The 111669-nt window shown below is 36.8% G+C and carries 127 protein-coding genes, 5 tRNA genes, 1 other RNA gene and 1 riboswitch (2 of these 134 only partly in view); of the genes, 93 read left to right on the top strand and 40 right to left on the bottom strand.

Annotated features, from left to right (window positions below; translation table 11 throughout):
* The 3 genes from O5640_RS07045 to miaA form a co-directional block, all read right to left on the bottom strand.
* Positions 1-930: the 5' portion of a GntR family transcriptional regulator gene (locus O5640_RS07045; protein ID WP_269611673.1), read on the bottom strand. Its footprint begins 60 nt before the window's first position; the window shows 930 of its 990 coding nt (coding positions 1-930); its start codon is at positions 928-930; its stop codon lies beyond the left edge, outside the window.
* 89 nt (positions 931-1019) lie between these two features.
* On the bottom strand, positions 1020-1628 hold the full coding sequence (infC, locus tag O5640_RS07040; RefSeq protein WP_269611672.1) for a translation initiation factor IF-3: 609 nt from the start codon (positions 1626-1628) through the stop codon (positions 1020-1022).
* A gap of 59 nt (positions 1629-1687) precedes the next feature.
* A complete protein-coding gene (gene miaA, locus O5640_RS07035) occupies positions 1688-2587 on the bottom strand; it encodes a tRNA (adenosine(37)-N6)-dimethylallyltransferase MiaA (RefSeq protein WP_269611671.1) in 900 nt (299 codons plus the stop codon).
* A 174-nt stretch (positions 2588-2761) separates the two neighbouring features.
* Here miaA and gyrB point away from each other — a divergent pair, with 174 nt between their 5' ends.
* From gyrB to O5640_RS07015, 4 genes are read left to right on the top strand one after another with little or no spacing between them, the layout of a single operon-like run.
* Complete coding sequence (gene gyrB, locus O5640_RS07030; RefSeq protein ID WP_269611670.1) at positions 2762-4729, top strand: DNA topoisomerase (ATP-hydrolyzing) subunit B; 1968 nt, start codon at positions 2762-2764, stop codon at positions 4727-4729.
* The gene (locus O5640_RS07025; RefSeq protein WP_269611669.1) at positions 4729-5067 is read left to right on the top strand and encodes a hypothetical protein; all 339 of its coding nucleotides are present in this window, start codon (positions 4729-4731) and stop codon (positions 5065-5067) included. Before gyrB ends, O5640_RS07025 begins: the two co-directional genes overlap by 1 nt.
* A gap of 3 nt (positions 5068-5070) precedes the next feature.
* Positions 5071-5445 carry a fluoride efflux transporter FluC gene (locus tag O5640_RS07020; protein ID WP_269611668.1) on the top strand — a complete coding sequence of 125 codons (375 nt, stop codon included), beginning with the start codon at positions 5071-5073 and terminating at the stop codon, positions 5443-5445.
* Positions 5446-5790 (top strand): fluoride efflux transporter FluC, encoded by a 345-nt coding sequence (locus O5640_RS07015; RefSeq protein WP_269611667.1) that lies wholly within the window; start codon positions 5446-5448, stop codon positions 5788-5790.
* Here the strand turns inward: O5640_RS07015 and O5640_RS07010 are convergent.
* Complete coding sequence (locus O5640_RS07010; RefSeq protein WP_269611666.1) at positions 5787-6263, bottom strand: glutathione peroxidase; 477 nt, start codon at positions 6261-6263, stop codon at positions 5787-5789. The two genes, O5640_RS07015 and O5640_RS07010, sit on opposite strands and share 4 nt — an antisense overlap.
* A 63-nt stretch (positions 6264-6326) precedes the next feature.
* On the opposite strand from O5640_RS07010, the gene mgtE reads away from it, so the two are divergent.
* Together mgtE and O5640_RS07000 are read left to right on the top strand one after the other, a co-directional pair.
* Positions 6327-7736, top strand: a complete 1410-nt coding sequence (gene mgtE, locus O5640_RS07005; RefSeq protein ID WP_269611665.1) for a magnesium transporter — start codon at positions 6327-6329, stop codon at positions 7734-7736.
* Positions 7737-7835: 99 nt separating this feature from the next.
* The gene (locus O5640_RS07000; protein WP_269611664.1) at positions 7836-8837 is read left to right on the top strand and encodes an RpoD/SigA family RNA polymerase sigma factor; all 1002 of its coding nucleotides are present in this window, start codon (positions 7836-7838) and stop codon (positions 8835-8837) included.
* Here O5640_RS07000 and O5640_RS06995 read toward each other — a convergent pair.
* Complete coding sequence (locus O5640_RS06995) at positions 8822-9721, bottom strand: alpha/beta fold hydrolase (RefSeq protein ID WP_269611662.1); 900 nt, start codon at positions 9719-9721, stop codon at positions 8822-8824. The genes O5640_RS07000 and O5640_RS06995 overlap by 16 nt on opposite strands.
* A 179-nt stretch (positions 9722-9900) precedes the next feature.
* On the opposite strand from O5640_RS06995, the gene mutT reads away from it, so the two are divergent.
* Complete coding sequence (gene mutT / locus O5640_RS06990) at positions 9901-11055, top strand: 8-oxo-dGTP diphosphatase MutT (RefSeq protein WP_269611661.1); 1155 nt, start codon at positions 9901-9903, stop codon at positions 11053-11055.
* Positions 11056-11091: 36 nt separating this feature from the next.
* Positions 11092-12087, top strand: a complete 996-nt coding sequence (locus tag O5640_RS06985) for a carbohydrate kinase family protein (RefSeq protein WP_269611660.1) — start codon at positions 11092-11094, stop codon at positions 12085-12087.
* Here the strand turns inward: O5640_RS06985 and tsaE are convergent.
* Positions 12084-12578: a tRNA (adenosine(37)-N6)-threonylcarbamoyltransferase complex ATPase subunit type 1 TsaE gene (tsaE, locus tag O5640_RS06980; RefSeq protein WP_269611659.1), complete on the bottom strand. Its 495-nt coding sequence runs from the start codon at positions 12576-12578 to the stop codon at positions 12084-12086. The genes O5640_RS06985 and tsaE overlap by 4 nt on opposite strands.
* Before the next feature lie 25 nt (positions 12579-12603).
* On the opposite strand from tsaE, the gene ahcY reads away from it, so the two are divergent.
* Positions 12604-14037 (top strand): adenosylhomocysteinase, encoded by a 1434-nt coding sequence (ahcY, locus tag O5640_RS06975; RefSeq protein WP_269611658.1) that lies wholly within the window; start codon positions 12604-12606, stop codon positions 14035-14037.
* Positions 14038-14061: 24 nt separating this feature from the next.
* Positions 14062-14718, top strand: coding sequence for a DedA family protein (locus O5640_RS06970; RefSeq protein WP_269611657.1), 657 nt, complete (start codon positions 14062-14064; stop codon positions 14716-14718).
* An 11-nt stretch (positions 14719-14729) separates the two neighbouring features.
* On the opposite strand, the gene O5640_RS06965 is transcribed toward O5640_RS06970, so the two are convergent.
* Positions 14730-15119, bottom strand: a complete 390-nt coding sequence (locus O5640_RS06965) for a single-stranded DNA-binding protein (RefSeq protein ID WP_269613820.1) — start codon at positions 15117-15119, stop codon at positions 14730-14732.
* Positions 15120-15204: 85 nt separating this feature from the next.
* Between O5640_RS06965 and O5640_RS06960 the strand changes: the two genes are divergently transcribed.
* The 6 genes from O5640_RS06960 (at position 15205) to O5640_RS06935 (ending at position 20309) form a co-directional block, all read left to right on the top strand.
* Positions 15205-16257 carry a rod shape-determining protein gene (locus tag O5640_RS06960; protein ID WP_269611656.1) on the top strand — a complete coding sequence of 351 codons (1053 nt, stop codon included), beginning with the start codon at positions 15205-15207 and terminating at the stop codon, positions 16255-16257.
* A gap of 3 nt (positions 16258-16260) precedes the next feature.
* Entirely contained in the window at positions 16261-17010 is a 750-nt protein-coding gene (gene mreC, locus O5640_RS06955; protein WP_269611655.1) for a rod shape-determining protein MreC, read from the top strand.
* Between the two features lie 184 nt (positions 17011-17194).
* Entirely contained in the window at positions 17195-17503 is a 309-nt protein-coding gene (locus tag O5640_RS06950; RefSeq protein ID WP_269611654.1) for a hypothetical protein, read from the top strand.
* Between the two features lie 179 nt (positions 17504-17682).
* Positions 17683-18423 carry a response regulator transcription factor RpaB gene (gene rpaB / locus O5640_RS06945; RefSeq protein WP_269611652.1) on the top strand — a complete coding sequence of 247 codons (741 nt, stop codon included), beginning with the start codon at positions 17683-17685 and terminating at the stop codon, positions 18421-18423.
* Positions 18424-18495: 72 nt separating this feature from the next.
* On the top strand, positions 18496-20016 hold the full coding sequence (gene lysS, locus O5640_RS06940) for a lysine--tRNA ligase (RefSeq protein ID WP_269611651.1): 1521 nt from the start codon (positions 18496-18498) through the stop codon (positions 20014-20016).
* 41 nt (positions 20017-20057) lie between these two features.
* Positions 20058-20309 carry a hypothetical protein gene (locus tag O5640_RS06935; RefSeq protein WP_269609046.1) on the top strand — a complete coding sequence of 84 codons (252 nt, stop codon included), beginning with the start codon at positions 20058-20060 and terminating at the stop codon, positions 20307-20309.
* A gap of 66 nt (positions 20310-20375) precedes the next feature.
* Here O5640_RS06935 and smpB read toward each other — a convergent pair whose 3' ends face one another.
* Entirely contained in the window at positions 20376-20873 is a 498-nt protein-coding gene (gene smpB, locus O5640_RS06930; protein WP_269613819.1) for an SsrA-binding protein SmpB, read from the bottom strand.
* A 47-nt stretch (positions 20874-20920) separates the two neighbouring features.
* On the opposite strand from smpB, the gene ruvB reads away from it, so the two are divergent.
* The 5 genes from ruvB (at position 20921) to thiC (ending at position 25793) form a co-directional block, all read left to right on the top strand.
* On the top strand, positions 20921-21991 hold the full coding sequence (gene ruvB / locus O5640_RS06925) for a Holliday junction branch migration DNA helicase RuvB (protein ID WP_269611650.1): 1071 nt from the start codon (positions 20921-20923) through the stop codon (positions 21989-21991).
* Positions 21988-22770 carry a tetratricopeptide repeat protein gene (locus O5640_RS06920; RefSeq protein ID WP_269611649.1) on the top strand — a complete coding sequence of 261 codons (783 nt, stop codon included), beginning with the start codon at positions 21988-21990 and terminating at the stop codon, positions 22768-22770. Before ruvB ends, O5640_RS06920 begins: the two co-directional genes overlap by 4 nt.
* The gene (locus tag O5640_RS06915) at positions 22767-23942 is read left to right on the top strand and encodes an amidohydrolase (RefSeq protein WP_269611648.1); all 1176 of its coding nucleotides are present in this window, start codon (positions 22767-22769) and stop codon (positions 23940-23942) included. The genes O5640_RS06920 and O5640_RS06915 overlap by 4 nt, the downstream gene beginning before the upstream one ends.
* 21 nt (positions 23943-23963) lie before the next feature.
* Positions 23964-24185, top strand: a complete 222-nt coding sequence (locus tag O5640_RS06910; protein ID WP_269611647.1) for a DUF3188 domain-containing protein — start codon at positions 23964-23966, stop codon at positions 24183-24185.
* Positions 24186-24245: 60 nt separating this feature from the next.
* Positions 24246-24349: riboswitch (TPP riboswitch) on the top strand.
* 43 nt (positions 24350-24392) lie between these two features.
* Positions 24393-25793 (top strand): phosphomethylpyrimidine synthase ThiC, encoded by a 1401-nt coding sequence (thiC, locus tag O5640_RS06905; protein ID WP_269611646.1) that lies wholly within the window; start codon positions 24393-24395, stop codon positions 25791-25793.
* Between the two features lie 59 nt (positions 25794-25852).
* On the opposite strand, the gene tkt is transcribed toward thiC, so the two are convergent.
* From tkt to acpP, 3 genes are read right to left on the bottom strand one after another with little or no spacing between them, the layout of a single operon-like run.
* Entirely contained in the window at positions 25853-27865 is a 2013-nt protein-coding gene (gene tkt / locus O5640_RS06900; protein ID WP_269611645.1) for a transketolase, read from the bottom strand.
* 56 nt (positions 27866-27921) lie between these two features.
* Positions 27922-29169, bottom strand: coding sequence for a beta-ketoacyl-ACP synthase II (gene fabF / locus O5640_RS06895; protein WP_269611644.1), 1248 nt, complete (start codon positions 29167-29169; stop codon positions 27922-27924).
* 7 nt (positions 29170-29176) lie between these two features.
* On the bottom strand, positions 29177-29419 hold the full coding sequence (gene acpP, locus O5640_RS06890; protein ID WP_269611643.1) for an acyl carrier protein: 243 nt from the start codon (positions 29417-29419) through the stop codon (positions 29177-29179).
* A gap of 136 nt (positions 29420-29555) precedes the next feature.
* On the opposite strand from acpP, the gene psaC reads away from it, so the two are divergent.
* Together psaC and glmS are read left to right on the top strand one after the other, a co-directional pair.
* Entirely contained in the window at positions 29556-29801 is a 246-nt protein-coding gene (gene psaC / locus O5640_RS06885; RefSeq protein ID WP_011295528.1) for a photosystem I iron-sulfur center protein PsaC, read from the top strand.
* Between the two features lie 66 nt (positions 29802-29867).
* On the top strand, positions 29868-31772 hold the full coding sequence (gene glmS, locus O5640_RS06880; protein ID WP_269611642.1) for a glutamine--fructose-6-phosphate transaminase (isomerizing): 1905 nt from the start codon (positions 29868-29870) through the stop codon (positions 31770-31772).
* A gap of 38 nt (positions 31773-31810) precedes the next feature.
* On the opposite strand, the gene O5640_RS06875 is transcribed toward glmS, so the two are convergent.
* Together O5640_RS06875 and rimM are read right to left on the bottom strand one after the other, a co-directional pair.
* Positions 31811-33268, bottom strand: a complete 1458-nt coding sequence (locus O5640_RS06875) for a mannose-1-phosphate guanylyltransferase/mannose-6-phosphate isomerase (protein ID WP_269611641.1) — start codon at positions 33266-33268, stop codon at positions 31811-31813.
* Positions 33269-33320: 52 nt separating this feature from the next.
* Positions 33321-33851: a ribosome maturation factor RimM gene (gene rimM, locus O5640_RS06870; RefSeq protein WP_269611640.1), complete on the bottom strand. Its 531-nt coding sequence runs from the start codon at positions 33849-33851 to the stop codon at positions 33321-33323.
* A 46-nt stretch (positions 33852-33897) separates the two neighbouring features.
* Here rimM and O5640_RS06865 point away from each other — a divergent pair, with 46 nt between their 5' ends.
* Positions 33898-34083, top strand: a complete 186-nt coding sequence (locus O5640_RS06865; RefSeq protein ID WP_269611639.1) for an NAD(P)H dehydrogenase subunit NdhS — start codon at positions 33898-33900, stop codon at positions 34081-34083.
* A 26-nt stretch (positions 34084-34109) separates the two neighbouring features.
* On the opposite strand, the gene rnc is transcribed toward O5640_RS06865, so the two are convergent.
* Together rnc and rnpB are read right to left on the bottom strand one after the other, a co-directional pair.
* Positions 34110-34847 (bottom strand): ribonuclease III, encoded by a 738-nt coding sequence (gene rnc / locus O5640_RS06860; RefSeq protein ID WP_269611638.1) that lies wholly within the window; start codon positions 34845-34847, stop codon positions 34110-34112.
* 70 nt (positions 34848-34917) lie between these two features.
* An RNA gene (gene rnpB, locus O5640_RS06855) (RNase P RNA component class A) lies at positions 34918-35319 on the bottom strand.
* Between the two features lie 35 nt (positions 35320-35354).
* Between rnpB and O5640_RS06850 the strand changes: the two genes are divergently transcribed.
* The 3 genes from O5640_RS06850 to O5640_RS06840 all read left to right on the top strand — a co-directional run bounded on the left by O5640_RS06850 (position 35355) and on the right by O5640_RS06840 (position 36357).
* Positions 35355-35428: transfer RNA gene (locus O5640_RS06850), tRNA-Arg, on the top strand.
* Positions 35429-35528: 100 nt separating this feature from the next.
* Positions 35529-35867, top strand: coding sequence for a hypothetical protein (locus O5640_RS06845; RefSeq protein ID WP_269611637.1), 339 nt, complete (start codon positions 35529-35531; stop codon positions 35865-35867).
* A 37-nt stretch (positions 35868-35904) separates the two neighbouring features.
* Entirely contained in the window at positions 35905-36357 is a 453-nt protein-coding gene (locus O5640_RS06840; protein ID WP_269613818.1) for a hypothetical protein, read from the top strand.
* Positions 36358-36361: 4 nt separating this feature from the next.
* Here the strand turns inward: O5640_RS06840 and O5640_RS06835 are convergent, their stop codons facing one another.
* Positions 36362-38881: a glycogen/starch/alpha-glucan phosphorylase gene (locus tag O5640_RS06835; protein WP_269611636.1), complete on the bottom strand. Its 2520-nt coding sequence runs from the start codon at positions 38879-38881 to the stop codon at positions 36362-36364.
* A 164-nt stretch (positions 38882-39045) separates the two neighbouring features.
* Here O5640_RS06835 and O5640_RS06830 point away from each other — a divergent pair, with 164 nt between their 5' ends.
* The 5 genes from O5640_RS06830 (at position 39046) to O5640_RS06810 (ending at position 45023) form a co-directional block, all read left to right on the top strand.
* Positions 39046-40419 (top strand): cation:proton antiporter, encoded by a 1374-nt coding sequence (locus O5640_RS06830; protein ID WP_269611635.1) that lies wholly within the window; start codon positions 39046-39048, stop codon positions 40417-40419.
* A gap of 117 nt (positions 40420-40536) precedes the next feature.
* Entirely contained in the window at positions 40537-41448 is a 912-nt protein-coding gene (locus O5640_RS06825; protein WP_269611634.1) for an alpha/beta fold hydrolase, read from the top strand.
* 3 nt (positions 41449-41451) lie between these two features.
* Positions 41452-42309 carry a galactose mutarotase gene (locus tag O5640_RS06820; protein ID WP_269611633.1) on the top strand — a complete coding sequence of 286 codons (858 nt, stop codon included), beginning with the start codon at positions 41452-41454 and terminating at the stop codon, positions 42307-42309.
* Between the two features lie 146 nt (positions 42310-42455).
* On the top strand, positions 42456-43640 hold the full coding sequence (locus tag O5640_RS06815; RefSeq protein WP_269611631.1) for an alpha-hydroxy acid oxidase: 1185 nt from the start codon (positions 42456-42458) through the stop codon (positions 43638-43640).
* 30 nt (positions 43641-43670) lie between these two features.
* On the top strand, positions 43671-45023 hold the full coding sequence (locus O5640_RS06810) for a four-carbon acid sugar kinase family protein (protein ID WP_269611630.1): 1353 nt from the start codon (positions 43671-43673) through the stop codon (positions 45021-45023).
* A gap of 28 nt (positions 45024-45051) precedes the next feature.
* On the opposite strand, the gene O5640_RS06805 is transcribed toward O5640_RS06810, so the two are convergent.
* Positions 45052-46476 (bottom strand): NADP-dependent isocitrate dehydrogenase, encoded by a 1425-nt coding sequence (locus O5640_RS06805; protein WP_269611629.1) that lies wholly within the window; start codon positions 46474-46476, stop codon positions 45052-45054.
* Between the two features lie 79 nt (positions 46477-46555).
* Here O5640_RS06805 and O5640_RS06800 point away from each other — a divergent pair, with 79 nt between their 5' ends.
* The 4 genes from O5640_RS06800 (at position 46556) to O5640_RS06785 (ending at position 49417) form a co-directional block, all read left to right on the top strand.
* The gene (locus tag O5640_RS06800) at positions 46556-47263 is read left to right on the top strand and encodes a heme oxygenase (biliverdin-producing) (protein ID WP_269611628.1); all 708 of its coding nucleotides are present in this window, start codon (positions 46556-46558) and stop codon (positions 47261-47263) included.
* 157 nt (positions 47264-47420) lie between these two features.
* A complete protein-coding gene (locus O5640_RS06795) occupies positions 47421-48122 on the top strand; it encodes a 15,16-dihydrobiliverdin:ferredoxin oxidoreductase (RefSeq protein ID WP_269611626.1) in 702 nt (233 codons plus the stop codon).
* Between the two features lie 26 nt (positions 48123-48148).
* Positions 48149-48925, top strand: a complete 777-nt coding sequence (locus O5640_RS06790) for a phycoerythrobilin:ferredoxin oxidoreductase (RefSeq protein ID WP_269611625.1) — start codon at positions 48149-48151, stop codon at positions 48923-48925.
* An 18-nt stretch (positions 48926-48943) separates the two neighbouring features.
* On the top strand, positions 48944-49417 hold the full coding sequence (locus O5640_RS06785) for a low molecular weight protein-tyrosine-phosphatase (RefSeq protein WP_269611623.1): 474 nt from the start codon (positions 48944-48946) through the stop codon (positions 49415-49417).
* Here the strand turns inward: O5640_RS06785 and O5640_RS06780 are convergent.
* On the bottom strand, positions 49407-50957 hold the full coding sequence (locus O5640_RS06780) for a bifunctional pantoate--beta-alanine ligase/(d)CMP kinase (protein WP_269611622.1): 1551 nt from the start codon (positions 50955-50957) through the stop codon (positions 49407-49409). The genes O5640_RS06785 and O5640_RS06780 overlap by 11 nt on opposite strands.
* Positions 50958-51080: 123 nt before the next feature.
* Here O5640_RS06780 and purM point away from each other — a divergent pair, with 123 nt between their 5' ends.
* A complete protein-coding gene (gene purM, locus O5640_RS06775) occupies positions 51081-52121 on the top strand; it encodes a phosphoribosylformylglycinamidine cyclo-ligase (RefSeq protein WP_269611620.1) in 1041 nt (346 codons plus the stop codon).
* 169 nt (positions 52122-52290) lie between these two features.
* Complete coding sequence (locus O5640_RS06770) at positions 52291-52923, top strand: histidine phosphotransferase (RefSeq protein ID WP_269611618.1); 633 nt, start codon at positions 52291-52293, stop codon at positions 52921-52923.
* A 7-nt stretch (positions 52924-52930) separates the two neighbouring features.
* Here O5640_RS06770 and O5640_RS06765 read toward each other — a convergent pair whose 3' ends face one another.
* Positions 52931-53902 (bottom strand): aldo/keto reductase, encoded by a 972-nt coding sequence (locus O5640_RS06765; protein WP_269611617.1) that lies wholly within the window; start codon positions 53900-53902, stop codon positions 52931-52933.
* A 51-nt stretch (positions 53903-53953) separates the two neighbouring features.
* Here O5640_RS06765 and O5640_RS06760 point away from each other — a divergent pair, with 51 nt between their 5' ends.
* Complete coding sequence (locus O5640_RS06760) at positions 53954-54133, top strand: hypothetical protein (RefSeq protein ID WP_269611616.1); 180 nt, start codon at positions 53954-53956, stop codon at positions 54131-54133.
* Between the two features lie 57 nt (positions 54134-54190).
* On the opposite strand, the gene O5640_RS06755 is transcribed toward O5640_RS06760, so the two are convergent.
* Together O5640_RS06755 and O5640_RS06750 are read right to left on the bottom strand one after the other, a co-directional pair.
* Positions 54191-54622 carry a hypothetical protein gene (locus O5640_RS06755; RefSeq protein WP_269611614.1) on the bottom strand — a complete coding sequence of 144 codons (432 nt, stop codon included), beginning with the start codon at positions 54620-54622 and terminating at the stop codon, positions 54191-54193.
* 342 nt (positions 54623-54964) lie between these two features.
* A tRNA-Cys gene (locus O5640_RS06750) sits at positions 54965-55035 on the bottom strand.
* Positions 55036-55092: 57 nt separating this feature from the next.
* Between O5640_RS06750 and O5640_RS06745 the strand changes: the two genes are divergently transcribed.
* The gene (locus tag O5640_RS06745; protein ID WP_269611613.1) at positions 55093-56313 is read left to right on the top strand and encodes a lipid-A-disaccharide synthase-related protein; all 1221 of its coding nucleotides are present in this window, start codon (positions 55093-55095) and stop codon (positions 56311-56313) included.
* Between the two features lie 55 nt (positions 56314-56368).
* Positions 56369-56638, top strand: coding sequence for a hypothetical protein (locus tag O5640_RS06740; RefSeq protein WP_269611611.1), 270 nt, complete (start codon positions 56369-56371; stop codon positions 56636-56638).
* A 20-nt stretch (positions 56639-56658) separates the two neighbouring features.
* On the opposite strand, the gene O5640_RS06735 is transcribed toward O5640_RS06740, so the two are convergent.
* A complete protein-coding gene (locus O5640_RS06735) occupies positions 56659-57303 on the bottom strand; it encodes a ribonuclease D (protein WP_269611610.1) in 645 nt (214 codons plus the stop codon).
* A gap of 185 nt (positions 57304-57488) precedes the next feature.
* Between O5640_RS06735 and O5640_RS06730 the strand changes: the two genes are divergently transcribed.
* Positions 57489-58046: a cofactor assembly of complex C subunit B gene (locus O5640_RS06730; RefSeq protein WP_269611609.1), complete on the top strand. Its 558-nt coding sequence runs from the start codon at positions 57489-57491 to the stop codon at positions 58044-58046.
* 12 nt (positions 58047-58058) lie between these two features.
* Positions 58059-58811 (top strand): N-acetylmuramoyl-L-alanine amidase, encoded by a 753-nt coding sequence (locus O5640_RS06725; protein ID WP_269611608.1) that lies wholly within the window; start codon positions 58059-58061, stop codon positions 58809-58811.
* 11 nt (positions 58812-58822) lie between these two features.
* Here the strand turns inward: O5640_RS06725 and hemF are convergent, their stop codons facing one another.
* Positions 58823-59869 carry an oxygen-dependent coproporphyrinogen oxidase gene (hemF, locus tag O5640_RS06720; RefSeq protein ID WP_269611606.1) on the bottom strand — a complete coding sequence of 349 codons (1047 nt, stop codon included), beginning with the start codon at positions 59867-59869 and terminating at the stop codon, positions 58823-58825.
* A gap of 179 nt (positions 59870-60048) precedes the next feature.
* Between hemF and O5640_RS06715 the strand changes: the two genes are divergently transcribed.
* The 8 genes from O5640_RS06715 (at position 60049) to O5640_RS06680 (ending at position 70951) form a co-directional block, all read left to right on the top strand.
* Positions 60049-61134, top strand: a complete 1086-nt coding sequence (locus O5640_RS06715; protein WP_269611605.1) for an Mrp/NBP35 family ATP-binding protein — start codon at positions 60049-60051, stop codon at positions 61132-61134.
* A 9-nt stretch (positions 61135-61143) separates the two neighbouring features.
* The gene (gene rodA / locus O5640_RS06710) at positions 61144-62418 is read left to right on the top strand and encodes a rod shape-determining protein RodA (protein WP_269611604.1); all 1275 of its coding nucleotides are present in this window, start codon (positions 61144-61146) and stop codon (positions 62416-62418) included.
* 427 nt (positions 62419-62845) lie between these two features.
* On the top strand, positions 62846-64237 hold the full coding sequence (locus tag O5640_RS06705; protein ID WP_269611603.1) for a sensor histidine kinase: 1392 nt from the start codon (positions 62846-62848) through the stop codon (positions 64235-64237).
* Positions 64238-64333: 96 nt separating this feature from the next.
* Complete coding sequence (gene psaD / locus O5640_RS06700) at positions 64334-64759, top strand: photosystem I reaction center subunit II (RefSeq protein ID WP_269611601.1); 426 nt, start codon at positions 64334-64336, stop codon at positions 64757-64759.
* Positions 64760-64820: 61 nt separating this feature from the next.
* Complete coding sequence (locus O5640_RS06695; RefSeq protein WP_269611600.1) at positions 64821-66341, top strand: anthranilate synthase component I family protein; 1521 nt, start codon at positions 64821-64823, stop codon at positions 66339-66341.
* Positions 66338-67477, top strand: coding sequence for a glutamate--cysteine ligase (gene gshA, locus O5640_RS06690; RefSeq protein ID WP_269611599.1), 1140 nt, complete (start codon positions 66338-66340; stop codon positions 67475-67477). The genes O5640_RS06695 and gshA overlap by 4 nt, the downstream gene beginning before the upstream one ends.
* Before the next feature lie 35 nt (positions 67478-67512).
* Positions 67513-70497: a phosphoenolpyruvate carboxylase gene (ppc, locus tag O5640_RS06685; RefSeq protein ID WP_269611598.1), complete on the top strand. Its 2985-nt coding sequence runs from the start codon at positions 67513-67515 to the stop codon at positions 70495-70497.
* Position 70498: 1 nt separating this feature from the next.
* Positions 70499-70951, top strand: a complete 453-nt coding sequence (locus tag O5640_RS06680; RefSeq protein ID WP_269611597.1) for an N-acetyltransferase — start codon at positions 70499-70501, stop codon at positions 70949-70951.
* 13 nt (positions 70952-70964) lie between these two features.
* On the opposite strand, the gene O5640_RS06675 is transcribed toward O5640_RS06680, so the two are convergent.
* Positions 70965-71038, bottom strand: a tRNA-Arg gene (locus O5640_RS06675).
* A 78-nt stretch (positions 71039-71116) separates the two neighbouring features.
* Here O5640_RS06675 and recF point away from each other — a divergent pair.
* Entirely contained in the window at positions 71117-72217 is a 1101-nt protein-coding gene (gene recF, locus O5640_RS06670) for a DNA replication/repair protein RecF (protein ID WP_269613817.1), read from the top strand.
* A 40-nt stretch (positions 72218-72257) separates the two neighbouring features.
* Complete coding sequence (speD, locus tag O5640_RS06665; RefSeq protein ID WP_269611595.1) at positions 72258-72725, top strand: adenosylmethionine decarboxylase; 468 nt, start codon at positions 72258-72260, stop codon at positions 72723-72725.
* 40 nt (positions 72726-72765) lie between these two features.
* On the opposite strand, the gene larE is transcribed toward speD, so the two are convergent.
* On the bottom strand, positions 72766-73620 hold the full coding sequence (gene larE, locus O5640_RS06660) for an ATP-dependent sacrificial sulfur transferase LarE (RefSeq protein WP_269611594.1): 855 nt from the start codon (positions 73618-73620) through the stop codon (positions 72766-72768).
* A gap of 133 nt (positions 73621-73753) precedes the next feature.
* On the opposite strand from larE, the gene O5640_RS06655 reads away from it, so the two are divergent.
* On the top strand, positions 73754-74905 hold the full coding sequence (locus O5640_RS06655; RefSeq protein WP_269611593.1) for a cob(I)yrinic acid a,c-diamide adenosyltransferase: 1152 nt from the start codon (positions 73754-73756) through the stop codon (positions 74903-74905).
* Positions 74906-74912: 7 nt separating this feature from the next.
* On the opposite strand, the gene moeB is transcribed toward O5640_RS06655, so the two are convergent.
* Positions 74913-76058 carry a molybdopterin-synthase adenylyltransferase MoeB gene (moeB, locus tag O5640_RS06650; RefSeq protein ID WP_269611592.1) on the bottom strand — a complete coding sequence of 382 codons (1146 nt, stop codon included), beginning with the start codon at positions 76056-76058 and terminating at the stop codon, positions 74913-74915.
* Positions 76059-76081: 23 nt separating this feature from the next.
* The gene (locus O5640_RS06645) at positions 76082-76594 is read right to left on the bottom strand and encodes a M67 family metallopeptidase (RefSeq protein WP_269611591.1); all 513 of its coding nucleotides are present in this window, start codon (positions 76592-76594) and stop codon (positions 76082-76084) included.
* A 123-nt stretch (positions 76595-76717) separates the two neighbouring features.
* On the opposite strand from O5640_RS06645, the gene O5640_RS06640 reads away from it, so the two are divergent.
* The gene (locus O5640_RS06640; RefSeq protein ID WP_269611590.1) at positions 76718-77080 is read left to right on the top strand and encodes a CAAD domain-containing protein; all 363 of its coding nucleotides are present in this window, start codon (positions 76718-76720) and stop codon (positions 77078-77080) included.
* Positions 77081-77116: 36 nt separating this feature from the next.
* Here O5640_RS06640 and O5640_RS06635 read toward each other — a convergent pair whose 3' ends face one another.
* The gene (locus O5640_RS06635; protein WP_269611589.1) at positions 77117-78004 is read right to left on the bottom strand and encodes a fructosamine kinase family protein; all 888 of its coding nucleotides are present in this window, start codon (positions 78002-78004) and stop codon (positions 77117-77119) included.
* A 28-nt stretch (positions 78005-78032) separates the two neighbouring features.
* On the opposite strand from O5640_RS06635, the gene crtD reads away from it, so the two are divergent.
* On the top strand, positions 78033-79550 hold the full coding sequence (crtD, locus tag O5640_RS06630; protein WP_269611587.1) for a C-3',4' desaturase CrtD: 1518 nt from the start codon (positions 78033-78035) through the stop codon (positions 79548-79550).
* Between the two features lie 6 nt (positions 79551-79556).
* On the opposite strand, the gene O5640_RS06625 is transcribed toward crtD, so the two are convergent.
* Positions 79557-80417, bottom strand: a complete 861-nt coding sequence (locus O5640_RS06625; RefSeq protein ID WP_269611586.1) for a prephenate/arogenate dehydrogenase — start codon at positions 80415-80417, stop codon at positions 79557-79559.
* A 73-nt stretch (positions 80418-80490) separates the two neighbouring features.
* Between O5640_RS06625 and O5640_RS06620 the strand changes: the two genes are divergently transcribed.
* Together O5640_RS06620 and O5640_RS06615 are read left to right on the top strand one after the other, a co-directional pair.
* The gene (locus tag O5640_RS06620) at positions 80491-81939 is read left to right on the top strand and encodes a helicase (protein WP_269611585.1); all 1449 of its coding nucleotides are present in this window, start codon (positions 80491-80493) and stop codon (positions 81937-81939) included.
* A gap of 38 nt (positions 81940-81977) precedes the next feature.
* Positions 81978-82217, top strand: a complete 240-nt coding sequence (locus tag O5640_RS06615) for a DUF2839 domain-containing protein (RefSeq protein WP_269611584.1) — start codon at positions 81978-81980, stop codon at positions 82215-82217.
* Positions 82218-82236: 19 nt separating this feature from the next.
* On the opposite strand, the gene recA is transcribed toward O5640_RS06615, so the two are convergent.
* The 5 genes from recA to O5640_RS06590 form a co-directional block, all read right to left on the bottom strand.
* The gene (gene recA / locus O5640_RS06610; protein ID WP_269611583.1) at positions 82237-83370 is read right to left on the bottom strand and encodes a recombinase RecA; all 1134 of its coding nucleotides are present in this window, start codon (positions 83368-83370) and stop codon (positions 82237-82239) included.
* A gap of 112 nt (positions 83371-83482) precedes the next feature.
* Positions 83483-84262: an HAD family hydrolase gene (locus O5640_RS06605; RefSeq protein ID WP_269611582.1), complete on the bottom strand. Its 780-nt coding sequence runs from the start codon at positions 84260-84262 to the stop codon at positions 83483-83485.
* Between the two features lie 13 nt (positions 84263-84275).
* A tRNA-Gln gene (locus O5640_RS06600) sits at positions 84276-84347 on the bottom strand.
* A 183-nt stretch (positions 84348-84530) separates the two neighbouring features.
* Positions 84531-85553, bottom strand: a complete 1023-nt coding sequence (locus O5640_RS06595; RefSeq protein WP_269611581.1) for an LdpA C-terminal domain-containing domain — start codon at positions 85551-85553, stop codon at positions 84531-84533.
* 12 nt (positions 85554-85565) lie between these two features.
* Entirely contained in the window at positions 85566-86030 is a 465-nt protein-coding gene (locus O5640_RS06590) for an NAD(P)H-quinone oxidoreductase subunit N (RefSeq protein ID WP_269611580.1), read from the bottom strand.
* Positions 86031-86400: 370 nt separating this feature from the next.
* Between O5640_RS06590 and rplC the strand changes: the two genes are divergently transcribed.
* From rplC to prfA, 30 genes are all read left to right on the top strand, one after another.
* Positions 86401-87057 (top strand): 50S ribosomal protein L3, encoded by a 657-nt coding sequence (gene rplC, locus O5640_RS06585; RefSeq protein ID WP_269611578.1) that lies wholly within the window; start codon positions 86401-86403, stop codon positions 87055-87057.
* On the top strand, positions 87057-87692 hold the full coding sequence (rplD, locus tag O5640_RS06580) for a 50S ribosomal protein L4 (RefSeq protein ID WP_269613816.1): 636 nt from the start codon (positions 87057-87059) through the stop codon (positions 87690-87692). The genes rplC and rplD overlap by 1 nt, the downstream gene beginning before the upstream one ends.
* Positions 87685-87996: a 50S ribosomal protein L23 gene (locus O5640_RS06575; protein ID WP_038654359.1), complete on the top strand. Its 312-nt coding sequence runs from the start codon at positions 87685-87687 to the stop codon at positions 87994-87996. The genes rplD and O5640_RS06575 overlap by 8 nt, the downstream gene beginning before the upstream one ends.
* 4 nt (positions 87997-88000) lie before the next feature.
* Complete coding sequence (gene rplB, locus O5640_RS06570) at positions 88001-88864, top strand: 50S ribosomal protein L2 (protein ID WP_269611576.1); 864 nt, start codon at positions 88001-88003, stop codon at positions 88862-88864.
* Between the two features lie 35 nt (positions 88865-88899).
* On the top strand, positions 88900-89175 hold the full coding sequence (rpsS, locus tag O5640_RS06565; protein ID WP_269611575.1) for a 30S ribosomal protein S19: 276 nt from the start codon (positions 88900-88902) through the stop codon (positions 89173-89175).
* A gap of 4 nt (positions 89176-89179) precedes the next feature.
* Positions 89180-89560: a 50S ribosomal protein L22 gene (gene rplV / locus O5640_RS06560; protein WP_269611574.1), complete on the top strand. Its 381-nt coding sequence runs from the start codon at positions 89180-89182 to the stop codon at positions 89558-89560.
* Positions 89560-90294, top strand: a complete 735-nt coding sequence (rpsC, locus tag O5640_RS06555; protein ID WP_269611573.1) for a 30S ribosomal protein S3 — start codon at positions 89560-89562, stop codon at positions 90292-90294. Before rplV ends, rpsC begins: the two co-directional genes overlap by 1 nt.
* Positions 90295-90306: 12 nt before the next feature.
* Positions 90307-90792: a 50S ribosomal protein L16 gene (gene rplP / locus O5640_RS06550; RefSeq protein WP_269611572.1), complete on the top strand. Its 486-nt coding sequence runs from the start codon at positions 90307-90309 to the stop codon at positions 90790-90792.
* Complete coding sequence (gene rpmC, locus O5640_RS06545; RefSeq protein WP_269611571.1) at positions 90789-91004, top strand: 50S ribosomal protein L29; 216 nt, start codon at positions 90789-90791, stop codon at positions 91002-91004. Before rplP ends, rpmC begins: the two co-directional genes overlap by 4 nt.
* Positions 91005-91014: 10 nt before the next feature.
* Entirely contained in the window at positions 91015-91281 is a 267-nt protein-coding gene (gene rpsQ / locus O5640_RS06540; protein WP_269611570.1) for a 30S ribosomal protein S17, read from the top strand.
* Positions 91278-91643, top strand: a complete 366-nt coding sequence (gene rplN, locus O5640_RS06535; RefSeq protein ID WP_269611569.1) for a 50S ribosomal protein L14 — start codon at positions 91278-91280, stop codon at positions 91641-91643. The genes rpsQ and rplN overlap by 4 nt, the downstream gene beginning before the upstream one ends.
* A 47-nt stretch (positions 91644-91690) precedes the next feature.
* On the top strand, positions 91691-92002 hold the full coding sequence (rplX, locus tag O5640_RS06530; protein ID WP_269613814.1) for a 50S ribosomal protein L24: 312 nt from the start codon (positions 91691-91693) through the stop codon (positions 92000-92002).
* Between the two features lie 94 nt (positions 92003-92096).
* Positions 92097-92636, top strand: a complete 540-nt coding sequence (gene rplE / locus O5640_RS06525) for a 50S ribosomal protein L5 (protein WP_269611568.1) — start codon at positions 92097-92099, stop codon at positions 92634-92636.
* Between the two features lie 19 nt (positions 92637-92655).
* A complete protein-coding gene (gene rpsH, locus O5640_RS06520; protein WP_269611567.1) occupies positions 92656-93057 on the top strand; it encodes a 30S ribosomal protein S8 in 402 nt (133 codons plus the stop codon).
* Positions 93058-93074: 17 nt separating this feature from the next.
* Positions 93075-93614 carry a 50S ribosomal protein L6 gene (gene rplF / locus O5640_RS06515; protein WP_269611566.1) on the top strand — a complete coding sequence of 180 codons (540 nt, stop codon included), beginning with the start codon at positions 93075-93077 and terminating at the stop codon, positions 93612-93614.
* 33 nt (positions 93615-93647) lie between these two features.
* The gene (gene rplR / locus O5640_RS06510; RefSeq protein ID WP_269611564.1) at positions 93648-94016 is read left to right on the top strand and encodes a 50S ribosomal protein L18; all 369 of its coding nucleotides are present in this window, start codon (positions 93648-93650) and stop codon (positions 94014-94016) included.
* A gap of 14 nt (positions 94017-94030) precedes the next feature.
* Positions 94031-94657 (top strand): 30S ribosomal protein S5, encoded by a 627-nt coding sequence (gene rpsE, locus O5640_RS06505; RefSeq protein ID WP_269611563.1) that lies wholly within the window; start codon positions 94031-94033, stop codon positions 94655-94657.
* 5 nt (positions 94658-94662) lie between these two features.
* On the top strand, positions 94663-95115 hold the full coding sequence (gene rplO / locus O5640_RS06500; RefSeq protein WP_269611562.1) for a 50S ribosomal protein L15: 453 nt from the start codon (positions 94663-94665) through the stop codon (positions 95113-95115).
* A 60-nt stretch (positions 95116-95175) separates the two neighbouring features.
* Positions 95176-96495, top strand: coding sequence for a preprotein translocase subunit SecY (gene secY, locus O5640_RS06495; RefSeq protein WP_269611560.1), 1320 nt, complete (start codon positions 95176-95178; stop codon positions 96493-96495).
* Between the two features lie 21 nt (positions 96496-96516).
* On the top strand, positions 96517-97068 hold the full coding sequence (locus O5640_RS06490) for an adenylate kinase (protein ID WP_269611559.1): 552 nt from the start codon (positions 96517-96519) through the stop codon (positions 97066-97068).
* A 41-nt stretch (positions 97069-97109) separates the two neighbouring features.
* Entirely contained in the window at positions 97110-97226 is a 117-nt protein-coding gene (gene rpmJ, locus O5640_RS06485) for a 50S ribosomal protein L36 (protein ID WP_011295453.1), read from the top strand.
* A gap of 118 nt (positions 97227-97344) precedes the next feature.
* Positions 97345-97710 (top strand): 30S ribosomal protein S13, encoded by a 366-nt coding sequence (rpsM, locus tag O5640_RS06480; protein WP_269611558.1) that lies wholly within the window; start codon positions 97345-97347, stop codon positions 97708-97710.
* Between the two features lie 66 nt (positions 97711-97776).
* Complete coding sequence (gene rpsK / locus O5640_RS06475; RefSeq protein WP_269611556.1) at positions 97777-98169, top strand: 30S ribosomal protein S11; 393 nt, start codon at positions 97777-97779, stop codon at positions 98167-98169.
* Between the two features lie 50 nt (positions 98170-98219).
* Positions 98220-99158, top strand: coding sequence for a DNA-directed RNA polymerase subunit alpha (locus O5640_RS06470; protein ID WP_269611554.1), 939 nt, complete (start codon positions 98220-98222; stop codon positions 99156-99158).
* A gap of 39 nt (positions 99159-99197) precedes the next feature.
* Positions 99198-99548 (top strand): 50S ribosomal protein L17, encoded by a 351-nt coding sequence (rplQ, locus tag O5640_RS06465; protein WP_269611553.1) that lies wholly within the window; start codon positions 99198-99200, stop codon positions 99546-99548.
* A gap of 48 nt (positions 99549-99596) precedes the next feature.
* Positions 99597-100439, top strand: coding sequence for a tRNA pseudouridine(38-40) synthase TruA (truA, locus tag O5640_RS06460; RefSeq protein ID WP_269613813.1), 843 nt, complete (start codon positions 99597-99599; stop codon positions 100437-100439).
* A gap of 191 nt (positions 100440-100630) precedes the next feature.
* Positions 100631-101083, top strand: coding sequence for a 50S ribosomal protein L13 (rplM, locus tag O5640_RS06455; protein WP_269611551.1), 453 nt, complete (start codon positions 100631-100633; stop codon positions 101081-101083).
* Complete coding sequence (gene rpsI / locus O5640_RS06450) at positions 101080-101487, top strand: 30S ribosomal protein S9 (protein ID WP_269611550.1); 408 nt, start codon at positions 101080-101082, stop codon at positions 101485-101487. Before rplM ends, rpsI begins: the two co-directional genes overlap by 4 nt.
* A 37-nt stretch (positions 101488-101524) precedes the next feature.
* Entirely contained in the window at positions 101525-101785 is a 261-nt protein-coding gene (gene rpmE, locus O5640_RS06445; RefSeq protein WP_269611549.1) for a 50S ribosomal protein L31, read from the top strand.
* Between the two features lie 35 nt (positions 101786-101820).
* Positions 101821-102918: a peptide chain release factor 1 gene (prfA, locus tag O5640_RS06440; protein ID WP_269611548.1), complete on the top strand. Its 1098-nt coding sequence runs from the start codon at positions 101821-101823 to the stop codon at positions 102916-102918.
* 5 nt (positions 102919-102923) lie between these two features.
* Here the strand turns inward: prfA and O5640_RS06435 are convergent, their stop codons facing one another.
* Entirely contained in the window at positions 102924-103430 is a 507-nt protein-coding gene (locus O5640_RS06435; protein WP_269611546.1) for an HNH endonuclease, read from the bottom strand.
* A 73-nt stretch (positions 103431-103503) separates the two neighbouring features.
* Here O5640_RS06435 and alr point away from each other — a divergent pair, with 73 nt between their 5' ends.
* Together alr and O5640_RS06425 are read left to right on the top strand one after the other, a co-directional pair.
* Entirely contained in the window at positions 103504-104712 is a 1209-nt protein-coding gene (gene alr, locus O5640_RS06430; RefSeq protein ID WP_269611545.1) for an alanine racemase, read from the top strand.
* A 60-nt stretch (positions 104713-104772) separates the two neighbouring features.
* A tRNA-Ser gene (locus O5640_RS06425) sits at positions 104773-104861 on the top strand.
* Between the two features lie 408 nt (positions 104862-105269).
* On the opposite strand, the gene O5640_RS06420 is transcribed toward O5640_RS06425, so the two are convergent.
* The 4 genes from O5640_RS06420 to O5640_RS06405 all read right to left on the bottom strand — a co-directional run bounded on the left by O5640_RS06420 (position 105270) and on the right by O5640_RS06405 (position 109037).
* On the bottom strand, positions 105270-105437 hold the full coding sequence (locus O5640_RS06420; RefSeq protein ID WP_269611544.1) for a hypothetical protein: 168 nt from the start codon (positions 105435-105437) through the stop codon (positions 105270-105272).
* A 205-nt stretch (positions 105438-105642) separates the two neighbouring features.
* Entirely contained in the window at positions 105643-107919 is a 2277-nt protein-coding gene (locus tag O5640_RS06415; RefSeq protein ID WP_269611543.1) for a tetratricopeptide repeat protein, read from the bottom strand.
* A 27-nt stretch (positions 107920-107946) separates the two neighbouring features.
* A complete protein-coding gene (locus tag O5640_RS06410; RefSeq protein WP_269611542.1) occupies positions 107947-108234 on the bottom strand; it encodes a hypothetical protein in 288 nt (95 codons plus the stop codon).
* Positions 108235-108755: 521 nt separating this feature from the next.
* Entirely contained in the window at positions 108756-109037 is a 282-nt protein-coding gene (locus O5640_RS06405) for a DUF1651 domain-containing protein (RefSeq protein WP_269611541.1), read from the bottom strand.
* 549 nt (positions 109038-109586) lie between these two features.
* Here O5640_RS06405 and O5640_RS06400 point away from each other — a divergent pair.
* The 3 genes from O5640_RS06400 (at position 109587) to O5640_RS06390 (ending at position 111373) form a co-directional block, all read left to right on the top strand.
* Positions 109587-110468: a hypothetical protein gene (locus O5640_RS06400; RefSeq protein ID WP_269611540.1), complete on the top strand. Its 882-nt coding sequence runs from the start codon at positions 109587-109589 to the stop codon at positions 110466-110468.
* Between the two features lie 91 nt (positions 110469-110559).
* Complete coding sequence (locus O5640_RS06395; protein WP_269611539.1) at positions 110560-111114, top strand: hypothetical protein; 555 nt, start codon at positions 110560-110562, stop codon at positions 111112-111114.
* 124 nt (positions 111115-111238) lie between these two features.
* Positions 111239-111373, top strand: coding sequence for a hypothetical protein (locus tag O5640_RS06390; RefSeq protein WP_269611538.1), 135 nt, complete (start codon positions 111239-111241; stop codon positions 111371-111373).
* Here the strand turns inward: O5640_RS06390 and O5640_RS06385 are convergent.
* Positions 111366-111669 carry the end of a serine hydrolase gene (locus O5640_RS06385; protein ID WP_269611537.1) on the bottom strand. Its footprint extends 590 nt past the window's final position, so only the last 304 of its 894 coding nucleotides appear in the window; its start codon lies beyond the right edge, outside the window; its stop codon occupies positions 111366-111368. The genes O5640_RS06390 and O5640_RS06385 overlap by 8 nt on opposite strands.

Here is a 111669-nt window from a genome sequence, read left to right as displayed (position 1 = left end):
TGCTGCACAGTGAATTTGTGGCATTCTCATTAATTGAGATCTGTTTTGTCTCAAAGTATGTTCGATAACAGGCAGGCTAGGGCTATCACAAATAACGTGACTGGCAGCTCTCAGTAAAGCTATGAGACGACTGCCGACATCAGGATTGGCTGTCATTAAAAGAATTTCGTTACCTCGCATACTATGTAAAATCACTTCTGCAGCTCTCAGTATCCCTGGACTGATACTTACTATTCCAACGCAACTGCCAGGGCGAAGCTTTTTTAATATAGCTAATTCTTTTTGGAAATCACTCAAATCCACAGCCACTGCTCTTACTTGATGACGCTTTGCTAATTCTTCCAAAGGTTGTAGAAAATATCTACTTGTAACGACTGTGCCTTTGCTAGAACTCTCCAAAACGCTTTCCAGTTCTTCCATGGGTACGACCTCTACAGGGACATCTAAATGAGGAGCTAACTCTTCTGCAATCAATAATGATGCTCCAATATCTTCTCTTGGTGTACTTACAAGTAATCGGGCTCCACATCGCAGCCTCCAATCAATCTCGCGAGTAAATAGTTCTCTGGTTTGCTGTAAAGTACATCCAGCGTTTAGAAGTTCATCTATACTTTTACGTACCTCATGATCAATATCGGTTACAACTTTTTTGCGTAAAGAAGATGAGCTACTTCTTAAATCTTTTTGTTTTTGTTGATCTCGAACATAAATACCTGATCCTGCAATAGCTTCGACTACTCCATCAGTTTCAAGTTGTCTGTAAACTTTGCTTATGGTGTTTCTATGCAAGCCTGTTTGCATAGCAAGCTGTCTAGTAGAGGGTAATCTATGCCCAGGAGGGTAATGCCTTGCAGCAATCGCAAAGCAAATTTGATTGTATAACTGACTTGATGCAGGGATCTCACTTTCCTGCTGTATGTGGAATCTCACTCCTTTGTGCCAGGTTTCAATTTGGCCACCTTAATAAATAGAGGGTAAAGTGACAATTAATTATTTGTCACTTTACAACTTTTAAGAAATTAATCAATTGTTCGCAAAGCTTTTTTGTTTTCAAGTTCTTTTGTTTCTTTCTTGATAAGAGGGGTTTTTCGAGGAGTTAAAAACATAATCATATTTCGTCCTTCTCTTTTAGCCGATTGTTGTACCTCTGCTTTTTCTTCCAAATCTTTGGCCATTCTTCTTAAAAGAGTTTCGGCTAAAGCAGTATGTTGAATCTCGCGACCTCGAAATATAACAGTGCATTTGACTTTGTCTCCAGCCTTTAAAAATCTAGTGGCCTGACTAATTCGGACTTGATAATCATGCTCATCAATTTTATACCTCATTTTTACTTCTTTAACTTCTGTTTGATGTGATTTTTTCTTAGCTTCTTTTGCTTTTTTTTCTTGTTCAAACTTAAATTTGCCATAATTCATTATTCGACATACTGGAGGGGTAGCTTTTTCGCTTACTAAAACAAGATCTAATTCTCTATCTTTAGCGACTTCTAGCGCTTCCTCTCTGCTGATGACTCCTAGTTGTGTGCCATCTGAATCAACAACTCTCAAGTCGGAATAGCTGATTCTTTCATTAATGTTGGGGAGCTCTCTTTCCGGAGCGCGACGATCAAAACGGGGACGTGGTGGCATTAAGTGTTAATAAAGTTGGAAAGTTACTTTTAAATCGATTCTAATCTTATGTTAAAGCATCAACCAATAACCTCATATATATAGTCTAAAGCCTCAATTAATGGGTTCTCTTTATTAAGCCATTTAGGATTATGCTTATTTCTAAACCAAGTTTTTTGTCTTTTGGCTAATTGACATGTTCGTTTGATTGTTATTTCTAAGGCCTCCTCATAATTAATTCTTTCTTCAATAATAGACCTTGCTTCCTCATATCCAATGGTTTTTAGCAACTCTAAATTATTTCCGTATTTTGATATCAAATCTTCTGTTTCTTCGATTAATCCATTTTTATACATTTTTTCTGCTCTACTCTGAATCCTTATGTCTAAATTGCTTGGATTTAATCCAAGCTCTAAAACTCTCCAAGGGGGAGGCTCCAACTTCCTTTGTTGAGAAAACATTTTTCCAGTAGCATAAAAAACCTCTAGAGCACGTATTGTCCTTATTGCGTCCTCTGGATGAATTTTTTCTGCAGCATTAGGATCGCAACATTTTAATAAATTATGCCTTTCAATTTTTTCTTTTTTGAGAAGTTGAGTTCTTAAGAATTCTTGAGGTGGCACTGCTGGAGGATTGAGTCCACTAACTAAAGATTGAAGATACAATCCACTTCCTCCAACAAGAAGGATTATTTGCTTTTTTCTCAATTCCTTCTCTATTGAAGCGCTTGCGATTTGATGAAACTTATGAAGATTTAGTGGTTGTGAGGGTAGAGATAAATCAATCAAAAAGTGAGGAACTTGATGCTGTTGGTCTTTAGTTGGTTTAGCAGTCCCAATATCCATGTCGACATATATTTGACGGGAATCAACATTGTGAATATTAGTCTTGATTTTATTAGCAATCTCAATTGCTAATTCAGTTTTTCCGCTTGCAGTTGGACCCACAAGGGCAATTACAAGAGGTTTATTGGGTTGCATGATTCACTTTCAGAAGGTTTATTAGCAGTAATTGCATGACAATTAATTGTTTTTGATTTGGTTTTGAAATTTTTCCAAAGACTTTCCTTGGGACCAATGTTAAATTGAAATTTCAGGAAGGGTTTCGACCAATGCTCGTTTTCAAGACAACCTTGCCTGTTTGCGTTAACCCGAATGAGTAAAGATTCAAAAGTCCAAGCGGCGTATGGTGCTGAGCAGATCCAAGTACTGGAAGGCTTAGAACCTGTTAGAAAGCGTCCTGGAATGTACATAGGCTCAACTGGCTCGAAAGGGTTACATCATCTTGTTTATGAAGTTGTTGACAATGCTGTAGATGAGGCCCTTGCTGGCCATTGTGATGAAATTACAATTTTACTTTGTGAGGATGGCTCAGCTTCAATCACCGACAATGGTAGAGGAATTCCAACTGACATCCATCCTCGTACAGGGAAAAGTGCTCTCGAGACTGTTTTAACTGTTTTGCATGCAGGAGGTAAATTTGGAAGTGGCGGGTACAAGGTCTCTGGAGGCTTGCATGGTGTTGGTATTTCAGTTGTAAATGCTTTAAGTGAGTGGGTTGAAGTCACAGTACGTCGTCAGCAGAAAGTCCATTTTCAAAGATTTGAGAGAGGAGCTTCAATTGGAAATTTAAAATCTGAAAACCTTTCAAAATCAGATCAAAACAGAACAGGAACGACTGTTTGTTTTAAACCTGATGATCAGATTTTTACTGATGGAATAGCTTTTGAATATGGAATATTGTCTTCTCGTCTAAGAGAACTGGCTTATCTGAATGGAGGGGTTCGTATAGTTTTTCGTGATGAAAGAAAGAAAACAATTGACTCGAAACAACTTCCTTATGAAGAAGTTTATTTTTATGAAGGAGGGATTAAAGAATACGTTGAATACATGACAAAAGAAAAAGACTCATTACATCCAGAAATCATTTATGTCAATTCTGAAAAAGATGGCGTCCAAGTAGAAGCAGCAATGCAATGGTGTGTTGATGCGTACTCGGATAGTATTCTTGGATTTGCCAACAATATTCGTACCATTGATGGTGGAACTCATATTGAGGGCTTAAAAACAGTACTGACTAGAACTTTAAATTCATTTGCGAAGAAAAGAGGGAAGAGAAAAGATGGAGATTCAAACTTGGCAGGGGAAAATATTAGGGAAGGATTAACAGCTGTTCTATCTGTAAAAGTTCCAGACCCAGAATTTGAAGGTCAAACAAAGACTAAATTAGGTAATACTGAAGTACGTGGAATTGTTGATAGTTTGGTTGGAGAGTCTCTTAGTCAATATTTAGAATTTAATCCAAGTGTAATTGACTTGATTTTAGAGAAAGCAATTCAAGCTTTCAATGCTGCTGAAGCTGCTAGAAGAGCTAGAGAACTTGTTCGTAGGAAAAGTGTTTTAGAAAGTTCTACATTGCCAGGTAAATTGGCAGATTGCAGTTCTAGAGACCCATCAGAATCAGAAATTTATATAGTTGAGGGAGATTCTGCTGGCGGTTCTGCTAAGCAAGGAAGAGATAGAAAATTTCAGGCAATATTACCTTTGAGAGGAAAAATTTTAAATATTGAAAAAACTGATGACGCGAAGATCTATAAAAACACTGAGATTCAATCTTTAATAACAGCTCTAGGTTTAGGTATCAAAGGAGAAGATTTTGAAGTTAAGAATCTCCGATATCACAGAGTAGTAATAATGACTGATGCTGATGTTGATGGTGCGCATATTAGAACTTTGCTTTTGACTTTCTTTTATAGGTATCAAAAGGCTCTTGTAGAAGGTGGATATATTTATATTGCTTGTCCACCTTTATACAAGGTAGAGCGAGGCAAGAATCACACTTATTGTTACAACGAATCAGATTTGCAAAAAACTCTTGCAAGTTTTGGAGAAAAGGCTAATTATACGATTCAAAGATTTAAAGGATTAGGCGAAATGATGCCAAAACAATTATGGGAAACAACAATGGATCCTACAACGAGAATGATGAAAAGAGTTGAGATAGAAGATGCTCTTGAAGCTGATCGGATATTTACAATTTTAATGGGTGATAAAGTTGCACCAAGAAGAGAGTTTATTGAAACTCATAGTGTTGAACTGGATCTTGCTACTTTAGATATTTGATGAATTTAATTAGTACTTTTATAGTTTGGTCATGGCTTTTATGTATTGGTTTGGTAGCTCCTACCACCTTGCCTGCTGGAGGTGCTCAAGAATCAATAATTCAGCATAGAAGAAATAATATTGGATCACCAGTAATAGCTTTGAAAGAATTTAATTTACTTTCTTCAGCCTCTAATAATTCTTCTATTTTGACAAAGATTAATCCAGGTACTCCCGTGAATATTATGAAAGTTTGGGATAGTAATGATACTGGGACATGGCTATTAGTTAATGTTTTATGTCAGAATTTCTTTCAGTTGTTTTATAGAAGAGGATGGGTGAATATTAGAGAAACATGATTAATGGTTGAGATTTTTTTTGTTTCACTTGGTTCAATTTTAGGAGCAAATACTAGATTTGAATTTCACAATAAATTAGAAAAATGTCATTTAGGAAAGGGTTTTGTGATTATAGTAATCAATACTTTTGCTTCATTTTTATTGGGTTTATTTCTTTCAATTATAGAGAAGTTTAGTTCTTTTAATTATTCTCACCAATTGGTATTATTTTTTTCAATTGGTTTTTTGGGAAGTCTTAGTACATTTTCGTCATTTGTTTATGAATTGTTTGATTTATGCATACAATTGAAATTTTTAAAAGCATTAAAGGTATCTATTAGTTCTGTATCTTTAGGAATTATTTCTTTTGCATTTGGATTTTTATTAGTTAATCAATAGATGGCCATAGATATTAGAAAAAATAAATTTATTTTAATATCTTTAGGAGCAATCCCAGGAGCTTTACTTAGATGGCAAATTGATGAGATATTTATAGTAAATCTAATAGGTTGCTTTGTACTAGGATTTATTAATTCATTAGATATTTCAAAGAGATATAAATTAATTCTTGGTGTAGGACTCTCTGGATCTATAACTACCTTCAGTGGCTGGTCTTTTTACTCATATAAGTTACTGAGTCAAGGTCTATATAGATTATTTTTATTCACCTCAATATCAATGATATTAATAGGAGTTTTTGCTATTTATTTAGGACACATGTTTGGTAAAAAACTAAATCTTTAATCGAGTAATTTTTCTATTGCTTGGGTAATTTCAATGCTGTCAGGCTCGATTGAGCTTTTAAATCTTGCGATGGCATCTCCCGTACCATTAATTAGAAATTTCTCAAAGTTCCACTCAACATCTCCAGCTGGGCTTACTTTATTCAAGCTCGTGAATGGTTCTGTTGTGTTGCCTTTGGCATGAACTTTTTGGAAAAGTTGGAAATTTACTCCAAAAGTTGTTGAACAGAACTTTTTGATTTCTTCCAATTCCCCAGGTTCTTGGTTACCAAAGTCATTACAAGGAAAGCCTAAAACTTTGAAGCCTTTTGACTCATACTTATCTTGAAGTTTTTGAAGAGCCTCATATTGTTTAGTAAATCCGCACTTGCTTGCGACATTGACAATCAATAAAACATTTCCTTTGTAATGATCAAAAGTTATTTTTTGATTATCAAAAGAAAAAACCTCAACTTTGCTGATATTTACGGACATGGATATCGAAGTAATAAAAAACTGGGGTAACCCATAAAATAATAAAGGCTTGCTGCTCCAAACATGAACGAACCAACAGGGGCATCTCTTGAGAGTCAATCTTTAGTTAATGGCAGTTTGGTTGCTGAGGCAGTTGCTCAGCAATTAGAGGCAATGCTTTCTGCTGGTAATTACGATGGGGTCAAATTACTTCTTAGTCCAGTACAGCCTGTTGATATAGCTCAGGCTATTGGAACATTGCCGATGATCTTGCAAGCCTTGGCTTTCAGGCTTTTAAACAAAAACGAAGCAATAGAGGTTTACGAATATTTAGACCCTTCCGTACAACAAAATCTTTTAGATCGGTTGAGGTCAAACGAAGTACTCGATCTGGTTGAGGAAATGTCACCCGATGATCGTGTTCGACTATTTGATGAGTTGCCTGCGAAAGTTGTAAGGCGTTTACTTGCAGAACTTAGCCCTGAAGAAAGACGAGTCACTGCTCAGCTTTTGGGATATCAGTCTGAAACTGCTGGCAGATTAATGACTACGGAATTTGTAGATCTTAAAGAATTTCTTAGTGTCTCACAAGCTTTAAAACTAGTCAGACAAAGAGCTACTTTTTCGGAAACAATCTATAGCCTTTATGTAACTGATAAAGAGAGGCATTTAACCGGAATTTTATCTTTAAGAGATTTAGTAGTGGCTGACCCTGAATCACTTATTGGGGAGGTGATGACACGAGAGGTAGTCAATGTCAGAACAGATACTGATCAAGAGGAGGTTGCAAGAGCAATTCAAAGATATGATTTTTTAGCTTTACCGGTTGTAGATCTTGAGAAAAGACTAGTTGGCATTGTTACTGTGGATGATGTTATTGATGTGATTGAACAAGAGGCTACTAGGGATATTTATGCGGCAGGAGCGGTTCAAGCTGGGGATGAAGATGATTACTTTCAGAGTAATTTGTTTGTTGTGGCCAGACGGCGGATTGTCTGGCTTGCCGTTTTGGTTTTGGCAAATGGATTAACAACTCAAGTTATTGCTATGAATGACGAGGTTTTAAAGCAAGTAGTTTTATTGACTGCTTTTATTCCTTTATTAATTGGAGCAGGAGGTAATGTTGGAGCTCAAAGCTCAACAGTTGTGATTCGAGGTTTGAGTACGCAACGAATTCAACGACTTGGTCTCTTTAGGGCTATCGCAAAAGAAGCGTTTGCAGGAGCTTTGCTGGGAATTTTAATGGCTGTATTCGTTGTACCTTTCGCTTGGTGGCAAGGACAGGGGCCCTTGGTGGCAACAGCTGTAGGAATAAGCTTGATTGCTATTACAACTCTTGCTGCTACTGCAGGAGCGTCATTACCTTTGCTTTTTGATCGAATGGGTTTAGACCCAGCTTTAATGTCTGCTCCATTTATTACTACAGCTACAGATGTGGCAGGGGTTTTGATCTACCTGAAAACAGCTTCTTGGCTTCTAGGAAGGCTAACTTAGACTTGAATGAGTGTTTATACTTAATGTGCGGTAAGCCGCGCTCTGTTTAGTTGATCTTTACAATTCTTAGTAGTAAGCTTCACAAAACTAAACAAAGACATGGTACAGGCAGCAGAAGCTCTTCAAACTAAAAACCTATCTTCTGCTGCAAAGACTGTATCAGACATCGATTTGGTACGTTCTTATTTGAGGGATATTGGAAGAGTCCCTTTGTTATCACATGAGCAAGAAATAACTCTAGGAAGACAAGTTCAAGATCTTATGGTTTTAGAAAATATTGAGTCAGAACTTGAAAGTGATTTAGGAGAAAAACCCGATATTAATGCATTTGCTGAAAGGGCTGGGATCTCTTCTTTTCAGTTAAAAAAGAAGCTGAAAAGCGGCAGAAGAGCTAAGGAGAGAATGGTTTCAGCAAATCTTCGTTTAGTTGTAAGTGTTGCAAAGAAATATACAAAGAGAAATATGGAGTTATTGGATTTAATTCAAGAAGGAACGATTGGTTTAGTACGTGGTGTTGAAAAATTTGATCCAACTCGTGGTTATAAATTTTCTACTTACGCTTATTGGTGGATTCGACAAGGTATCACACGTGCAATAGCTGAAAAAAGTAGATCAATAAGACTACCAATTCACATAACAGAAATGCTAAATAAACTCAAAAAGGGTCAAAGAGAATTAAGTCAAGAACTTTCTAGGACCCCAACAATTAAAGAACTTTCTGAATATGTTGAGCTGCCTGAAAGTGATGTAAAAGATTTAATGAGTAAAGCTGGGCAGCCTGTTAGCTTAGAAACAAAAATAGGTGATGGTGAAGATACTATTTTATTGGACTTATTGTCTAATGAAATTGATATGCCCTCTGAACAAATAGAAAGTGATTGCATGAAAGGAGATTTAGAGACGTTACTTGAACAACTACCTGAATTACAAAATCGTGTTTTAAGAATGAGATATGGTATGGATGGTGATGATCCAATGAGCCTTACTGGCATTGGAAGAGTTTTGGGGATTAGTAGAGATAGAGTAAGAAATTTAGAAAGAGATGGTTTGCGCGGTTTAAGAAAAACAGGGGATTCTGTACAAGCTTATATGGCTTCTTGAATTATCTTTTTTATAATAGGATTAACTTTCTCGGGAATTTCATCATGGGGACAATGCCCTGCTTCTGGAATAATGTCTAGAGATTTTATACAATCAAAAGTTGCAAACCATTTTTGAGCTTCTTGTACAGGCTCCCAAGGATCTTTTTCACCCCATATTAAATGTACTGGCTTATTTATTTGTTCTAGTAAATTTGGAGCAAGATGATCATCAAATAGATTGATAAATCCTCTAAAAGCTTCAGGAGCTCCTTTGCCTTGGGTTGGTTTGAAAAGCGTATTTATTAACTCTTCATCAACATTATTTCCACTTGGATAAGCTACTTTTAAAACTTTTTCAATAAACGTTGGATTCGCTGCATTTTTAAAAATGTTGGAACTTAAAATTCGTTGTCTTACTAAAGTTTTAATCACTGGTCTCAGAAATCTCATTAATATTGATTGCTCTACTAGACGCTTGTCATCCATTGTCCTTTGTGCACAATCAATTAGTATTAGACCTACGCATTTCTGAGATAATTGTTTTGATGTATTTAATGCAATAACCCCCCCAATAGAATTTCCTATTAATAAGACAGGTTTTTTAACTATCTCTTGACAGAAATCATAAACTTGCTGACTCCAATTATCAAAACAATAATTGAAATTTTCAGAGTTTTTCTTTTCAAATGGAATCTGTGAATTTGGCTGACTACTTTCTCCAAACCCTATTAAATCTAATGCATAGCATGGTGCAATTGAGCTGATATTTCTTTGATTGAATCTCCAATGATCTTTGCATGCTCCAAAGCCATGAATTAACACTATTGCGATTGGAGAGTTGTTATCTGTTTCTTCTACTTGCCATGCAATTTGATAATTTTTCCAATTCCAGAATTGCTTCATCACTTTAGATAAGGATATGATTTATTTTTACTTAAAGTTAGATCTGAAGTAAAGTAAATAACTTTTTTGTTAATATTATTCGATGTATTAGCTATTGAAAAAGTATTAATTTGATTAGATAAAATTATCATAATAATGTTATTATTTAGAAATATCTTTGTGAATTTCGATTTATTTTGATGAGCATTATTCATTCTCCTCGAAATATCCAAAATTTACTTCTTGCATGGTTTAGAACAAATGGTAGATACTGGATACCCTGGAAATTGAAAAAAGATGGTTCCATTCCTCATTTAGGTGAAAGTCTATCTCCTTATGGAATTTGGGTTGCAGAGGTCATGCTTCAGCAGACTCAGTTGAAGGTCGTTATTCCTTACTGGGAAAAATGGATGAAGGTTTTTCCCTCTTTGACATCTTTAACAGAGGCTGATTTAGATACTGTTCTTATGCTATGGCAAGGTCTTGGCTATTATTCACGTGCTAATCGAATACATCAATCTTCTAAAATTTTAATTGATTTCGTTGGAAAAAATAAAGATCAAGATCCACATTCTTGGCCTAATGAAATAGAGCAGTGGATGTCTCTCCCTGGTATTGGTAGAACTACTGCGGGTAGTATCATCTCATCTGCTTTTGACCTTCCTACACCAATATTGGATGGAAATGTAAAAAGAATTTTTTCTAGATTGCTAGCTATTGAGGGAAAAATCAATAAAAATGACAAAGAATTATGGAAATTGAGCTCTGTTTTGATTTCTACTAATAGTCCAAGAAACTTTAATCAGGCTTTGATGGACTTGGGAGCAAATATTTGTACTCCTAAAAAACCAAGTTGTTCTATTTGTCCAATACAAAAATTTTGTATTGCATATACAAAGTACGATCCTGATAATTTTCCCATAAAAGCAATGACCAAAATAAAACCCCTTCAAGAAATTGGTATTGGGCTTGTTTTTAATAAAAACGGCGAATTGCTCATAGATCAGCGATTGGAAAGTTCAAGTATGGGTGGAATGTGGGAATTCCCAGGAGGAAAAAAAAACTCCGAGGAATCTATTGAAAAAACTATCAAGCGGGAATTAAAAGAGGAACTTGGGATTGTTGTCAAAGTTGGGGAAAAGCTTTTATCTTTTGAACATGCATATACCCATAAGAGGCTTTATTTTATTGTTCATTTTTGTGAATGGATATCAGGTGATCCCAAACCTCTAGCTAGTCAAAAATTACTTTGGGTATCTCCAAGCAAACTTTTGGATTTTCCTTTCCCTGCTGCGAACAAAAAAATTATTTCTGAATTACATAAACATCTTTGTATTGGAAACAAAAATCTTTAAATCACTAATAATAACTTCATTGATAAATGATTAGACATGAATGCTGGCAGTGTAATTGCGATTGGAGAAGCTTTGATAGATCGACTTGGTCCTCTAGGGGGAGATCCCTCTTGTGATTTGCCAGTAACAGATTGTTTTGGAGGTGCTCCAGCAAATGTTGCTTGTGCCTTAGGGCGTCTAGGGGTGAATGTTTCTTTTATTAGCTGTTTAGGAAATGATTCTTTTGGGAAAAATTTTAAAAATCTATTGATTCAGAGAGAAATTAATATCTCTGGATTACAGCAAGATATGCTTCGTCCTACAAGAGTTGTACTAGTTCGCAGAGATTCTTATGGAGAAAGATCTTTTGAAGGATTTGAGGGAGATAAAGGCATGGGATTTGCTGATCAAGCTATATCGCGGGAAAAAATTATTCGAGATTGGCCATTGGTTACAGAGAATGCGCAATGGTTAGTTGCGGGAACAATTCCTCTGGCTTCAGAAATATCATCTAAAGCCTTTTTATGGTGTATTGAAAATGCTTTGCATGCAGGAATAAAAATTGCATTGGATCTGAATTGGCGCCCAACTTTTTGGCGAAACAAAGTTTCAACATTCTTAGAGCCCTCTAAAAAAGAAAAAAATCAAATATTTTCAATTTTAAAAAACGTTTCATTAATAAAACTCGCAAAAGAGGAGGCCCAATGGTTCTTTAATACCACTGATCCAACTCAAATTTCTTCATCTTTTGCTCATAGACCATCTGTTGTTGTTACTGATGGATCAAATCCCATTTCATGGCGACTTAATAATCACATTGGTAAATCTTTTGCGATAACCCCTTCATCTGTGGTTGATACGACTGGCGCTGGTGATGCATTCACAGCAGGATTGATTTATAAACTAATATCTGTTGATTTAGATCAAATAAGTCAACAATTTGCTGAAGAAATTATTCAATTTGGAATTGCATGCGGTTCTCATGTTTGCAAAGGATTAGGAGCGATTGATGCACAACCTTTCCTTGATGATATTGATAATTTATTATCTTAATTAAAAGGAGGAATCAGCTGAAAAGATCGGGATTTATTGCCTAAGGAATATTCTAATTTTCCCCTCCAAGCATCAGGCAAAGGCAAAGATAATCTCTCTGGCCATTCAACGACCATCAATGCACCTATGGCTTTGGATTCTTCTTCTTCTTGTAAAAAAAATTCGTTAGCCGCATTTGTTTCTTCGATTCTATAGAGATCAAGATGTATCAAAGGAGGTGATCCAAGGGGATAATGTTGTGATAAAGGGAAAGTGGGAGATGTTATGGGTTCTTGAATTCTTAAGCTTTTTGCAATTCCTTTAACTAATGTGGTTTTTCCTGCTCCAAGAGGACCTTTTAAAAGGAGAATGCTTAGATCTGGAAATTTTTTTGTTAATGTTGAACCTAATGACATCGTTGATTCAGGTTTGTCTAGAGTCCAGCAGAAATTATTAGTTTGCTGAGCAAATGAATTAAAAACCTCGAATTTTTTTTCAGTATCTTTTTCCACAATCTCCCATAGAGAGTTCAATTTTATGTTCGCAGCAACTAAGTCAAATCTCAACAGTATTGGAAATAATACTGATTACATAGTTAACGATATAACCGAAGCAGAGTTTGGGCGAAAAGAACTATTGATTGCTGAAACCGAAATGCCAGGTTTAATGGCACTTAGAAAAAAATATGGATCCCAAAAACCATTACAAGGGGCCTACATAGCAGGTAGTCTTCACATGACTATTCAAACAGGAGTCCTGATTGAGACTCTTGTTGAGCTTGGTGCAAAAGTTAGATGGGCTTCGTGTAATATTTTCTCTACTCAAGATCATGCTGCTGCAGCTATAGCAAATTCAGGAGTACCAGTATTTGCTAAGAAGGGAGAAACTTTAGATGAGTACTGGGAATATACACACAAAATTTTTGAATGGAGAGATGGTGAAGCTGCAAATATGATTCTTGACGATGGTGGTGATGCGACTGGGTTGATTATTTTGGGTAGCAAAGCGGAAGAGGATATTTCAGTTCTTGAGAACCCTTCAAATGAAGAGGAAATTGCATTATTTGCCTCTATAAAGAAAAAACTTTCTCAAGATCCTAATTTTTATTCAAAGGCTAAATCCTTTATAAAGGGTGTTACTGAGGAAACTACAACTGGTGTAGCTCGTCTTTACCAGATGGAAAAAAATGGAGAACTTGTTTTCCCCGCAATTAACGTAAATGACTCTGTGACTAAAAGTAAGTTTGATAATCTTTATGGCTGCCGAGAATCCTTGGTGGATGGCATTAAAAGAGCTACAGATGTGATGGTGGCTGGCAAGGTTGCTCTTGTTATGGGGTATGGAGATGTGGGAAAAGGTTCTGCTCAGTCTTTAAGAGGTTTAGGGGCGACAGTTATGATTTCTGAAATAGATCCCATATGTGCTCTTCAAGCTGCAATGGAGGGATTTAGAGTTGTGAGGCTAGATGAAGTGGTAGAAGATGTAGATATTTTTGTTACTGCTACTGGGAATTTTCAAGTTATTCGTCATGAGCATTTGATAAGAATGAAGAATGAATCGATAGTTTGTAATATCGGCCATTTTGATAATGAAATTGAGGTTTCCTCTTTAAAGTCTTATGAGTGGGAAAATATTAAACCTCAAGTTGATCACATCACTTTGCCAAGTGGTAATAAAATAATTCTTTTAGCAGAAGGAAGATTAGTTAATCTTGGATGTGCTACTGGGCATCCTAGTTTTGTTATGAGTAATTCGTTTACTAATCAAGTATTAGCTCAAATCGAATTATTCAAATATGGAGTTAAATATTTGAATAAAGTTTATGTTTTACCAAAACATTTAGATGAAATGGTAGCTATTCTTCATTTAGATAAGATAGGAGCAAAATTAACTAAGTTAACTCAAGAGCAAGCCGAATATATTAATGTTCCAATTGAAGGACCTTACAAGACTGATCAATATCGTTATTAAGTTCATTTAAAAAATTCAAAATAAATGGAAATATCTGAATTTATATCTTCTTTACCAGTATTCATAGGAAATGCAGTTGAGACTAATCAATGGATCGGTTATGGGGCGATCCTGTTAGCAATGTTTTTGGAAAATTTAATTCCACCAATTCCTTCAGAGTTGATTATGCCTCTTGGTGGTTATTATGTTTCTCAAGGTCAATTAGATTTTTTACCAGTTGTTTTATCAGGTTTAATTGGAACTGTTATTGGAGCTTTGCCTTGGTATGGAATTGGTAGATTAGTGAATGAAGAAAGACTTGAGAAATGGCTTGAGAAACATGGGCGTTGGCTTGGAATTAATCCTCAGGAACTTGCTAGGAGTCGTAAATGGTTCAACAGGTATGGAGTTTCTTTAGTGTTTTGGGGAAGATTAGTTCCTGGAATTCGTACTTTGATTTCAGTACCCGCTGGGGTTGAGTTGATGCCCATGACCCCATTTCTGATTTGGACAACTGCAGGAAGCTTGATTTGGACCTTGTTTCTAACAATTACAGGATTTTATTTGGGCGATAATTATGCAAATATCGCAAATTGGATTAGTCCTTTCTCAAGTATCTTTAAGGCAATAATAGTTTTAATTATCTTTGGCGCTTGTATAACTTTAATTTATAAAACTCTCCGTAAACTAATTAAAAATTAAAAAAGATATTTTTAAAATGGAATTTCGTCATTACTTGGCTGCTGATTAAATGAATTATTATTTTGGAAATTACTATTTTCTGAATCTCTTTTGGATCCTAATAATTCAAGACGATCTACTCTAACAACTGGCTTGTTTCTATCCTCTCCAGTATTACGATCTTTCCAGCTATCTAATTTGAAGCTACCAGTTATACCTATTAAAGAGCCTTTTTTAACATAATCGGCTGCGACTTGTGCTTGTTTGCCCCAAATTTCTAAGTTGAACCAATCTGGCTCATCGTTTCGATTTCGTCTATTTACAGCCATTGTTAGATTCGCTACTACAGTTCCAGATTCAAAATATTTAACTTCAGGGTCTCTTCCTGCTCTGCCCACAAGAGTGACTGAATTTATTCCCATCATTACCTCCTCTGTTTACTGGTTGCTAAATAATATATTTATCTTAGTTCAACTCTCTTTATGATGGCTCAAATGATTGAAATTCGTGTTTTTTAACCGTTTTAAATTCTCCCGAGATATTGGGATTGATTTAGGTACAGCAAATACCTTGATTTATGTTTCTGGTAAGGGAATCGTATTGCAAGAACCTTCTGTTGTAGCAATGGATCTAGAAGAGGGAGTTCCTCTCGCCGTAGGCGATGATGCAAAGTTAATGTTAGGGCGAACACCAGGAAATATTCGGGCCGTTAGGCCTCTTAGGGATGGCGTCATAGCGGATTTTGATGCAGCTGAGCAAATGCTTAAGACATTTATTCAAAAATGCAATGAGGGCCGTGGAATTATTGCACCTCGACTAGTTGTTGGTATTCCTAGTGGTGTGACTGGTGTGGAGAGACGAGCAGTTCGTGAAGCTGGTCTTGCGGGAGCGAGAGAGGTTCATTTGATTGATGAACCTGTTGCGGCTGCAATAGGAGCTGCTTTGCCGGTAACAGAGCCAATAGGAACAATGATCGTTGATATTGGCGGGGGTACTACTGAAGTAGCTGTTTTAAGCCTTGGAGGAACAGTTTTAAGTGAATCTGTAAGGGTTGCAGGCGATGAAATTAATGATTCCATCGCAACTTATTTGAAAAAAGTACATAATTTAGTAGTTGGCGAAAGAACAGCTGAAGAGATAAAAATTAAAATCGGATCAGCTTTTCCATCCAATGAATTTGATTTGCAATCAATAGATGTAAGGGGGTTACATTTGCTTTCAGGTTTACCTCGTTCAATCAATTTGAAAGCAGGAGATTTACGTGAAGCCATGTCAGAGCCTTTGAATAAGATTGTTGATGCTGTAAAAAGAACACTCGAGAGAACTCCACCGGAACTGGCTGCAGATATTGTTGATAGGGGAATAATGTTGGCAGGAGGTGGAGCATTAGTGAGAGGAATTAGTGATCTGTTAAGTCATGAAACAGGAATTTTTACTCACGTGGCTGAGGACCCATTGTTATGTGTTGTCAATGGATGTGGGCTTGTTTTAGATGACTTTAAATCAATGCGAAGAGTTTTAGATACGCCTGATTTTGCTAGAAATGTAATTAGAGATTGAACAATGATTACAGCCCGACGGAAAATAGGGTTTCATTTGCTTTTGAAAAGTAGGTTTTGGGTAATATTTTTTTTAGGTGCTTTATTATTTGGTATTCGTTGGACAAAAGGAGCAGGATATTTAGATTTATACACTACTTTGTTGAAACCGATACTACCTGGTACGGCTCAAAGAGAATGGATTAAGGAAGGAGAAAATCTTGAAAGAAATATTCGATTAAAACTACTTGAGGAGGATAATAATCGTTTAAGAAAAGCTCTTTCTTTGCAGGAGTTTAATACTGATAGAAGAATTTCAGCAGCTGTCATATCTCGATCTTCTAGAAATTGGTGGAAACAGCTAGAAATTAATAAGGGCGTAAAAGATGGGGTTTTGAAAGGGCAAACAGTAATTGGTCCAGGAGGCTTGGTTGGTCTCGTTGATAGCACAACTTCATTCACTGCAAGAGTCCGATTGTTGACCGATCCTGGACATCAGATAGGAGCTTGGATCGATCGAACTAAGCGTCATGGAATTTTGACTGGGATGGGTACAAACAGACCAAAATTAATTTTCTTAAATAAAAATAGTTTTGTTGAAATTGGAGACGCTGTAACTACATCTCCAGCAAGTACCTTATTACCCCCAAATTTAACAATTGGAGTTGTTCAGTTTGTTAACGAGAAAGCTTTACCTTCCCCTTATGCAATAGTGCAATTAACTGCATCACCTGAGGCGATAGATTGGGTTCAGATTTTGAAAAATAATGACTAAAAATAATACGAAATTATTAATATTTTTAAATTTATTTTGTTTACCAGCTTTTGTCATTATATCTCCAGATTGTCTTAAAATAAATGGTATAACACCCTGTTGGCCAGTCATTTTTTTATTGCCATTTTCATTAAATAATCCTCCTTTTAGGGCAGCCGTATCCGGAGTTTCGTTGGGGATTTTTATGGATTCTTTTACAATTAGCGATGTTTCTTATATTCCATCTTTGCTTCTTTTATCTGTGGTTTGGAGTACATATGGATTGCATAATAAAAAAATCGAATTATTTCTAAATATTGGTTTGATGGCTATCTTTGGAACTGCCTTTGTAGGTCTTTCGATTTGGGTCCAAAAAATCATTTTATATAGAATCTTACGAAATAATTGGTTTCATTCTTGGTCGATTTATGTATTACTTTCTGAGGTCATAATTACTGGATTAGTTGCCCCATTTCTCTCTTCGTGGCTTCTTCTTGCTTATAAAAAAAACTAATGCAAAAATTTTTTAACCTTTAAAAATAGAATAAATACTTATTTATTAGTGGGGACTCTGTCTTTTAGATTAGTCAAATGGCTTTGAATACCTGACTTGAAGATGATATCGTCAAGTAACAATAAGCCATTTCGACATAAAATTTCGATGGTCCTGTCACTAAGGCAACAGCTAATCTCATGACCTGCATTTTGGTTGTAGATGATGAACCAGCAGTATTGAAAGTCTTGGTCACAAGGCTTAATCTTGCTGGTTATCAAGTTATATCTGCACAGGACGGAGAGCAAGCACTTGAGGTTTTTCACAAAGAAGCACCAGATTTAGTGGTTTTGGATGTCATGCTCCCTAAGATGGATGGCTTTGCAGTTTGTAGAAGAATAAGAGCAGAGTCTTGTGTTCCAATAATATTTTTGACTGCTCTTGAAGCCATTTCAGAAAGAGTTGCAGGTTTAGATTTAGGTGCTGATGATTATCTTGCTAAACCATTTAGCCCAAAAGAGTTAGAGGCCAGAATTGCGACGATTTTGAGAAGAGTAGGACCTGCCCCAACAGTTGATGAGCCAAGAGAGGTTCCATCAGGTCAAGGAGTAATGAAGCTTGGTGATCTTGTTGTAGATACTAATAGAAGACAAGTTAGTAGAGGAGGAGACAGAATAGGTCTCACATATACAGAATTTAGCTTGCTGGAATTATTATTTCGTGATCCTGGCCGTGTTGTGCCTCGAGCAGAAATTTTGGAACAGCTTTGGGGCTACCCTCCAAGAAGAGCGGCTGATTTGAGAGTTGTGGATGTCTACGTAGCTCGTTTAAGAGGAAAGCTTGAACCTGATCCAAGAAACCCAGAGTTAATTTTAACTGTTAGGGGAATTGGCTACGCTTCTCAAAGAATGGGAGAATTTCCTACTGCTATTGCCAGTTAAAGATTATTAGCTCAAAATTGATAGGTTTTTTCACTTTTATCTTGTTTATTCCTGCCGTTTGTATGAATTGCCTTGTCTGAATTAAGAGATACCCGCCTCGAGAAGGCCAAAACACTAAAAAGCCTTGGGCAAGGTCCTTATGGTTTGAATTATCGACCTACTGACTCTGCAGATGTTTTGCAGAAAAAATATGCAGATTTGCCAAATGGCGAAGAAAAAAAAGACGAAGTATCAATCGCAGGGCGTGTGACTTCTAGAAGAGTGATGGGCAAACTTGCTTTTTTTACTCTTGCTGATGAAACAGGAACAGTTCAACTTTTTTTGGAAAAAGCGACTTTAAATCAGAATGAAAATAGTGAAAATTCAAAGAATAATTTTGAAAATATTACCTCTCTTGTTGACTCTGGTGATTGGATAGGGGTCAGTGGAATATTAAGGAGAACTGATAGAGGTGAACTTTCTATAAAGGTTTTCGAATGGTCAATGCTTTCAAAATCTTTGCAGCCTTTACCGGATAAATGGCATGGACTCGCCGATGTAGAGAAGCGCTATCGACAAAGATATTTAGATTTAATTGTGAATCCTCAGTCAAGAAAAACTTTTCGAACAAGGGCTTTATTAGTCAGTTCAATTCGACGATGGTTGGATGAAAAAGATTTTCTTGAAATTGAGACGCCAGTTTTACAATCAGAAGCCGGTGGAGCGGATGCAAGGCCATTCATAACACATCACAACACACTGGATTTGCCTTTGTATTTGAGGATTGCAACGGAATTGCATCTTAAAAGACTTGTGGTAGGTGGATTTCAAAGGGTTTATGAACTTGGAAGGATTTTTAGAAATGAAGGAATTAGCACTAAGCATAATCCTGAATTTACTTCTGTTGAAATTTATGAGGCCTTTGCAGATTATTTCGACATGATGGAATTGACAGAAAAATTACTTTCTTCAGTTTGCGAAAAGATTTGTGGATCCACCAAGATTACTTATCAAGAAAAAGAAATAGATCTGAAGCCTCCTTGGAGAAGAGCAACGATGCATCAATTAGTCCACGAATTCACTGGAATTGATTTTGAATCGCTTGGAGTTAATGTTGAGGATGTCAAAGCAGCAATGCTTCGAGAGGGGCTTCAAGTGCCCGACAAGGCTGACAGTATTGGGAAACTTCTTAATGAAGCTTTTGAGCAAGTAGTGGAGCCTAAGCTGGTTCAACCTACATTTGTTATGGATTACCCCATCGAGATTTCTCCATTAGCTCGAAAACATAGGACGAAGAAAGGTTTAGTTGAAAGGTTTGAACTTTTTATTGTTGGCAGAGAGACAGCTAATGCTTTCAGTGAATTAATTGATCCTATAGATCAAAAAGAACGTTTACTTTTACAGCAGGCTAAAAAAGAAGCAGGTGACCTTGAAGCTCAAAGCTTGGACGAAGATTTTATTAATGCTCTTGAAGTAGGAATGCCTCCAACAGGAGGGCTGGGAATAGGAATAGATAGGTTTGTAATGCTATTAACTGATAGTCCTTCAATAAGAGATGTCATAGCTTTTCCACTTTTAAGGCCCGAATCAAATATAAAACAAACTGGAAAGTGACCCATCACAGTGGATAATAGGCGAGTAAGGATTTTGTACAGATGAGTGGCGAGAGAGTTGGTTTTCGTTTCAAGCATGCAGATGCTGTTGTGAAACGGAATCCCCAAGGGCGTTCAAGACGCGGTTGGGTCATGGAACCTGTTGAGCAAACGACAAGCAGGGGTACAAAAATGCCTGCTTATCGTATTAGATGGAGAGATAGCGAGCGTCCTGAAATTGTTTTGCAACATATGCTTATCGCTGATCCTGACCCAACACCTCCACCTGAAAATGTTAGCTTGGATGTAAATTAATAATTAATCATTAAATTATTAATTTTCTGAAAAAAATTAGTAAAAAGTATTTTAATATTTTTTATTTTAAAAACGCTTTAGAGCATTAGCAACGTCTCTTTTTGAGTCATTAACTTTCTCTCTATCCCTTTTGTCATGTAATTTTCTGCCTTTCCCAACTCCAATTTTTAATTTAATCCATGAGCCTTTCAGATAGAGACTTAGAGGTATTAATGTTAAACCTTTTCTATCTATACTTATTTTTAACTTCTCGATTTCTTTTCGGTGTGCAAGAAGCTTTTTAATTCTTAGAGGTTCATGATTGAAAAATTTACCGGCATGATTATGAGGTGAAATATGAACATTATGAAGTTGAATTTGATTTTGTTTAATTAAACAAAACCCATCTTTTAAGTTAACTTTTCCTGCTCTTATAGATTTAACTTCGGTTCCAAGAAGCTCCAAGCCAGTTTCAAGTGTTTCTAGGATTTCATATTCATACCTCGCTTGTCGATTGTCAGCTAAGCGACGATTTCCATCAACTGAGGAATTTTTTTTGGACTTTTTCTTTCCTTTTTTGCTCATTCTTCTATTTACCTCCATTTTTGTTGAGATGCCACTACCCTTCGGTAATGGCAATTTTGTCTTCAATTACTAATCATTCGCCTCTTCCTAATGATAAAGGAGAGGAAAGATTGGTTGGCTCCACTCTTTTAAAGGAGGAACTGAAGTCATCTAAGCAAGATTCACTTAGGCCTAAATCTTTTGATGAATTCGTAGGTCAATCTGAGTTAAAGAAAGTTCTTGAAATTTCAGTTAAAGCATCATTGACAAGAGGAGAAGCACTTGACCATTTAATGCTTTATGGGCCGCCTGGATTGGGAAAAACAACTATGGCTTTGGTTATTGCTGAGGAGTTAGGTGTTAAATCTAGAGTTACAAGTGCGCCTGCACTTGAACGTCCAAGGGATATTGTTGGATTATTGATCAATATGCAGCCACGTGAATTAATTTTTGTTGATGAGATTCACAGGCTTAATCGAATATCACAGGAACTTTTGTATCCAGCGATGGAAGATAGAAGGCTGGATTTAACTGTAGGGAAAGGCACTTCCTCGAGAATGCGATCAATCGAAATCCCTCCCTTTACCTTGGTTGGTGCTACAACAAAGCCAGCAGCGTTGAGCTCCCCTATGCGAGATCGCTTTGGAATAACTCAGCGACTAGACTTTTATAATTATTTGGAACTTGAAAACATAATTAAAAGATCTGCGAATCTTATTAATTTATCGATTTCAGAAGATGCATCTCATCAATTAGCAAAAAGAAGTCGAGGTACTCCTCGAATTGCAAATAGGCTCATACGAAGAGTTAGAGATTTTGCAGAAGTTCATTCTTCCTCAAAAATGATTGATGTTCAAATTGTTAATGATGCTCTTGATCTACATCGTGTAGATGAAAGAGGTTTAGATGCAACAGATAGAAATTATTTAGGCTTGTTAGTTAATCAATATCAAGGTGGTCCAGTAGGACTTGAAACTTTGGCTGCTGCGCTTGGAGAAGATTCAACCACTCTAGAAACTGTAGTTGAGCCTTATTTAATGCAAATTGGTTTTTTACAAAGAACTGCCAGAGGAAGGGTTGTTACTCCAGCAGCTGAAAAACACTATCTTCTAACTTCATCAACAAGAAAAGATAAATGATAAACATAAAAATTTTTCAAGCTTTACTTCTACTTTCACTTATTTTTGTGCCATTTCAGTCCGAAGCCAAGAATCTTCCTAAATTTTTATTCGAGAAAGCTCTTCAAGAAAGTAATGATGGTGATTTTATTCAAGCTGAAAAAGATTGGAGCTTTTACTTGAAGGAGAATCCAAATGATGCCGCTGCATTAAGTAATAGAGGCAATATTCGTCTTGCTCTTGGTGATCCTCAGGGGGCTATAAGAGATCAAACTATGGCCATTGAAATTTCACCTGAAGATTTAGATCCTTATTTGAATAGAGGCATTGCTGAAGAAGCTTTACAGCGTTGGGATGACGCCAGTAAAGATTATAAATACGTTTTAAATAAGAATCCTAAAGATGTTTCAGCTTTATATAACTTAGGTAATGTCATGGGCTCCATGGATAATTGGATTGAAGCGAAGAAATTCTTTTCTCAAGCTGCCTCGTCAAATAATGCTATAGCTATGGCTAGATCGAGTGAGGCGCTTGCCATTTATCAATTGGGTGATATTGAACTCGCTGAAAAGAAAATCAGAATATTAATTCGTAAATATCCTTTATTTGCAGATGCGAGAGCAGCATTAAGTGCGCTTCTATGGTCTAAGGGCTTCTTAGGTGAAGCCGAAAGTAATTGGGCTGCCGCTGCTGGACTAGATATTCGGTACCGTGATAAGGACTGGTTATTGAATGTTCGCCGATGGCCTCCAAAACCTACAAATGATTTGATTGCATTTCTTGCATTGGAGGATAGATGAAAGATTTAGGAAAAAAAATCGAGGCTTTAACTAAGGATATACTGCCTGATTTGATTCAATTACGTCGTCATCTTCATGCCCATCCAGAACTAAGCGGTCAGGAATATCAAACTGCTGCTCTTGTCGCCGGGGAGCTTAGAAAATCAGGTTGGGAAGTAAAAGAAGCAGTAGGTAAAACGGGAGTGGTAGCTGAAATGGGGAATAAAAGCGGACCTGTTTTTGGCTTACGAGTTGATATGGATGCTTTGCCAATCGAGGAGAGAACAGGATTACATTATTCTTCCTCAATTCAAGGTTTGATGCACGCATGTGGACATGATCTACATACTTGTATCGGTTTGGGAGTGGCTAAAGTCTTAGCAAAAAACAAATTTACAAACTCTCGAATACGAATCATTTTTCAGCCTGCTGAAGAAATTGCTAAAGGTGCAAATTGGATGAGAGCTGAAAAGGTTCTTGAGGGAGTTCAAGCTCTTTTTGGTGTGCATGTTTATCCAGATTTGTCAGTTGGTAAGATTGGAATCAGAAGTGGTACTTTTACAGCTGCCGCGGCTGAATTAGAAATAGATATTGTTGGTAATGGAGGGCATGGAGCTAGACCACATGAAGGTATTGATTCAATTTGGATTTCTGCAAAAGTTATTAGTGGACTTCAAGAGGCTATTAGTAGGCGTTTAGATGCTCTTAAACCAGTGGTTATTAGCTTTGGGAAAATTTCAGGAGGAAATGCTTTTAATGTTATTGCTGAGAAGGTTAAGCTTCTCGGCACAGTAAGGTGTCTTGATAAAAATCTGTATGAAACATTGCCTCAATGGATTGAGAAAATTGTACAAAACATAGCATCTAATTACGGAGGTCAAGCTAAAATAAATTTCAAGTCGATAGCGCCTCCCGTTTATAACGATCCAAAGTTGACTAGTTTGTTATCTAACTGTGCGAAGAATTTTATGGATGAAAAAAATATTGTTTATTTAGACAACCCGTCATTAGGTGCTGAAGATTTTGCTTTCTTCTTGCAAGATGTTCCGGGGACAATGTTTAGATTAGGAGTCGCTGGAGATCAAGGTTGTGCTCCATTGCACAGTGGACATTTCTCTTTAGATGAAAGAAGCCTCCAATTAGGAATAAACATTTTGTCTCAAACATTAGTTATTGCATCGACAACTCTCTAATAGATCTATTCGCTAAATTTTATGAACAGATTGGGTAACCCATTAATCTCAATATCAGCACCTCTGCTAATTCTATTGGCAATTACAGGCTTTTTTCATAGAGAGGGCAAAGATAGAATCCAAGCCTTACCTGCTTTAGTTGTTGGAGGTGGATTGGTTTTGACTGGAGCGGTTAGAAGATTTAGGCGTCGAAGAATGTTGTTTCTAGAGATAAAAAAAGATATGAATGATCAAAATCTTTAATCCTAAAATTTTTATCTATAAAAACTTTAGGATTTAGTTGTGGATTTCGAGCTAATTTGTATTTATCACTAGGGGTGCCATATCGCTTTGCTATATGGCTGAGATCACACCCTCTGAACTTGATCTGGTTTAAACCAGTGTAAGGAAAGTGAAATCTTGTGATCTTTAATTATATTGCTCCTTTTTTATTCAATAGCTTTTTAGTTCATGCGGAATTTATGGGTGGCTTCTAGAAAAGGTAAAACAAATGTTTCTCAGATGCATTTTGCTCGCAAAGGCGAAATTACTGAAGAAATGAGTTACGTAGCTAAGCGTGAAAATCTTCCTGAGACTCTAGTTATGGAAGAGGTTGCGCGAGGTCGAATGATTATTCCTGCAAATATTAACCATACGAATTTAGAACCGATGGCAATAGGTATTGCTTCATCGTGCAAAGTCAATGCAAATATTGGAGCTTCGCCTAATGCAAGCGATATTAGTGAAGAATTAAAGAAACTTGAACTTGCAGTAAAATATGGAGCGGATACTCTTATGGATCTCTCTACTGGAGGGGTTAATTTAGATGAGGTAAGGACTGCAATTATTAACGCTTCCCCTATCCCGATTGGGACAGTTCCTGTTTATCAAGCTTTAGAAAGTGTTCATGGTTCTATTTCAAGGCTGACTGAAGATGATTTTTTACACATCATAGAAAAGCATTGTCAGCAAGGAGTTGATTATCAAACTATTCATGCAGGCTTATTGATTGAGCATTTACCCAAGGTTAAAGGTCGTATCACTGGAATAGTAAGTCGTGGCGGAGGGATTCTTGCTCAATGGATGCTTTATCACTACAAGCAAAATCCTTTGTTTACTCGTTTCGATGATATTTGCGAAATATTTAAACGCTATGACTGCACTTTTTCTTTGGGTGATTCTTTAAGGCCTGGATGCCTGCATGATGCATCAGATGAAGCTCAACTCGCTGAGTTGAAAACTCTTGGTGAATTGACTAGACGAGCTTGGAAACATGATGTTCAAGTTATGGTCGAGGGACCTGGTCATGTACCTATGGATCAAATTGAATTTAATGTTAGGAAGCAAATGGAGGAGTGTTCAGAGGCGCCATTCTATGTTCTAGGTCCTTTGGTAACAGATATATCTCCTGGTTATGATCACATTTCAAGTGCTATTGGGGCCGCAATGGCAGGTTGGTATGGTACCGCGATGCTGTGTTACGTAACACCTAAGGAACATCTTGGGTTGCCAAATCCTGAGGATGTTAGAGAAGGTTTGATTGCTTATAAAATTGCAGCTCATGCTGCAGATGTTGCAAGACATAGATCAGGAGCTCGTGATCGTGATGATGAATTAAGTAAAGCCAGGAAGGAATTTGACTGGAACAAACAGTTTGAATTGTCCTTGGATCCAGAGAGGGCTAAGCAATATCATGACGAAACCTTACCTGAAGAAATTTTCAAAAAAGCAGAGTTTTGTTCAATGTGTGGACCTAATCATTGTCCAATGAATACAAAAATAACAGATGAAGATCTTGATAAATTAAAAGATCAAATACAGTCAAAAGGGGCAGCTGAACTATCTCCAGTAAAGTTAAACAAAGAAAATTAGTTCTTTGTTTAACTTTTTTTGTTTGATTAGATTAACTAATTTTAATTAAAAGATTGATCTTATTTGTTAAGGAGATTTCTGCATTTTTCTAGAACGTTGTCTACTGTAAATCCAAATTTTTCCATACATAATCCACCTGGAGCAGATGCTCCGAAGCTATTCATTGTTACGGTGTCACCATCCAGGCCAATATATTTGTGCCATCCGAAGCTCTCTGCAGCTTCAACTACTATGCGTTTTCTGATGTTAGTAGGTAAAACTTCTTCTTTATAACTTTCGCTTTGTTCTTCAAAAAGTTCAACGCATGGCATAGAAACTACACGCACTTTTTTCCCTTCTGTGGTTAGCTTTTTCGCTGCTTGTACGCATAAATCGAGCTCAGTTCCTGTCCCAATAAGTATTAGTTCAGGCGTACCATTGCACTCTTCAAGTATGTATCCACCTAAAGCAACTTTATCTACTGATGAATTTTGTTGATTGGCCATACCTTGCCTACTTAGGCACAAAGAACTTGGTCTCTTACGATTTTTAATTGCAACTTTATAAGCGCCGCTGGTTTCATTGCCATCTCCTGGACGGAAAACCATCATATTTGGCATTGCTCTTAATGATGGAATGGTTTCTATGGGTTGATGTGTTGGGCCATCTTCACCAACACCTATAGAATCATGGGTTAAAACATAAATAACCCCAAGCTCACTAAGAGCTGAAAGACGCATTGATCCTCTCATATAGTCTGCGAATACTAAGAATGTTCCACCGTAGGGAATTAAACCACTATCGTGATAAGCAATACCATTCAATATGGCTGCCATGGCATGTTCTCTTACACCAAAATGTAAATAACGTTTTTCAGGACTGTCATATTGGAAAGATCCAGTTTCACCTTTTATATCTGTGTAATTTGAGTGTGTTAAATCAGCAGAACCTCCTATTAGTTCAGGAATGTTAGGACCAAGGGCACCTAGACATATTTGAGAATGTTTTCTAGTGGCAACTCCTTGATCATCTGCTGAATAAGTTGGTAAATCTTTATCCCAACCCTCAGGTAGTTCGCCTCTCAACATACGCTCAAATTGAGATGCTTCATTAGGATATTTTTCTTTATATTTAGTAAGGGTTTGATTCCACTCCTCTTCAAGTTGTGCTCCTTTTTGAATGGCTTGTCGATATTGATCGTATGCATCTTGGGGAACCTCGAAAGGTTTGTAAGGCCAGCCCAGTTGTTTTCTTGTTAGTTCCGCTTCTTCTTCACCTAAAGGGGCGCCATGAATACCTGCGGTATCACTTTTATTGGGTGAACCGTACCCAATCGTTGTAGTTACTTTGATTATGGATGGCTTATCTGTGACAGCCTTGGCATTTTCAATAGCTTTAGATATCCCTTCTACGTCTGTATTTCCCTCAGGAATTTCTTGTACATGCCATCCATATGCTTCATATCTTTTTAATACATCCTCAGTAAATGAGACGTCAGTTCTTCCATCAATAGTGATGTGATTGTCATCATATAAAGCTATTAATTTTCCAAGTTTTAAATGACCAGCAAGAGAACAGGCTTCGGAAGATATTCCCTCTTGATTGCATCCATCTCCCATGATCACATAGGTGTAATGGTCTACAACTGTTGAATCAGGCTTATTGAATTTTGCAGACAAATGTGCTTCCGCAATAGCTAGTCCAACTGCATTTGAAATTCCTGCTCCCAAAGGTCCCGCAGTTACTTCAACACCAGGAGTTTCGAAGGTTTCTGGATGACCTGGAGTTTTAGCCCCCCATTGTCTAAATTCTTTTATATCTTCAATGGAGACAGACTCATAACCAGTTAAATGGAGAAGAGCATACAAAAGCATGCATCCATGTCCTGCTGAAAGAACAAATCTGTCGCGATTAAACCATTTTGGGTTTTTTGGATTATGACGCAAGTGCTTGTCCCACAATGCATAACCCATTGGTGCACAACCCATAGGGAGTCCAGGGTGACCACTTTTGGATTTATTAATTGCATCAACAGCGAGCATCCTGATGCTATTTATGCAAAGTGTGTCTAAGGAAGTAGTCAAGGCAACCATTTTGAATTAGTGAGTGGTGGAAAAGAAATTTAAGTGGAAAGTGAAAATGAAATTGATTAGATCATTTGTCGAAAAGCTAGACAGACATTATGACCGCCAAATCCGAATGAGTTGGATAGTACGACGTTTAATTTCTTCTCTCTTGCTTTGTTGGGCACATAATCAAGATCACAATTTGGGTCTGGATTGGAGTAATTAATTGTTGGCGGAATTATTTCATGTTTTATTGCCAGAGCACAAGCAACAGCTTCTATTCCTCCAGAACCTCCTAATAGGTGGCCTGTCATTGATTTCGTTGAGCTTATAGGCACTTGATACGCATGATTTCCTAAAGCGCTTTTTATCGCAGATGTTTCATTACTGTCATTGGCTGGAGTGCTAGTCCCATGAGCATTAATGTAATCGACTTCTTCTGGATTGATTTGTCCATCAATTAATGCAAGTTTCATAGCTTCTGCACCTCCTACTCCTCCTGGAGTAGGAGAAGTAATGTGATGGGCATCACATGTGGTCCCATAACCAATAATTTCTGCATGAATTGTTGCGTCTCTTTTTAATGCATGGTCAAGAGTTTCTAAAATTAACACTCCTGCGCCTTCTCCAATTACGAATCCATCTCTTTGAGAATCAAAGGGTCTACTAGCTGTACTTGGATCATCATTTCTGAAAGATAGTGCCTTGGCACTAGCAAAGCCTGCGACCCCTAAAGGAGTGATACTTGCTTCCGCTCCACCACAAACCATTGCATCTGCTTTTCCTAGTTGTAGCAGCCTGAATGCATCACCAATGGCATTTGAACCCGCTGCACAAGCAGTTGAAACAGCTGAACTTGGACCTTTAGCGCCCAGTGCAATTGCCGCTAGTCCAGTAGCCATGTTGGGAATCATCATGGGAACAGTGAATGGACTAACGCGACTAGCTCCTTTGTTGTCTAAAACATGAGCTTGGGTTTCCATAGTCAGCAATCCGCCAACTCCAGAGCCAATAATTACTCCAATTCTTCCAGCATTGGAGCTGTTAATTACTAGCCCTGAATGATTCAGAGCTTCTTTTGCTGCAATGACTCCAAATTTTGAGAAACGATCCCACCTCTTGGATTCTTTTGGCTCTAACTTGCCGGTAGGGTCAAAACTTTTAACCTCTGCTGAAAATCTGCAAGCATGGGATGAGGCGTCAAAGAGTGTTGTTTTATCCACCCCGTTCCTCCCGGATTTAAGTCCTTGGAGGTAACTTTCGAGGTCATTACCAATTGGAGTAATGGCACCAAGACCTGTAATAACAACTCGATGGAGTTTCTCCATCATTTGAACCTCAAGACTGTTTTTCTTCGATGTATTTGACTGCATCCCCGACAGTGGCAATGCCTTCCGCAGCCTCGTCGGGGATTTCTATGTCAAATTCCTCTTCAAGAGCCATTACTAATTCGACAGTGTCGAGAGAGTCAGCTCCGAGGTCGTTTTGGAAATTTGAATCCGGTTTTACTTCACCGGCTTCAACGCTCAATTGTTCCGCAACAATAGAGCGAACTTTTTCAAGGATTGCTTCCTGGGACATAACCTTCTTAGACCTGACTTCCAATACTACGGGTTAGAGTGTCGAGTTAACAAAAGTGACGGCATTGCAACTATTTTTTTTTATGTAGCGAAACGTAGGTATAGTTTTATACATCAAGGAAATATGGGTTGGTAATTTGTCACACGCCGTCAAAATCTATGACACCTGTATTGGCTGCACCCAATGCGTAAGGGCTTGTCCACTGGATGTTCTTGAAATGGTTCCATGGGATGGCTGCAAAGCTTCTCAGATAGCATCATCTCCAAGAACTGAAGATTGTGTTGGATGTAAGCGGTGTGAAACTGCTTGCCCAACAGATTTTCTCAGTATTAGGGTCTATCTGGGTGATGAAACAACTAGAAGTATGGGTTTGGCTTACTAAAAAGTTAGTATTTTTCTTAAAGAAGGTTTATTTTATATAAATAATTTTTGGTGTTAATTTAAATATATGTGTGGAATCTTTGCTGTTATTGGTTCAAGAGAAGTTTCTTCATTACTTATTGATGGATTAAGAAAACTCGAATATCGCGGCTATGACTCAGCAGGGATAGCAACAATTAATAATTTGAATAATGATCAAATTGGACAACTAAATGTAAAAAAATCAAAAGGAAAGCTAATCAATCTCTCAAATTTAATTAAAAAAAAGCCTCCAAAAGGTCATGTAGGCATAGCACATACCAGATGGGCTACTCATGGTAAACCTAACGAAAGGAATGCTCATCCTCATCTTGATGCTTCAGGCCAAATTGCAGTTGTCCAAAATGGGATTATCGAGAATTACAGAGATTTATCTAAAAGTCTGAAACTTAGAGGAATTAAATTGACCTCGGAAACTGACACTGAGATCATTCCACATTTGATAGGGCTGGAGATAGAAAAGTCCCTGTTAAATGGACTTCCCAAAAATGAACAAACATTATTAAAAGCTGTTCAAAAAGTTTTGACTTTATTAGAGGGAACTTATTCCATAGCAGTGATTTGGTCTAAGGCACCCAACGCTCTAGTAGTCGCTAGGGGACAAGCGCCATTAGTTCTTGGCTTTGGTGAAGGGGAGTTTTTTTGTGCTAGTGATACGCCAGCATTGGTAGGATTTACCCGTACATTTCTACCTTTAAGGGATCACGAAATTGCACTGTTAACTCCATTAGGGATTGAACTTTATGATGACGATGGAAATAGGCAGCACAGAGCACCATCGCTACTAAAGGGCACGGAACTTTTTGCGGATAAAAGAAACTTCCGTCATTTCATGCTTAAAGAAATATATGAGCAGCCAGAAACAGCACAACTATGGGTAGATAAATTTTTGCCTATGGATTTGCTCTCAGGAAATTCAGTGGCTTTTCCTATATCTAAATCTCTCCTTGTGAAGATAGAACAAATACAAATACTTGCCTGTGGTACTAGCAGACATGCAGGCATGGTTGGTGCTTATTTGTTGGAACAGTTTGCAGGAGTTCCTACAAAGGTATATTTCGCAAGTGAATTTCGATATGCTCCACCTCCACTTTCTCCACATACGTTGACTATTGGAGTAAGTCAATCGGGTGAAACAGCAGATACTTTAGCTGCATTAAGGATGGAAAAGGAGAGACGAGATTCGACTGGGGACGCTAATTTTTCTTTTCATCACTTGGGTATTACTAATAGAGTTGATAGTTCATTAGGTCGCGAACTTGATAATGTTATTGATATCGGATCAGGTATCGAAATAGGTGTTGCAGCAACTAAAAGTTTTCTTGGTCAAATGTTATCTTTTTATGGTTTGACACTTTTATTTGCTTCTCAAAGACAAAAAAGAACTCCTCAAGAAATTTTAGATCTCTCTAATAATTTGAGATTAATTCCTAAACAGCTAACAGATCTTATAAAAAAACATGATTCTCTTTCTCAGGGAATAGCACATTTGTTTGTTGAAACAAAGGATGTCATTTTTTTAGGTAGAGGAATTAATTATCCAATTGCACTTGAAGGAGCTCTTAAATTAAAGGAAATAAGCTACATCCATGCTCAAGGTTATCCAGCTGGAGAGCTAAAGCACGGACCAATAGCACTCTTAGATCAACATGTTCCAGTGGTGTCCATAGCTATTCCTGGAGTCGTTTATGAAAAGGTTCTCAGTAATTCGCAAGAGGCTAAAGCTAGGGATGCCCGTTTAATTGGGGTATCTACATATGGACCAGAATCTGAAATCTTTGATGAATTATTTACAATCCCAAAAGTAAGTGAATGGGTTAGTCCTCTATTAACCGTTGTACCTTTACAGTTATTTAGTTATCACATAGCAGCACATAAAGGTTTAGACGTCGACCAGCCTCGGAATTTAGCAAAAAGTGTAACCGTCGAATAAAATGTTTTAATTTTAAACTAATATTCTGTAGTTTTTTATTAATTAAGATTTTTTATTCTGCCATAAGAATCTTCAAAACGAATAATGTCTTCTTCATCTAAATATGTTCCACTTTGAACTTCAATAAGCTTAAGTTTCATTCTTCCTGGATTGCTTAATCTATGCTTACAACCTAAAGGAATAAATGTACTTTCATTCTCACTTAGAAGTTGTTTTTCTCCATTTTTTTCTATCAATGCTGTTCCGTTAACTACAACCCAATGCTCAGCTCTATGATGATGCATTTGTAAAGAAAGAGAGGCATTAGGCTTTACTTCTATGAGTTTGACAAGCCAACTATTTCCTTCAACTATTGTAGTGTAATTACCCCAAGGTCTATAAATTTTTCTGTGCATTTTACCCTCTGGGAAGTCATTTGAGCAGAGGCTCTTTACTATATTTCCAATATTTTGTGATTGATCTGCATTGGCCACTAATATAGCATCATTAGTATCTACAACTATAAGATTTTCTATACCTATTCCTACAATTAGACGTTGTTCACTTTTTAAATAACAGTTTTTACTTTCTTCAGCTATTACTCTCCCATTTATATAGTTTCCATCATTATTTTTTTGACTTATATCCCACAAAGATTTCCAACTTCCTATGTCACTCCATCCTGCATTTAAAGGGAGAACAGTTCCTAATGTTGTTTTTTCCATCACTGCAATATCTAAAGATATTTTTGGACATTTCTTGAATGATTCTGCTTCTAATCGTAGAAAATCAAGATCTTCTATATCTTTCTCAATAGCAATTTTGCAATACTTTATAATTTCTGGAGATAGTTTTTCTAATTCATTTATTATAGAACTCGCTTTAAAAAGAAACATACCACTATTCCAGGTATAGCGAGAATCTTTGATTAATTTCTCAGCTAAATTTTTATTAGGTTTTTCTATGAATTTTTTTATTTCTAAACCAGTTATTTGATCTTCTTTACTAGGCAATTCTTTCGCTTCAATATAACCGTAACCAGTTTCTGCGCTTGTTGGAACAATACCAAAAGTCACTAGTCTTCCCAGGTTCGCATATGTTTTTGCTGATTCAATCACTCTTTGAAACTCAACGATATTTTCTATCAAGTGATCAGCTGCCAAGATTAATAGCAAAGGATCTTTACCTAAAGAAATTGCTTGAAGAGCAGCAACTGCAACTGCTGGAGCAGTATTACGTCCTACAGGTTCTAGAATAATCGCTTGAGGATCAGTATTTATCTCTCTAAATTGCTCTGCAACTATAAATCTATGATCCTCATTACATATTAATATTGGTTTTTCAAGTCCCTCTAAACCTAGAAGCCTTTCATAGGTTTTCTGTAAAAGAGTTTTTTTTGTTCGAGAATCTAATGCTAGAAATTGTTTAGGATAACTTTCTCTGGAAAGCGGCCAAAGTCTTGTTCCTGATCCACCACTAAGAATTACAGGAATTATCGAGTTATCAGTTATTTGCATAAAGAAATTGGTAATCCATGTTTAAACTCCTGATTAAAAACCTGAATGATTTTTAGAGTTCCAATAATCCAGGGGGTGGATTGATTAGCAGCCATTGTTCTTTGATTTCTATCTCTGGGACAATTTCTTTAACAAAAGGTACTAAAACTTTTTTACCTCCCACTAACTCTATCTCTAGAAGGTCGTTCCCACCCTTGATTAAGTCAGTTACATAACCAATTACAGTTTTTTTTGGTCCTCTTCTTGCTTCTAAACCAATTAAATCAAAATAATGGTATTCCCCTTTTCTCAACATTGGTCTGCTATTTATTGGCATTACTATTTTCCAACCAATAATTTCCTCTGCAGATGTCCTATTAGATACTCCCTCTATAGAAAGCACGTAGATTGATTTGCCCGGAATAAGCGTTCCTTTTTTTAATTTGATTTCAGTAGGCAATTCATTAGCTTTTTGAATCCATCGTTTCCCTGGTTTTGTAAATCTTTCAGGAAAGTCGCTGCTAGGTTTAATTCGAATATCTCCTCTCAAACCTTGCGGAGCAACAATTTCACCTATTGTCATCCATTTATCTTTTTCGAACATTTTTATGAGTAGACTTTTTTAACAGTTTATTTGAATATGTTTAATTATGACTGATTCAAAAGATCCTATTCTACCTGGAACAACAGTAATTGTTAATAACCAAGACTCAATTTACAGTGGATATGAAGGTTTTGTTCAAAGAATAAGTGGTGATAAAGCTGCAGTTCTTTTTGAAGGAGGTAATTGGGATAAATTATTAACATTACCTTTGAAGGATTTAGTGAAAAGCTGATTAATTATTTATCTAAAGTAACTAAATTACTGATCAATTAAATTATTCTCGAAATACTTAAGCGCTTTACTTGCGGCATTTTTTTCTGCTTGTTTCATTGACTTTCCCGAGCCTTCAGCTATTGATTGATTTTTGATAAATACAGTACAAAAAAATCTTTTTGGATTGTCATGCTTTTTGTCAATTTCAATTGTTTTATATGTTGGAATTGATAAGCCTTTACTTTGAGTGAATTCCTGAAGTGCTGATTTGTAATTTTTCCTATGTGGATCAGCGAGTACTTCTTTACTTTTTTCATCCCAGAATGGAACAAGCCAATCTTTTATAGGCTCTAAAGTAGTTAGACTTTCATACAAAGCGCCTATTAATGCTTCAGTTGCCTCTGCTTGAATAGTTGCCTTTGCTGATTTATCTCTCAATGCTTTTTTCCCAATTATTAAGACTTTTTCAATTTCTATCTTTTTACCAACATCTTCTAGCCATTGATCACTTACGAGGTGTGAACGCAGTTCAGATCTTTCTCCAACTTGCATATATGGATATTTATTTTTTATGAAATCTGATGCGATTAGTCTTAAAACTGCATCTCCAAGAAATTCTAGGTTTTCATAATTAATTTCACTATTTGCTGAGCTATGAGTAAGAGATTCATTAATATATAAAATATTTTTTCTTTTAGTAAATTCTTTTTGATATTTTAGATCTAAATTTAGACCTTTAATAAAATTAATTATTTCCTCTACTCTTTTATTTGAGATTTCCATAATGATTTAAATCATATAATTGAAGTGATAAAAAATAGGAATTTGATTCTAATTTCGTATACAATTAATAAAGTGAAAGCAGGTCATAAGCCGGGTTCTGTTCATTTTTCTTTCTTTAGAAAGAGAATGGGCGATCATCTATCTGGGACTAACGTTACCGATAGCCTCAAGCGGCTCTCTGTAGGGGCTAGGTCTATAGCCTCCAGCGCCCCTCGCCTTGCTCCTAGCCGGGGTTTACCTAGCCAGCACCTCTCGATGCTGCTGGTGCGCTCTTACCGCACCTTTGCACCCTTGCCATGCTTGTTGGGATTTCCCCATTAAGCATTAGGCGGTGTGTTTCTGTGGCACTATCCTCACGGTCACCCGCACTGGGAATTACCCAGCAAGCCTGGCCATATAGGAGCCCGGACTTTCCTCAATAGAATTCTTCAGCTTTTGCTGAAGTTCAATTGCGATCACCTCCCCTGCTTTCCACTCCATCATGCCTCAAGGCATAATTAATTTCATGGGGCTGTAGCTCAGTTGGATAGAGCGACGGTTTCCTAAACCGTAGGTCGTGGGTTCGAGTCCCGCCAGCCCCGTTCGAAAAACGAATTAAAACTAAAAATTTGTAGTCCTATATGTGGTGGATGTGCAAAATCATTACTCTCTCGCTAGCGTTGTTGTAGTGAATCAGTCAACATGGCCCAGCTTCACGATCTTCGCTTACGATTGCTTGTTCAACAAGAGAGTGAGCACATATCTAAATCTCAACCTAGTGATCTAGATTTATCAATTGTTCAAGCTCGATGCTTATGTTGGTTAACTCTTCTAGCCGAGGCACATGAAGATCAATCTAATGATGCGGAAAGAAGAGGTGATACAGAACAAGCTATGGGTTGGTTTGCCGACTCGATGAGATTACGTGATGTTATTCAAGTGGTTAGTAGCATTGAAATACCTTTGCCTGAAAGCTCCGATATAGATAATAACGACGGAGAAGGAGACTTATATAACGGTGAGCCCCCTATGACGGCCTAAGAAGTGCAATGATGGTTTCTAAGCTGCCTCGATGAAGGTGCCTGAAGAACCATGCCAATGCCCAGATTGCCGCAGATTTTATAGGGAACATGATCGTTTAATTAGAGAATTTCCCACTTTGCGACAACAACAAGAGATTAATTGGGCTGCGCTTCAATCTTTTAGGACTTTATGTGGAAAAGTTTTAGAAGATTTGCAAAAGAAATTGAATTTAAATTTACATAATCAATCTGAAGAGGAATGTCAATCTGGAATTGTTGAGAAAAAAGAAAAATCTATTACACAAGTAATCTCTGATCTAGAAAATATCAATGCTCATCTTTACTCTATTGAAGCTTTAATGGAGAGGATTTTCGATGTTAAAGTTCCTGATGAAGTTGAAGATAGATTTCGAGAAGTGGCCGGTGAACTTGCTCCAGATCCATTAAATATTGATCGATTAAAGTTGAACAGATTATTACATCAAACTCCAGACTTGCCAGATAAGTAGCTATTTATTTTTCACAACTAATCTCTACAGGCAATGGTTTGACTTTCCATATTGATTGACAATATTCTCTTATTGATCTGTCTGATGAGAAAAAACCTGATCTTGCGGTATTTAATAATGCCATGCGGTTCCACTTCTTATTTTTTTTCCAAGCTTTACTAACCTCATCTTGTGCAAGTAAGTAATCATCAAAATCCGCCATAACAAAGAAAGGATCGTTTCCAGTCAAAATATTTATTATTGGTCTAAAGAGCTCACTATCACCATTACTAAAGTGCCCAACTTCTATTAATTTAAGAGTTTCTTGTAATTCATTTGATTCTGCAATAAAGCTATTTGGACTGTAACCTTGATGTCTTAATTCCATTATTTCTGATTCAGTCTTGCCAAACAAAAAGAAATTATCTTCACCAACTCTTTCTCTTATTTCTACATTAGCTCCATCAAGAGTTCCAATTGTTAATGCACCATTCATAGCGAATTTCATATTTCCAGTTCCTGAGGCTTCTTTTCCAGCAGTTGAAATTTGCTCAGATAGATCAGTTGCTGGATATACTTGTTCTCCTAGTTTCACATTATAGTCAGGAAGAAAAACCACCCTTAGTAATCCATCCATATCAGGATCTGCATTCACTACATCTGCTATTCCATTGATAAATCTAATCATTAACTTCGCCATGAAATATCCTGGCGCGGCTTTGCCACCAAAAATAATGGTGCGAGGTGCAATATTTTTGGTTATGCCATTCTTAATTCTTAGATATTGAGCTATGACCTGCAAAGCATTTAGATGTTGTCTTTTATATTGGTGAATTCTTTTTACTTGAACATCAAATAAACTTGATGGGTCTACCAGGACTCCAGTTTGTCTGTGTATGTAACCAGCTAGTTTTCTTTTGCCAGAAAGCTTAGCTGATGCAAACAGATCTAAAAAATTAGAATCATTTTCTTTTTTTTCTAACTCTAATAATAGGTCCATATTGGTAATCCAGTTAGGACCAATCTCTTTATCAAGAAGTTTAGAAAGCTCAGGATTTGCTAAAGCTACCCATCTGCGTGGAGTAACTCCATTGGTGACGTTAGTGAATTTTTCAGGCCAAAGTTCTGCAAATTCAGGTAATAATTGTCTCTTGATTAAATCTGAATGAAGCGCAGCCACTCCATTTACGTGATGTGCTCCAATTGTCGCTAAATGAGCCATACGAATAGCTTTTCCACCTTCTTCATCAATAATTGAAAGCTTCCTCAAAATGGAGTCGTTACCTGGATACTTCAGTCTTACTTGTTGCAAAAATCGTCTATTTATTTCATATATAAGTTCTAAATGTCTAGGTAATAAGTTTTTAAACAAGCTAAGGTCCCATTTCTCAAGAGCTTCAGGCAACAAAGTGTGGTTTGTATATGCGACGGATCTATTTGTAATTTCCCAGGCTTTATCCCAATCCAATCTATGTTGATCGATTAAAAGTCTCATTAACTCAGCAACTGCAATAGCTGGATGAGTGTCATTAAGTTGTACTGTCCAGTGATTTGGGAACTCCTCAACATTTATTGATCGCTTTTCTAAGCTCCTGAGCATATCCTGCAAGGAACAACTTACGAAAAAGTGTTGTTGCTTTAAACGTAATCTTCTTCCCTCATCAGTTCCATCATTTGGGTATAGAACTTTTGAAAGAGTTTCTGATGCTACTTTTTCTTCAACAGCACCGTAGTAGTCGCCAATATTGAAAGCATAGAAATCAAAACTTTCGGTTGCATCAGCCCTCCATAACCTTAATCGATCACAGCTGTTTACTCTATAACCAAGAACAGGAACATCATGTGGTACTCCTATCGCATGTTCACTGGGAATCCATCGAGAGCGATAATTGCCGTTGTCATCTGTATAGCTCTCAGTTTGACCTCCAAAACCGACAAGGCAAGCTTCATCTGGTTGGGGTAATTCCCAAGGCCAACCACCTTTGAGCCATTTATCAGTCACTTCTACTTGCCAACCATCTCTTATTAATTGGTTGAAAATACCAAACTCGTACCTGATTCCGTATCCCACTGCAGGGACCTGAAGACTTGCTAGTGATTCCATATAGCAAGCTGCAAGTCTCCCTAATCCTCCATTCCCAAGCCCAGGTTCTTCTTCTACTTCCAATATCTCATTTAAAGATTCAATCCCAAACCTTTTAAGAGCTTCTTCTGCTTCTTTTTTGATCCCTAAATTTAATAAATTATTGTTGAGTTGAGGTCCTATTAGGAATTCAGCTGAAAGATATGCAACTGTTTTTTGAGGTCTTGCTCTTATTGTCTCTTGACTTGTTAAGTATCTACTCATCAATCTGTCTCTAACGGCAAAGCTCAAAGCCATATAGAGATCTCTAAGACTTGCTGAAGTAGCTAGTTTGCCAAGAGTAAAAAAGAGATGCTCAGTCATTCCATCGAAGACTGCATCAGCATCCATGCCAGCCCTTACAGGATCTGCATAACATCCGGGGGTAGGCAGACGCACGTCTAGTGACTGGGAGCTGCTCATAAAGGCATCAAATGTTTCTGGACGCTAGCCAATAAAGCCTTAGTAATCAGTTAGTAACTTCAGATCCACACCTTATTAATTAAGTCACCTTTGATACTTATGCCAAATGTGCCCTGTGATTAGGTAATTTATGTCTTAAAGAAAAGGCTTTTTTAGAAAACCTGATGGTATTAACTCCTTTAGTCTCAGCCCTAAATACGCACGATGTTGAGGTCGCGGAAACACTTATAGGGGTCATTAACTTTTTAATGATCTTTGTTGCGGCAAGGACTTTAGCTGAAATCTTGGTTCGACTAAGTTTGCCAACAATCGTCGGTGAACTTCTTGCCGGCGTTTTAATTGGTGCCTCAGGATTACATCTTCTATTGCCCCCAAGCGCTCATGCTGAATTAAATCAAGGTTTCGTTTCTGTCATTAGCACACTGGCTTCAGTACCCAAAGAGGCAGTCCCGGATATTTATTTTGAAACTTTTCCCTCATTACAAGCTGTAGCAACTTTAGGACTATATGCGTTGTTATTTCTAACTGGTCTGGAAAGTGAATTAGAGGAACTTGTAGCAGTTGGAGCTCAAGCGTTCACAGTTGCAATGGCAGGTGTGATTTTGCCTTTTGCTTTTGGAACTTTTGGATTAATGTTTATTTTCCAAGTAGATATTATTCCTGCGATATTTGCCGGTGCATCTATGACGGCGACAAGTATAGGTATTACTGCAAGTGTTTTTGGTGAACTTGGTTATTTAAAAACTCGAGAGGGTCAAATAGTTATTGGCGCAGCAGTATTAGATGACATACTTGGAATTGTTATTCTTGCAGTTGTAGTTGCTCTTGCGACGGGAGGATCATTGCAAATTACTCCCATTGTCAAATTAGTACTAGCTGCAACGGTTTTTGTTTTTGCTGCCATTGCTTTGAGTCGAACAGCTGCGCCAGCCTTTGATTGGTTGCTTGAAAGACTTAAGGCCCCTGGAGCTGTTGTTGTAGCTTCTTTCGTGATTTTAGTCCTAAGCTGTTTTGTTGCTACTGCTATTGGTTTAGAAGCTGCGTTGGGTGCGTTTGCCGCTGGATTGATACTAAGTAGTTCAAAAAATAATCATGCAATTCAACAATCTGTGTTGCCATTGGTATCGCTATTTGCAACTATATTTTTCGTGCTTGTTGGAGCAGGTATGGATCTTTCTGTTATCAACCCTCTTGATCCACAGAGTCGCTCTGCTCTAATTGTGGCTGGTTTCTTATTTCTTGTTGCAATTATTGGGAAAATAGCTGCTGGCTGGTGTTTTGTAATTGATAAACCAACAAACAGATTAGTAGTTGGCTTGGGAATGATGCCTCGAGGAGAGGTCGGTTTGATTTTCCTAGGATTGGGAACAAGTGCTGGTTTGCTTACCCCGTCCCTCGAAGCTGCAATATTGTTAATGGTTATTGGAACAACATTTTTAGCTCCTGTTTTGCTAAGAGTTGTTTTGAAAGATAAGCCCCCGTCAGGAGGTAATTCTATTCCTGATGAGATCGCAGCTGATCCAGTTGGATTAGTTTAGAAATTTTCGAAAACTCTTTTTTAAAAAGGTGAGGAAATTTAGAAAAAAAGAAATATAATCACCAATCTTTTTCTCTCAATGATTTACTAATATCAATAAGTGTCAGTTTATTCTTAAATGGTTTCCTCAGTTGTAGAAACAAATCTTTCTGATTGGAAATTCTTAGGTCATTCTGTTCACAGTTTGAGCATCATTCCTGAAGCTCATAAAAGTAAGAAAGATGAAGAAAAAGGTCCAGCAATTCTTTTGATTCATGGTTTTGGTGCCTCTACCACCCATTGGAGGCACAATTTACCAGTTCTTGGAAAGCAGTATGAAGTTCACGCTTTAGATCTTCTTGGCTTTGGTAAAAGCTCCAAACCAGGAGGTCTTGCTTATGGAGGTCCACTTTGGAAAGATCAAATAGTTTCCTACGTCAGGGAAAATATTGGTAGACCAACAATACTTGTCGGTAATTCTCTAGGGGGATATGCCGCGCTCGCCAGTGGTGCCGCTCTAGGTTCTGAAGCTGCTGGAGTGGTTTTATTAAATGCCGCTGGTTATTTTAGTGAGGACAAGAAAACAACTACAGGATTTTGGGCTACAGCTAGAAAAACTGTTGCTGGTATCTTTCTCAAAAATGCTCTATTGCAAAGAATTATTTTTGAAAACCTGAGACAGCCTTCAACAATTAAACGTACTTTAAATCAGGTTTATATTGATAAATCAAACGTTGATGATGAACTAGTAGAGGCGATACGAAAACCATCCTTGGATTCTGGTGCTTTTAACGTCTTCAAAAGTGTTTTTGATCCCGCAGGACCGCAGGGAAGACCACTTGATGAGTTGTTTGCTCAGTTGCAGGCACCATTGTTATTGCTCTGGGGTAATAGAGATCCTTGGATGAATGCACCTGGGAAAAGGGCTACTTATGAAAAGCACACTCCTGAAAATACAAAAGAAGTTGTTTTAGATGCTGGGCATTGTCCACATGATGAAGTTCCTGATCAGGTTAATTCCGCTCTTTTAGAATGGATTAATCAGCTTTAATCGATGACAGTTAGTTTAAAAAAAAAGACTAATCCCTATGTTCATTGGGAATTTTCAAATCCTGAAATTGATTCATTAATAAGAATCGTCCCTGAAAGAGGAGGTTTGATTACTGAATGGCAAAGCGAGGGAAAAGAACTTTTGTACTTTGATTTAGAGCGATTTTTAGATAAAGATAAAAGTATCAGAGGAGGGATACCTATCCTTTTTCCCATATGCGGTGACTTATCTGAAGGCTATTTACTTGGTGGTAAGAAGTATTTTTTAAAACAGCATGGTTTTGCAAGAGATTTACCTTGGTCAATTAGTTTTTTAAAAGATAGCTTGGGAATAAGGTTGAAATTAAGTGATTCAAAAGATTCTCGTTCTTATTTCCCTTTCATATTTACTATCTTGATGGATGTTTTCTTAAATGAAAAAAGTCTTCAAATATCCGTTAAAATTTACAATCAGAGTCAAGAATCTATGCCTTTCAGTTTTGGCCTGCATCCATATTTTAAAGTTTTAAATACAAAAAATATAAAGATAGATGGTCTGCCTGAGCAATGCATTGATCAAACCAACATGAAAGTTGCTATAGCTTGTGAACAAATAAGAATGTTAGATAAAGGGGTCGACTTTCTTTCTTATCCTTCTTGTTCGGCTAAACTTTTTGATTTTTCATCTAGGAATGTAATTGAATTAATCCATCAAGAGCCAATGGATACAACTGTTGTATGGACTGATCCTCCCAGACAAATGGTTTGTCTAGAGCCTTGGACTAGCCCAAGGAATGCACTGGTTACTGGAGATAGAAAGCTTGAAATTAAACCAGAAGAATATATAGAATTATTTACTACTTTTAAGCACAATTCTTTTTAATTGTTTAAGTTTTTGAGGAGTATAATTTTTCATTAATTGAATTTAATTTGTAATTTTTTGTATGACAAATATTTCAATATTTTGTTCATTTTTGCATCTATGATCAATATATTATAGATTCATCATTCATGAATTTGTGATGAATAATGTTAGGAGCAGATGTTTCCTCTCCAGGCGTACTTAATATTGATGACCTCAGGTCTAGAGCTAAAGATCGTTTACCAGCAATGGTTTTTAACTATATAGATAGTGGTGCAGATAGAGAACAAACACTTTCTCAAAATTGCAACGCATATAATGAAATTTTATTTAGACCTAGATGTGCAGTCTCTGTCCCATCGTGTGATCTTGGAATATCTGTTTTAAATCAGAAATTTCAACTTCCTTTCTTGTTGGGACCAGTAGGGAGTAGCAGAATGTTCTATCCCCAGGGAGAAGTTGTTGCAGCTAGAGAGGCAGGAAAAGCTGGAACAGGATATACTTTGTCGACTCTCTCAGGTTGTTTATTAGAAGATGTTAAAGCTGCTACAAATGGACCAGCTTGGTATCAGCTTTATTTACTAGGAGGTAAGGAAGTTGCGTTAAAAACAATTCATAGAGCTAAAGCAGCAGGATTCTCAGCAATAGTTGTAACTTTTGATACACCCGTATCTGGTTTAAGAGAAAGAGATATGCGATCAGGAACCCAGCAGCTTTTATCAATGAATCCTTTTGAGATGCTTCCTTATATTCCTCAAATATTAGTTAAACCATGCTGGATGACTCAATGGTTAAGTGATGGAGGCTTAATGAGTTTTCCAAATGTTCAACTTGATGATGGTCCTATGGGATACACGGCAATTGGTCCAGCTTTAGAACAATCCGTTGTTACTTGGGAGGATCTTCAATGGATACGCGAAGCATGGGGCGGAAAAATTATTGTTAAGGGTATACATATTGGTGATGACGCAAAAAAAGCGGCAGAACTAGGTGCTGATGCGATCGTTATTTCTAATCATGGAGCTAGACAACTTGATAGCGTTGCTCCGACTATCCGTGTTTTGCCAGAAATTTTAGCTGCAGTTGATGGGAAAATAGATGTGTTGTTAGATGGAGGTATTCGCAGGGGTAGTGATGTCGTTAAAGCATTATGTCTTGGCGCGAAAGGAGTTTTGATAGGTAGAGCATATGCATATGGACTTGCTGCTGCAGGAGGGAAAGGCGTTGCAAGAGCTATCGAAATCCTTCAAACAGACATAGTGAGAACTATGAAGTTATTGGGCTGTGGGTCTGTTGCCGATTTAAATAAAAGTTATGTTCAAGTTCCTGAAAGTTGGGAGAGATTCGAATAAATCGTTGATTAAACAATAGATTAATTCTCTATGAAAATAATTATTTTTGATGATGATCCAACTGGATCTCAAACTGTTTATGGATGCCCATTATTATTAAATTGGGATGAACAAACTCTAGAGAAAGCATTTAAAAAATCTTCGCCTTTAATATTTATACTTGCGAACACAAGATCTTTATCTTCTATTTTGGCTGTTAAGAAAACCAGAGAAATATGCTCATCTATTAAGAACTTTTTTTTAACAAAAGGATATTCCAAAGATGATTATTTTTATATCAGTAGAGGTGATTCAACATTGCGTGGGCATGGTGTTTTGGAACCTGCAATTCTTGCGGAGGAATTAGGACCATTTCATGCAACATTTCATATTCCAGCTTTTTTGGAGGGTGGAAGAACAACAGAAAACGGTATTCATTATTTAAATGGAATACCAGTTCATGAGACGGATTTTGGTCGTGATAATATTTTTGGATTTTCTACTAGTGATTTAGCTAAATGGATTGAAGAAAAAAGTTTTGGAAAGATACAAGCTGAAAATATCTTACACATTGGAATTAAACAACTAGATATGGCTATAAATAATGAAGATGGCTTTAAATCTCTTTTAAGCTTTTTGTCTAAATTAGAAAATAATATCTCAGTAGTTGTAGATGCTAAATTACCTAATCATTTAGAAACACTAGTGAGGGCGATTAAAGTAGTTTCCAAAGAAAAAAGATTTCTTTTCAGAACAGCAGCAAGCTTTATCAACTCTTTCTCTGAATTACCACCTAACCCCAATAATACTGAAGATTTAGTATCTTTAAAATCAAAAAATAATAAGTTTGAATATAAGCCAGGTTTGATAATGATTGGCTCCCATGTGAAATTAGCGACAGATCAATTAGAGGTTTTATTGAATGATAAGTCCTGTGAAGGTTTGGAAATACCAGTCAGTAAATTAGCTAATATTTTTGCTTTAGAAGATTATCAAGATAAAATATTAGAGCTTGAGAAAATTTTATTATCCAGAATAAATTATATTTTGGATATAAAAAAAGTACCTGTTTTATATACTACTCGAGAAGAAATGATGTTTTCTTCTTACACTAAAAGAATGAAGTTTGGACTGGAACTCGCAGAGTTTATGGCAATTTTAGTTGGAAAAATAAATAATAAGTTTGGTTATATTATTAGTAAAGGAGGTATTACAACACAACTGTTGCTCCAAAAGGGATTGAATTTTAATCAAGTAGATTTAAAAGGTCAAATATTACCAGGATTGTCAATAGTAAAAAGTAATTCTGATCAATATGATCTGCCAGTAGTTACTTTTCCAGGTAATTTAGGTAATGATAAAACACTTCTAGAATCATTTAGATTGATGGAGTCAAATCCTTAATTGTTTCAAGACTCTAAATAATATTAAATTAAAATCTTTCAACAATTGATTTAGCAAAATCACTACAACTAAGAGGCTCTACTCGTGGTTCCATTAATCGTGCCAAATCGTAAGTAACTTGTTTATCTGAAATAGATTTGCTCAATCCATTGGTAATTAATTTTGCTGCCTCATTCCAACCTAAATATTCCAGCATCATTACTCCACTGAGTATTACGGAACCTGGATTGATTCTGTCCAAGCCTGCATGTTTTGGAGCTGTTCCATGGGTGGCTTCGAAAATAGCAGCCGTATCTCCAATGTTTGCTCCCGGTGCCATCCCCAGTCCACCAACAATTGCTGCGGCCGCATCTGATATGTAATCACCATTTAGATTGAGAGTTGCAAGTATGGAATACTCTTGAGGACGGGTTTGAATTTGTTGAAAAATACTATCTGCTATTCGGTCATCAACCATTACCATTTCCTTCCATTTTCCATTGCCATGACTATTACCAATGCTTTTAAGAACTAAGGAAACTTCATCACAAATAGCTTTCTTTTTCTCTTCTGTTAAAGATGAATAACCTGGATCAATTAACTCTGCATTCTCCTCGTAGGAGATGGAAGGTTTTTTTTCTAAGTTATCTAAAATCCAACTTTCTCTCTCGGTTACGCATTCACTTCTAAATTCTGTGGTTGCTAATTCGTATCCCCAATCTCTGAAAGCTCCTTCCGTAAATTTCATGATATTTCCTTTATGAACTAAGGTCACATGTCTTTTGCTCCCCTCGAGGGTGAGTGCATGTTTAATCGCCCGCCTAATATGTCTTTGACTACCAATTTTGCTAACGGGTTTAATTCCGATTCCTGCTCCTTTAGGGATTTCCCTATTTTTTAGTTTCTTGCTCGCTGGAATTATTTCATTATTGAGTTGATCAATCAATTTGATGCATTCGGGATCATCAGATTCCCATTCAATGCCCATATAAATATCTTCAGTATTTTCTCGGTAAACAATTACATCTAAATCTTGCGGCTTTTTATGAGGGCTGGGAGTCCCTTCGTAATACTTGCAAGGTCTAACGCATGAATACAAATCAAAAATTTGTCTTAGTGATACGTTTAAAGATCTAATCCCTCCTCCTACGGGTGTTGTTAAAGGTCCTTTGATTGCAATACCGTAAGTTCGTATCGCCTCAAGAGTGTCGTTTGGTAAGTATTGATAAGTTCCATATAAGTCGCAAGCTTCATCACCTGCATAGATTTTGAACCATTCTATGGATCTAGTTTTTCCATAAGCTTTTTCAATAGCTTTATCGATTACTAATTGTGTAGCAGGCCAAATATCTATTCCTGTTCCATCTCCTCTGATAAACGGAATAATTGGATGGTCTGGGACTACTGGGTTTCCATCAACAAAAGTAATTTTTTGACCTTCTGATGGAGCATTGAGCTTTTCAAAATTTGCCATGATTTTTATTCAGCGATTTATAGATCTAATGTTGAGCTTATGTCTAAGTGGTAAGTTTTGATTAAATGATTTTGAACTCATGGCAGTAGCCTTGGCTAGGCAACTTCGTGAAGGGACTAAAAAGTCTCATACGATGGCTGAAAATACAGGTTTTATAAGTTGCTTTCTCAAGGGAGTAGTTGAAAAGTCCTCATACAGAAATTTATTAGTTGATTTATATTTTGTTTACTCTGCGATGGAGGAAGAGATAGAAAAACTTTGTGAAAATTCTCATCCGATAATTTCTCCAATTGGATTTAAAGAGCTTTTTCGTAAGGAAAAATTGGAAGAAGATCTTTCTTTCTACTTTGGAAGTAAGTGGTCTGAATTGGTAAAACCCTCTAAGCCAGCTATGGAATATGAAGCAAGAATTAGAGAAATTGCTAAAGATAATCCTGAACTTTTAATTGGGCATCATTACAGCAGATATATAGGTGACTTGTCTGGTGGACAGCTTTTGAAAACAATCACTAAAAAAGCAATGAATCTAACTGGAGATGAGGGACTTAGCTTTTATATTTTTGAGGAAATTAGAGATGAAAAAGAATTTAAAATTAAGTATCGAAATACTTTAGATAATCTTCCGATTGATCAACAGATAGCAGATTCAATTATTGAAGAAGCTAATAGATCTTTTAAATACAATATGGATATTTTCAATGAATTGGAGGGAAATTTAATTGCTGCTATAGGAAAAGTTTTATTTAGATTTTTTGCAAATAAAAAGCGAAAAGGTAGTACCGAGTAATGAAATTAATATTTTCTCAAGACTATTCCTTTATTTATATTCAGTATCTATTAAGATGTCTAATAGAATAAAAAAAAGGTTTGTATTTATTCGTTTTACTGATTCAATCACTTTATTGAAGATGAAATTATTAAATCCTCTGAGGAGATGAATGTAAATGTTTGACGATCTTTTAAGTGATTTGACTGAAAATATTCTTGAACATGGCGGTAAGAAGTTGATTGTTCCTGATGAATTTTGTGAACGGGTTTCTGCAAGAGGAAATTTTAAGTTGAATAGCTGGTTATGGGATGTCCCTGGATTTCGAAGATGGAGAGTGACCAGATTGGACGCAGGAGATCGTCTGCAAGTACTAAATTCAGTTGCTTACCCTCATGATCAAAATGACATGCCAATCATGGGTATAGATCTTTTGTGGTTTGAGAAAAAAGAAAAGCTAGTTGCTATTCTAGATTTCCAGCCTCTTGTTCAAGATAAAGAATATTTTGATAGATACTTTGATGGCTTAAAAAGCCTAAAAAAATGTTTTAATGAGTTTAATTCTGATATTAAAAGTAATATATATGATCCAAGTAAGTACTTCTCTCCATGGGCTCTATTTTGTAAAGGTGGTAATTTTGAAGCGGAAAAAATTTTACCAAAAGTTTTTAGCTCTTTTCTTAAATGTTATTGGATAAATCTTGATTTATCAAAAGTTAATGAAAATTATATCCAGTCTAAAGAGGTAAGATTATTGCATATAGATTATAATAAATATAGCGCTGAAAAAGATCCTGCTCATGGTTTATTTTCTGGCTTTTTTGGTAAAGAATGGTCAGAGAAATATATGACTGAGTTTTTATTTCCTTTAAGCCTATAAGATTAATTCTTCATTTTAGTTTTTAAATGCAAAGTAATCGAAATAATAGTCTTGAGCCTGTTTCAATAAGTAATTGGCGTTGGGCTTATTTCTTAGATGAAACTATTAAGAAGTTCTCTACTTTTGAACCGAGCCCTTATCCGATAAAGAATGATTTTCTTTTTAGAGAATCATTCTTTGGCTCAAGTTCTAATCCTAAAAAAGTTATTTTGGAAACATGGGGTCTAAAGACAGAAAAAATACGTCAGGCTAGATGTGCTTGTCTGCAAGCTGATGAAATGACTTCTGTCATGAATTTAGTAATATCACCTTTTAATAATTATGATTTACCTTTTTTTGGAGCGGATTTTGTAACACTTCCAAAGGGACATCTTATTGCTTTAGATCTTCAACCTGCATTAAAAGATGATATAGTTCACACGCAATATTTTTTAGGAAAGTTAAAATCTATACACGCTAATTGGCAATCTAAACTTCCTTTAGGAGGGGATATCCCATTGGAGGCTAGGAAATATTTTTCTCCAGCTTTTCTTTGGTCTAGAATACCCCTAGGATCAGAAGGTGATCAATTAATTAGTGAGATAATTAAACCAGCTTTTGACGATTATTTGAATTTTTTCTTCGATTTAATTGTTAATGCAAAAAGGATGTCACTAGAAAGATCTTCAAAGGTTCTAAATGGTCAGAAAAAATATATGCGATATCGAGCTGAAAAAGATCCTGCTCGAGGCATGTTAAGAGGCTTCTTTGGGAATGAATGGACTGAACAGTATATCAATAATATTCTTTTTGACTTACAATAAAATTTAGATTTGAATACTATGGTAAAAAAAATTCTCTTTGTTTGTTTAGGAAACATTTGCCGTTCTCCTGCAGCCGAAGGCGTCTTTAAGCAAAAACTTAAAGAAAGAGATTTAGAAAAACTTTTTGTGGTTGATTCTGCAGGAACAGGTGGTTGGCATGTTGGAAATCTTGCAGATCCACGTATGCGTCAAACTGCATTATCAAGAGGGATAGAACTGACCAGTAGATCGAGACAAATTGAAGAAAATGATTTATATGAATTTGATCAGATACTTGTTATGGATAAAGATAACCTTGTGGCTGTTAAATCATTAACTAAAGATCATAATAATCATGTAAATTCTAAAATAAAACTTATGCTAAGTTACTCAAAAAACTCTCAATTAGATGAAGTACCTGATCCTTATTATGGAGGTCAAAATGGCTTTGATAAGGTTTTAGATTTACTTGATGATGCTATGGATGGATTAATAGATAGTCTTATGGATTAGGAGTGGGCCAGACTTCTTCTGGAATCTTTGACCTGAAAATATAAATCAGTTCTTCTAAAACATCTTCAATATTCATCCCATCTGTTACTAGCTCTACTGCATCTTGAGCTTTCTTTAAAGGTGCGATTTTTCGTTCACTATCTTTTTTATCTCTTTCTTTAATTTCTTGTTCAAGATCTTCAATGCTGGAGAATTCATAACCTCTTTTGTTTAAGTCAAGAGCTCTTCTTTTTGCTCTTTCTGTTGGAGAGGCAGTAAGAAAAATTTTTACATCTGCATCAGGAAATACAGCTGTACCAATGTCTCTTCCTTCTGCAACCAATCCTCCATTATTTCCAATGACTTGTTGTTTTTGAGTAAGTAATTCTCTTACAAATTGTTGTTTAGAAATTTCAGAAACCATTGAAGTTACTTTTGGTGATCGTATCTTCTCTGTTACGTCAATATCATTTATGAATATTGTTTGCTCAATAAAATTTGAGTTTTTAAATTCTAATTTTAAATCTTTCAATCTATTTTTGATTTTCGATTGATCACTGGGATCAATCGAATTACTTAGTATTAACCAAGTCACCGCTCGATACATTGCGCCAGTATCTAAATAAATAAAACCAAGTCTTTTGGCAAATGCTTTAGTCACTGTGCTCTTTCCTGCACCAGCTGGACCATCAATCGCAATAATTGGTTTTCGTTGCATGAGAAAAGTGTGATCAATTAGCCTCGTAGACCCACATTTTACTGCTGCTGCCAAAAGGCATAGTCCATTTAAATTTTTTGTTTCTTTTAATGAAAATGGATCTACGATTTTGAGATATTCAGTTTTTAAATTATTTTTTTTAAGTATAGAAGCTATTTTGATGAGATTTATTACTTTCTTTTTATCAAACTCTGTTTTTGCTTCTTTGATTGCATTAGGTAATGATTGAGCATTTAATCTTTCAGAATCGCTCAAGTAAGAATTCCTTGAACTATAAGCAAATCCACTTTGATCTCTTTTTGTGGAATAGGATTCAATTTTTATAGGTAGGGATAATTCTTGAAATAACCTTCTAATAATAATCAATTGTTGCCAATCTTTTTCTCCTAGGATTAGTTTCTCTGGCTTAATAATTTTGATGAGACGAATAATAACTGTTGCAACTCCATCAAAATGCCCTGGTCTCTTTTTACCACATAATTGATTTTGTAATGTTTTAGGAACTTGAATTTTAAAATGTGAATGTTCTCCACCGGGAAAAACTTCAACATAATCCGGAGCCCAAATTGCATCTGCTCCGGCAATAAAAGCTAATTTCGCATCTTTGCTTATATTTCTGGGATATTTTTTAAAGTCTTCATCCTTTCCAAATTGTAATGGATTTACAAAAATACTTACAAGTATAATTTGGTTCTTTTTTGTTTTCCTTTCTTTTGCTTTTTTAATTAAATATTGATGGCCAGGATGAAGTCCTCCCATTGTAGGGATGAAAATTATTGCTGAATTTTGTTTACTAAGCCAATCTTTTAATTCAGCATTAGTTTTGAAGATTTTTTGTACCACTATGTTGGTAAATAAATTAATTTCATCAACTTATGATTGAAATGAAATAAGTTGATTGCATACTGATTGCATATGAATTTCATATTAGGATTCATATCTTTTGAATAAGAAAGCTTTTTACTGATGGATTACAAAACTGCGGGAGTTGATGTTACTGCTGGAAGAGCCTTTGTGGAGAGAATTAAATCATGCGTTGAAAAAACTCATACAAGTGAGGTCATAGGAGGGTTGGGAGGTTTTGGAGGATGTATAAGAATTCCAAAAGGCTATGAAAGTCCAGTCTTGGTTTCTGGGACGGATGGAGTTGGTACAAAATTAGAATTAGCTCAGAAATATGGATGTCATTTTGGAGTTGGAATAGACCTTGTTGCAATGTGCGTAAATGATGTGATAACTAATGGAGCTCGACCTTTATTTTTTCTTGATTACATAGCAAGCGGAACTTTGACTCCTAATGCTTTGGCTGAGGTGATAGAGGGGATTTCAGAAGGCTGTGTGCAATCGGAATGTTCTCTCTTAGGTGGCGAAACTGCTGAAATGCCAGGTTTTTATCCCAGTGGAAGATATGATCTAGCTGGTTTTTGTGTTGGGATTGTTGAAAATCATCGTTTAATAGACGGTACGAAAATTAAGTCTGAAGACCAGATTATTGGCATTAAAAGCAACGGTGTTCATAGCAATGGTTTTAGTCTTGTTCGTAAAGTTCTTTCTATGTCGAATGTGGATGAAAATACTCTTTATGGAAAAGAAGAAAGAAACTTGATTAAATCTTTGCTAGAACCAACCGAAATTTATGTTCAACTTGTTGAGAAATTATTGAGAGAAAATTTAAAAATTCATGGAATGACTCACATCACTGGTGGAGGTTTGCCAGAGAATCTACCTAGAATTTTCCCTTCTGGATTGTTGCCACATCTAGATATTACTACTTGGGAAATACCTGAGATCTTTAATTGGTTACAAAAAGCTGGAGATATTCCTGAAATTGATCTTTGGAATACGTTTAATATGGGGATAGGATTTTGTTTAATTGTTCCTAAAAATGAAGTAAATTCTGCTTTAGAAATATGTATTAAAAATGATTTTGAAGCTTACAATATTGGTCAAGTTGTTGAAAGTGAGAATAATTCAAAGCATATCGATATTTTAGGAATACCTAAGTGACTTTGGTGACTTTATCGCTTAGTTTTATAAAATTCTGCAGTACAGTGTTTGAAAAAATTAGATGAAGGTTGAAAAAGATTTTCTATATTGGTAAAAAAATAGTAATATATAAAAAAACGCAAGCCGGATATTAGTTCGGGTAATGCGAAGTTAGATCTTAATTAGCTCTATGCCTTTTGAAAATCAACAGCGTCTGACGCGTAGGAGAAGTTCTGCAGGTCCAACACCTCCTAGAAAGCCTTTAGGAGGTCAAGCAGATTCAGGTATGAGACAAAATGGTGGTCCAAGACCAACTTTTTTAACCCTTAGAGATCATGGAAAAGTTTATGTAGCTGATTTACCTAACTTGTCTGATGGACAACTTTCTCACATTGGGAAAGAAGCTGATGAGGTGCTTACTAGTTTGGAGAGTAGAATTAATGATCTAGAACAAGAAGCGACTAATGGCCAAAGAGATAACGATACTTTGATTAAAGCTTCGACTAAGCATGAAGTCACTCTAAGATTTATTCGAGCCATTCAAGACGAACAAGAGCATAGAAAAAATAATCCTGCATTAAAAGATGCGGCATCAGAATCTTTACCACTCACATTCCTTGAGGTCGCTAGGCATAGATTGCCAGGTGCAACCTTTGACTCATTATTGAGAGAAGCATTAGAAGCTTGTGCCAAAGATGGAGAAGAGCCAGAGAAAGAATTAGTAGATAAAAGCTCCAATGCACAACCCATTCCACCTGCAAAAGTTATTAGTCTTCCTACCTCTTCAGATTCAATGAAGGTTATTTTAAGTCCTGATAATTGAATTTTTATTATGGACTCGTGAAAGGGTTTTGAGGCATATTTGCTAGACATTTACTCCGGAAGAAATCCAATTTTTCTTTTTCACTTTTAGTCAAAGACCAATTCAGTGCTGAAATTGCATCTTTAGCTTGTGATGGATTACGAATCCCGACTATTGGTTTAGCTCCGTGTGACCTTACCCAATTTAAGGCGACTTGTGCTTGTGAGGCTGAATACTTTTTGGCAATATTATTCATTAACTTTCTCAATTCTATGGTTTTTGGCAGTATTCTTTGGAATAATTTTTGTCTTAAGAATGTTGTATTCTTGGGAGACTTATTAGGTGGAATTGTTAAAATTCCAAGGCCTAATGGACTATAAGCTAAATATTCAATTTTATTCTCAGCACATATATTTTTGATATTTTCATCTTCTAAAGATGGTTTTGTTAATAATGAAAGTTGCATTTGTATACTATTAATTTTAATTCCTCTCTCTTTCATTTTTTGATATAAAAAATGTAGTCTTTTGGGTCCAGTATTAGAGAGTCCGATTTCTTTAATTAAACCTTTTTCGTATAAATCTCCAAGGCCATTTAGTAACTGCTCTTCTTGCCAAGGTGCATAACGAAAAGTACTCCAATGAAGTTGTACTCTTGTCATATTACCTTTGAGTCGCCTATTGCTTTCTTGAAAAGCTTTGTTTAGACCATTGCGACCGATTCTCCATGGAAAGGGTGCTAGCTTTGTTGCGATAGTAATTTTTTTGAGCTTTCTCTTGGGGAATTCTTCCAAGAAATCTCCAATTAGCTTTTCGCTTTGCCCAAATAAACTTCCAGTGCCGTATGAATCGGCACTGTCCACAAGATCTAATCCACCATCTATTGCATCAAAAAAAGTTTTTTTTAGTAAAATATCATCTGTTTCTGATTTGTAGCCCCAAACAAGCTTATTTCCCCACGCCCAAGTTCCAAAGCCAATTCCAATTTTTTTCTTAGACATGACTTTATTGTTGATATTTGCAAATAAAGAAAACTAATATCATTATCTTACATGAATAAATTAAATAGTTTTAACGATTCTTCTTTAAAAAAAACACATTACAATGTTGAGGATGAAAAAGACAATAACAGTAAAGATAAACCTGAAAAAGTTCTATGTAACCATTGTGGAAGAACAGCGAGTAATGGCATAAGATGTCAAGGGTTTTGCGTGGCTGATAATGATTATTAATTTGTGTATTTGTACATGAAACTAAATTTTCGATAAAAAGATTTGTCTTTTGGTTAATTATTCAATTACATCTATAATTCCTTCCGTTATATATCTTGCCATTTTAGTTATATGTTTTCTAATTTCGCCTTCTTTAATATTCCATTTACTTGAAAGTTCCTTTACTTTTTTATTCTCTTTAACATATTCAATCATTTTATTTGCTAGGTATACAGGTAATTCCTGTTGATTTGTAGAAGATAAAGTATCCCATCCTTCTTTGTCGATAAGACCTATCTCATAGAGATCTTTTTTATTTGTGAAATTATATAATTCTATTATACCTATAGAAAGATAAAGAGATCCTAATTCATCAAGAAAATTCTTCGAGTTATCACCATTTTTGAATTCATTAATTTTTTCACCTAGTAAAGATATTTTTTCAGATTCACCTTCCTTGATTGAATTTAATAATCTATAAAAAGAACTGAATTCAACTTGATCAGTCACTGTTTCTTATTGGTTAATATGGTTAATATTAATTCATGAATAATGTTTCTATGTGAAGCATTCTATTTAATTGTAATGAAAAAAAACCTTCAATACATGGCTATGAAATAGTCAATCAAGTAGTGAAAATAAGATGTAAAAATTGGTCATCCTGATTACCTACAAGCTTTTCAATAGTGCCTCGTTTAGAGGGTAACTGTAAGAATGGACATATGATCAATATCTAGATCTTGTACCAAAATCAATTTATCAATTTCTGAAATTTCTTGAAACTCTCTACTCGCTACACTTGGAGCATAGCTATGGGAAGGATTCTCAGGAAAATTAAGCGTAAATCTATAAAGGCGGCACCCAGATTCGAACTGGGGATAAAGGATTTGCAATCCTCTGCCTTACCACTTGGCCATGCCGCCGAAAATGAAATTTACATTTCCATTTCAAATCGTATCAGTCAAACTGAACAAAATCTTTTGTTTCTTTGCAATGGACATGGAGAAGACACGATTGCTTGCAGAGTTATAGAGGCTCTCCATGAAATTAATCAAGACATTTCCCATGAAGTTCTACCTATGGTTGGAGACGGGAAAGCATTTTCAAAACATGTAAAAGATGGCTGGCTCGTTAAGATTGGCCCCTCAACATTTTTACCAAGTGGGGGATTCAGTAATCAGAGTTTTAGTGGCTTGGTTGCAGATTTAAAAGCTGGATTATTAGGAAGCCTTTGGAGTCAATGGACTTTGATTAATAGATCAGCCAGAGAAGGAAGAATTATAGTTGCAGTTGGAGATTTATTACCTCTTCTTTTGGCTTGGGCTAGTGGGGCAAATTATTTTTTTATTGGCACTCCTAAAAGTGATTACACATGGGCGAGTGGGCCTAGATCCTCTCTAAGTGATTTTTACCATAGGTTGAAAGGAACTGAGTGGGATCCATGGGAATATTTATTGATGCGATCTAGACGTTGCAAAATGGTTGTAGTAAGAGACAAAATCACTGCTAGAGGTTTGAGACAGCATGGTGTAAAGGCACTATCGCCAGGAAATCCAATGATGGATGGAATAGAAAAGACGGAATGTCCCCATGCTTTTGAAAAACATAGACGATTGATTTTGTTATGTGGAAGTCGCTTGCCTGAGGCGTATCAGAATTTTGAAAAATTGTTGTTAGGAGTTCAATTTATTCAAATTTCATCTCCGATGGCAGTATTTGTGCCTTTAAGTTCTTCTTCAATGAGTAAAAAAATAGAAATGATATTGATCGACTTAGGTTTTAAACCTTCTTATCAATCAATTGATGAAATAGGGATTTCGGAAATATGGAAAAAAAATTCATTACTAATATTGATTGGATTTAATCAATTTTCTTCTTGGGCTAACTGGGGAGAAGTAGGCGTAGCAAATGCGGGTACAGCTACAGAACAATTAGTAGGTTTAGGTATCCCATGCGTTTCCTTCCCAGGCAATGGGCCTCAATTTAATTTTAATTTTGCTAAGCGTCAAAGTCGTTTATTGGGAGGCGCGGTAGCTATTTCTAATGATTATGAAATATTTGCAAAACAAGTTGGTTTTTTATTAAATTCTGCTTTTGATAGAGAGCGTATTGGATCAAGAGGGTCTAAAAGAATGGGCCCCAAGGGAGGAAGTCAGGCTATAGCCCTTAGTATTTTGAATCACTTGAACCAATGTTTATAGTGCGGTGTAATCTAGGGGAAGATTGTTTTGAAGATTTTTATTCAAGCTTCTGCATATGCCACTAATTGAAGATCATCATTATCTTAAAATTTGTGCTCAGTTAGCAACTTCTTTAAGTGTTAGTATTTCAGCTGCTCGACGAAAAGTAGAGGTTGCGGCAGCTAAAGAAGGAAAAAAAGATTTGCAATCAAGAAAAGAAATTGCTAGCAAATTCCTTGAGCAAACTTTAAATGAAGATAAAAAACAAAGTGTATCGGCCTCTGCATCATTTGATCAATTATTAAAGGCTCTAAAAGAGGAGGAGAATTTTATGCTTGAGGATTAATAGATTTTAGGTTGAAAAAATCAATGGTCAAAAATATTTGTAAACCTTTTTCTATCAAGCTCGGAAAAAATGGGAACGCATTGGAAACATTTTTTGGCTAATTCCCATCTTTCTTCTCTTTTTAACATCTCTTCAAGTTTTTGTTTGGCTCCTAATAAATATCTAACGTCATTGGCTGCATAAATTAGTTGTTTTTGAGTTAAATCACCAACTTTTCCCCAGTCACTGCTTTGAGCTTGTTTATCTAACTCCACTCCAACAGTTTCCATAACTACTTCCTTTAACCCATGCCTTGGGCTATAAGTTCTACCGATTTTACTTGCGATTTTTGTGCAAAAAATTGGATTAACCTCAATGTTTAGATTACTGGCTAATGCAGCAGCATCAAACCTTGCAAAATGAAAGACTTTTTCAATTGTTTTTGTCTCAAGAATAGATTTTAAGTGTGGTGCTGAATGTTGATTTCGTTCTATACGAATACAAATAACATTATCCAATTCATCACATATTTGTATTAAACATAGCCTGTCTCTACCATGAATTAATCCCATGGCTTCGGTATCAACTGCTAAAGCCGAAGATGAGCTTAACGCGATTTTAGTTTCATTATCTATGTCTTTATCAAAGATCTTGAAAGTCGATGGTTCATCAAGTTTTTTTGGCATAACAAATTCAATGGGAATTTAATTCATCAATTATTTCTTTACGATCTAATTCTAATACCTTAAATCATGAAATTATTTAGTAAATTCATTGATTTTATCTTTTCTAATATCTTTTAACTTTTTTAGCTCATTTTTGTAGCTATGTTTTCCATAACAATTAAAATAAAACGGATCGTATTTTTGAGATGCAATCTGCATTCTCCTCAACTTTATTTCTCACTATCCTACTGGCGATAGGTTTAGGTTTTTTTCTGCGAGCTGCAAGTAAGGACCGCACAACAGTTGTAGATGTTCAGTCTCCTTTGCCTCCTCTTGAAGTTTTGAAAGGCATGAGCTTTTGGTTGGAAGAACGTGGTTGGAAAAAGAATGGAGGCAATGCTGAAGAGAAATTGTTGATCTTTAATGGCAATGTCGCTTCTAGTACTTTTTTAGTGATCTTTTTATCTTGCCTCGGAGGATTGGGCTCAGCCTGTTTGGGTCTTGTTCTGATTCAGCTTTATCCCTCTTTGAGTTGGTGGCCTTTACTACTGTCTGTAATAGGCGCACCCCTAGCTGGAATTATTTATCGTGTTAAATCCAAACGTGAGGAATCATTAGAAGTTAAGTTATTAAGTTCAGATCTATCTGATATCAGTATTTTAAGAATCAAAGCTCATCGTGATGAGCTGATAGCAATTCAGTTGGAATTATCTGAAAGTCTTGAGCTTAGTAGTGAAAATTCTCTACTCTCTTCACCTATATAATTAGTATTTGTGGTGAGAAAGAAAGTATTAAATAGTTTAAAACTAATAATATTTTTAATTACCTTTTTTTCTTTCTTTAAACTTTATTTCACTAGGAATTTAAATATTACTGAAGAACTCGATCTGATTATTGGTGAAAGTTCTAATCTTCCTGCAACTTGGGTTGGCAGTATAGATGTAGATAAAAATGTACCTATTTTAATACTTGCTGGCCATGCAGACTCTCAGGGATTGGCTGGTGCTGGCACACCAGGCGAAGCTGTTGATAAGTTTGGTTTGAATCCAATGCATCCTGACATTAGTGATGAGCTTTTTTGGAATTTAAAATTACAAGAATCAATTGTTAAACTTGGTAAAAAGAAAGGGTTAAATATCAGATCCTATGATCCAGGAATAAGAAATATAGATGATGCTAATGATCCAAGAACGAATTGGTCAGTAGGGAAGAGATTCGCCAAACGCGGTGGTTATGCGCTTGAGATCCATTTTGATGCATATGGTAAGTATGGAGTTGGTTCAGGCTTGATCCCTCCTTTTTCTGAGAGACCCAATACAATTGACGAGTCAATTGCTAGAACCTTTGGACGTTTTCCTATTCTATTTAGAGGCGGTTTGGGTGCTCCAAGAAGGCAAATAAGGATTCTAGAGATTGGGAAATTAGAGGGTTTGCTAGAAAAAAATCTCAGAAATTTAAAAACAAGGCAAAAAACAATAAAGCTCCTTGCAAATAAAATAGTTCAGGCTTTTTTAAATGGAATAATTTAGAAGTGCACTATCTAATCCAAGGCTTGATAAGTTAAACACCTCTCTTCCAAAGATTTATCTGTAAACCAATCTTGTGGCTTAGTAAATACATCTGTTAATAGTGCCTCACGTGAATTTTCTTCAGGCTTATATCCATACTCCCATCTTGCTAAAGGGGGTAATGACATCAAAATTGACTCCGTTCTTCCATTTGTTTGTAATCCAAAAATGGTGCCTCTATCCCATACCAAATTGAACTCAGCATATCTACCTCGCCTGTAAAGTTGAAACTCTCTTTCTTTTGCTGCAAAGTTTTGATTTTTTCGCTTTTTTATTATTGGTTCATAGGAGGGCAGAAATGCCTGCCCGCATGCTTTGGCAAGTGAAAAAAGATTTTCCCAATTTAAAGAATAGTTCCCTAGCTCTTTTGAAATGTTAGAGGCCTTCCCATTTGCATTTTGTCCTTTATAGAGTAAGCCGGATCCATCTTGATAGTCATAAAAAATACCTCCAACTCCTCTTGTCTCATTTCGATGTTTTAGAAAGAAATATTCGTCACACCAAGGTTTGAAAACTTTATGAAGATCTTCGTTAATTGTGTCACATGCAGCTTTATGACATGAATGAAAGTGACGCGTGTCAGATAAATATGGATAGAAGGGGGTTAAATCTGCGCCTCCTCCAAACCACCAAACAGGTCCTGCCTCGAAATACCTGTAATTAAGATGAACAGTTGGTATGTATGGATTCTTTGGGTGAAGAACCATTGAGGTTCCAGTCGCAAACCAAGAGTGCCCTTTAGCTTCCGGCCTCTGGTTGATGATTGAGGGTGGAAGTTCATTGCCATGTACTTCAGAAAAATTCACACCTCCTTGTTCAAAGATTTTTCCATTCTTCATGACTCTTGAGCGTCCCCCACCACCCTCTGGTCTCTCCCAAGATTCTTCTAGGAATTTTCCTTCTCCATCAATAGTCTCCAAGCCAGCACAAATTTCATCTTGAAGCCCTAAAACAAGTGTTTTGGCTCGATCTCTTGAGTTTTTTGCCGGTAAATTGGCTTGATCTTGTGAGGAGGACAAATTAATTGCATTTTGCTTTCTTTAAAAAAATACTTTCAAATGATGCAAATTTCACACCAATATTGGAAAAGTTTGTATTGCGAATATTTTTTACTTATTATAAAAGGCAATATCTTTGGATAATGAGGTGGAATATGTATCGATTTTTTGACTATCATCGGATGTAATAGAAATTAAGAATGAAAACCAACGAGAAGGTTTTAAAAGCGTTTAGTTCAGTCAAAGATGTCGGAAGTGAACGATCTATTGTGGAACTTGGATGGCTGGAAATAGTTTCAGTAAAGCCACCGAAAATTGTTGTAAGACTTACTCTCCCTAATTTTGCTATATCTCAAAGAGGTCAAATAGCAAATGATATTAGGGAAAGCATTAAGGCACTGGAAGATATTGAAGAAGTTCAAATTGAGATAGGGGAATCAGCCCCATCTGAGGGGTCTCCTATTGGTCAAGCAGGCCATGGTGGCCAACCTCAGGGGTTAACTCCAATACCAAAAGTGAAAAATGTTATCGCCATAAGTAGCGGTAAAGGTGGTGTCGGTAAAAGTACTGTTGCTGTAAATCTGGCTTGTGCACTTAGTCAAAAGGGTTTCAAGGTTGGCTTGCTAGATGCTGATATCTATGGACCAAATACGCCTTATATGCTTGGAGTGAGCGACATAACCCCTGAAGTTAGTGGTTCGGGTGCAGAGCAAAAGATTATTCCCATTAAAACATGCGGAATTGGAATGGTTTCAATGGGATTATTAATTGATCAAAATCAGCCAGTGATTTGGCGCGGCCCAATGCTTAATGGAATTATTCGACAATTTTTATATCAATCTTCTTGGGGTGAACGTGATTTTTTAATAGTAGATCTTCCTCCTGGGACAGGAGATGCTCAACTTTCATTGGCTCAGGCAGTTCCCATGGCAGGTGTAGTAATAGTAACAACTCCACAAAATGTATCGCTTCAAGATTCAAGAAGGGGGTTGGCAATGTTTAAACAAATGAATATTCCCATACTCGGAGTGATTGAAAATATGACCTATTTTATTCCTCCCGACCAGCCACAAAAATCATATGAGATTTTTGGTTCAGGAGGAGGTAAGCAATTAGCCAAGGAAAATGATGTCCCTTTACTTTCTCAGATACCAATAGAGTCAGATACTTATTCTGGAACAGGGAAGGATCTGCCAGTCGTTCATACATCTCCAGAGTCAATAACAGCAAAAGTATTTTTAGAACTTGCTGGAACTTTATGTAATTCTTTATATGTTAAACATTGATTTAAAGCAATGCTTGGGCTTGGTCGCAATAAAATATCTACTTCAAAAATAGTTAGAAACAAGAAATTTTGGAAAGATCCAGATCTTATTATTTGGATTGTACCTTTTATTTTAGTACATTTATCTTGTGTATTAATTGCAAGTACTCAAAGGAATCTTGGAATTACACATTGGTATCAACATGCAATTATTGCGTATATAGGGTCTTTAATTGTTTATTTTTTAGCTCAATTACCTTTGCAAGATTTAAGAAGATTTCTCTTGCCAATATATTTTTTTACTATTCTAGTACTTCTTTATGTAAATTTTAGTGGTACTTCCGCCCTTGGAGCGCAGAGATGGTTGAGTATTGCAGGATTAAATATTCAACCATCGGAGTTCGCAAAATTAACTTTAATATTTGTTTTGGCTTCTATTTTAGATCGAAAAAGGTTTTCTAATTTATCTCATTTAATTAAACCCATAGTAGTTTCTTTTTTACCTTGGATTCTGGTTTTTATACAACCTGATCTTGGTACATCTTTAGTCTTTGGAGCCATATTGCTTGGGATGTTGTATTGGTCGGGGATGCCATATGAGTGGGCATTTATAATTTTGGCTACTTTGGTTACTGGATTATTATCATACTTATATCAATTTGGACTTTTTATATGGATTCCAATAATTGGTTTTATGTCTTATAAGTCTCTGCCAAATCAAAAAAAATTTCTAACATTGATTGTTATTTTCTTTCATTCATTAATAGCAAAAATTTCTCCTTGGTTTTGGGAAAATGTTTTAAGAGATTATCAAAGAGATCGACTAATTCTTTTTCTTAATCCTAGCAAAGACCCTTTAGGTGGTGGATATCATATGCTTCAAAGTAAAATAGGCATTGGCTCAGGAGGATTGCTTGGATCAGGTCTGATGCAAGGTCAATTAACTAAATTAAAATTCATCCCAGAGCAACATACTGATTTCATATTTAGTGCTCTTGGAGAAGAGACAGGTTTTTTAGGAACTTTGCTAGTAGCATTTTTATTTTTTATTTTAATTGTTCGATTAATAAAGATAGCTGTTGATGCTCGTACTGATTTTGAATCTTTAATTGTTATTGGAATAGTTTCAATGTTTATCTTTCAAATTATGGTGAATATATTTATGACTATTGGACTTGGTCCTGTGACTGGAATCCCATTGCCTTTTATGAGCTATGGAAGAACTGCGTTATTTGTTAATTTTATAAGTCTGGGCTTTTGTTTATCTGTTTCACGAAGAGGCCAGCCAATACGAAATAATCTTTGATTAAACAATATTGATTATTTGTTAAAGGATTAATTAAGTCAAAATAGATATTTGAATGTAGGTATGATTACAACTTAAATACCATCTTGAGGTTAAGTTTTTGCATCTTTGTAAAGGAAGGAATCCTCACTTTAGGATTAATCATTAGTTTAATTGAGTTAGTTATTCTTAGTATTCGTTGGATTCAAGGTGTCATTACTCCTTGCTAATCCAGACTCAAAGACGAATCAGCTCAAATGATCTTAATTTGTCCTGAGAGACTTTATTAGCCTTCAAATACAGAGATTAGGAATTTCTCAATCTCTCTATTTGAAATAGTTGGCTAAAGACCCTTGAGAGTAGCAACTCTGATTTCTATGCTTTTTCAACCTTTAAAATTTTATCTATCAAATGTATTTAAAGGTTTGTATGAGGTTTGGAGGTTTTCGTGAACACGCCTCTAGTAACTATTCAAGCTTTACAAAAAAGAATGGCCCAAGGGGTCCCTCATGCCAAATGTAGTGAATCCGCAGCTAGGAGAATGTGGTGGGCAGCTCTAGATACACTTCAGTCAGACATCTTGCTACCAATGAACCTTACAAGGGGTTTATGGTTGTCTTCTCCTTTGCCGGCTTTGTATGAACCTAAATTACTAAAGAAATTTCAAGGTTGGGTTTGGGCCCCTAAGGATTTGTTAAACCTTACAAATCCCTCTATGGGAATGTTGCCTCCCAGTCAATCATTATCGATGGATTTCCACAATGATTCTTCTGGCTATGAGCGCTTGACGCTTTTGGAGGAAGATGGCAATGACCCATTGCTAATTGTTATCACTCCAGAAATCCAAATTGCTTTGGCTTTGGAAGGTGAATGTCAGGAGAGGAAATTACTAATGCGTAGTGATCCTGAGACTTTGAGTGATCTTTTGACATTACTTGATAACAGATTGACTACAGAAAATGTTGAACAAGCAAATAATCTCCGAAACGCACTTGGGGAGATGGGACAGCTGAAAACCAATGATGATCTATCCAAAGTATTTTGGCCTTTACTATCTCAACGACTCGCATGCATTGCACCAAGTTTAAATATTCAACCTTTGCCAGATAATTTAATTAACGATGACAAATTAAATGCGAAAAATAGTGAAATCTCCTTGCTAGAGGCTCTAACACATGAAATAAGAACTCCATTGGCGACAATAAGAACCTTAATTAGATCTCTTCTAAGAAAGAAAGATATATCTAAAGTTGTTGAAATGCGTTTGAAGCAAATAGATATTGAATGTACAGAACAAATTGATCGTTTTGGTTTAATTTTTAATGCAGTCGAACTAGAGAGAAGTAAGCCTGAACAAACTAATTTAGCTTTAACTGATTTAGGTAAAATGCTCACAATTCTTTCTCCAGTGTGGAGCAATCAGTTAGACCGAAAAGGTTTGAAATTGATTCTTGATATCACCCCGGATTTACCAAAAGTTTTGAGTGATTCAGAAGGGCTTGAATTAATGTTGACAGGTCTTATTGACAGGAATAGTCGTGGATTGCAATCAGGTGGTGAATTAACATTGAAATTAAGGCCAGCAGGGCAGAGACTAAAGCTTCAAATCTTAACTCAGCTTTCAGCAACTACTCATTCTCAAGTTTCAGAAAGTGTTTCCAATGAAGAAATTGGACCAGTACTTAGCTGGAATCCAGCTACGGGTAATCTGCAGTTGAGTCAGGCTGCGACTCAAAGGCTTTTGAAAAGTCTTGGTGGCCGTCTTACAAATAGGCGTGATAGAGGAATTACGATATTCTTTCCTATTTCTGAATTCAAAGAATTTGAACTTCAAGATTAATGTTGACGCGTGTGAAGTTGACGTGAAATGAGTCAAAAGACACAAAATAAAGTGCTAATTTAAAAAATATAAAGAATAAGTCGATTTAGTTTAAACATGACCGAAGTATTACCTGGAACACTGCCAAAGCACATTGGGAGCACTGGTGGATTATTAAACTCTGCTGAAACCGAAGAAAAATATGCAATTACATGGACAAGCAAAACGTCTGAGGTTTTTGAACTTCCAACTGGAGGAGCTGCTGTCATGCATGAGGGTGATAATCTTATGTATTTTGCTAGAAAAGAACAGTGTTTTGCTTTGAATACTCAATTAAGGGGATTTAAACCAAGAATTGAAACAAGTAAAATATATAGAATCTATCCTGGTGGGGATAGAGAATTACTTTTCCCAAAAGATGGTGTTTTCTCTGAGAAGCCCAATGAAGGTCGTTTGAAAGAGGGTTACAATAATAGACGCATTGGAGAAAATCCCAATCCAGCAAGTTTGAAATTTAGCGGGAAAAAAACTTACGATGCATAAGACATTAAATTTAGACTTTTGCCCCCTTTAAATCTATATATTGGGCTGCCATTATGCAGTCATGCTTAGTTTAGATAAGGAAGAATTTCTTTTATCAGCGTCCAAAGGGGCCAACTATATCCCTTTGGCAAAAAGTTGGCCTGCAGATTTAGAAACTCCTCTTACAACCTGGCTAAAAGTTGGTAATGATGGACCTCCTGGAGTCTTGCTTGAATCAGTAGAAGGTGGAGAAACTATAGGTAGGTGGAGTGTAGTGGCATCAGATCCTCTCTGGAAGGTGGTTGTAAGGGGCAATGAATTGACTAGATGTTGGAGAAATGGAAAACAAGAAAAGTTTTTTGGAAATCCAATTGAAATAATCAGGAAAATGCTTCAGCCTTACAAATCTGTTTCTTTGACTGGGTTGCCACAACTGGGACAACTTTTTGGCATGTGGGGATATGAACTAATTCAATGGATTGAGACTTCAGTACCTACCTATGAATTATCGGATCAAGACTTACCTGATGGTATTTGGATGTTTATGGATAAAATTCTTATTTTTGATCAAGTTAAACGTTTAATAACAGCTATTGCATATGGAAATTTAAGTGATGGAGTTTCTTCTCATAAAGCTTATGAAATTGCCTGTGAACAAATTAATGAACTTGAAGATTTAATGGCTGCTCCTTTAAAGCCAATAAAGTCTTTAAAGTGGGATGAAAAAGCTAATAGGTCCATTGATATAAACATTCAGACGTCAAAAAGTGAATTTGAACAAAGTGTCGAAGCTGCAAAAGAATTTATTAAACAAGGTGATGTTTTTCAGTTAGTTCTTAGTCAAAAACTTGAGTCGACCGTTATGCAAAACCCCTTTGAATTGTATCGAAGCCTGAGGATGGTGAACCCCTCTCCATTTATGGCATTTTTTGACTTTGGAGACTGGCAACTTATTGGTTCAAGTCCAGAGGTAATGGTGAAGGCCCAACAAACAGAAAAGGGCATTCAATCAAGTTTGAGACCAATTGCAGGTACACGTCCTAGAGGAGAAAATGATTTGGAGGATGAAGCTCTAGAGAAAGATCTTTTAAAAGATCCCAAAGAAAGAGCTGAGCATGTGATGTTAGTGGATCTAGGTCGAAATGATTTAGGTCGAGTTTGTACTCCGGGGAGTGTTTTTGTAAAAGAATTAATGGTTATTGAAAAGTATTCGCATGTAATGCACATAGTTAGTGAGGTTGAAGGCATTTTGAAAAAAGACAAGGATGTTTGGGATTTATTGATTGCATCTTTTCCCGCTGGGACAGTTAGTGGAGCCCCAAAGATAAGAGCAATGCAGCTAATCAATAAATTAGAAAAACAACGAAGAGGGCCTTATTCAGGTGTTTATGGGTCTATAGATTTAAATGGAGCATTGAATACAGCTATTACCATAAGAACAATGATTGTTCGTAAGACCAAGAAAAATGATTTTACTGTTCAAGTACAAGCTGGTGCAGGGGTTGTTGCAGATTCGATTCCTTCTAATGAGTATCAAGAAACTTTAAATAAAGCGAAAGGGATGTTTACTGCTTTAGCTTGCTTAGTTCCCCACGACTTATGAGCAACTTTATGCTGTTAAAGGGGTTTGAAGTGGAGCTTTTTACTGGCACATACTCTGGTGAAAATGTAGGTGTTGCATCCGCTATTACTGAAGATTTATCAGATTTTGTTAAAGAACCTGATCAAAGAAACCTTGAGTACATAACTGTTCCAGACCAAAGATATGCAGTTTTAAAACATGCACTTTTACTACCAAGACAAAAACTTAGGAAGTGGCTTGATTGCCAAAAACTTACAATTCTTCCTGGAAGCACACTTAGTCTTGGTAATACAAAAGTCTTTGAAAGGTCAGATTCAGAAAATTCTTATCACTCATTTATAGAAAAAAACTATGGAACTAATGTTGTAACAGCAAGCATTCACATCAATTTAGGTATTGAAAATTTGTCCTTACTTTTTTCGGCCCTTCGCTTGGTTAGATGTGAGGCATCATTATTTCTTGCATTAAGTGCTAGTTCTCCTTTCTTAGACGGACATGCAACAGGTGCACATTCTCAAAGATGGGTTCAATTCCCCAAAACGCCCTCCAATGTTCCAATGTTCGTGGATCATGCAGAATATGTGACATGGGTTGAAGATCAGCTAGCTCGAGGCAAAATGCAAAATGAAAGACATTTGTGGACATCAGTAAGACCAAATGGTCCCGAAAGGCCTCATGTCCTAAATCGATTGGAGCTGAGGATATGTGATTTGGTAGCTGATGTTGATTTGCTTTTAGCTATTACTGCGTTACTTGAGCTTAGAATTATTAATCTAAAAAACAATATGAAAAAATTTGATCCAATTGAAGCAAGCTCTAAAACAAAAGAAGAGCTGGCTTTATTGGCAGATCAAAATGATTTGATTTCAGCTAAATCTAGCCTTGATGCAAATTTATCTCATTGGAAAAATGGAAAAAAAATCAACTGTCGTGATTGGATAAAAGAACTTCTTCTAGATGTAACTCCTTTAGCTAAGGAGCTTGATATGTTTGAGTTACTTCAACCCATTCAATCTGTTTTGACAAACGGAAATCAATCAATGAAATGGCTTAATTCTTATTCCAAGGGAGAATCAATTCAGTCTTTGCTTCAGCATGGTATTAGTGAAATGGAACGAGAGGAGACTAATTTCATTCAAATGAATTCAACCTATTAGTGACTAAGTCGGTAGAACTGCCTCATAATACGTTTATGTTGAAAAATCCTTCTAACGAAAACATCTCTAATGACTCGACAGGATTCGTTGAGGAGCAAGATCCTGGATATTTATTGCAACAGAGACTTGAACTGGTTGAGGATCTTTGGAAAACAGTTCTCAAAAGTGAATGTCCTCCTGATCAGACAGAGAGATTATTGCGTTTAAAACAATTAAGTGACCCTAGTGAGTCAAATCAAGATAATTCCTCACAGGCAATAGTCCAATTGATTACAGAAATGGATTTAGCTGAAGCGATATCTGCGGCTAGGGCTTTTTCTCTTTATTTTCAGTTGGTAAACATTCTTGAGCAACGTATAGAAGAAGATAGTTATTTGGAAAGTATAGAAAAAGGGAAGTTAGACAAAATTAATAATAAAATAGACCCATTCGCTCCGGCTTTAGCCACTCAGACTGCTCCAGCAACTTTTACACAATTATTTGAGCGATTACGTCGCTTGAATGTCCCTCCAGCTCAGCTTGATGCTTTGATGAGGGAAATGGATATTCGTCTTGTTTTCACAGCCCATCCAACTGAAATAGTTAGACACACTGTTCGCCACAAGCAACGCAGGGTAGCCACTCTTTTGCAGCAGCTTCAATCTAATAGTCTAATTTCCGAACCAGAGAAGGAAATCTTTAGGTTGCAATTAGAGGAGGAGATAAGACTTTGGTGGAGAACTGATGAGCTCCATCAATTTAAACCTACTGTTCTTGATGAGGTCGACTATGCGCTTCATTATTTTCAGCAGGTTTTGTTTGATGCCATGCCTCAATTAAGAAGGCGACTGACTACTGCACTTGCTTCAAGTTATCCTGACGTAGAGATTCCTAATGAGGCTTTTTGCACATTTGGTTCTTGGGTAGGTTCAGATCGTGATGGAAATCCGTCTGTGACTCCTGAAATCACATGGAGAACAGCTTGTTATCAAAGACAATTAATGTTGGATCGATATATTGCATCAGTTCAAGAGTTAAGAGATCAACTAAGTATATCTATGCAATGGAGTCAAGTAAGTGCCCCTTTGCTAGAGTCTTTAGAAATGGACAGAGTTCGCTTTCCTGAAGTCTATGAGGAAAGGGCAGCTAGATATCGACTAGAACCTTATCGTTTGAAACTTAGTTATACATTAGAGAGGTTGCGACTTACACAACTACGTAATAAACAGCTAGCAGATGCTGGATGGCAATTTTCGCCAGAAGGAAAGTCTTTAATATCTACTAATAATAGTTTTGATGAGGTTCTCCACTATAGATCTGTAGATGAATTAAAGAATGAATTAGAGCTTGTTAGAAATAGTTTGGTTGGCACGGATCTTACGTGTGAACCTCTAGATACTTTATTAAATCAAGTTCATATCTTTGGGTTCTCCTTGGCTAGTTTAGATATTAGGCAAGAAAGCACACGACATAGTGATGCGTTGGATGAGCTCACTCGCTATTTAGACCTGCCTGAGTCGTATGGAGCGATGGAAGAGGAAAAACGTGTCAAATGGTTAATGAAGGAATTGAAAACTCGAAGGCCACTTATTCCTCCCGCTTTTGTGTGGTCTAAAAGTACTCAAGAAACCATCTCGGTTTTTCATATGCTTCATAGGCTTCAAAAAGAATTTGGTACTCGTATATGTCGCTCGTATGTAATTTCAATGAGTCATACAGCATCAGATTTATTAGAAGTTCTTCTTTTAGCTAAAGAGTCAGGTTTGATTGATCCCACTTTAGGAGCTACTGATTTTCTCGTTGTTCCATTATTTGAAACGGTTGAGGATTTACAACATGCTCCTTCTGTAATGGAGTCGCTGCTCCAGACAGATGTTTATCGTGAATTACTTCCAAGGGTAGGAGAGAAAAAACAACCGCTTCAGGAACTTATGCTTGGATATTCTGATAGCAATAAGGATTCTGGTTTTCTTTCAAGTAATTGGGAAATTCATAAGGCCCAAATAGCACTCCAAGACCTGGCTAGTAGACAAGGAATAGCATTGCGTATTTTTCATGGTAGAGGAGGGTCTGTAGGAAGAGGCGGTGGGCCAGCTTATCAAGCTATTTTGGCTCAACCTAGTGGGACACTTCAAGGACGTATAAAGATTACAGAGCAAGGGGAAGTTCTTGCCTCAAAATATAGTCTTCCAGAATTAGCTCTATATAATTTAGAAACTGTAACCACAGCTGTTATCCAAAATAGCTTAGTTACTAACAAATTAGATGCTACGCCAAGCTGGAATGAATTAATGACCAGACTTGCAGCTCGTTCAAGGGAGCATTACCGAGCTTTAGTACACGATAATCCTGATTTGGTTCAATTTTTTCAAGTAGTTACTCCAATAGAAGAAATTAGCAAGTTGCAAATTTCTAGTCGTCCGGCGCGAAGAAAGAGTGGTGCAAAGGACTTATCAAGTCTTCGTGCTATCCCATGGGTCTTTGGTTGGACTCAAAGTCGTTTTCTCTTGCCAAGTTGGTTTGGGGTTGGTACAGCTTTAGCTACTGAATTAAATACAGACCCCGACCAAATGGAGATGTTGCGAATGTTGAATCAGAGATGGCCATTCTTTAGAATGTTGATATCTAAAGTTGAGATGACACTTTCAAAAGTTGATTTGGATGTTGCCCACCATTATATGATTAGTTTAGGTGGTAATGAAAATAGGGATGCTTTCGCTGGCATTTTCGATATTATCTCAAAAGAATATAGCTTGACTAAGAAATTAATTTTAGAAATTACTGACAAGTCAAAACTATTAAGTGCTGATCCCGCTTTGCAATTGTCTGTTAATCTGAGAAATAGAACTATTATACCTTTAGGCTTTTTACAAGTTGCTCTTCTAAAACGATTAAGAGATCAGAATCGTCAACCACCAATTAGTGAAGATATGAGTCTTGACTCTACTCAAAGTTCACGTACATATAGCCGTAGTGAATTATTACGTGGTGCATTGTTGACCATCAATGGTATTGCTGCAGGGATGAGAAATACTGGATGACATGCTTGGATTAAATTCAGCAAATAAATGCCCTGAAATTCCTGGAGGGTTAGTTTTGCTGCGGAGTGAACTCATTCCTGTACGTAAAATAAATAGGCTCCTATCAAGATGTAATCAAGATACTCATCAACCAAGAAAGCTAGAATTAGCTTTAAAAAACAGTGATTTTTATTTGACGCTCCTTCAGAAGACTTCTGAAGATCTTGTAGGCTTTGTTCGCGTCACTAGTGACAAAGGTTTAAATGCAAATTTGTGGGACCTAGTTGCAGAGCCAGGCGATCAACAAGAAAAATACATATCTATTGTTATTTTTAAGGCAATTGAAATAATCAGAAAGGAGTTGCCAGGCTGTAGCATTTCTGTTGCTGCTCCTTTGATTTCACTTAAGCCATTGAAAGCTAATGGTTTTTTACTAGATCCAAATGGTATCAAAACAATGGGAATAAGACTTTAAAAAATTAAATTTACGAGCATGGAGGGACTCGAACCCCCGACTCTCAGAACCGGAATCTGATGCTCTATCCAACTGAGCTACATGCCCAATGAAGGGGTGTTATAAAAAAGGCCAAATGCTGAGACCTTATTAAAATTAGCTTACATACAAAATTCATAAAGAAACATTCAACTTCATCAGTTAGAACTTAATAATTTTCGAAATTATCGTCGTTTTCAGTTTGAGTTAACTGAAAATCGTTTGATAGTTATAGGTCGAAATGGAGTTGGTAAATCCAATTTTCTTGAATCTGTAGAACTATTGTCTAGTTTGCGTTCTCATCGATCAAATCGGAACCAGGATTTAATTTCTTGGGATCAAGATAAGGCTTGCTTATCTGCAATGATTGAAGATGATCAAAAACTTTCTTTAGAATTAAATAGAAAAGGTGGTAGAAAAGCCTATAAAAATGAAAAACTTTTAACTCGTCAAATTGATTTGATTGGACCGATGAGAAGCGTAGGTTTTAGTGCGCTTGATCTAGAATTAATTAGAGGAGAGCCTTCGCTTAGAAGAAATTGGCTGGATAGAATTGTCCAGCAACTTGAGCCTATTTATTCTGATTTGATGGGAAGGTTCTCTAGATTGCTTAGACAAAGAAGTCAGCTTTGGCGTAATTTGAGAGTTAAATCCAGCAAGGATCGAAATGTTCTTTTAGATTCTTATGATATGCAAATGGCTTTGGTGAGTACAAGAATTCATCGAAGACGTAGACGTGTTTTAGATCGGCTACTTCCTATAGCTTCAGGATGGCAACAACATCTAAGTAATAGTAAAGAAAAATTGGATATTACATATTTGCCAGGTAGTAAACTAGAGGATGAAGAGAGTGAGAGGCTTTGGAGGGAGAGTATTGAACGTCAACTTTTAGAAATGAGGTCTGAGGAAGAGATTACAGGTATCTGTAGAGTTGGTCCTCATCGTGATGATGTACGGTTTTTAATAAATGATGTAGATGCTAGACGTTTTGCTTCTGCAGGTCAGCAGAGGACTATTGTGTTGGCTTTGAAATTGGCCGAATTAGAATTAATTGAAACGCTTTTTGGCAAATCTCCAATTTTGCTTTTAGATGATGTTTTGGCTGAGCTTGATCCAAAACGACAATTATTGCTTTTAGAGGCTGTCGGTCAAAAACATCAATGTTTAATTAGTGCAACACATGTGGAATCTTTTGAAGGCGAATGGGTACGAAACTCACAATTAATGCAATTAAATTCTTTTGGTTGAAACTATTGGTCGGTTATTGTGGAAATGATTTTTGGACACTATGGAACCTTTTTTCACTGCATTGCATCCAAATCCTGGATGGGGTGACTCTTGTAAGTCTGAAGATATAGAAACCATACAAATTAATTCTAGTAAAAATGTAGGAAGACACTGCATACTTGAACTTTACCAATGTGATCATGCGAAGCTGAATGATGAAGCTTTTATAAGAACAACTATCACAATGTCGGCCAAAATTGCTGGTGCAACACTCATAAATTTGGTCACACATAGCTTTAAACCTCAGGGAGTCACGGGACTAGCTTTATTGGCTGAATCTCATATCTCAATACATACATGGCCTGAGATTGGTTATGCAGCCATTGATGTTTTTACTTGCGGTGACCATACAATGCCTGAAAAAGCTTGCAAGTTACTTTTTAAAGATTTTTTGGCTAAACACTTTTCTTTTAAAAATATCGAAAGAGATATCCCTTCAGGAATTCAGACTTTGCACCGTGAACCTTGACTACGATGAATAGTTGAAAAAATAAATAATCTTTTCGATATCAGACTGATTTGTTTGTAGTATTTATATCTCTAGTGAGTTTTCCACTAATCAAACCCTCTAGATCTAAACTTATAGAATGGAATCCTAAATATAAAAAATATTCAATTAATTTTTTTCTTTCAATAATTTTAAGAAAGTGATTTATTTCATTTGCGGGTAACTCGATTCTGGCGGATAGGCCTTGACTTCTTACACGTACTTTTGAAAAACCTTTATTAACAATCCATTCTTCTGCTAGAGCAATCTGCTGAAGCCTTTTTGAACTTATTTCCTCTCCAAAAGGAATACGCGAGGCTAAACATGGTTGTGCAGGTTTATCCCACCAGGGTAAACCTAATGATTTAGAAATAGAACGAATTGATTTTTTATTTATTTCCAGTTCTGCAAGAGGTGATAATACTCCGGCCTGATTAGATGCCTTAATACCTGGTCGAAAGTCGTTAAGGTCGTCAAAATTCACTCCATCAATGACCTGAGCATTATGGAATCTTTTTGAAATTTGATTTAAATGTTTATGCAATTCTTTTTTGCATGCAAAGCATCTATTTTCAGGATTTTTAAAGTAATTTGGTTCATTGATTTCATTCGTTTGACATTCTTTATGATGAATACCAATCCAAGCCGCTTGAAGACGTGCTTGCTTAAGCAGATATGGAGCTAAGGAAGGTGAGACGCCAGTAACGGCAAAGGCTTTAGTACCTAGTTGTTCTTGCGCTATTGTTGCTACTAAAGAACTATCAACGCCTCCTGAGAAAGCAACACAGGCATGATTTATATCTTTAATAAACTCCCTTAACAATTTTAATTGCTTCAGTTCTAAGTCAGTTAAAGATTCAAGTTGACTAAAAAACACTTTTTTAAAAGATAATTAATTGGATAAAATTTAGATTCCTACACTCTTTCATCTTTGTATGTATTTTGCTTATTCTATGACGTCTAATGTAGAAGAAGTTAAGTTGCATGCATAAGAAGCAGAATTATCCATTGTGGTATTAAACGGCATAGGAATTACGACAGCATCTGAAAGCCAGGAACGTAGTCACGGACAATTACATGTTTATGACGGAGAGGGTAAAGGGAAGAGTCAAGCCGCTTTAGGGGTGGTTTTGAGGACAATAGGTTTAGGTATATGTGAGAAAAGACAAACAAGAGTATTACTTCTTAGGTTCTTGAAAGGTCCTGGTCGGTCTTATGACGAAGATGCAGCAATAGATGCTTTGCAGCAAGGCTTCCCTCACTTGATTGATCAAGTGAGGACTGGCAGGGGCGAATTTTTTACTGTTGATCAATCCACCAAATTTGATTATCAGGAAGCTCAAAGAGGATGGGATATAGCAAAGGGGGCAATTGCTAGTGCCTTATATTCAGTTGTTGTTCTAGACGAATTGAATCCTGTTTTGGATTTGGGGTTATTGCCTATTGAAGAAGTTGTTAAAACACTTACTGCGAGACCAAATGGTATGGAAATTATCGTCACTGGAAGAGCTGCACCAAATTCTCTGATTAAAATTGCGGAACTTCATTCTGAGATGAAAGCTCACAGACGACCTGAGATTAATAACGATGAAATCCTTTTTGAGGATAATGTTGGTGGAATTGAGATATATACCGGTGAGGGTAAAGGAAAATCAACCAGTGCTTTGGGAAAAGCTTTACAAGCTATCGGTAGAGGAATTAGTCAAGATAAAAGTCATCGTGTATTAATTTTGCAATGGCTTAAGGGTGGTAGTGGTTACACAGAGGATGCCGCTATTGCAGCTCTTCGAGAAAGTTATCCTCATTTAGTCGACCATCTTCGATCCGGTAGAGATGCGATTGTTTGGAGGGGCCAGCAAAAGCCCATTGATTATGTAGAAGCTGAAAGAGCTTGGGAAATTGCAAGGGCAGCAATCTCAAGTGGTCTTTATAAGACTGTGATTTTGGATGAGTTAAATCCAACCGTTGATTTGGAGCTCCTACCAGTTGAACCTATTGTTCAAACTTTGCTTCGTAAACCTTCAGAGACTGAGGTGATTATTACAGGAAGATGTAAAAATCAACCTATATATTTTGATTTAGCAAGTGTTCACTCTGAGATGGTGTGTCATAAGCACTATGCAGAAAAAGGAGTGGATTTAAAAAGGGGGGTTGATTATTAGTTTTTTATTAATCTTTTTCGTTATTCCAGGCTTCAATACCTCCTTCAATATTAATACCTCTAATTCCAAATTTGTTTAAATGCTTTAACGCGCGCAATGATCTTTTACCACTTTTACAAAATATATAAAGATTTTTTTTTGCGGTAATAATTTTAATTTCATCAATTGTTTCTCCGCTTTCAATAGTGCTTAGGGGTATCAGCCTTGATCCTGGAATTGAACATTGATAGTGCTCATTTGGGTTGCGAACATCTATGAGTTGTATTGCATTAGATGATTGGCTAAGGAGTACTTTTAATTCTTTAATTGAAATACTTGTTATATCATAATCTATTTCATTTTTAACTGTAACCTCTGAACAGAAACTTTTATAATCTATTAGTTTATTGATATTTTTATTTTCTGGATTGGATTTCAATGTTAGCTCTTTAAATTGCATCTTTAATGCATTAAAAATTAGGAGCCTACCGTTTAGTGGATAACCAATATTTGTTATTATCTTAATGGCTTCTGCTGCTTGAATTGTGCCAATGATTCCTGGAAGAATTCCCATGACTCCTGCTTCAGAGCATGATGGAATTAATTCTTCAGGAGGAGGGGTAGGAATAAGATCTCGATAATTAGGACTATCTTCTTTCAAATTAAAAACACTTACTTGACCTTCAAATCTTGCGATTGAACCATATATATTAGGCTTATTAAGTATTAGACAAGCATCATTAATTAGGTAGCGAGTTGGGAAATTGTCTGAACAATCACATATCACATCATAAGTTTTAAGTATTTCCAAAGCATTACTACTTGATAACTTTTGATTGAATAAATCAACTCGACAAGAAGGATTTATTTTGAGTATGTGTTGTTTGGCAGAATCTGTTTTTAAAAGACCTATGGAACTTGTCGAATGAATGATTTGCCTTTGTAAGTTTGAGTGTTCAACTACATCAAAATCAACTATTCCAATTCGTCCAACTCCCGCTGCTGCAAGATAAATTAAAAGAGGAGATCCTAGTCCTCCTGTCCCAATGCAAGCAACAGAGCTTTGTTTCAGTTTTTCTTGGCCTTTAAAACCTATTTCAGGAAGACTTATGTGTCTTGCATATCTAGCAATTTCTTCAGAATTTAAATTTACTACATTTTGACTTTGCACCATTATTCAAACCTCTCATGATTAATTTACATTAAAGAGAAAATCTCAATTTTCACGCTATGAAAATTTAATTTATTTTCGATCCACCATGCTTTTAAATCTCCATACTTATTTGAAATAACCATAAGACTAGGAGATTGCTGTAGGAATAAATCTATTTCTGAGGGTTTGTTTTCACCTGAGGGATGAGAATGAGCACAGCATAAAACTTCAAGATCATTCTCTCTTGCCCATTGTTGAGATCTAATTTGATCTTTAGGGTCTATTTCGAAGCGATTTGTTTTTGATGATTGTATATCTGCTTGAATAGAAAGCCCGCTAATATTTTTATCGAGTAATTTCGATTCTTTCTCTCCCCAAATATTTCGACAATTCCAGATGTGAGTTACCTCCCAGATATTTCTTTTTTGATCCTTAGCCAAGCTGTTGGTTTTGCCAATTAATATACAGCAGCCTTCCTCTGGCTCTGCCGCCTTTAGAAATCTGGAGAGAACATAATTCGTTTCGTTATGGAATTCAATATATTTTGGGATTTTCATGAAAAAAAATGATTTGATTCGGCATCCTCTCTATTTTGGTTCGGACTTATCTCTATTCAGCCTATGGCATTTATTAAATTAATTCGATACGCTCAGTCCATATTTGCTTAGTAGCTTGTGTTCATGTCTGATGTAAATCCTGATTCTAAAGATGAATCAAAGGCAGGGAAAACAGAAGGTTTTAATTTTTCAGAACGTTACAGTGACGTAATGGGAAAAGTTAATGAATCTTTGAGCAAAATTGATTGGACTCAAATGGGTAAGTATGGCAAGGCGGCAGGGATCATTGCTGTTGTGGTTTTAGCTCAAGTTTTAATCAAGGTTGTTATTGATACAGTTAATTTTTTCCCAATTCTTCCCGGTTTGCTAGAGCTTCTTGGAATTGTTGTTTTGGGCCAATGGAGTTGGCAGAACTTAACAACAAGTGAAAAAAGAACAGCTGTATTTGACAAAGTTCAAAATCTTAAAAAAGAGTATTTAGGATAAATTATCAAGAGAAAGATTAACAGATCTGAGGTTTCCTTAAATACGAGATCTCAGATTTTTTAGTGTTGTTAGTGAATTCTCTTTGTAAAATCCACCAAATATATTTGCATGATTAAGCAAATGGTAAAGATTATAAATTTCACTTCTATCTGATGAAAAATTATCTAGTGGCCAAATCTCTTCGTAGCCTTGATAAAATTCTCTATTAAAACCACCAAATAGTTTAGTCATTGAGATATCAACTTCTCTGTCAGCCCAATAACTGGCAGGGTCATAAAGACTTCCTAATCCATTTTTAGTACTTCCACAATTCCCGGACCATAGATCACCATGAACTATTGAGATTCTTGGGTGATGATCATTTAGATATGAGCTTAAATATTTTAAAACATCCTCATAATCATCAACAATAACCCCCCATGCTTTTGCTTTTATAAGTTGTGGTCTAAGACGAAAATTTACAAAGAATTCTCCCCAGTTACTGTCCCATCCTCTTATTTGGGTGCTAGAACCTATAAAACCTTCTTTTTCCCATCCGAATTTTTTTGGGCTCCATTCACTAGAAGATTTATGCAGTAGTGCTAACCCTTTCCCAAGGAGATTTTGTTGGGATTGTTTGAAATCTATCCATTCTAAAAAAAGTATAGATATATTTTGAAAACTTATGAGATCAAGTGTTTTAGGAACGCAGATATAGGATTTGTTGGCAAATCTTTCTAGAATAGAGAGACACTCACGTTCGAACTTAAACATATTAATATTGTCAATATGATTTGATTTGGCAAAAACTCTCTTGTCATTTTGGAATTGAATGCACCAAGCTTTATGGATACAACCTCCGCCTACCGGAGTTATTTTTTCTATTAATGAGTTACTGCTTATTTTATTTGAACTTGAAAGGGCCTGTTGGATTAATTCCTCCATTCAATGTATTCTCGCTTGATAATTTTTGATGTCTGAAGAATCTATCATTGTTATTGGTGGAGGGATCGCTGGCTTAACAGGTGCTGCTCTTCTCGCTAAAGAGGGTTATCAGGTGACTTTGGTCGAATCACATAGTCAATTAGGTGGTTGTGCAGGAACTTTTAAAAGAGGTTCTTATACCTTTGATGTAGGGGCTACCCAAGTTGCAGGTCTTGAGAGTGGAGGCATTCATCATCGTTTATTTAATTATTTAGATATTCCTTTACCTAATGCAGAAATTTTAGATCCTGGATGTTCAGTTGTTCTAGGTGATGGGAGTAGGCCAATTAATCTTTGGCATGATCCGCTGAGATGGCAGCAAGAAAGACAAGAACAATTTCCTGGTAGTGAGATCTTCTGGTCATTATGTTCTAAAATTCATGAAAGTAACTGGGGATTTGTCGAAAGGGATCCTATCCTTCCCGTTAGAAATTTTTGGGATTTAAGTCAATTAATTAGAGCCATACGTCCTTCAAATCTTTTAACAGGTTTTTTGAGTAAGTTGACTATTGCAGACTTGCTTGTATTAACTGGTTGTCATAAAGATAGACGTCTACGTAGTTTTCTAGACCTTCAATTAAAACTTTACTCTCAAGAGACAGCAAGTAGAACGGCTGCTTTATACGGTGCAACTGTTCTTCAAATGGCCCAATCTCCCAGAGGCTTATGGCATCTTCATGGATCAATGCAAATTCTTAGCGATTTGTTGAAAGATAGTTTTATGAGAGATGGTGGAAGCCTTTTGATTGGGCATAAAGTGATCAAAATAGTAAGTAAAAAAAATCCAAATATTTTTGATGTTAATGTAATTGATAGAAGAAAAAATTTGATACAGCTGAAAGCATCAGATATTGTTTTTAGCTTACCTCCTCAATCTCTTTTAGATTTAATTCCTATTGATGGAGGTTTATCTACAACATACCGTGAAAGTATAAAAAAATTACCTAAACCCAGCGGTGCCCTTGTTTTCTATGGAGCTCTCCTTCGTGCTGACTTGCCAGTTGATTGCCCAGGTCATATTCAAATATTCGATGAGAATTTTGGCTCTTTATTTATTTCTATAAGTATGGAAGATGATCAGCGTGCACCAGCTGGAATGGCTACTTTAATTGCAAGTGTATTTGTTGATATTGATGAATGGTCTAATCTAGATAGTCAATCCTATGCCAGGAAAAAAAATATTTCAGTAAAACAGATTAGAACTATTTTAAATAAAAAGTTTGATTTGCAAGAGACGAGTTGGGATCATCAAGAACTTTCAACCCCAAGAAGCTTTGAAAAGTGGACAGGACGTCCTAGTGGCATAGTCGGAGGGCTTGGTCAACATCCAGATCAATTCGGCCCTTTTGGCTTATCAAGTAGAACGCCACTCAGAGGTTTATGGCTTTGTGGGGATTCAATTTACCCCGGCGAAGGTACGGCTGGCGTAAGCCAATCAGCCATGATGGTTGCCAGACAACTAATGGAATCTAAAGGTAGACAATTGAATATTCCTATCTTTAATTAGTAGGTTTTAAATGAAATTTTGTCTTTCTTTCTGTGTATTAACTAGTATTTTTTCAAGTTCAATCCAGTTCTCTTCAAGTAAATATTTTTCAAATAGATCTAGAGAATATCTATAAGAGGCTAAATGTCTCTCTAAATTTTTCTTGTTTAATTTTGCCATAGATACTCCTAGCGCTGGGTTGCCACCTCCGACTCTAGAGGTGTCAGCGAACCCACTAGATGCAATACTTTTTGCAAGTGAATATAAGGAAGGTTTTACATCTGTACTGAGAGTATTGACCAATGCCGCGCTAATTAGAACTGGTAAATGTGAAATCAATCCAACAGCTTCATCATGTATTTGAGCTTCAGAGCTTATCCATTTACTTCCAAGTGATAACGAAATTTGGTGAACTATTTCGAGGGCTTTTTGATCAGTTTCTTTGTTTGGAGTAACGACCCATGGCTTATTTCTAAATAAATCATGTTGACCTGAGTTAATACCAGATTTTTCTGTTCCTGTCATTGGATGACTGGCTACAAAACGCGGATGTAGCTTGTTCCAAGTATTTAAAATAGGGACTTTTACAGATCCAACATCAGTAACAACAGCATTCCTAGGAATGGCATTGATTAACGCGGATGAAGGGTTTAGGAGCTGATCAAGTGGTAAAGCAATATAAATAAGAAAACAATTTTTTAATATACTTGGATCAGTACTAACAATTTGGGCTAGTTTTCTTTCTCTGGCTTTGAGTGCAGTTTTTTCTCGATGAGTAATCCCATAAACTGTATATCCAAGCTTTTGAAGATCTAAGCCTAAGGAGCCTCCAATTAGACCTAATCCCACAATTCCAATATTTTTAGAGTGTTTTGTTTTAAGCTCCATAAATACTATTGTTCTATATCTTTATTGATAGGGCAACATGATTAAAAGAATTTATTGATAAAAGGTCCTACTAATGCTTGAGGTGAATTCACATAAACATCTAAAAAAATACTATCAAAACAATCTTGCTCTATGGCCTCATAATTTGACCCTAACTAGATTGATCTCAAGAAGCTTAAGTCGGAAAGATAATACTTTTATTCAATTATCAAGTGATAGTAAAAATTTTTGGTGGCCTGGCCTTTTGATTCCACTTTGCTTGCATAACAATAAAATTGTGCTGATTCTTTCAGAGAGACAACATCGGATCTTGTTTGAAGTGGAATTACCAAAGTTAAGACTTAGTCGATTAGGTTTTGATTTTGTAGAAGGAATTGAATTAATTCCTTCAGATAATAAAATTTGGGTTCTAAAATACGAAGATCTTATTTTTGCAAATGAAAAAGATTTATTAAAAAATCGCCAATTAATTTTTCCTGAATCTGAGTTTATTTCCAGTGAGCTCAGAGAATCTATGTCTATTAAAATCACTCCAAAAGATTGGGAGAATTTAATTGCTTCTCACTCACGTTGTGAAGCTCCAATTATTGAATTTCATGAGCGTCTAAGTCGAAGTCTTTTCAGTCATTCATTAACTTCTGATGCTGTCATAAGAATTGATCATAGAGAACTTTTTGCATTAAAAGAAATTCTCAAAGATGACTTGCCTTCAGCAATGCCTTGGGAACGAGCTTTTAATGTTGTTAGCAATGAATGGGTCACATGGGCGAAACTAGATAATCGAAAACTGAGTTGGGATTGGTATATTCAACCTTTGCTTCCTTTGCAAACTCTCTCAGGCCTGCTATCAAAAAATACTCTTTTGATGTTAACTAACTCAGGTCAAAGCGATTCTTTCTTTTTAGATTTAAATAGAAAAAAATTTACTTTCAATGTGAAGGTGAATTTAGGAAATAAATTTGATCAAGAATCTATTCCTTTATTTGTGCCTAAAAGACAACCTTTACCAAATACGTCTAGTTTTTATCGTCATATTATAAGGCAGTGTCAAAGATTGATTCTTGGTCGTACTCATCCAACTATTGTTCTGGTAGATGATTTGCAACTACGACTTCAGATAACTAGTGAATTAGCTGGAGAATTTGGATTGAGAGTGGTTCATGAAACTATTAATATTGAGACTAATGGGATTATTTGTTGTAGCTGTAATTGGTGGATTACGAATCAGTACAATTTGCCAATTCCAGATCAATTGATTTTCCCAGTGATTCCATTGCCTACTTTAGGATCACCCTGGATTGCCGCTAAAGTTGAAATGCTTAAGCATCAAGGTCGTGACTGGTTTCGGGAATTCCTTTTCCCAGAAACTCTGACTACTCTTCTTAAATCGCTTGCAATTATTAGGGGGAAAGATGTCCGAGTCGCCATACTTGACGGCCGTATGCACTATAGAAGTTGGGGAAAACTAATATTTGAAGCTCTTGAACCGTGGGTTGCTTTAGAGCGTTTATTGCCTTATTAAAATCAATCTCTTAGATTAAAAAATATTATTTTCTTATAATGGGAGAAGCACGCCGAAGATCTGAGCAAGGCTTAAAATCTCGTAGCAAGAAAAACTCTAGGAATGAGTCACCTCGTATTGTCTCTTGGTTTCCTGTTACACAAGCACAAAGAGATCAATTTATACAATTAAGTATTCGTGCAGGATGGGTAGGTATTGCTGCTTTAGTTATTCTTTGGATCATTGTTCGCTTTATTGGACCTGCTGCAGGGTGGTGGATTCCTGCTGATATCAGATAAAGCCACAATGTTTTTATCTTTAACCGTTCGCTGAAACTTGGCTTAGGTTTGCTCGTGATGAAGCCTGTCGAGCAGCTGCCGCTAATGGTCTCATTGAATTAGCACTTACTTCTGAGCCTTCAGTTAATTTTTCTTTAACTAACTTTTCAATGATATCTTTTGATTCAGGATTTTGTTCAAGCCAAGTAATGGTATTGTCTCTCCCTTGCCCAATATTGTCACCTTCATAGCTATACCAAGCTCCTTTACGAGTAACGACATTAGTCTCATCTGCTAAATCAAGAAGACAACCAAGAGTACTAATTCCTTTCCCAAAAAGAATATCAAATTCGGCTATTCGGAATGGAGGTGCAACTTTGTTTTTTGCGACTTTCACTTTTGCACGAATTCCATATTCTTCAGTTCCTCTCTTTAACGTTTGAATACGACGAATATCTAATCTTACAGAGGCATAAAACTTAAGAGCGTTTCCACCAGTTGTTGTTTCTGGATTCCCATACGTAATACCAATTTTTAGACGTAACTGATTTAAGAAAATTACTGTGCAACCAGACTTGCCAATATTTCCAGTAATTTTTCTCATTGCTTGACTCATTAGACGAGCTTGAGCACCTACTGAATGATCACCCATTTCTCCTTCTATCTCTGAACGGGGCGTAAGTGCCGCGACTGAATCAACAACAACTAGATCGACTGCAGCAGATCTAATAAGTTGGTCAACGATTTCCAATGCCATCTCGCCTGTGTCCGGTTGAGATACGAGAAGATTCTCTACATCAACACCAAGAGAGGCTGCATAGACTGGGTCAAGAGCATGTTCTGCATCTACAAATGCAGCAACTCCGCCGTTACGTTGAATCTCAGCTATCGCATGTAATGTCAGTGTTGTTTTCCCAGAACTTTCGGGACCATAAACTTCAATTACACGTCCTTTGGGATAGCCGCCACCAAGAGCTAAATCAAGAGTTAAAGCACCCGTAGATATTGTTTCTACTCGCATCTTTGACGCGTCCCCAAGGCGCATGATCGAACCCTTCCCGAAATTACGTTCTATTTGCCCAACAACTAAGCTCAATGCTTTTTCTTTTTCGCCAGATTTTGCGTCTATTTTCTTAGGTTCAGTTGATTGGAGTGACTTACCTTCGTTTGACATGACAAATAACGTTAATTCAGAGGGATAACAACAGACGTTGGGATTGATGATGAAATACTCATCTCCTCAACGAATAGCATTTAAACCGATAGTACAGACGTACGCTATCAAGTCAAGACCACTTGAAAATAGGTTGTCGTAAAGTATCTGAATTTAATAATTTAATAGCGGAAGGAAGATTATTTTTATCCTGAGGTTTTAAATATCCCCAGCTTGCTAAGTAACAAGGTATAGATTTCAGCTTTGGATCTTCCAAGACTTTTTCTAAGGTTGTTCTTCGATCTTCAATAAAACCGTGAATTACTCTTGTTTGTAAGAGTTGATTTAAAACATGGACTTTACTTCCTGATTCGTGTCCGAAAACAAGCTTTGGTTGAAGATCGAAACAATCCAAAAGTTTTTTTGTGAATTCAATACTTTTTGTTGTTAAAACAGCAAATTCAATGCCTTCCTTCTCAAGTGTCTTTAGGCGTTGAGTGACTAAAGAAAAAGGCTGATGAAAATCCAACCACTGATTGAAATTATTTGATATTGCTTCTCTTCTAGTTTCATTTAAAGCTTCTTGTAATTGAAAAGGTGTCCAGCCCCATTTTTCAAGAGCTAAGGAGCATTCTAGTTGATAATTTCTTGAGAAATGTTGTAAACCTTTTAAGTTTAATTGACTAGTTTTATTTGAACATTCAGAAGCCAGAATAACCATTTCCCAGCCATGGTGAACCCAAGGCCTCATGGCCTTAAAAGCTTTGGGAATCTCACTAGGAAAAGAAATAATTTCTTTTTCTTTGGCAGAAAGTATATTTAGACAAGTTTGACGAGAACTTGACCAGTACTCCTTTATGCCGTCAACGATGACGCCATCAAAATCAAGAACAAGTAGAGGTTTTTCTATCACTAACTTTTGAAAACTGGGCCGCTAGGATTCGAACCTAGGAATGTCGAGACCAAAACCCGATGCCTTACCACTTGGCGACGGCCCATTGTTCCAGATCTATGTTTGCAATTGAAAGACATAGATTTGGATTCTTTCTATTAAATAATTGCATATTTGATTCAATCCTGTCATGTCTTTATCCAGTTTTTTTTATTTAATCTGAGGATTTCTTCATTAATACATCTCAACGTGGGCTTTCGAATGATTGATTTAGCTAGGGGAAATCCAATTATAAAGATTTTCTTATAAGCCAAGGATTTATCAGTCGTTTTGCCTCTGAAAGAGCCGCCTCCCAGCCTTCAGGCCACTCTCTAAGACTAATCCTTTTTCGTTGAGCCTCTTCTAACCATGGTTGGATTATCTTTCTTGCTTTACCTCCAAAAGCCACTCCTTCAGGTCCTTTAGTCTCTGGTAGGTACTTAATCGTCGATTCATTAGTCCCTCCAGCAAGTTGTAAGGGGCCTGGTGGCGCTATTGGGCGTATTCTTTCCCAGAGTTTTACTGCAATCACAGCCGCACCTGCTCCGAGATCTCCACTCATTCGACGCCCATCGATTTGCCAAAGAGGTTTTTGATTATGAATTCTCAGAAATTTATGCCGCTGCCAAAGTTCTTCTGCTAATTTTTCATGGTTTATTCCATGCCCTTGTAAACCACAGCTGACAGATAATCGTTGCAGTTCAAGATCGACTTTCGAAATTTCCTTGATTGTTGTTTCAAATTCTTGGCCTCTTCCTGGAGCAGTATGAATTTCTACTGCATCTGGTCTGATAGTTGTTAACAACGGAGCAAAATCTTTCAAAGTTAATCTTCGATCCTTTTCTTGAATGATTCCTAATGGGCATGTATCAATACATCGGCCACATCCATAGCATTTACAAGCCTTTACACCACCTTCGTTCTCAATAGCGTGAGCTGGGCAAATGCTTTGACAGGGTCTTAAGCAATTCGAAGGACATAGGTCTGGATTAAACCAAGCTTTGCGAAAATGTGCATCTATTCCATCACTTAAGCTGATCATCAGCCAAGGTTTTTTTCCATAAGTTTCGAAAACCCAATCAATAGCATTGCGAGCTGCATAGATAACAGCTTCGTCGGCAGCGAGGTCAATGCAATGCACCCCGGCAGCTCCATAAATTGAGCAAAGATCACTTATTGCAGGTAAGTCTTGATTACTTGCGCCACAAATTAATTTTACCCAGTTACCTTTCTTGAGAGCTTCAGCATTGCAAATCGAATTTTGATTAATCACCTTGATGAAGTACTAATCTCTATTTATGAATTCATTTAATGGTTGCCATTTAATACTTCGAGCTCCTCCCATCTCAATAACAATTTTGATTCGAGGTTCCTTTTTGCAGAGATTATTTATTGCTAATAGTTCTGACTTGGATAGCACTTGACCCTCTAATAACCATAGAACTAAGGGTTTATCTTCGACTAATAATTCATTTAATTGAGGAATAACTTGTTGAACTTCCCCTAAGGCCCCATTTCTCCCAACATTTTGATGTCCCAAATGTGGTGGTCTGATGCCATGTAATTGTGTAAGAAAGACAACTGGATCTCCTAATCCTCTAGCGGAAGTTATCTGTGTTTGATATCCGCTAGCTCTAAGTCTTCGAAGTAAACGAGTTTCTGCTCCACCTTCTAATGGACTAAGGATGGCAAGGCAGCCGTATGATTCAAGATCAGTGCGAAATTTCTGACCAGATAGTAATAAAGGCATCCTTAAATCAAATTCTTTATCTTATTCAACTGAAGCATCACACAAAATGGGTGATAATAGTGTAATCTTTTAAGTTGCTAAAGCTTTTCTATGCCCGCCCGCTAGCCGGGCCTCTAGATGCTTGAGCAGACTAAGCGTTTGCGTTTAGTCTTTTTGGCCAGTGCAGAAGAATTTATTTTCTTTTGTCGAGATACTCTTGAAACTTTTTAAAAAGTTTGAAAAAGTCTCAGCCAACTGATTGTCGCTAGCATTTTCCCAAATAAATTGAACTTCAATTAATTTCAACTTTTTTGGCTAGATAGGCGATTTAATTCAGATTCCAAGTCTCTCTCTTTACAGATTGACCTTTTAGCTGGCGTTTATTTAACTCATGTCTTTAGGAATCTTAGGTAAGAAGTTGGGTATGTCCCAACTCTTCGATGATCAAGGCAGAGCCGTTCCAGTCACTTTGATCGAAGCGGGTCCCTGTCGAATCACTCAATTGAAATCTGCTGATACAGATGGGTACGCCGCTGTACAGATAGGTTTTCAGTTAATCCGTGAAAAACTTATTAACAAGCCTTCAAAAGGTCATCTTGCTAAATCAGGAGATGACCTCTTGCGTCATCTTCGGGAGTACCGGGTAGAAAATTCTGGTGAATTTGAGCTTGGAGCTGCAATAACTGTGGATGATTTCGAAAAAGGTCAAAAAGTTGATGTTAGTGGCGACACAATGGGTAGAGGATTTGCCGGTTATCAAAAGCGACATGGTTTTAGCCGAGGCCCCATGAGTCACGGTTCAAAGAATCATCGATTGCCTGGTTCGACAGGAGCCGGAACAACGCCTGGCCGTGTTTATCCTGGGAAAAGGATGGCTGGTCGTATGGGCGGCAAAAAAGTCACTACCAGAGGCCTTGAAATTCTAAAGATAGATACAAATCACAATTTATTGGTAGTCAAAGGATCTGTGCCAGGAAAACCTGGATCTCTTTTAAACATAAGACCTGCCAAAAGAGTTGGCGTCTCTACCCAGCAAGGAGGTAAATGATGGCTAACTGTACTGTTCTTGATTGGCAAGGTAAAGAGGCTGGAGAATCATCAATTGATTTGAAAACTGCCAAGGAATCTTCGGCAGCAGATTTATTACACCGTGCTGTTTTGCGTCAACAGGCTCACAGTCGCCAAGGGACTGCAAGCACTTTGACTAGGTCTGAGGTTCGAGGAGGCGGACGAAAACCTTACAAGCAAAAGGGTACTGGTAGAGCCAGGCAAGGTTCAATTAGGACTCCTCTTCGACCAGGCGGTGGAATTATATTTGGTCCTAAGCCTCGCAAATATAACTTGGAAATGAATAGGAAGGAACGAAGGCTAGCTCTTCGGACTGCTCTAATGAGTAGGATTTCAGACGCAAAAATAATTAAAGACTTCGGTTTAAAGCTAGAAGTTCCTAAAACAAGCGAAATTCTTGCACTACTCAAGCGAGTAGGAATCGATGCTGATGGGAAAATTCTTATTATTCTCAATAAGCCATCAGAAATTATAAAGCGCTCAATTAGAAACTTAGAAAAGATCAAGCTTATCTCTGCTGATCAATTAAATGTGTTTGACCTTCTCAATGCCAATTCTTTGGTAATAGGCGAAGACGCATTGTCAACCATTAAGGAGGTCTATGGTAATGACTAAATTTTTTGATAAACGACTTACTGATGTGATTAAGCGTCCTTTGATAACCGAGAAGGCTACAAAAGCGTTGGACCTAAATCAGTACACTTTTGAAGTCGATCCAAGAGCAGCAAAGCCTGACATAAAAGCTGCTGTGGAAAAGATGTTTGATGTCAAGGTTCTTGGTATTAGTACTATGAATCCTCCAAGAAAAAGCAGAAGAGTTGGAAGGTTTTCTGGAAAGAGACCTCAAGTGAAGAAGGCTGTGGTTCGCCTGGCAGAAGGCAACTCAATACAGTTGTTCCCAGAATCAGAGGAGGCTTAAAACAATGGCTATAAGAAGTTTCAAACCATACACACCCGGTACTCGTTCAAGAGTAGTAACTGATTTTAGTGAAGTTACATCCAATAAACCTGAACGCTCACTTGTCGTTTCCAAACATCGCAAGAAAGGGCGTAATAACAGAGGGGTAATTACTTGTCGTCATAGAGGAGGAGGGCACAAAAGGCTATATAGGATTGTTGATTTTCGTCGAAATAAGCATGGTGTTTCGGCCAAAGTTGCTGCAATTCATTATGACCCACATCGGAATGCAAGACTTGCTCTACTCTTTTACTCTGATGGTGAAAAGAGATACATACTTGCACCTGCGGATATAACAGTTGGTCAAGAGGTTATTTCAGGTCCAGATGCGCCAATTGAAACTGGAAATGCTTTACCACTTTCTTCAATGCCCTTAGGTTCGAGCGTTCATTGCGTTGAACTGTATCCAGGTCGAGGCGGACAGATGGTTCGAACAGCTGGAGCTAGTGCTCAAGTCATGGCTAAAGAGGGTGATTATGTTGCATTGAAATTACCTTCAACTGAGGTTCGTTTAGTTAGAAAAGAATGCTACGCCACACTTGGAGAGGTTGGTAATTCTGAAATTAGAAATACAAGCCTTGGAAAAGCTGGAAGAAGAAGATGGCTTGGTAGGCGGCCTCAAGTAAGAGGAAGTGTCATGAATCCATGTGATCACCCTCATGGAGGAGGAGAGGGAAAGGCACCTGTTGGACGTGCTGGCCCTGTGACCCCTTGGGGTAAAGCTGCTCTTGGTTTGAAAACCAGGAAGAAGAATAAGCCCAGTAATAAGTACGTTCTTCGAAAACGACGCAAGGTATCTAAACGTAGTAGAGGAGGTCGCGATTCATGATTTCTATCTTTCTTTACCAATTCTTTTAAACCGTTATGGGACGTTCATTAAAAAAAGGGCCATTTATCTCAGACAGTTTGCTTCGTAAAATCGAGAAGCAAAACTCTAGTGACGATAAAACTGTTATCAAAACATGGTCTAGAGCCTCAACAATTTTGCCAATGATGATTGGCCATACAATTGCTGTTCACAATGGAAAGAGCCATATACCTGTTTTCATAACTGAGCAAATGGTTGGACATAAGTTAGGTGAGTTTGCACCAACTCGAACCTACAAAGGTCACATCAGAGATAAAAAAGGAGCGCGCTAATCTCATGACTACTTCATCAACTAAAACTTCAGCCCAAGCTCATGGGCGCTATATACGCGGATCTGCTTCAAAAGTAAGACGTGTTCTCGATCAAATAAGAGGAAGAACTTACAGAGATGCATTAATCATGCTTGAGTTTATGCCTTACCGATCAACTGAGCCAATAACTAAGGTATTGCGATCAGCAGTTGCTAATGCTGAAAACAACCTTGGTCTTGATCCTTCTTCTTTGGTGATTACCACGGCTACGGCTGATATGGGCCCACCAATGAAACGCTATAGGCCTAGGGCCCAAGGCAGAGCATTTGCTATTAAAAAGCAGACATGCCACATCAGCATCGCTGTTTCGGCTAATCAATCACCAAATTCTGAGGACTCAGACTGATGGGACATAAAATTCACCCCACTGGGATTAGGCTTGGTATCACCCAAGAGCATCGCTCTAAATGGTACGCTCCAACTAAAACTTATCCTTTATTACTTCAAGAAGATGATCGTATACGCACTTTCATAAAGAAGAAGTATGGAGCAGCTGGTATAAGCGATGTGTTGATTGCTCGTAAAGCAGATCAGCTTGAGGTCGAATTAAAAACTGCTAGGCCAGGAGTGATTGTTGGTAGGCAAGGGAGTGGAATTGAAGAACTCAGATCTGGTATTCAAAAAACAATCGGTGATAGAAATAGACAAGTACGCATAAATGTAGTCGAAGTAGAAAAAGTTGATGCTGATGCTTATCTTCTTGCGGAATATATTGCTCAGCAACTTGAAAAGCGTGTCGCATTTAGACGAACAATTCGAATGGCTGTTCAAAGAGCTCAAAGAGCTGGTGTATTAGGTCTGAAAATACAAGTTGGTGGAAGGTTGAATGGGGCTGAAATAGCACGTTCCGAATGGACACGCGAAGGGAGAGTTCCTCTCCACACTTTGAGAGCAGAAATCGATTATGCAACCAAAGTAGCTAGTACAACCTATGGCGTTTTAGGAATCAAAGTATGGGTATTCAAAGGCGAAGTTCTTCCTAAAGAAGAACAGGCTTTACCTGTTGGTTCTTCTCCTCGACGCAATAGAGGAAATCGAAGACCTCAACAATTTGAGGATCGTTCCAATGAAGCTAAATAAGGAGTTTTAATCATGCTTAGTCCCAAAAGAACCAAATTTCGCAAACAACAGAGAGGCCGTATGCGCGGCGTTGCTACCAGAGGCAACAAAATCGCTTTTGGTCAGTTTGCATTGCAAGCTCAAGATTGTGGTTGGGTTACCTCAAGACAAATCGAGGCAAGTAGACGAGCTATGACTCGTTATGTCAAGCGGGGAGGACAAATTTGGATTCGTATTTTCCCTGATAAGCCTGTAACGATGAGGCCTGCAGAGACAAGAATGGGATCTGGTAAAGGTAACCCAGAATTTTGGGTTGCAGTCGTCAAGCCTGGTCGAATCTTGTTTGAAATGGGTGGCGATGAAATTACAGAGGAAATTGCAAAAGAGGCAATGCGTCTTGCTCAATACAAGCTGCCAGTAAAAACAAAATTTATTTCCCTAGAGGAAGATCTCAATAAGGGAAATTATAAACCTGCTAAAACGCCAGTTACAGCAGATGATTCGGAGTCATCATCATGAGCAAAACAACTACGAAAGATGTAAGGAATCTCTCTGATTCCGAGATATCAGAAAAGATTGAAACTCTTCGTAAAGAACTTTTTGATCTTCGTTTTAAGCAAGCCACTAGACAGCTAGCGAAAACTCACCGTTTTAAAGAGGCACGAACTGAATTGGCTCAACTTTTAACGGTTTCTAACGAGCGAAGCCGCTCCAACACATCATCATCTTGATTATTTAGTTATGGCACTTAAGGAAATGGTCGGCACTGTTGTCAGTGACAAAATGCAAAAAACAGTAGTTGTGGCTGTGGAAAATAGATTTCCACATCCTATCTACCAAAAAATTATTAGTCGTACGACTAGATATAAAGCCCATGATGCAGAAAATCATTGCAAAGTGGGAGACAGAGTTCGGATTAAAGAGTCTCCTCCAATGAGTGCTCACAAAAGATGGACGGTCACAGATGTTCTCGTTCAGGGTATGAAATCTAAGGAGGCTGCAAAATGATTCAGCAAGAAACATTCTTAACCGTTGCAGATAACAGTGGGGCCAAGCGTTTGCAATGTATTAGGGTCTTGGGCTCTAATCGTCGTTATGCCCACGTAGGTGATGTGATCGTTGCCGCTGTTAAAGATGCAATGCCAAATATGGGAGTCAAAAAATCAGATGTCGTTAAAGCGGTTGTTGTTCGTACTAGAGCAACAATGCGTAGAGAGACTGGAAATTCAATTCGCTTTGATGACAACGCTGCTGTTCTTATCAATGATGATCAAAACCCAAGAGGGACTAGGGTGTTTGGTCCCGTCGCACGAGAATTAAGAGAGCGTAATTTCACTAAAATTGTCTCTTTGGCTCCGGAGGTTATTTAGTCATGCCAGCAATTAACAAAACCAAAGCTCCTGCTGACCGGATCAAAATGAAGATCCGTAAAGGAGATACAGTTCAAATTATTTCTGGAAAGGATAAGGGTAAAACCGGAGAAGTCCTTCAAACACTTCCCTATGAAAATAGAGTTTTAGTCCAAGGAATTAATCAAAGAACAAAGCATGTAAAACCATCACAGGAAGGAGAAACTGGTCGAATAGAAACCAAAGAAACTTCTTTACATGCCTCAAATGTAATGCTCTATTCAACTAAGGAAAAAGTTGCTAGTAAGGTTGAGATTTTTGTAGATAAAGATGGATCAAAGAAACGACGATTAAAGAAGACAGGAGAATTAATTGATTAATTAATTCACTTTTCCTTATGTCTGAATTAATTAAAGCAGACTTTCTTTCCTAATTGAATTCTGACCAAGACCAGAATCAAATTTTTTTCCAGCTATGTCACTAAAAACCCGTTATCGAGAGACAATTAGACCAAAACTTTTAAAAGATCTTGGTCTGAAAAATGTTCATCAAGTTCCTAAGGTGCAGAAAGTCACTTTGAACAGAGGACTTGGAGAAGCTGCATCGAATTCAAAAGCTTTAGAAGCTTCTCTAGCTGAAATGGCAACAATTTCTGGGCAAAAAGCTCTAGTGACAAGAGCCAAGAAAGCAATTGCGACCTTTAAAATCAGACAAGGAATGCCTATAGGTTGCGCAGTCACACTTAGAGGTGATCGTATGTATGCATTCTTGGAAAGGTTCATTAATTTGGCACTTCCAAGAATCAGAGATTTTCGTGGTGTCAGTCCAAAAAGCTTTGATGGCCGAGGAAATTACACCATTGGAGTCAAAGAGCAACTTATCTTCCCAGAAATTACTTTTGACAAAGTCGACACCATTAGAGGCATGGATATCACAATTGTGACCAGTGCTTCCTCTGATGAACAAGGTAAGGCTCTTCTTAGTGAAATGGGAATGCCCTTCCGTAAAAAATGAGTTTGATTAGCTAAATACTATGGCCAACCACGATCCAATCTCAGACATGCTCACTCGCATCCGAAATGCAAGTGAAAAACGTCATGAAAAAACTAAAGTCCCTGCTTCAAGAATGTCTCTTAGTATCGCTAAGGTTCTTCAGCGTGAGGGATTTATTGCTGAAATCAATGAAGAAGGAGAAGGCTTTCGAAAGCAGCTCATTCTTGGATTGAAATATACTGGTAAGCATCGCTCACCCATTATTCGTTCAATGCAGCGAGTGAGTAAACCAGGATTGAGGATTTATAAAAATACTCGAGGATTACCAAAAGTTTTAGGAGGCCTTGGAGTTGCAATAATCTCTACCTCTAAGGGAGTCATGAGTGATCGTGATGCTCGTAAGCAAGGTGTTGGAGGAGAAGTCCTCTGCTACGTCTGTTGATTGATTAGGTATCTATTATGTCTCGTACTGGAAAAAAACCAATCTCCCTTCCTGAAAAGGTAGATGTAAAACTCGAAGGACTTTCAATCACTGTTAAAGGTCCTAAAGGGGAACTTCAACGCACTCTTCCTGAGGGAGTAAGCCTAACCAAAAATGAGAACACTATTTTGGTTAAACCAATAAATGAAAAGAGACAGTGCAGGGAAATGCATGGGCTATGTAGATCGCTTGTTGCCAATATGGTTGAGGGAGTTAGTAATGGCTTTACAAAAAAACTTGAGATTGTTGGTGTTGGATCTAGAGCCCAAGTAAAGGGAAAAACTCTTGTTGTTAGTGCCGGTTATAGTCATCCAGTTGAAGTAGTTCCTCCAGACGGTATAACTTTTAAAGTAGAAAATAATACAAATGTAATTGTAACTGGACCTGATAAAGAATTAGTTGGCAATGAAGCTGCCAAAATAAGAGCAATCAGGCCACCAGAACCTTATAAGGGGAAAGGAATCAAATATGAAGGTGAACAAATAATTAGAAAAGCTGGTAAGTCTGGCAAAACTTAATCTTGCTTATTTGTCTTTTAAAATTTTTTAGCCATGTCAAAACTTTCTAGAAAACAACAGACCCAAAAACGACATAAGCGCTTAAGGAGAAACTTAAGCGGAACAGAAACTCGACCAAGACTTGCTGTTTTTCGTTCTAATAACCACATCTATGCTCAAATAATAGATGATGATGCTCAAAACACTATTTGTGCAGCATCAACTCTTGATAAAGACTTGAAAGCCTCTTTGAAAGTTAATGCCGGAAGTTGCGATGCTTCGACAGCAGTAGGAGAGCTTGTTGCAAAAAAAGCTTTATCAAAAGGCATCAAACAAGTTATCTTTGATAGAGGTGGGAACATCTATCATGGCAGGGTTAAAGCTCTAGCCGAAGCTGCCAGGGTTGCAGGCTTGAACTTTTAATCATCGCTTTAATAATGACAGATTCTAAAAACCAGTCCTCAAATAAAAGAACTTCTGGATCCTCAGACACTCCCCCTGCTGCTGATGGTAGGCAGGAAAATCGTCGCAGCCGCGGTGAAAAACGCGGAGGGAGAAGAGATAGAAGAGGTCAAGAAAGAGACTCTGAATGGCAAGAACGAGTTGTCCAAATTAGAAGGGTTTCTAAAACAGTCAAAGGTGGAAAGAAAATGAGCTTTCGGGCAATAGTTGTAGTAGGTAATGAGAAAGGACAAGTTGGCGTTGGTGTAGGAAAAGCAGGAGATGTTATTGGTGCCGTTCGTAAAGGAGTTGCTGATGGAAAAAAACATCTAGTTCGTGTTCCTTTAACTCGAAATAGCTCCATACCAACTCTTTCTAATGGTAGAGATGGAGCAGCGAGTGTATTAATTCGTCCTGCAGCTCCTGGAACTGGTGTAATTGCCGGCGGCTCAATTCGTACTGTTTTAGAGTTGGCTGGAATTAAAAATGTACTTGCAAAGCGATTAGGTAGTAAGACCCCTCTTAATAATGCTCGTGCTGCAATGGTTGCTTTAAGTGAGTTAAGGACTCATAAAGCCACTGCAAAAGAGCGTGGTATTTCACTTGAGCAGATTTATTCTTAAAAATCATGACTATTAAATTAGAATCTCTTCAATCAAATAAAGGATCTAGACGTAAAAAAATGCGTAAAGGTCGAGGTATAGCTGCTGGCCAAGGCGCAAGTTGTGGTTTTGGGATGAGAGGGCAAAAATCTAGATCAGGAAGACCTACTCGCCCAGGTTTTGAGGGGGGTCAGATGCCTTTATATAGACGAGTTCCAAAATTAAAACATTTCCCGATAGTTAATCAGAAAAATTTTACTGTCCTCAATGTATCTAGTTTGAATAAATTGAAAGATGGGACTGTAGTTAATCTTGATTTATTGGTTAAGGAAGGTATCTTGACTAAGCCTAAAGATCCACTCAAAATCCTTGGGAACGGCAAATTAGAAGTTAAAGTTACTGTCCAGGCTGCAGCTTTCACAGCCTCAGCTAAAAAGAAAATTGAAGAAGTTGGAGGAACATGTGAAGTATATACTTAAGTTTTTATCCTTGAATATATAATTTTTATATATTAGTCTCAAATAAATTATCATCATTAAATGTTAATAAGTCGTGGTCGTAATCCAAGTGCAGGTGAGGTAATTACCCAGCTTTTCAGTAATGAAGAGCTAAGAGGAAGAGTGATTACAACTCTTGGCCTATTATTAATTGTACGACTAGGAATTTATATTCCTATGCCTGGAATAGATAGAGAAGCTTTTAAATCTTTTATTGAGCAGGGAGGACAATTGATAGGATTTCTTGATATTTTCACTGGCGGTGGTATCTCAACTTTGGGTATTTTTGCATTAGGTATTCTTCCATTTATTAATGCGTCAATAATTATCCAGTTGCTCACTGCTTCTTTGCCGCAATTGGAAGATTTGCAGAAAAATGAGGGGGAGGCAGGAAGACGGAAAATAGCTCAGATAACTCGATATGTTGCTTTGGGTTGGGGATTAGTTCAAAGCACAGTTTTTGCTTTAATTCTCAGACAATATTCAGTCGAAGGTCTTGGCGAAACTGAATTTGTTATTCAAACATCCCTAGCTTTAGTTACTGGATCAATGATAGTTATGTGGTTGAGTGAAATTATTACCGAAAAAGGCATAGGCCAAGGAGCTTCATTGGTTATTTTTTTGAATATTGTTGCAACTTTGCCTAAGGCCCTAAGTTCGACTATTGAAAAAGCTCAAACTGGAGATCGAGCTGATGTCTTAGGAATAATAATTCTTTTGATGGTTTTTTTAATTACTATTATTGGTATTATTTTTGTTCAAGAAGGTGCTAGGAGAATTCCAATAGTAAGTGCAAAAAGTCAAATGGGTGGTACAGCTCTTTTACCAAGCAGACAAAGTTATCTACCTCTTAAGTTAAATGCTGGAGGTGTTATGCCGATAATTTTTGCTTCTGCATTGATCTTTTTACCAATAACAATTGCAAACTTTACTCAAAATCCGTTATTAATTAAAGCTGCTAGTTCACTTAATCCAGGTTCCTCCAACCCATGGCCATATGCAATTACCTTTTTCGCATTGATTTTAGGTTTTGCTTATTTTTATGCTTCTTTAACAATAAATCCAATAGATATTGCATCTAATTTAAAAAAAGGTGGTGTTGCGATACCAGGAGTAAGACCTGGTAGTTCAACTTCTAATTATCTTTCAGGTGTACAAAACCGCCTAACCTTACTTGGTGGTTTATTTCTTGGTTCTGTAGCAATCGTTCCTGCTGCAGTAGAGAGAGCAACCAATGTTCAAACTTTTCAAGGGCTTGGTGCAACTTCATTATTGATTTTAGTTGGAGTTGCAATAGATACCTCCAAACAAGTTCAGACTTATGTGATTTCTCAAAGGTATGAAGGTTTAGTTCGTCAATAAAACTATTACTATGATTTTTAAATGAAAAATAAATTACTATTCCTTGGTCCTCCTGGGGCAGGTAAAGGGACACAAGCAAATCTTTTTTGCAAAAAGTATGGACTAGATCATCTGTCCACTGGCGATTTACTCAGAGATGAGGTCTCCTCTGGTTCTGCACTAGGTAAAAAAGCTGCAGAGATTATGAATAAAGGAGAATTAGTAAATGATGAGTTAGTTCTCTCAATTGTTGAGGGAAGATTAGAAAATATCAATAAAGGTTGGTTGCTTGATGGTTTTCCCAGAAACGTTAATCAAGCTAATTCTCTAAAAAGTCTTTTAGAAAAAATTAATCAACCTTTAGAAGGAGTAGTATTAATAAAAATTTCTGACGATTATTTAATTAAAAGGCTTTTAGAAAGAGGGAGACAGGATGATAATGAACAAGTCATAATAAATAGACTAAAAATTTACAGAGATAAAACTTCTCCTCTTATCGATTTGTATACCAAACAAGGAATTCTTGAGGAGATAGAAGGTAATGCTGACATAGATGTTGTGTTTTCCTCTATTGAGAAAGCTTTAGGCGGATGATGTAGTAAAGTTGTAGTTTGGAAATAGGAGCGTCTCACCAAATGAAGGTTAGATCCTCAGTCAAAAAAATTAGTCCTGACGATCAGATCGTGAGGCGCAGAGGCCGGATCTATGTGATCAACAAGAAAAGGCCTCGAAACAAACAGCGTCAGGGCTGATTCCTGACTTTTTTAAGAAGAAAATCTAGAACGATTAATTTTCTTTTAGTTTGCTTCTTACATCAAGGTCATCATTAAATTATGATGATTTTTATTGTCCTCTTCGATTTATCCCTAAGTGGCACGAATCTCAGGCATCGATATACCTCGCGAAAAGCGAGTAGAAGTTGCCCTTACTTACATCTATGGTATTGGCTTGACAAGAGCTCAGACTATCCTCGAACAATCAGGGGTTAATCCTGATACTCGTGTAAAGGATTTAGACGACAGTGATGTTCAGAAGCTCAGAGCTGCTACTGAAGAATTTACTCTTGAAGGAGATTTGAGGCGCCAAGAAGGAATGGCACTCAAACGTCTTCAAGATATAGGATGTGTTCGTGGAAGAAGGCATAGAATGAGTCTTCCTGTTCGTGGACAACGAACAAGAACTAACGCTCGTACAAGGAGAGGAGCTAGAAAAACCGTTGCAGGAAGAAAGAAATAATTTCTTAAAACTCCTGCTACCATCTGGTAATTTACTAAATCTTTTTTTTTAATAAGGCACAGCCTAATGGCTACAACCTCAAAGAAATCCGGTTCTAAGAAGTCAAAGCGCAACGTCCCAAATGGAGTTGTGCATATTCAAAGTACCTTCAATAACACCATTGTCTCAATTACTGACACCTCTGGTGAAGTCATTTCCTGGTCATCAGCAGGAGCTAGTGGGTTTAAAGGAGCTCGAAAAGGAACTCCTTTTGCTGCTCAAACCGCTGCTGAAGTTGCTGCCCGAAGGGCTCTAGAACAAGGAATGCGTCAAATAGAAGTTCTTGTCAGAGGACCAGGGTCAGGTCGTGAAACCGCAATAAGGGCGTTGCAAGTAGCTGGTCTTGAAATTACTTTGATCAGAGATGTAACTCCTCTCCCTCATAACGGTTGCAGGAGGCCTAAGCGCAGACGCGTTTAAAATCTATTCACTTAAGTGAAATTTTCTTTTTTTCCACATCGCATTAGACCGTGTTGCAATACCAGATAGACAGGATCGACCATCAAGTTTCTAGTGATCGTTCCCAAACAGGCGTTTTCCTAATAGGACCTCTTGAAAGAGGTCAAGCAACAACTTTGGGTAATTCTTTACGCAGAGTATTGATGGGCGGCCTTGAAGGCAGTGCAGTTACTGCTGTCAGGATCGCAGGTGTTAATCATGAATATGCAACAATTCCTGGCGTAAGAGAGGATGTTTTAGACATCCTGCTTAATTGCAAACAAATTTCTGTTGATTGTCGTAGTCAGGATCTTGAGATAGGAAGAATTGTTGTTACTGGTCCAGCGGAAGTAAAAGCAAAGGATATACAGTTCTCATCTCAAGTTGAAGTTGTTGATGGTGAGCGTCCCATAGCAACAGTTCATGAAGGCCATAACCTAGAACTAGAGCTACATGTAGAAAGAGGTGTCGGTTATCGACCTGTTGATAGAAGAAATGAAGAGACAAGCGCAATTGATTTGCTCCAAATAGATGCTGTATTTATGCCCATAAATAGAGTTAATTTCACTATTGATGAGACTGCAGTAGCTGAGGGAGGATCTACCAGAGAAAGATTGAAAATGGAGCTAGTCACTGATGGATCTACCTCCCCAGATGATGCATTAGCGGAAGCTGCTAATCAATTAATTGAGCTTTTTCAACCTCTTGCTACTGTCTCAATGGTAGAAGAGATCCCTGAAGAGCCTGAGCCTGCAGCAGAGGCTCAAATTCCCCTTGAAGAGTTAAACTTATCTGTAAGAGCTTACAACTGTCTAAAACGAGCCCAAGTGAACTCTGTTTCAGATTTGATGGGTTTCAGTTATGAGGATTTGTTGGAAATTAAGAACTTCGGCTCTAAATCTGCTGATGAAGTTATTGAAGCTCTAGAAAGAATTGGAATTTCTATTCCTCAAAGTAGAACTTCTGCATGACTTTCAGTTCTATTACTATTACATTTCAAGGCTAATCCAATGCGTCATCAACGTCGAATTCCACAATTGAGTCGCCCAGCTGATCAAAGGAAGGCACTTTTAAGAGGATTAACCACTCAACTAATACGTGAAGGTAGAGTCACAACTACAAAAGCAAGGGCTAAAGCTGTGAGAGATGAGACTGAAAGAATGATTACATTAGCTAAGGATGGAAGTCTTTCTTCAAGAAGAAGAGCAATTGGATACGTGTATGATAAACAGTTGGTTCATGCGCTTTTTGAAAAGGCTCAAGAGCGATATGGTGATCGCCAAGGTGGCTATACGAGGATCGTTCGAACTACTCCAAGGCGTGGTGATAATTCAGAGATGGCCATTGTTGAGCTTGTATAAGGTATTAATTTTTCAAAAACGTAAACAATATTTTTGTTTTAGTTGAATTTGACAAATAGAATTGCCCTTGTTATTCAATACGATGGATCAGGCTTTAGAGGCTGGCAAAATCAAAAAGATTCAATAACTGTTCAAGGAACTTTAGAAGAAAAAATTGGAGAACTTGATCCAATCAGACCAGTCAAGGTAATAGCTGCAGGTAGAACTGATTCTGGAGTACATGCTTCAGGACAAGTTGTTCATTTTGATTGTTCTGGCCCAATTCCTATTAATAAATGGGCATCAGCGCTGAATGGAAGACTTCCTATGTCAATTAAAGTTCTTGAAGCAGCAAGAGTTGCTAATGACTGGCATGCTTGCTATTCGGCAAAATTTCGAAGGTATAGATATTCTATTTTTAATGGTTCTTATCCAAATCTTTTTCTACAAAATATAAGCTGGCACAAATATAGATTTAGATTGGATATCAATTTAATGAGGAGTGCTCTGAATGATTTATTAGGTTTACATGATTTTGCAGCGTTTCAAAAAGCAGGAAGTAATAGGAGTAATTCATTAACAACAGTGCAAGATGTTTCTATTTTTCGTGATGGGGACATAGTCACAGTTGAAATTCAGGCTAGTGGCTTTCTGTATGGGATGGTAAGACTTTTGATGGGCCAATTAGTTGCTGTTGGAGAAAAACGACTTTCTCTTGAAGAATTTAGACACAGATGGAGAAAGGGTTTGCGTTCTGAGGTGAAGGAGGCTGCTCCACCGCATGGCCTTTGTTTAATAAGAGTTGGTTATGAAGGAAAAATTTTTTCAAAAGAGAAAAGTTTTGACACTTTTCCTAGCTTTTCTCTTCCAATATTTGAGTCTTCAAAATATACAACCAACACAAAAAATTAATAACTTAAAAGTTGGGAATTTTGTTAAATGAGTAATTTAAATTTAATGCGAACATAAAGGTCAATTTTTTAGCCATGAAAGTGTAGAATCATTTTTCTGAAGAATCAGATCAATTTTTTGACTTGATAGCTTCCATAAACAGCATTATCAAAACGACAATGCTTATTCAGTGTTAATGGTGTTCAGGAAAAATGAACAAGACTTCCGTTCCATCGCCGGATTCAATAGATCGCCAGTGGTTTCTGGTTGATGCTGAGAATCAGACTCTAGGTAGACTAGCAACTGAGGTTGCTAGTGTTCTAAGGGGTAAAACAAAGCCAAATTTCACTCCTCACCTTGATACTGGTGATTTTGTCATTGTTGTGAATGCAGAAAAGATCAAAGTGACCGGCAAAAAATCTGATCAAAAGCTTTATCGCAGACACTCTGGACGTCCTGGAGGAATGAAAGTTGAAACCTTTAAGGCTCTTCAATCTAGAATTCCAGAGAGAATCGTTGAAAAGGCAATCAAGGGAATGTTGCCACATACAAGATTAGGAAGGCAATTATTTACTAAACTCAAAGTCTACAAGGGCTCTGATCATCCTCATTCAGCTCAAGAACCTAAAATTCTCACTCTAAATTCTGGATCTATTTCGAAATGACTAGTTCGACAAACAAAGTAGTTTACTGGGGCACTGGTAGACGTAAGACATCGGTAGCTAGAGTACGGTTAATCCCTGGAAAAGGTGAAATAATCATCAACGGTCGTCCTGGTGATCATTATTTGAATTTTAATCCAGCATATATATCTGCTGTTAAAGCCCCTCTGAAAACTTTAGGCCTTAGTGAATCATATGATGTTTTTGTAAACGTATATGGAGGAGGTTTGACCGGTCAGTCTGACGCCATAAAGCAAGGAGCAGCAAGGGCTTTATGTGAATTGTCACTTGATAACCGGAAGCCTCTTAAAGTAGAGGGCCATCTTAGTCGCGATCCTAGAGCAAAAGAGAGGCGTAAATATGGTCTCAAAAAAGCTCGTAAAGCTCCACAATTCTCAAAGAGATAATTTTACTTTTCACGTTAAATCTTACACTTTCCTTATCATGCCTAAATCAGACATACATCCAACTTGGTATCCAGATGCAAAAGTTATTTGTAATGGAGAAGTTGTTATGACAACGGGTTCTACCCAGCCTGAAATTCAGGTTGATGTTTGGAGTGGAAACCATCCTTTCTTTACAGGAACCCAGAAGATTTTAGATACGGAAGGAAGAGTGGATAGATTTATGAGGAAATATGGGATGGCTTCTTCTGATTCAAGTGAAGAAAAAGATAAATCTCAAAAAGAAAAAAAAGAAAGTTGATAGCTATTATCTGAAGATTTAGGGAATACAAAGAAATGGATTCTTCAACCCTAATAAAACGATTAGAAACAGCTAAAAGTAGTTTTGAAAACTTAGAGATGCAACTTGCTGATCCTGATGTTGCATCAGACCCTAAACAATTAGAGAAAATTTCTAGAGAGAGATCTCGTCTAGAGCCTTTGGTTAATGATTTTGCCAAACTCCAACTTATAGAAAGAGAGTTTTTAGAAGCTAAAGCTTTAGTGAAAGAGAGTAGAGACGATAAAGAGATGGAACTTTTGGCTAGAGAAGAACTTGAAAATCTTGAACTTTCAAAAAATGAATTAATTCAAAAATTGACTTTGGCTCTTTTGCCCAAAGATCCAAGAGATGAAAAAAGTGTGATGCTTGAAATAAGAGCAGGAGCAGGAGGGAATGAAGCTTGTTTATGGGCTGGTGATTTAGCAAGAATGTATGAGAGATATGGACAAAAATTAGGTTGGAATGTAAAGCCCATCAGTTCAACAGAAGCTGATATGGGTGGTTTTCGTGAAATGATTATCTCTGTTAAAGGGGATTCTGTTTATAGTCAATTAAAGTTTGAAGCAGGGGTTCATAGAGTCCAAAGAGTTCCTTCAACTGAATCTCAAGGAAGAGTACATACTTCTACCGCGACTGTCGCTGTAATGCCTGAGGCTGATCCAGTTGAGGTAAAGATAGAATCTACTGACTTGGAAATTAGTACAGCCAGGTCTGGTGGCGCTGGTGGGCAAAATGTTAATAAAGTTGAAACAGCAATAGATCTATTTCATAAACCCTCAGGTATAAGAGTTTTTTGTACACAGGAACGTTCCCAATTACAAAATAGGGAGAGAGCAATGGAGATTTTAAGAGCTAAATTATTAGAATTAGAGATTGCAGAGGCAAATGCTCAAGAGAGATCTGCTCGTTTATCTCAGGTCGGAACTGGTGATAGAAGTGAAAAAATACGAACCTATAATTATAAAGATAATCGAACAACTGATCACAGATTAGGAACTAACTTTCCGCTTGAACAAGTTTTAGCTGGTCAACTAGAAGATGTAATTGGAGCATGTATTGCTGAAGAACAAAAAAGGCAAATGGAAGAACTGAGCAATCAATCAGAAGATTAAAAAAACTAAGCTACCCATCCAATTACATATTTACTCCATTCTTTATGACGACCAGAATGAATTTGTTTTGTTGTTTCAAAACTCATATTATTTAAAGGTTTATAAGGTTTTGTTTTTAAAGGCATTTTTGCTTCTTCCGGAGTTCTATTGCCCTTCATTACGTTACATTGAAGACATGCAGTAATCACATTTTCCCAATTGTCAGTTCCTCCTCTACTGCGGGGCAAAACATGATCTATTGAAAGTTTTTTATTTTTCTGCCCACAATATTGACAACAGTTATTATCTCTTTGAAATATATTTTTTCTAGAAAGAGGAATATCACGATATGGAACTCTAATAAATTGCCTCAATCTTATTACCGTAGGTGCTTTGATATCTTGCCTAATATTGTGTGAAGCATCTTCTTCAAGACTTTCAGCCTTGCCTTTAAGCATTAAAACAGTCGCGCGACGCCATGAAGTGATGTTCAATGGCTCATAGGACGCATTCAAAACAAGAACTTGACCCATGCAAGCAAGCTATTTAAGCGGCATGCTAGTGGTATTACAGCCTTGTTGCAGTTTCCCTTATTACATTGATTGCATGCAAAGTACGTCAAAGGTCAATAGAAGTGAGAGATCTTTCACTTTTCGTGGGGCAACTGAAAATGTAATTAGCCCAGATCCTCGAAGTCGTGCATGGGTTGAGGTCGATTCGAAAGTTATTGAAAATAATTCCAGAGTCTTGAAAAAATTTATTGGCAAAGATTGTTTACTAATGGCAGTTGTAAAAGCCGATGGATACGGACATGGGGCAGAGACTGTTGCTAATTCTGCTTTGATTGGAGGCGCTGATAGTCTTGGAGTGGCAACTTTAGAAGAGGGTATTCAATTAAGAAATGCTGGCTTGAAGTGTCAGATATTAATTCTTGGAAATCTAATTAATGCAGAAGAACTTTATTCCTCTTTTTGCTGGGATCTTATTCCTACGATTAGTGGAATTCGTGAGGCAATAATCTGCAATAACATCGCTGAAAATAATCATAAGAAATTTGATATTCATTTAAAAGTTGATACGGGTATGACGAGACTTGGTTGTGATTGCAATGAAGTAAAAGAATTAATTGTTAAAATTGATTCTTTAGAAAATATATCCTTAAAGGGGATATATAGTCATTTGGCAATTGCTGATAAAGATTTAGGAAACACTAATCAACCTAATTTCACACAGATTCAGTTGACTAGATTTGAGAAGGTTTTAGAGGATTTGGGCTCAAGAAGTAAGATTCTATGTAGACATCTAGCAAATTCTGCTGGAACACTTTCTGATAGGCGTCTTCATTTCGATATGGTTAGAGTTGGACTTAGCTTGTATGGTTATTTTCCTGTAAATCATTTTGAGTCTAATTTGAACCTTAACCCAGCCTTGAAAGTTAAGGCTCGAGTGACTTTGGTTCGGGAAGTAGAGAAAGGGACAGGAGTAGGATATGGACATTTTTTCAAAACGCAAAGGAAAAGCAAGCTTGCTGTAGTTGCCATTGGCTATGCAGATGGGGTCAGTAGAAATCTTTCTGGGAAAATTTCAGCCTCAATAGATGGTGTTTTGGTGCCCCAAGTGGGCGCGATTGCCATGGATCAAATGGTTTTCGACATAACAGATAAACCAGATATTAAAACAGGTCAAGTTTTAACCCTTCTTGGAACTGATGGAGAAGTTTGTATTCCACCCCAAAATTGGTGTGATTTGTCTGGATCAATTCCATGGGAAGTTCTTTGTAGTTTTAGAAATCGTCTTCCTCGAGTTGTCACTTAAAATTTGTAGAGGAGCACAATCCAAAAATTTTGATCTGTGACTTGATAAGGTATTAAATATGGAGAGGTGGCTGAGTGGTTGAAAGCGGCTCCCTGCTAAGGAGTTACAGGAGGTAACTTCTGTCGAGGGTTCGAATCCCTCCCTCTCCGTGTTTTTTAAGTTCGGGCGAGTTTATATAAGTTCAGAGAAGAGTCAAAACGCTTCTGCAGCAAAGGATTAGAAGGATGCAGAGTTCGTAGGGTTCCGTAAGTGTGCCATAGAAACCGTGCTCTGTGTAGGGGGAAAAGTAGGGGGAAAGGAAATCGCTGAAGGGATGCGAGATCTCAGGTATGTCAATCTATTTCGGATGCTGCGTGGGCGAAACTTTTTTGAGGATGTGGGGGTTTTTTTCTCCTGCCTCGCCTTACAAGAAGGCATAAAAAAAGAGCACCCGTAACGGTGGGTGGGTGCTCTCTACTCCAAATGAGAAATAGGATTCTCTATTTAATGTATTCACTAACTCTTCTCTTTGCTCTCTCTCAAACCACTCCTCATCTTGGTAGGTGGTTTTATTCTTTTCATACGGCATTTGAAAACATCCTCACAAATGATCTGCTTTCTCCCTCTATTACCTTCTGCTTGTAAGCAATAAGTTTTGGATACGCTCTAAGAATCTCAGCAATTGTGTCCGCTTTGGATGGGTTGAACTTTTCTGAATACTTCTCAATCATTTCTGCGTAAAACATTTAAGTAAATGCCTTGTGTTCTCATTTAATTTTCTTATTTCTAGAATAATTATTTATTATTTATTCGCCTTTAGAAACCCAGAAACGATACATACATTTGAAGGTCGTGGGATGTTTCTCTTCAAATGTTTTCTTTGTTTTTAAGATTATTTGTTTCTTATCTTCTGAGAAATATAATTATCCTTAAAATATTTAGAATTGATGATTAGTAAAAGCCATAGAAATTGGCACTTAAAACTACTCTGTCTTTTCTACCAAGATAGGAAACTGAATGATATCTTTCTGCGCCAATGATTACCAACATATTGTTAGTTGGTAGTATTTCTTCATCAGGATCATATAATTTTAGTATTCCTGGATCTTCACCATTTTGATCTCCTATATCTATATAATATATTAAGCTAAATTTATAAAATTCTAATCCAAAGAAAGAGTCGCTCTTACCCAAATGTTTATGAGGCTTAGCACCAGCCTTAGATCCTGATTTGAAAATATTAAAAAATGACTCGCAAATCATTATTTCCTTTAATCCTAACTCTTCCTTGCAAATCTTCTTTAAATTATCTGAAAGGTTGGATATGAGTGGAGATTGATCATCAAAGAAATAAAGGTTTTGAGAACAAAAACCTTTTCCATAGCGAGCATCTATTGTGTTATTTAACTCTCGATTCTTGACACTATATAAATAGGTTAATAACTCATCTTCTCTTTTTAGATTTAAAACTAATTTATTTTTACTTTTATTAATTAATAATGTTGACCCTTTTGCAATGTTTAAGTTTTTTGAATAGATTGAATTATTCTTTGCTAAATCTGTTGCTTTCAGTGCGGCATTTATATAAGCCTTTTGATGGTTCTTTAGTTCTAGTGACTTTGCTTCTAATAGGTTACTTGTTGCTACTTCGAAAGCTTTCCTTGTAAAAATACATCCAGCATATAAAATATATGCTAGCCAATTAGGTTTAATTTTAATTGCTTTGCGGAGTGATAATTCTGCTTCTTTTAATTTGCTTAGATCTATCAATATACTTCCCAGTTTTGAATGTGCCTCTGCGTAATCAGGTTTAATTTCAATTACTTTGCGAATCGATAATTCTGCTTCTTGTAATTTGCCAAGATCTCTCAATATGTTTCCCAGATTGAAATATGCTTCTGCGTAATCAGGTTTAATTTCAATTGCTTTGCGAATCGATAATTCTGCTTCTTGTAATTTGCCAAGATCTCTCAATATGTTTCCCAGATTGAAATGCGCTTCTGCGAAATCAGGATTAATTTTTATTGCTTTGCCGTATGACAATACTGCTTCTTGTAAGTTGGAAATATCTCGAAATATGTTTCCTAGATTGTTATGCGCCGCAGCGTTATCAGGATTAATTTCAATTGCTTTGCGAGTAGAGATTTCTGCTTCTTGTAATTTACCAAGTTTTCCCATTAAGCCACCTAAAGCTGAGTGAGCTTGAAAGAAATCAGGTTTGAGTTCAATTGTTTGGCGAAGAGATTGTTCGGCTTCTTGAAGTTTCTTTTGCCCAAGAAGGATGGAGCTAAGAAGGAAATGAGAGTTAAACAGGTTAGGGTTAAGTTCTATTGATTTGCGTATGGATATTTCAGCTTCTTGTGATTTTCCTAGCTCTTGTAAAACTGCCCCAAGATTTAAATGAGCTTGAAAGAAATCAGGTTTGAGTTCAATTGTTTGGCGAAGAGATTGTTCGGCTTCTTGAAGTTTCTTTTGCCCAAGAAGGATGGAGCTAAGAAGGAAATGAGAGTTAAACAGGTTAGGGTTAAGTTCTATTGATTTGCGTATGGATATTTCAGCTTCTTGTGATTTTCCTAGCTCTTGTAAAACTGCCCCAAGATTTAAATGAGCTTGAAAGAAATCAGGTTTGAGTTCAATTGTTTGGCGAAGAGATTGTTCGGCTTCTTGAAGTTTCTTTTGCCCAAGAAGGATGGAGCTAAGAAGGAAATGAGAGTTAAAGAGGTTAGGGTTAAGTTCTATTGATTTGTGGCAGGCAATTTCAGCCTCTTTCGCCTTCCCTAATTGATAATAACCATTAGCAAGATTCACCCAAGCAGGAGCTGATTGTGGATCTGATTCAGTCGCTTTGATTAATAAAGATAATCCTTCTTGTTTGTTGCCTGTATTGAGTTCAATACTCCCAAGATTAGTTAAGGCTGGAGTATATTTTTTATTTATGTCTATTGCTTTTTGATAATATTTTTTAGCAGTATTCATATCCCCAACAGCTTGATAGGTATTGCCTAAATCTTTAATTACTTCATAATCATTAGATTGAATATTTAGAGCTTTATTGAAATATAAACGAGCATCATCAATCTGTCTTGTTACTAAAGAAGATTTTGCGATTAATTTTATAGCTTCTATTGAATTGCTATCAATAGCTAATATTTCCTTACAAGCATCAATTGCTTCTTGATATTTATTTTGTTTAAAGAGCGTTTGAGCTGTTTCTATATTCGCTTCCAAGTCTAAAAAAACTAAAATTTGAATATATCAGATTTTTCTTTGATTTCTAAGAGCTTGCTTGTAAAAAAAACTATTTTCCCAGTCAAATACTTGATTGAAGTCGTCCAATTTGGTTATGTCTTTTAATCCATAATCAAAGGTTTGCGAAAACTCATCTATTCGAACTCTCTGATGTTTTAATGAGTTGGGATGCTTCCCTACCCACTTCGCTTCTCTGATAAACAATTCCAATAAAAGAAGTTTTAAAGCTCTCATTCCTACCTCTTTGATATTTATCGGAATCCCTGATTGATCTGATTTACCTAAGAGTTCCAAGAGGGCATCACAAGCCCTTGTGATTGCTTCGTTTGGTATTTCACCTATGTAGAGATCGGAATGAAAAAACCCTTTTTTACAGTTAGTGAAAATAATCCGCTACTACTCAATAATTAACCCTTTCAAGCAATATCTTCCGTTTTGGATATAAATATTATAGCACAAACTTCGTGTTGTGGTAAGGGGTCTGGGTATTTTTATTATCTTTAGTCAGGGGAAGAGAATAGTCGCTCTTAAATAACATTTTAAGCGTAGGGGAAAATGTAGGGGGAAAGCCCTAATTCACCAGCAATCCGTTCAACCCCTTCCGCTGCGGTGCATATGAACTCAACTCTATTCTCTTACCTCTCCGTTCTTAATTTGGTTCAGGATGCTTCATAGAGATTCAAATGCCTTTCAGTGACTAGATAAACGAAATTGATTGATTCAGGAGTGTTCATACTGTTGCATATAGTTCAGTTTTTTGTTGGGTGGAATGTCGGGTGAGAAATAATCTTGTGTTGGGTGATATCACTGGTTGATTAAGCAGCATCAACACAAGCACCGAATTGATGCTCTACTAATTCCCAATCATTAGATAGAAGTTCATTCCAAGTTTCATAGGCAGATTCATAATCCAATTTTCTTGTATTTTTTAATTTCGTAGGAGTGCCATCCTCGTGGCAATACCAAAGTTGAGTAAAGACAGTCGGTGCAACCAAGACCGATTTTGGATCACGAATAAAGAACAGACAAAAATCTCTAGTAGGTGCGACCAACCATCCTGATGGTGTTGGTAATGCTTCTCTGATTGGTTGATTCATGTAACTGATGTCCGATGGAGGAGTCATTCAATAAAAAGAGACAAAAATCACCTGCTCACTGGCGGCTCCCTTGCGGTTTGCGATAGGGAATAAACTAATACAAATATACTACTCTTGTCAAAGAGTTCAACCGTAGATATAGCCAACTTCAGTCGGAGAGAAGCAAGCAGGTCTGTGACCTTTTTTTGAGTTTCCTGCTCCACATAATTCACATATAAATTCAGGTTTCCATCGAGGCGTGTTTAATACCCACTCGCATTTGTCTTTTTCTCTTAGGTCAAGTTTAGGTAATGGCTACTTTTGATTAACATTTTCTTAAGGAGGGTGGCTTTAAGGAGCGGCGACAGTCCTGAAAGCCAGCTATTCGCAATCCGCTCAGTACGTTCTTATTGCTTGAAATTTGGAATGATGCCCTATCTATTATTATGAACTCGAAAATATTTATATATTTTCAGGAAAAATCGATTGCATTACTTCATTGCAACTAGCCAATATTTTTAAAATCATTGTGATCTGGATGCTTGAATAAGACAAATTTTTGGATTTAAAGTGCAAGCGAAAACAGCCTTAGCGGAGAAGAAAGCCTTAGCGGAGAAGAAAGCCGCAGCAGATAAGAAAGCCGCAGCAGAGAAGAAAGCCTTAGCAGATAAGAAAGCCGCAGCAGAGAAGAAAGCCTTAGCAGATAAGAAAGCCGCAGCAGAGAAGAAAGCCTTAGCAGAGAAGAAAGCCTTAGCAGAGAAGAAAGCCTTAGCGGAGAAGAAAGCCGCAGCAGAGAAGAAAGCCGCAGCAGAGAAGAAAGCCTTAGCAGAGAAGAAAGCCTTAGCGGAGAAGAAAGCCGCAGCAGAGAAGAAAGCCGCAGCAGAGAAGAAAGCCTTAGCAGAGAAGAAAGCCTTAGCGGAGAAGAAAGCCGCAGCAGAGAAGAAAGCCTTAGCAGATAAGAAAGCCCAAGCAGAGAAGAAAGCCTTAGCAGAGAAGAAAGCCGCAGCAGAGAAGAAAGCCGCAGCAGATAAGAAAGCCTTAGCAGATAAGAAAGCCGCAGCAGAGAAGAAAGCCTTAGCAGATAAGAAAGCCGCAGCAGAGAAGAAAGCCTTAGCAGATAAGAAAGCCTTAGCAGATAAGAAAGCCTTAGCAGAGAAGAAAGCCCAAGCAGATAAGAAAGCCCAAGCAGAGAAGAAAGCCTTAGCAGATAAGAAAGCCGCAGCAGATAAGAAAGCCCAAGCAGAGAAGAAAGCCGCAGCGGATAGAAAATCTCGAACTCCCACGAAAGTTAATTCTCGACTTCAAATTGATTCACAGCAGAAACGAGACTCAAGGACTGAATTATTAACCGTATCAGTCTCTTTGAACACTGGGAAGATCGTGGCAATAGCTTCCATAGGGATTTTGGCTTCAGCTATTCTTTTGTCGGCGATGGTATTTATTGCTGGGTAATTCAATTTCACGAATATCTATGTGAAAGCGACTTTTTTATTCTGACTTTCTGCTATGTTTTCTTTCTTATAGTTTTAGATAAACCTAAGCTGTGCTTAAAGAAAGAATCCAGGAGGTTTTTGAGTTCACTAAAAGTGAGTCTCCCTATCGAAAAGCTAATAAAGGTTGGATTAATCAAGATATATTTTTAGATTTAAGTCCCACTGAAGATACAAACAAACAAACAAATGAGACTGCTAATGTGACATTGTTTTGGTCTCCAATAAATAGTTTATTGTCTAATATTTTTATTGTTATTGTTATATGTTCAATATTAGTATTCACATCTATATCATTTTCAAAAGGTAGATTTAATTTTGACTTATATATTAACTCTGTGCTTACAGATAATTTAAAAGTTGAGGAAAATAAATCTCTAAATATAAGTGTAATAAACGATATAGGTTCTACTAACTCAAAAAATAAACAGAATCTAGAGACAAAAGACTTAGATAAGATAAGTCCATTAGGTGATGATTTAATCAAAGTAGATGAGAAAATAATAAATAAAAAAATAGATAAACAAGATATTTTAATTAAAGAAAATCAAACAAATAAAGATATTAAAATTTCACAAAATAAGAAACCAAAATCAAATTTTATTTAAATTATTTTTTTGATACCAATAAACAATTCTTTGGTTTTTTAAAAATTGTTTTATCACTGAAACGTTTTTTGTTTTTTGGCATAGTTAGATGCTTTAATTAATATGATTTTTATGAGTTTTAAAGGTGTCTGACGCAAAGGGTAATCAACTCGCAACTATATCTGTTTACTTAAATACACCAATAATAGCAGTGCTTCTGGCTGTAGGATTTCTTTTGGGATCTATTTTATTCGCTGGAATTTTACTGATTGCTAAATAGCTAATTTATTTAATTCACTGCTAATCGCAGGAAGTAAAAATTGATCTTTGGCTAATTCTTTTCCATTTGTAAAAACAACTGCAAGCATGGGATTTTTATTAGGTGCTTCCCACCATGCGACATCATGTCGAACTTCGCTCATTAGACCTGCTTTACTCCAAAGTTTAGAAGCCAATGGAAGACCTTCGCCTAAAAAACCATCTACTTGATTTTCTAAATTTTGCTTGCGACCAACTGGATCGAGAGAGCGTTGAAAAATTTTTATTAAATGCTCACTTTCTAACTTTGGGAGAATT

The organism is Prochlorococcus marinus str. MIT 0912 (genome assembly GCF_027359595.1).
Taxonomy (GTDB): domain Bacteria; phylum Cyanobacteriota; class Cyanobacteriia; order PCC-6307; family Cyanobiaceae; genus Prochlorococcus_B; species Prochlorococcus_B marinus_C.
This window is presented reverse-complemented; position numbering and strand designations above follow the sequence as displayed.

What these genes read in the sequence shown, in the direction of transcription:
- ahcY (WP_269611658.1), top strand. Translation starts at nt 12,604, where the DNA reads ATGTTCGCAGCAACTAAGTCAAATCTCAACAGTATTGGAAATAATACT.
- O5640_RS06620 (WP_269611585.1), top strand. Translation starts at nt 80,491, where the DNA reads ATGCTTGAGGTGAATTCACATAAACATCTAAAAAAATACTATCAAAAC.
- O5640_RS06640 (WP_269611590.1), top strand. Translation starts at nt 76,718, where the DNA reads ATGTCTGATGTAAATCCTGATTCTAAAGATGAATCAAAGGCAGGGAAA.
- rpsS (WP_269611575.1), top strand. Translation starts at nt 88,900, where the DNA reads ATGGGACGTTCATTAAAAAAAGGGCCATTTATCTCAGACAGTTTGCTT.
- infC (WP_269611672.1), bottom strand. Translation starts at nt 1,628, where the DNA reads ATGCCACCACGTCCCCGTTTTGATCGTCGCGCTCCGGAAAGAGAGCTC.
- acpP (WP_269611643.1), bottom strand. Translation starts at nt 29,419, where the DNA reads ATGTCCCAGGAAGCAATCCTTGAAAAAGTTCGCTCTATTGTTGCGGAA.
- ppc (WP_269611598.1), top strand. Translation starts at nt 67,513, where the DNA reads ATGTTGAAAAATCCTTCTAACGAAAACATCTCTAATGACTCGACAGGA.
- O5640_RS06825 (WP_269611634.1), top strand. Translation starts at nt 40,537, where the DNA reads ATGGTTTCCTCAGTTGTAGAAACAAATCTTTCTGATTGGAAATTCTTA.
- O5640_RS06820 (WP_269611633.1), top strand. Translation starts at nt 41,452, where the DNA reads ATGACAGTTAGTTTAAAAAAAAAGACTAATCCCTATGTTCATTGGGAA.
- O5640_RS06830 (WP_269611635.1), top strand. Translation starts at nt 39,046, where the DNA reads ATGGTATTAACTCCTTTAGTCTCAGCCCTAAATACGCACGATGTTGAG.
- O5640_RS06965 (WP_269613820.1), bottom strand. Translation starts at nt 15,119, where the DNA reads ATGGGAATAAATTCAGTCACTCTTGTGGGCAGAGCAGGAAGAGACCCT.
- O5640_RS06680 (WP_269611597.1), top strand. Translation starts at nt 70,499, where the DNA reads ATGCTTGGATTAAATTCAGCAAATAAATGCCCTGAAATTCCTGGAGGG.
- rpmE (WP_269611549.1), top strand. Translation starts at nt 101,525, where the DNA reads ATGCCTAAATCAGACATACATCCAACTTGGTATCCAGATGCAAAAGTT.
- mreC (WP_269611655.1), top strand. Translation starts at nt 16,261, where the DNA reads ATGATTACAGCCCGACGGAAAATAGGGTTTCATTTGCTTTTGAAAAGT.
- O5640_RS06815 (WP_269611631.1), top strand. Translation starts at nt 42,456, where the DNA reads ATGTTAGGAGCAGATGTTTCCTCTCCAGGCGTACTTAATATTGATGAC.
- mgtE (WP_269611665.1), top strand. Translation starts at nt 6,327, where the DNA reads ATGAACGAACCAACAGGGGCATCTCTTGAGAGTCAATCTTTAGTTAAT.
- O5640_RS06875 (WP_269611641.1), bottom strand. Translation starts at nt 33,268, where the DNA reads ATGCAAATAACTGATAACTCGATAATTCCTGTAATTCTTAGTGGTGGA.
- rpaB (WP_269611652.1), top strand. Translation starts at nt 17,683, where the DNA reads ATGACCTGCATTTTGGTTGTAGATGATGAACCAGCAGTATTGAAAGTC.
- secY (WP_269611560.1), top strand. Translation starts at nt 95,176, where the DNA reads ATGTTAATAAGTCGTGGTCGTAATCCAAGTGCAGGTGAGGTAATTACC.
- gshA (WP_269611599.1), top strand. Translation starts at nt 66,338, where the DNA reads ATGAGCAACTTTATGCTGTTAAAGGGGTTTGAAGTGGAGCTTTTTACT.
- O5640_RS06490 (WP_269611559.1), top strand. Translation starts at nt 96,517, where the DNA reads ATGAAAAATAAATTACTATTCCTTGGTCCTCCTGGGGCAGGTAAAGGG.
- O5640_RS06715 (WP_269611605.1), top strand. Translation starts at nt 60,049, where the DNA reads ATGAAAACCAACGAGAAGGTTTTAAAAGCGTTTAGTTCAGTCAAAGAT.
- O5640_RS06915 (WP_269611648.1), top strand. Translation starts at nt 22,767, where the DNA reads ATGAAAGATTTAGGAAAAAAAATCGAGGCTTTAACTAAGGATATACTG.
- rpmJ (WP_011295453.1), top strand. Translation starts at nt 97,110, where the DNA reads ATGAAGGTTAGATCCTCAGTCAAAAAAATTAGTCCTGACGATCAGATC.
- rplE (WP_269611568.1), top strand. Translation starts at nt 92,097, where the DNA reads ATGTCACTAAAAACCCGTTATCGAGAGACAATTAGACCAAAACTTTTA.
- O5640_RS06735 (WP_269611610.1), bottom strand. Translation starts at nt 57,303, where the DNA reads ATGCCAAAAAAACTTGATGAACCATCGACTTTCAAGATCTTTGATAAA.
- rplD (WP_269613816.1), top strand. Translation starts at nt 87,057, where the DNA reads ATGGCTAACTGTACTGTTCTTGATTGGCAAGGTAAAGAGGCTGGAGAA.
- recA (WP_269611583.1), bottom strand. Translation starts at nt 83,370, where the DNA reads ATGTCAAACGAAGGTAAGTCACTCCAATCAACTGAACCTAAGAAAATA.
- O5640_RS06920 (WP_269611649.1), top strand. Translation starts at nt 21,988, where the DNA reads ATGATAAACATAAAAATTTTTCAAGCTTTACTTCTACTTTCACTTATT.
- O5640_RS06625 (WP_269611586.1), bottom strand. Translation starts at nt 80,417, where the DNA reads ATGGAGCTTAAAACAAAACACTCTAAAAATATTGGAATTGTGGGATTA.
- alr (WP_269611545.1), top strand. Translation starts at nt 103,504, where the DNA reads ATGCAAAGTACGTCAAAGGTCAATAGAAGTGAGAGATCTTTCACTTTT.
- smpB (WP_269613819.1), bottom strand. Translation starts at nt 20,873, where the DNA reads ATGAGCAAAAAAGGAAAGAAAAAGTCCAAAAAAAATTCCTCAGTTGAT.
- rpsC (WP_269611573.1), top strand. Translation starts at nt 89,560, where the DNA reads ATGGGACATAAAATTCACCCCACTGGGATTAGGCTTGGTATCACCCAA.
- O5640_RS06985 (WP_269611660.1), top strand. Translation starts at nt 11,092, where the DNA reads ATGAATGCTGGCAGTGTAATTGCGATTGGAGAAGCTTTGATAGATCGA.
- O5640_RS07015 (WP_269611667.1), top strand. Translation starts at nt 5,446, where the DNA reads ATGGCCATAGATATTAGAAAAAATAAATTTATTTTAATATCTTTAGGA.
- O5640_RS06615 (WP_269611584.1), top strand. Translation starts at nt 81,978, where the DNA reads ATGGGAGAAGCACGCCGAAGATCTGAGCAAGGCTTAAAATCTCGTAGC.
- O5640_RS07025 (WP_269611669.1), top strand. Translation starts at nt 4,729, where the DNA reads ATGAATTTAATTAGTACTTTTATAGTTTGGTCATGGCTTTTATGTATT.
- purM (WP_269611620.1), top strand. Translation starts at nt 51,081, where the DNA reads ATGGATTACAAAACTGCGGGAGTTGATGTTACTGCTGGAAGAGCCTTT.
- O5640_RS06695 (WP_269611600.1), top strand. Translation starts at nt 64,821, where the DNA reads ATGCTTAGTTTAGATAAGGAAGAATTTCTTTTATCAGCGTCCAAAGGG.
- speD (WP_269611595.1), top strand. Translation starts at nt 72,258, where the DNA reads ATGGAACCTTTTTTCACTGCATTGCATCCAAATCCTGGATGGGGTGAC.
- thiC (WP_269611646.1), top strand. Translation starts at nt 24,393, where the DNA reads ATGCGGAATTTATGGGTGGCTTCTAGAAAAGGTAAAACAAATGTTTCT.
- O5640_RS06950 (WP_269611654.1), top strand. Translation starts at nt 17,195, where the DNA reads ATGGATTCTTTTACAATTAGCGATGTTTCTTATATTCCATCTTTGCTT.
- O5640_RS06590 (WP_269611580.1), bottom strand. Translation starts at nt 86,030, where the DNA reads ATGCCTTTATTACTATCTGGTCAGAAATTTCGCACTGATCTTGAATCA.
- O5640_RS06805 (WP_269611629.1), bottom strand. Translation starts at nt 46,476, where the DNA reads ATGGCAAATTTTGAAAAGCTCAATGCTCCATCAGAAGGTCAAAAAATT.
- mutT (WP_269611661.1), top strand. Translation starts at nt 9,901, where the DNA reads ATGAGCATTATTCATTCTCCTCGAAATATCCAAAATTTACTTCTTGCA.
- gyrB (WP_269611670.1), top strand. Translation starts at nt 2,762, where the DNA reads ATGAGTAAAGATTCAAAAGTCCAAGCGGCGTATGGTGCTGAGCAGATC.
- O5640_RS06865 (WP_269611639.1), top strand. Translation starts at nt 33,898, where the DNA reads ATGACTGATTCAAAAGATCCTATTCTACCTGGAACAACAGTAATTGTT.
- O5640_RS06835 (WP_269611636.1), bottom strand. Translation starts at nt 38,881, where the DNA reads ATGAGCAGCTCCCAGTCACTAGACGTGCGTCTGCCTACCCCCGGATGT.
- O5640_RS07010 (WP_269611666.1), bottom strand. Translation starts at nt 6,263, where the DNA reads ATGTCCGTAAATATCAGCAAAGTTGAGGTTTTTTCTTTTGATAATCAA.
- O5640_RS06635 (WP_269611589.1), bottom strand. Translation starts at nt 78,004, where the DNA reads ATGGAGGAATTAATCCAACAGGCCCTTTCAAGTTCAAATAAAATAAGC.
- rplF (WP_269611566.1), top strand. Translation starts at nt 93,075, where the DNA reads ATGTCTCGTACTGGAAAAAAACCAATCTCCCTTCCTGAAAAGGTAGAT.
- prfA (WP_269611548.1), top strand. Translation starts at nt 101,821, where the DNA reads ATGGATTCTTCAACCCTAATAAAACGATTAGAAACAGCTAAAAGTAGT.
- rplM (WP_269611551.1), top strand. Translation starts at nt 100,631, where the DNA reads ATGAACAAGACTTCCGTTCCATCGCCGGATTCAATAGATCGCCAGTGG.
- O5640_RS06910 (WP_269611647.1), top strand. Translation starts at nt 23,964, where the DNA reads ATGAACAGATTGGGTAACCCATTAATCTCAATATCAGCACCTCTGCTA.
- O5640_RS06405 (WP_269611541.1), bottom strand. Translation starts at nt 109,037, where the DNA reads ATGAATCAACCAATCAGAGAAGCATTACCAACACCATCAGGATGGTTG.
- rpsH (WP_269611567.1), top strand. Translation starts at nt 92,656, where the DNA reads ATGGCCAACCACGATCCAATCTCAGACATGCTCACTCGCATCCGAAAT.
- O5640_RS06800 (WP_269611628.1), top strand. Translation starts at nt 46,556, where the DNA reads ATGGCAGTAGCCTTGGCTAGGCAACTTCGTGAAGGGACTAAAAAGTCT.
- ruvB (WP_269611650.1), top strand. Translation starts at nt 20,921, where the DNA reads ATGGCAATTTTGTCTTCAATTACTAATCATTCGCCTCTTCCTAATGAT.
- O5640_RS06730 (WP_269611609.1), top strand. Translation starts at nt 57,489, where the DNA reads ATGCAATCTGCATTCTCCTCAACTTTATTTCTCACTATCCTACTGGCG.
- O5640_RS06645 (WP_269611591.1), bottom strand. Translation starts at nt 76,594, where the DNA reads ATGAAAATCCCAAAATATATTGAATTCCATAACGAAACGAATTATGTT.
- glmS (WP_269611642.1), top strand. Translation starts at nt 29,868, where the DNA reads ATGTGTGGAATCTTTGCTGTTATTGGTTCAAGAGAAGTTTCTTCATTA.
- O5640_RS06795 (WP_269611626.1), top strand. Translation starts at nt 47,421, where the DNA reads ATGTTTGACGATCTTTTAAGTGATTTGACTGAAAATATTCTTGAACAT.
- O5640_RS07000 (WP_269611664.1), top strand. Translation starts at nt 7,836, where the DNA reads ATGGTACAGGCAGCAGAAGCTCTTCAAACTAAAAACCTATCTTCTGCT.
- rplB (WP_269611576.1), top strand. Translation starts at nt 88,001, where the DNA reads ATGGCTATAAGAAGTTTCAAACCATACACACCCGGTACTCGTTCAAGA.
- O5640_RS06810 (WP_269611630.1), top strand. Translation starts at nt 43,671, where the DNA reads ATGAAAATAATTATTTTTGATGATGATCCAACTGGATCTCAAACTGTT.
- miaA (WP_269611671.1), bottom strand. Translation starts at nt 2,587, where the DNA reads ATGCAACCCAATAAACCTCTTGTAATTGCCCTTGTGGGTCCAACTGCA.
- psaD (WP_269611601.1), top strand. Translation starts at nt 64,334, where the DNA reads ATGACCGAAGTATTACCTGGAACACTGCCAAAGCACATTGGGAGCACT.
- rpsE (WP_269611563.1), top strand. Translation starts at nt 94,031, where the DNA reads ATGACAGATTCTAAAAACCAGTCCTCAAATAAAAGAACTTCTGGATCC.
- rimM (WP_269611640.1), bottom strand. Translation starts at nt 33,851, where the DNA reads ATGTTCGAAAAAGATAAATGGATGACAATAGGTGAAATTGTTGCTCCG.
- O5640_RS06790 (WP_269611625.1), top strand. Translation starts at nt 48,149, where the DNA reads ATGCAAAGTAATCGAAATAATAGTCTTGAGCCTGTTTCAATAAGTAAT.
- rplC (WP_269611578.1), top strand. Translation starts at nt 86,401, where the DNA reads ATGTCTTTAGGAATCTTAGGTAAGAAGTTGGGTATGTCCCAACTCTTC.
- rpsK (WP_269611556.1), top strand. Translation starts at nt 97,777, where the DNA reads ATGGCTACAACCTCAAAGAAATCCGGTTCTAAGAAGTCAAAGCGCAAC.
- rplX (WP_269613814.1), top strand. Translation starts at nt 91,691, where the DNA reads ATGAAGATCCGTAAAGGAGATACAGTTCAAATTATTTCTGGAAAGGAT.
- O5640_RS06970 (WP_269611657.1), top strand. Translation starts at nt 14,062, where the DNA reads ATGGAAATATCTGAATTTATATCTTCTTTACCAGTATTCATAGGAAAT.
- O5640_RS06760 (WP_269611616.1), top strand. Translation starts at nt 53,954, where the DNA reads ATGAATAAATTAAATAGTTTTAACGATTCTTCTTTAAAAAAAACACAT.
- rplP (WP_269611572.1), top strand. Translation starts at nt 90,307, where the DNA reads ATGCTTAGTCCCAAAAGAACCAAATTTCGCAAACAACAGAGAGGCCGT.
- O5640_RS06435 (WP_269611546.1), bottom strand. Translation starts at nt 103,430, where the DNA reads ATGGGTCAAGTTCTTGTTTTGAATGCGTCCTATGAGCCATTGAACATC.
- tkt (WP_269611645.1), bottom strand. Translation starts at nt 27,865, where the DNA reads ATGGTTGCCTTGACTACTTCCTTAGACACACTTTGCATAAATAGCATC.
- rplV (WP_269611574.1), top strand. Translation starts at nt 89,180, where the DNA reads ATGACTACTTCATCAACTAAAACTTCAGCCCAAGCTCATGGGCGCTAT.
- rpsI (WP_269611550.1), top strand. Translation starts at nt 101,080, where the DNA reads ATGACTAGTTCGACAAACAAAGTAGTTTACTGGGGCACTGGTAGACGT.
- rpmC (WP_269611571.1), top strand. Translation starts at nt 90,789, where the DNA reads ATGAGCAAAACAACTACGAAAGATGTAAGGAATCTCTCTGATTCCGAG.
- O5640_RS06770 (WP_269611618.1), top strand. Translation starts at nt 52,291, where the DNA reads ATGCCTTTTGAAAATCAACAGCGTCTGACGCGTAGGAGAAGTTCTGCA.
- O5640_RS06785 (WP_269611623.1), top strand. Translation starts at nt 48,944, where the DNA reads ATGGTAAAAAAAATTCTCTTTGTTTGTTTAGGAAACATTTGCCGTTCT.
- rplR (WP_269611564.1), top strand. Translation starts at nt 93,648, where the DNA reads ATGTCAAAACTTTCTAGAAAACAACAGACCCAAAAACGACATAAGCGC.
- O5640_RS06935 (WP_269609046.1), top strand. Translation starts at nt 20,058, where the DNA reads ATGAGTGGCGAGAGAGTTGGTTTTCGTTTCAAGCATGCAGATGCTGTT.
- rplO (WP_269611562.1), top strand. Translation starts at nt 94,663, where the DNA reads ATGACTATTAAATTAGAATCTCTTCAATCAAATAAAGGATCTAGACGT.
- rodA (WP_269611604.1), top strand. Translation starts at nt 61,144, where the DNA reads ATGCTTGGGCTTGGTCGCAATAAAATATCTACTTCAAAAATAGTTAGA.
- O5640_RS07020 (WP_269611668.1), top strand. Translation starts at nt 5,071, where the DNA reads ATGGTTGAGATTTTTTTTGTTTCACTTGGTTCAATTTTAGGAGCAAAT.
- O5640_RS06575 (WP_038654359.1), top strand. Translation starts at nt 87,685, where the DNA reads ATGACTAAATTTTTTGATAAACGACTTACTGATGTGATTAAGCGTCCT.
- fabF (WP_269611644.1), bottom strand. Translation starts at nt 29,169, where the DNA reads ATGATGGAGAAACTCCATCGAGTTGTTATTACAGGTCTTGGTGCCATT.
- O5640_RS06420 (WP_269611544.1), bottom strand. Translation starts at nt 105,437, where the DNA reads ATGTTTTACGCAGAAATGATTGAGAAGTATTCAGAAAAGTTCAACCCA.
- O5640_RS06995 (WP_269611662.1), bottom strand. Translation starts at nt 9,721, where the DNA reads ATGAAGCAATTCTGGAATTGGAAAAATTATCAAATTGCATGGCAAGTA.
- moeB (WP_269611592.1), bottom strand. Translation starts at nt 76,058, where the DNA reads ATGGTGCAAAGTCAAAATGTAGTAAATTTAAATTCTGAAGAAATTGCT.
- rplQ (WP_269611553.1), top strand. Translation starts at nt 99,198, where the DNA reads ATGCGTCATCAACGTCGAATTCCACAATTGAGTCGCCCAGCTGATCAA.
- O5640_RS06740 (WP_269611611.1), top strand. Translation starts at nt 56,369, where the DNA reads ATGCCACTAATTGAAGATCATCATTATCTTAAAATTTGTGCTCAGTTA.
- O5640_RS06765 (WP_269611617.1), bottom strand. Translation starts at nt 53,902, where the DNA reads ATGTCTAAGAAAAAAATTGGAATTGGCTTTGGAACTTGGGCGTGGGGA.
- crtD (WP_269611587.1), top strand. Translation starts at nt 78,033, where the DNA reads ATGTCTGAAGAATCTATCATTGTTATTGGTGGAGGGATCGCTGGCTTA.
- rnc (WP_269611638.1), bottom strand. Translation starts at nt 34,847, where the DNA reads ATGGAAATCTCAAATAAAAGAGTAGAGGAAATAATTAATTTTATTAAA.
- rplN (WP_269611569.1), top strand. Translation starts at nt 91,278, where the DNA reads ATGATTCAGCAAGAAACATTCTTAACCGTTGCAGATAACAGTGGGGCC.
- O5640_RS06845 (WP_269611637.1), top strand. Translation starts at nt 35,529, where the DNA reads ATGGCCCAGCTTCACGATCTTCGCTTACGATTGCTTGTTCAACAAGAG.
- rpsQ (WP_269611570.1), top strand. Translation starts at nt 91,015, where the DNA reads ATGGCACTTAAGGAAATGGTCGGCACTGTTGTCAGTGACAAAATGCAA.